The sequence below is a fragment of the Mesorhizobium sp. WSM4832 genome, assembly GCF_055811115.1.
The window spans coordinates 1-115,343 of record NZ_JBVVQH010000020.1 but is presented as its reverse complement, the minus strand read 5'-3'; the positions used below and the strand labels follow the sequence as shown (position 1 = coordinate 115,343).

At 58.7% G+C, this 115,343-nt stretch carries 92 protein-coding genes and 7 pseudogenes (1 of these 99 running past the window's edge); 73 read left to right on the top strand and 26 right to left on the bottom strand.

The features are described 5' to 3' along the window. From panB to AC0L2L_RS25335, 5 genes are all read left to right on the top strand, one after another. Positions 1 to 314, top strand: partial view of a 3-methyl-2-oxobutanoate hydroxymethyltransferase gene (panB, locus tag AC0L2L_RS25355; protein ID WP_473582165.1) — the final stretch only. 523 nt of this gene lie to the left of the window's left edge; the window shows 314 of its 837 coding nt (coding positions 524-837); its start codon lies beyond the left edge, outside the window; its stop codon occupies positions 312 to 314. Then, positions 311 to 1,210, top strand: a complete 900-nt coding sequence (gene panC, locus AC0L2L_RS25350; RefSeq protein WP_473582163.1) for a pantoate--beta-alanine ligase — start codon at positions 311 to 313, stop codon at positions 1,208 to 1,210. The genes panB and panC overlap by 4 nt, the downstream gene beginning before the upstream one ends. Positions 1,211 to 1,318: 108 nt before the next feature. Continuing rightward, entirely contained in the window at positions 1,319 to 2,044 is a 726-nt protein-coding gene (locus tag AC0L2L_RS25345) for a LuxR family transcriptional regulator (RefSeq protein ID WP_473582161.1), read from the top strand. Between the two features lie 93 nt (positions 2,045 to 2,137). Next, positions 2,138 to 2,767: an acyl-homoserine-lactone synthase gene (locus tag AC0L2L_RS25340; RefSeq protein ID WP_473582159.1), complete on the top strand. Its 630-nt coding sequence runs from the start codon at positions 2,138 to 2,140 to the stop codon at positions 2,765 to 2,767. 455 nt (positions 2,768 to 3,222) lie between these two features. Next, on the top strand, positions 3,223 to 3,471 hold the full coding sequence (locus AC0L2L_RS25335; protein ID WP_473582157.1) for an XRE family transcriptional regulator: 249 nt from the start codon (positions 3,223 to 3,225) through the stop codon (positions 3,469 to 3,471). A gap of 414 nt (positions 3,472 to 3,885) precedes the next feature. Here AC0L2L_RS25335 and AC0L2L_RS25330 read toward each other — a convergent pair. Then, positions 3,886 to 4,230 (bottom strand): annotated as a pseudogene (locus AC0L2L_RS25330) (hypothetical protein); the annotation flags it as partial. 529 nt (positions 4,231 to 4,759) lie between these two features. Between AC0L2L_RS25330 and queC the strand changes: the two are divergent. From queC to queE, 3 genes are read left to right on the top strand one after another with little or no spacing between them, the layout of a single operon-like run. Further along, positions 4,760 to 5,458: a 7-cyano-7-deazaguanine synthase QueC gene (queC, locus tag AC0L2L_RS25325; protein WP_473582155.1), complete on the top strand. Its 699-nt coding sequence runs from the start codon at positions 4,760 to 4,762 to the stop codon at positions 5,456 to 5,458. Continuing rightward, positions 5,458 to 5,814 (top strand): 6-carboxytetrahydropterin synthase QueD, encoded by a 357-nt coding sequence (gene queD / locus AC0L2L_RS25320; protein WP_473582153.1) that lies wholly within the window; start codon positions 5,458 to 5,460, stop codon positions 5,812 to 5,814. Before queC ends, queD begins: the two co-directional genes overlap by 1 nt. Continuing rightward, the gene (gene queE, locus AC0L2L_RS25315; protein ID WP_473582151.1) at positions 5,811 to 6,548 is read left to right on the top strand and encodes a 7-carboxy-7-deazaguanine synthase QueE; all 738 of its coding nucleotides are present in this window, start codon (positions 5,811 to 5,813) and stop codon (positions 6,546 to 6,548) included. The genes queD and queE overlap by 4 nt, the downstream gene beginning before the upstream one ends. 167 nt (positions 6,549 to 6,715) lie before the next feature. On the opposite strand, the gene AC0L2L_RS25310 is transcribed toward queE, so the two are convergent. Then, positions 6,716 to 7,000: a hypothetical protein gene (locus AC0L2L_RS25310; RefSeq protein WP_473582149.1), complete on the bottom strand. Its 285-nt coding sequence runs from the start codon at positions 6,998 to 7,000 to the stop codon at positions 6,716 to 6,718. 562 nt (positions 7,001 to 7,562) lie between these two features. Here AC0L2L_RS25310 and AC0L2L_RS25305 point away from each other — a divergent pair. The 5 genes from AC0L2L_RS25305 to AC0L2L_RS25285 all read left to right on the top strand — a co-directional run bounded on the left by AC0L2L_RS25305 (position 7,563) and on the right by AC0L2L_RS25285 (position 11,446). Continuing rightward, positions 7,563 to 7,841: an acyl carrier protein gene (locus AC0L2L_RS25305; protein WP_473582147.1), complete on the top strand. Its 279-nt coding sequence runs from the start codon at positions 7,563 to 7,565 to the stop codon at positions 7,839 to 7,841. After that, a complete protein-coding gene (locus AC0L2L_RS25300; protein WP_473582145.1) occupies positions 7,842 to 9,050 on the top strand; it encodes a beta-ketoacyl-[acyl-carrier-protein] synthase family protein in 1,209 nt (402 codons plus the stop codon). A gap of 292 nt (positions 9,051 to 9,342) precedes the next feature. Beyond that, entirely contained in the window at positions 9,343 to 10,080 is a 738-nt protein-coding gene (gene fabG / locus AC0L2L_RS25295; protein ID WP_473582143.1) for a 3-oxoacyl-[acyl-carrier-protein] reductase, read from the top strand. Positions 10,081 to 10,563: 483 nt separating this feature from the next. Next, complete coding sequence (locus AC0L2L_RS25290; protein ID WP_473582142.1) at positions 10,564 to 11,154, top strand: NodA family N-acyltransferase; 591 nt, start codon at positions 10,564 to 10,566, stop codon at positions 11,152 to 11,154. A 106-nt stretch (positions 11,155 to 11,260) separates the two neighbouring features. Then, a complete protein-coding gene (locus tag AC0L2L_RS25285; protein WP_473582140.1) occupies positions 11,261 to 11,446 on the top strand; it encodes a hypothetical protein in 186 nt (61 codons plus the stop codon). A 491-nt stretch (positions 11,447 to 11,937) separates the two neighbouring features. Here AC0L2L_RS25285 and nifA (AC0L2L_RS25280) read toward each other — a convergent pair whose 3' ends face one another. The 3 genes and pseudogenes from nifA (AC0L2L_RS25280) to AC0L2L_RS25270 form a co-directional block, all read right to left on the bottom strand. Continuing rightward, positions 11,938 to 13,680 carry a nif-specific transcriptional activator NifA gene (gene nifA, locus AC0L2L_RS25280; RefSeq protein ID WP_473582138.1) on the bottom strand — a complete coding sequence of 581 codons (1,743 nt, stop codon included), beginning with the start codon at positions 13,678 to 13,680 and terminating at the stop codon, positions 11,938 to 11,940. A gap of 623 nt (positions 13,681 to 14,303) precedes the next feature. Continuing rightward, a complete protein-coding gene (locus tag AC0L2L_RS25275; protein WP_473582136.1) occupies positions 14,304 to 15,335 on the bottom strand; it encodes a LacI family DNA-binding transcriptional regulator in 1,032 nt (343 codons plus the stop codon). A gap of 487 nt (positions 15,336 to 15,822) precedes the next feature. Then, positions 15,823 to 17,133: pseudogene (locus tag AC0L2L_RS25270) on the bottom strand (dicarboxylate/amino acid:cation symporter); the annotation flags it as partial. Between the two features lie 1,069 nt (positions 17,134 to 18,202). Here AC0L2L_RS25270 and AC0L2L_RS25265 point away from each other — a divergent pair. The 3 genes from AC0L2L_RS25265 to AC0L2L_RS25255 all read left to right on the top strand — a co-directional run bounded on the left by AC0L2L_RS25265 (position 18,203) and on the right by AC0L2L_RS25255 (position 21,488). Next, positions 18,203 to 19,192, top strand: a complete 990-nt coding sequence (locus tag AC0L2L_RS25265; RefSeq protein WP_473582134.1) for a nodulation protein NodZ — start codon at positions 18,203 to 18,205, stop codon at positions 19,190 to 19,192. Between the two features lie 136 nt (positions 19,193 to 19,328). After that, the gene (gene gmd, locus AC0L2L_RS25260; RefSeq protein WP_473582132.1) at positions 19,329 to 20,429 is read left to right on the top strand and encodes a GDP-mannose 4,6-dehydratase; all 1,101 of its coding nucleotides are present in this window, start codon (positions 19,329 to 19,331) and stop codon (positions 20,427 to 20,429) included. Between the two features lie 105 nt (positions 20,430 to 20,534). Continuing rightward, a complete protein-coding gene (locus AC0L2L_RS25255) occupies positions 20,535 to 21,488 on the top strand; it encodes a GDP-L-fucose synthase family protein (protein ID WP_473582130.1) in 954 nt (317 codons plus the stop codon). Positions 21,489 to 21,661: 173 nt separating this feature from the next. Here AC0L2L_RS25255 and AC0L2L_RS25250 read toward each other — a convergent pair whose 3' ends face one another. From AC0L2L_RS25250 to nifS, 13 genes and pseudogenes are all read right to left on the bottom strand, one after another. Next, positions 21,662 to 21,958, bottom strand: coding sequence for a hypothetical protein (locus AC0L2L_RS25250; protein ID WP_473582129.1), 297 nt, complete (start codon positions 21,956 to 21,958; stop codon positions 21,662 to 21,664). Continuing rightward, entirely contained in the window at positions 21,933 to 22,844 is a 912-nt protein-coding gene (locus AC0L2L_RS25245) for an SIR2 family NAD-dependent protein deacylase (protein WP_473582127.1), read from the bottom strand. Before AC0L2L_RS25245 ends, AC0L2L_RS25250 begins: the two co-directional genes overlap by 26 nt. A 41-nt stretch (positions 22,845 to 22,885) precedes the next feature. Continuing rightward, positions 22,886 to 23,098 (bottom strand): putative nitrogen fixation protein NifT, encoded by a 213-nt coding sequence (nifT, locus tag AC0L2L_RS25240; protein WP_473582125.1) that lies wholly within the window; start codon positions 23,096 to 23,098, stop codon positions 22,886 to 22,888. Next, positions 23,095 to 23,421, bottom strand: a complete 327-nt coding sequence (locus AC0L2L_RS25235) for a nitrogen fixation protein NifZ (RefSeq protein ID WP_473582123.1) — start codon at positions 23,419 to 23,421, stop codon at positions 23,095 to 23,097. The genes nifT and AC0L2L_RS25235 overlap by 4 nt, the downstream gene beginning before the upstream one ends. A gap of 91 nt (positions 23,422 to 23,512) precedes the next feature. Continuing rightward, positions 23,513 to 23,707: a 4Fe-4S dicluster domain-containing protein gene (locus tag AC0L2L_RS25230; protein ID WP_473582121.1), complete on the bottom strand. Its 195-nt coding sequence runs from the start codon at positions 23,705 to 23,707 to the stop codon at positions 23,513 to 23,515. A gap of 33 nt (positions 23,708 to 23,740) precedes the next feature. After that, the gene (gene nifB, locus AC0L2L_RS25225; protein WP_473582119.1) at positions 23,741 to 25,222 is read right to left on the bottom strand and encodes a nitrogenase cofactor biosynthesis protein NifB; all 1,482 of its coding nucleotides are present in this window, start codon (positions 25,220 to 25,222) and stop codon (positions 23,741 to 23,743) included. A gap of 252 nt (positions 25,223 to 25,474) precedes the next feature. Beyond that, positions 25,475 to 27,235, bottom strand: coding sequence for a nif-specific transcriptional activator NifA (gene nifA / locus AC0L2L_RS25220; protein ID WP_473582117.1), 1,761 nt, complete (start codon positions 27,233 to 27,235; stop codon positions 25,475 to 25,477). Positions 27,236 to 27,395: 160 nt separating this feature from the next. Then, the gene (locus AC0L2L_RS25215) at positions 27,396 to 27,695 is read right to left on the bottom strand and encodes a ferredoxin family protein (protein WP_473582115.1); all 300 of its coding nucleotides are present in this window, start codon (positions 27,693 to 27,695) and stop codon (positions 27,396 to 27,398) included. A gap of 12 nt (positions 27,696 to 27,707) precedes the next feature. Further along, entirely contained in the window at positions 27,708 to 29,015 is a 1,308-nt protein-coding gene (locus AC0L2L_RS25210) for an FAD-dependent oxidoreductase (RefSeq protein ID WP_473582113.1), read from the bottom strand. A gap of 11 nt (positions 29,016 to 29,026) precedes the next feature. Beyond that, a complete protein-coding gene (locus AC0L2L_RS25205) occupies positions 29,027 to 30,133 on the bottom strand; it encodes an electron transfer flavoprotein subunit alpha/FixB family protein (protein ID WP_473582111.1) in 1,107 nt (368 codons plus the stop codon). A gap of 14 nt (positions 30,134 to 30,147) precedes the next feature. After that, on the bottom strand, positions 30,148 to 30,999 hold the full coding sequence (locus tag AC0L2L_RS25200; RefSeq protein WP_473582109.1) for an electron transfer flavoprotein subunit beta/FixA family protein: 852 nt from the start codon (positions 30,997 to 30,999) through the stop codon (positions 30,148 to 30,150). A gap of 183 nt (positions 31,000 to 31,182) precedes the next feature. Continuing rightward, positions 31,183 to 31,566, bottom strand: a complete 384-nt coding sequence (nifW, locus tag AC0L2L_RS25195; protein WP_473582213.1) for a nitrogenase stabilizing/protective protein NifW — start codon at positions 31,564 to 31,566, stop codon at positions 31,183 to 31,185. An 84-nt stretch (positions 31,567 to 31,650) separates the two neighbouring features. Beyond that, positions 31,651 to 32,805 (bottom strand): annotated as a pseudogene (nifS, locus tag AC0L2L_RS25190) (cysteine desulfurase NifS); the annotation flags it as partial. A 754-nt stretch (positions 32,806 to 33,559) separates the two neighbouring features. Between nifS and AC0L2L_RS25185 the strand changes: the two are divergent. The 4 genes from AC0L2L_RS25185 to AC0L2L_RS25170 all read left to right on the top strand — a co-directional run bounded on the left by AC0L2L_RS25185 (position 33,560) and on the right by AC0L2L_RS25170 (position 37,103). Next, positions 33,560 to 35,398: an ABC transporter ATP-binding protein gene (locus AC0L2L_RS25185; RefSeq protein ID WP_473582107.1), complete on the top strand. Its 1,839-nt coding sequence runs from the start codon at positions 33,560 to 33,562 to the stop codon at positions 35,396 to 35,398. A 537-nt stretch (positions 35,399 to 35,935) separates the two neighbouring features. Beyond that, entirely contained in the window at positions 35,936 to 36,139 is a 204-nt protein-coding gene (locus AC0L2L_RS25180; RefSeq protein ID WP_473582105.1) for a CCE_0567 family metalloprotein, read from the top strand. Next, positions 36,136 to 36,453 carry a ferredoxin III, nif-specific gene (fdxB, locus tag AC0L2L_RS25175; RefSeq protein ID WP_473582103.1) on the top strand — a complete coding sequence of 106 codons (318 nt, stop codon included), beginning with the start codon at positions 36,136 to 36,138 and terminating at the stop codon, positions 36,451 to 36,453. The genes AC0L2L_RS25180 and fdxB overlap by 4 nt, the downstream gene beginning before the upstream one ends. Continuing rightward, positions 36,450 to 37,103, top strand: coding sequence for a nitrogen fixation protein NifQ (locus AC0L2L_RS25170; protein WP_473582101.1), 654 nt, complete (start codon positions 36,450 to 36,452; stop codon positions 37,101 to 37,103). The genes fdxB and AC0L2L_RS25170 overlap by 4 nt, the downstream gene beginning before the upstream one ends. Here AC0L2L_RS25170 and rpoN read toward each other — a convergent pair. Next, positions 37,100 to 38,554 carry an RNA polymerase factor sigma-54 gene (gene rpoN / locus AC0L2L_RS25165; RefSeq protein ID WP_473582099.1) on the bottom strand — a complete coding sequence of 485 codons (1,455 nt, stop codon included), beginning with the start codon at positions 38,552 to 38,554 and terminating at the stop codon, positions 37,100 to 37,102. The genes AC0L2L_RS25170 and rpoN overlap by 4 nt on opposite strands. A gap of 75 nt (positions 38,555 to 38,629) precedes the next feature. After that, positions 38,630 to 39,175, bottom strand: coding sequence for a redoxin family protein (locus AC0L2L_RS25160; protein ID WP_473582097.1), 546 nt, complete (start codon positions 39,173 to 39,175; stop codon positions 38,630 to 38,632). Positions 39,176 to 40,370: 1,195 nt separating this feature from the next. On the opposite strand from AC0L2L_RS25160, the gene AC0L2L_RS25155 reads away from it, so the two are divergent. The 15 genes from AC0L2L_RS25155 to phnF (AC0L2L_RS25085) all read left to right on the top strand — a co-directional run bounded on the left by AC0L2L_RS25155 (position 40,371) and on the right by phnF (AC0L2L_RS25085) (position 57,800). After that, positions 40,371 to 40,613: a hypothetical protein gene (locus AC0L2L_RS25155; RefSeq protein WP_473582096.1), complete on the top strand. Its 243-nt coding sequence runs from the start codon at positions 40,371 to 40,373 to the stop codon at positions 40,611 to 40,613. 17 nt (positions 40,614 to 40,630) lie between these two features. Next, a complete protein-coding gene (locus AC0L2L_RS25150) occupies positions 40,631 to 41,848 on the top strand; it encodes a cytochrome P450 (protein ID WP_473582094.1) in 1,218 nt (405 codons plus the stop codon). 42 nt (positions 41,849 to 41,890) lie between these two features. After that, positions 41,891 to 42,136: a ferredoxin gene (locus AC0L2L_RS25145; protein WP_473582092.1), complete on the top strand. Its 246-nt coding sequence runs from the start codon at positions 41,891 to 41,893 to the stop codon at positions 42,134 to 42,136. 175 nt (positions 42,137 to 42,311) lie between these two features. Continuing rightward, positions 42,312 to 42,851 carry a nuclear transport factor 2 family protein gene (locus AC0L2L_RS25140; RefSeq protein ID WP_473582090.1) on the top strand — a complete coding sequence of 180 codons (540 nt, stop codon included), beginning with the start codon at positions 42,312 to 42,314 and terminating at the stop codon, positions 42,849 to 42,851. A gap of 192 nt (positions 42,852 to 43,043) precedes the next feature. Continuing rightward, on the top strand, positions 43,044 to 44,684 hold the full coding sequence (locus tag AC0L2L_RS25135) for an SDR family oxidoreductase (RefSeq protein WP_473582088.1): 1,641 nt from the start codon (positions 43,044 to 43,046) through the stop codon (positions 44,682 to 44,684). 243 nt (positions 44,685 to 44,927) lie between these two features. Continuing rightward, positions 44,928 to 45,971 (top strand): LLM class flavin-dependent oxidoreductase, encoded by a 1,044-nt coding sequence (locus AC0L2L_RS25130; RefSeq protein WP_473582086.1) that lies wholly within the window; start codon positions 44,928 to 44,930, stop codon positions 45,969 to 45,971. Between the two features lie 499 nt (positions 45,972 to 46,470). Next, positions 46,471 to 47,379 carry a phosphoenolpyruvate mutase gene (aepX, locus tag AC0L2L_RS25125; RefSeq protein WP_473582084.1) on the top strand — a complete coding sequence of 303 codons (909 nt, stop codon included), beginning with the start codon at positions 46,471 to 46,473 and terminating at the stop codon, positions 47,377 to 47,379. Positions 47,380 to 47,425: 46 nt separating this feature from the next. Beyond that, on the top strand, positions 47,426 to 48,616 hold the full coding sequence (locus AC0L2L_RS25120) for an aminotransferase class I/II-fold pyridoxal phosphate-dependent enzyme (RefSeq protein ID WP_473582082.1): 1,191 nt from the start codon (positions 47,426 to 47,428) through the stop codon (positions 48,614 to 48,616). Positions 48,617 to 48,646: 30 nt separating this feature from the next. Beyond that, positions 48,647 to 49,465: a phosphocholine cytidylyltransferase family protein gene (locus AC0L2L_RS25115; protein ID WP_473582081.1), complete on the top strand. Its 819-nt coding sequence runs from the start codon at positions 48,647 to 48,649 to the stop codon at positions 49,463 to 49,465. Further along, entirely contained in the window at positions 49,462 to 50,061 is a 600-nt protein-coding gene (locus tag AC0L2L_RS25110) for a CDP-alcohol phosphatidyltransferase family protein (RefSeq protein ID WP_473582079.1), read from the top strand. Before AC0L2L_RS25115 ends, AC0L2L_RS25110 begins: the two co-directional genes overlap by 4 nt. Positions 50,062 to 50,089: 28 nt before the next feature. Next, positions 50,090 to 51,004, top strand: coding sequence for a class I SAM-dependent methyltransferase (locus AC0L2L_RS25105; protein WP_473582078.1), 915 nt, complete (start codon positions 50,090 to 50,092; stop codon positions 51,002 to 51,004). Between the two features lie 32 nt (positions 51,005 to 51,036). Further along, positions 51,037 to 52,929 (top strand): asparagine synthase (glutamine-hydrolyzing), encoded by a 1,893-nt coding sequence (gene asnB, locus AC0L2L_RS25100; RefSeq protein WP_473582076.1) that lies wholly within the window; start codon positions 51,037 to 51,039, stop codon positions 52,927 to 52,929. A gap of 143 nt (positions 52,930 to 53,072) precedes the next feature. Beyond that, positions 53,073 to 54,797, top strand: coding sequence for a pyridoxal phosphate-dependent aminotransferase (locus tag AC0L2L_RS25095; RefSeq protein WP_473582074.1), 1,725 nt, complete (start codon positions 53,073 to 53,075; stop codon positions 54,795 to 54,797). A gap of 1,123 nt (positions 54,798 to 55,920) precedes the next feature. Further along, on the top strand, positions 55,921 to 56,697 hold the full coding sequence (locus AC0L2L_RS25090; RefSeq protein ID WP_473582072.1) for a class I SAM-dependent methyltransferase: 777 nt from the start codon (positions 55,921 to 55,923) through the stop codon (positions 56,695 to 56,697). 401 nt (positions 56,698 to 57,098) lie between these two features. Beyond that, a complete protein-coding gene (phnF, locus tag AC0L2L_RS25085; RefSeq protein WP_473582070.1) occupies positions 57,099 to 57,800 on the top strand; it encodes a phosphonate metabolism transcriptional regulator PhnF in 702 nt (233 codons plus the stop codon). Positions 57,801 to 58,039: 239 nt separating this feature from the next. On the opposite strand, the pseudogene AC0L2L_RS25080 reads toward phnF (AC0L2L_RS25085), so the two are convergent. Beyond that, a pseudogene (locus tag AC0L2L_RS25080) lies at positions 58,040 to 58,171 on the bottom strand (hypothetical protein); the annotation flags it as partial. 345 nt (positions 58,172 to 58,516) lie between these two features. Here AC0L2L_RS25080 and AC0L2L_RS25075 point away from each other — a divergent pair. The 14 genes from AC0L2L_RS25075 to phnL all read left to right on the top strand — a co-directional run bounded on the left by AC0L2L_RS25075 (position 58,517) and on the right by phnL (position 72,140). Further along, positions 58,517 to 59,428, top strand: coding sequence for an ABC transporter permease (locus AC0L2L_RS25075; RefSeq protein WP_473582068.1), 912 nt, complete (start codon positions 58,517 to 58,519; stop codon positions 59,426 to 59,428). Between the two features lie 2 nt (positions 59,429 to 59,430). After that, entirely contained in the window at positions 59,431 to 60,333 is a 903-nt protein-coding gene (locus AC0L2L_RS25070) for an ABC transporter permease (RefSeq protein WP_473582067.1), read from the top strand. Positions 60,334 to 60,403: 70 nt separating this feature from the next. Next, the gene (locus AC0L2L_RS25065) at positions 60,404 to 61,918 is read left to right on the top strand and encodes an ABC transporter substrate-binding protein (RefSeq protein ID WP_473582065.1); all 1,515 of its coding nucleotides are present in this window, start codon (positions 60,404 to 60,406) and stop codon (positions 61,916 to 61,918) included. 35 nt (positions 61,919 to 61,953) lie between these two features. After that, positions 61,954 to 62,970, top strand: coding sequence for an ABC transporter ATP-binding protein (locus AC0L2L_RS25060; RefSeq protein WP_473582063.1), 1,017 nt, complete (start codon positions 61,954 to 61,956; stop codon positions 62,968 to 62,970). Next, entirely contained in the window at positions 62,967 to 63,995 is a 1,029-nt protein-coding gene (locus AC0L2L_RS25055; RefSeq protein WP_473582061.1) for an ABC transporter ATP-binding protein, read from the top strand. The genes AC0L2L_RS25060 and AC0L2L_RS25055 overlap by 4 nt, the downstream gene beginning before the upstream one ends. Positions 63,996 to 64,021: 26 nt before the next feature. After that, complete coding sequence (locus AC0L2L_RS25050; protein ID WP_473582059.1) at positions 64,022 to 65,251, top strand: alkaline phosphatase family protein; 1,230 nt, start codon at positions 64,022 to 64,024, stop codon at positions 65,249 to 65,251. Positions 65,252 to 65,320: 69 nt separating this feature from the next. Next, positions 65,321 to 66,022: a phosphonate metabolism transcriptional regulator PhnF gene (phnF, locus tag AC0L2L_RS25045; RefSeq protein ID WP_473582057.1), complete on the top strand. Its 702-nt coding sequence runs from the start codon at positions 65,321 to 65,323 to the stop codon at positions 66,020 to 66,022. A gap of 245 nt (positions 66,023 to 66,267) precedes the next feature. Further along, entirely contained in the window at positions 66,268 to 66,723 is a 456-nt protein-coding gene (gene phnG / locus AC0L2L_RS25040) for a phosphonate C-P lyase system protein PhnG (protein ID WP_473582054.1), read from the top strand. Further along, positions 66,720 to 67,325 carry a phosphonate C-P lyase system protein PhnH gene (phnH, locus tag AC0L2L_RS25035; RefSeq protein WP_473582052.1) on the top strand — a complete coding sequence of 202 codons (606 nt, stop codon included), beginning with the start codon at positions 66,720 to 66,722 and terminating at the stop codon, positions 67,323 to 67,325. The genes phnG and phnH overlap by 4 nt, the downstream gene beginning before the upstream one ends. Further along, positions 67,326 to 68,435, top strand: coding sequence for a carbon-phosphorus lyase complex subunit (locus tag AC0L2L_RS25030; RefSeq protein WP_473582050.1), 1,110 nt, complete (start codon positions 67,326 to 67,328; stop codon positions 68,433 to 68,435). Continuing rightward, a complete protein-coding gene (locus tag AC0L2L_RS25025) occupies positions 68,432 to 69,382 on the top strand; it encodes an alpha-D-ribose 1-methylphosphonate 5-phosphate C-P-lyase PhnJ (protein ID WP_473582049.1) in 951 nt (316 codons plus the stop codon). Before AC0L2L_RS25030 ends, AC0L2L_RS25025 begins: the two co-directional genes overlap by 4 nt. Then, positions 69,379 to 70,176, top strand: coding sequence for a phosphonate C-P lyase system protein PhnK (phnK, locus tag AC0L2L_RS25020; protein WP_473582047.1), 798 nt, complete (start codon positions 69,379 to 69,381; stop codon positions 70,174 to 70,176). The genes AC0L2L_RS25025 and phnK overlap by 4 nt, the downstream gene beginning before the upstream one ends. Beyond that, complete coding sequence (gene phnM, locus AC0L2L_RS25015; protein ID WP_473582045.1) at positions 70,177 to 71,382, top strand: phosphonate metabolism protein PhnM; 1,206 nt, start codon at positions 70,177 to 70,179, stop codon at positions 71,380 to 71,382. A gap of 50 nt (positions 71,383 to 71,432) precedes the next feature. Further along, complete coding sequence (phnL, locus tag AC0L2L_RS25010; protein WP_473582043.1) at positions 71,433 to 72,140, top strand: phosphonate C-P lyase system protein PhnL; 708 nt, start codon at positions 71,433 to 71,435, stop codon at positions 72,138 to 72,140. 260 nt (positions 72,141 to 72,400) lie between these two features. Here phnL and AC0L2L_RS25005 read toward each other — a convergent pair whose 3' ends face one another. The 3 genes and pseudogenes from AC0L2L_RS25005 to AC0L2L_RS24995 all read right to left on the bottom strand — a co-directional run bounded on the left by AC0L2L_RS25005 (position 72,401) and on the right by AC0L2L_RS24995 (position 75,249). After that, the gene (locus AC0L2L_RS25005; RefSeq protein WP_473582041.1) at positions 72,401 to 73,924 is read right to left on the bottom strand and encodes an ApeA N-terminal domain 1-containing protein; all 1,524 of its coding nucleotides are present in this window, start codon (positions 73,922 to 73,924) and stop codon (positions 72,401 to 72,403) included. A gap of 42 nt (positions 73,925 to 73,966) precedes the next feature. After that, positions 73,967 to 74,336 (bottom strand): annotated as a pseudogene (locus AC0L2L_RS25000) (sunset domain-containing protein). Between the two features lie 496 nt (positions 74,337 to 74,832). Next, on the bottom strand, positions 74,833 to 75,249 hold the full coding sequence (locus tag AC0L2L_RS24995) for a hypothetical protein (protein ID WP_473582039.1): 417 nt from the start codon (positions 75,247 to 75,249) through the stop codon (positions 74,833 to 74,835). Positions 75,250 to 76,617: 1,368 nt separating this feature from the next. Here AC0L2L_RS24995 and nifH point away from each other — a divergent pair. From nifH to AC0L2L_RS24945, 10 genes are all read left to right on the top strand, one after another. Beyond that, positions 76,618 to 77,514 carry a nitrogenase iron protein gene (nifH, locus tag AC0L2L_RS24990; RefSeq protein WP_473582037.1) on the top strand — a complete coding sequence of 299 codons (897 nt, stop codon included), beginning with the start codon at positions 76,618 to 76,620 and terminating at the stop codon, positions 77,512 to 77,514. 100 nt (positions 77,515 to 77,614) lie between these two features. Beyond that, entirely contained in the window at positions 77,615 to 79,120 is a 1,506-nt protein-coding gene (nifD, locus tag AC0L2L_RS24985) for a nitrogenase molybdenum-iron protein alpha chain (RefSeq protein WP_473582036.1), read from the top strand. Positions 79,121 to 79,247: 127 nt separating this feature from the next. Further along, positions 79,248 to 80,789, top strand: a complete 1,542-nt coding sequence (nifK, locus tag AC0L2L_RS24980; RefSeq protein WP_473582212.1) for a nitrogenase molybdenum-iron protein subunit beta — start codon at positions 79,248 to 79,250, stop codon at positions 80,787 to 80,789. Positions 80,790 to 80,845: 56 nt separating this feature from the next. Beyond that, positions 80,846 to 82,336 (top strand): nitrogenase iron-molybdenum cofactor biosynthesis protein NifE, encoded by a 1,491-nt coding sequence (nifE, locus tag AC0L2L_RS24975; RefSeq protein ID WP_473582035.1) that lies wholly within the window; start codon positions 80,846 to 80,848, stop codon positions 82,334 to 82,336. Between the two features lie 9 nt (positions 82,337 to 82,345). Beyond that, complete coding sequence (gene nifN, locus AC0L2L_RS24970; RefSeq protein ID WP_473582033.1) at positions 82,346 to 83,728, top strand: nitrogenase iron-molybdenum cofactor biosynthesis protein NifN; 1,383 nt, start codon at positions 82,346 to 82,348, stop codon at positions 83,726 to 83,728. Continuing rightward, entirely contained in the window at positions 83,694 to 84,191 is a 498-nt protein-coding gene (gene nifX, locus AC0L2L_RS24965; RefSeq protein ID WP_473582210.1) for a nitrogen fixation protein NifX, read from the top strand. Before nifN ends, nifX begins: the two co-directional genes overlap by 35 nt. A gap of 16 nt (positions 84,192 to 84,207) precedes the next feature. Then, the gene (locus AC0L2L_RS24960) at positions 84,208 to 84,687 is read left to right on the top strand and encodes a NifX-associated nitrogen fixation protein (RefSeq protein WP_473582032.1); all 480 of its coding nucleotides are present in this window, start codon (positions 84,208 to 84,210) and stop codon (positions 84,685 to 84,687) included. 24 nt (positions 84,688 to 84,711) lie between these two features. Next, a complete protein-coding gene (locus tag AC0L2L_RS24955) occupies positions 84,712 to 85,497 on the top strand; it encodes a response regulator transcription factor (protein ID WP_473582030.1) in 786 nt (261 codons plus the stop codon). A 99-nt stretch (positions 85,498 to 85,596) separates the two neighbouring features. After that, positions 85,597 to 86,487: a universal stress protein gene (locus tag AC0L2L_RS24950; protein WP_473582028.1), complete on the top strand. Its 891-nt coding sequence runs from the start codon at positions 85,597 to 85,599 to the stop codon at positions 86,485 to 86,487. 797 nt (positions 86,488 to 87,284) lie between these two features. Next, on the top strand, positions 87,285 to 88,451 hold the full coding sequence (locus AC0L2L_RS24945) for an NAD(P)/FAD-dependent oxidoreductase (RefSeq protein ID WP_473582026.1): 1,167 nt from the start codon (positions 87,285 to 87,287) through the stop codon (positions 88,449 to 88,451). Between the two features lie 589 nt (positions 88,452 to 89,040). Here the strand turns inward: AC0L2L_RS24945 and pyrE are convergent. Further along, positions 89,041 to 89,637 (bottom strand): orotate phosphoribosyltransferase, encoded by a 597-nt coding sequence (pyrE, locus tag AC0L2L_RS24940; protein ID WP_473582024.1) that lies wholly within the window; start codon positions 89,635 to 89,637, stop codon positions 89,041 to 89,043. A 1,354-nt stretch (positions 89,638 to 90,991) separates the two neighbouring features. Here pyrE and AC0L2L_RS24935 point away from each other — a divergent pair. The 5 genes and pseudogenes from AC0L2L_RS24935 to AC0L2L_RS24915 form a co-directional block, all read left to right on the top strand. Continuing rightward, a complete protein-coding gene (locus AC0L2L_RS24935) occupies positions 90,992 to 92,455 on the top strand; it encodes a lysine N(6)-hydroxylase/L-ornithine N(5)-oxygenase family protein (protein WP_473582023.1) in 1,464 nt (487 codons plus the stop codon). A gap of 169 nt (positions 92,456 to 92,624) precedes the next feature. Continuing rightward, a complete protein-coding gene (locus AC0L2L_RS24930) occupies positions 92,625 to 94,628 on the top strand; it encodes a class I tRNA ligase family protein (RefSeq protein WP_473582021.1) in 2,004 nt (667 codons plus the stop codon). A gap of 761 nt (positions 94,629 to 95,389) precedes the next feature. Then, entirely contained in the window at positions 95,390 to 96,772 is a 1,383-nt protein-coding gene (locus AC0L2L_RS24925) for a M16 family metallopeptidase (RefSeq protein ID WP_473582208.1), read from the top strand. Between the two features lies 1 nt (position 96,773). Continuing rightward, entirely contained in the window at positions 96,774 to 98,174 is a 1,401-nt protein-coding gene (locus AC0L2L_RS24920) for a M16 family metallopeptidase (protein WP_473582019.1), read from the top strand. 467 nt (positions 98,175 to 98,641) lie between these two features. Next, positions 98,642 to 99,018 (top strand): annotated as a pseudogene (locus AC0L2L_RS24915) (aldehyde dehydrogenase family protein); the annotation flags it as partial. Positions 99,019 to 99,224: 206 nt separating this feature from the next. Here AC0L2L_RS24915 and AC0L2L_RS24910 read toward each other — a convergent pair. Continuing rightward, on the bottom strand, positions 99,225 to 101,384 hold the full coding sequence (locus AC0L2L_RS24910) for a S46 family peptidase (protein ID WP_473582017.1): 2,160 nt from the start codon (positions 101,382 to 101,384) through the stop codon (positions 99,225 to 99,227). Between the two features lie 871 nt (positions 101,385 to 102,255). Between AC0L2L_RS24910 and AC0L2L_RS24905 the strand changes: the two genes are divergently transcribed. The 9 genes and pseudogenes from AC0L2L_RS24905 to AC0L2L_RS24865 form a co-directional block, all read left to right on the top strand. Continuing rightward, complete coding sequence (locus tag AC0L2L_RS24905) at positions 102,256 to 102,906, top strand: response regulator transcription factor (RefSeq protein ID WP_065009289.1); 651 nt, start codon at positions 102,256 to 102,258, stop codon at positions 102,904 to 102,906. Beyond that, complete coding sequence (locus tag AC0L2L_RS24900) at positions 102,903 to 104,234, top strand: sensor histidine kinase (protein WP_473582015.1); 1,332 nt, start codon at positions 102,903 to 102,905, stop codon at positions 104,232 to 104,234. The genes AC0L2L_RS24905 and AC0L2L_RS24900 overlap by 4 nt, the downstream gene beginning before the upstream one ends. Before the next feature lie 1,263 nt (positions 104,235 to 105,497). Further along, positions 105,498 to 106,889, top strand: coding sequence for a M16 family metallopeptidase (locus AC0L2L_RS24895; protein WP_473582013.1), 1,392 nt, complete (start codon positions 105,498 to 105,500; stop codon positions 106,887 to 106,889). Between the two features lie 5 nt (positions 106,890 to 106,894). Continuing rightward, entirely contained in the window at positions 106,895 to 108,244 is a 1,350-nt protein-coding gene (locus AC0L2L_RS24890) for a M16 family metallopeptidase (protein ID WP_473582011.1), read from the top strand. A 965-nt stretch (positions 108,245 to 109,209) separates the two neighbouring features. Beyond that, complete coding sequence (locus AC0L2L_RS24885; protein ID WP_473582009.1) at positions 109,210 to 110,295, top strand: HlyD family secretion protein; 1,086 nt, start codon at positions 109,210 to 109,212, stop codon at positions 110,293 to 110,295. Positions 110,296 to 110,327: 32 nt separating this feature from the next. Beyond that, entirely contained in the window at positions 110,328 to 112,484 is a 2,157-nt protein-coding gene (locus AC0L2L_RS24880; RefSeq protein WP_473582007.1) for a peptidase domain-containing ABC transporter, read from the top strand. Positions 112,485 to 112,717: 233 nt separating this feature from the next. After that, positions 112,718 to 113,080, top strand: a complete 363-nt coding sequence (locus AC0L2L_RS24875) for a hypothetical protein (RefSeq protein ID WP_473582005.1) — start codon at positions 112,718 to 112,720, stop codon at positions 113,078 to 113,080. Between the two features lie 914 nt (positions 113,081 to 113,994). After that, positions 113,995 to 114,678 (top strand): hypothetical protein, encoded by a 684-nt coding sequence (locus AC0L2L_RS24870; RefSeq protein WP_473582003.1) that lies wholly within the window; start codon positions 113,995 to 113,997, stop codon positions 114,676 to 114,678. A gap of 499 nt (positions 114,679 to 115,177) precedes the next feature. Then, positions 115,178 to 115,343 (top strand): annotated as a pseudogene (locus tag AC0L2L_RS24865) (IS5/IS1182 family transposase); the annotation flags it as partial.

Genomic DNA, 115,343 nt, shown 5'->3' with positions numbered 1-115,343 from the left:
TCGCGGAGGCCGGCGCTTTCTCAGTGGTGCTGGAGAAAGTCCCCGAGCCGCTCGCACGTCGCATTAGCGCAGAGATCGCCATCCCCACCATCGGCATCGGCGCCTCGCCAGCCTGCGACGGGCAGATTCTGGTGAGCGACGACATGCTCGGCCTCTTTACTTCTTTCCGGCCGAAATTCGTCAAGCGCTACGCCGAACTAGGCGACCAGGCCGATGCGGCGATTGCGGCTTATGCCGCCGACGTCAGGGAACGGCGCTTTCCGGCGGCCGAACATCTCTACGCCAACGAGACCAAGGCCGGAGACGTTACTTGAGCGTGCCGATCGTTCGAACCGTTGCCGAGCTCCGCGCTGTTGTTGCGGGATGGCGTCGCTCAGGCGCCCGTGTCGCCGTTGTGCCGACCATGGGGGCGTTGCACGAAGGCCATCTGAGCCTCGTGCGTGCCGCGCTTCAGAAGGCTGAGCGGGTAGTCGTGACGCTGTTCGTCAATCCTAAGCAGTTCAACAGTGCCGCCGACCTTGCCGCCTATCCCCGGACGGAAGACGAAGATGCTGCCAAACTCGTGCCGACAGGCGCACATCTGCTCTATGTGCCGGATGCACACGAGATGTACCCAGCTGGCTTTGCCACGACCGTTACGGTGTCCACCCTTAGCGAGGGCCTGTGCGGCGCCTTCCGGCCCGGCCATTTCGACGGCGTGGCGACGGTGGTGGCCAAGCTCTTCCTGCAGACCGGCGCTGACTTGGCCTGTTTTGGCGAAAAGGACTTCCAGCAGCTTCAGCTTGTCAGGCGCATGGTTCGGGACCTCGGCATTCCGATCGCCGTGGTCGCATGTCCAACGGTCCGCGAACCCGATGGTCTTGCGCTATCGTCGCGCAACGTCCGGCTCTCGCCAGCACAACGCGCCATCGCCCCAAAGCTGGCTTCGGTCTTGCTCGACACGGCTGAGCGGCTGGCGCGCGGCTCTCCTGTCCTGCCCATGCTTGATGAAGCGCGTGCAGCAATTCTGGCGGCAGGCTATCGCGAGGTCGAGTACCTGGAACTGCGTGGCGAAACGGACCTGCAGCCGTTAGCAAGGCTTGACCGACCGGCACGGCTGCTTGTCGCGGCTTGGCTCGGGGACACACGGCTCATCGACAACGTCGCAACATCCCCGGTTGGTGAGTTGGCAGGTTCGCGGAGTTCGCTTCAACCGGAAACAGCAAAGTAATGCCGGCGAGGATGGCGAAGTCGTCCCCGTCGCGTCGGTGCGGGGTTGTTTAGGCCGGGGTCTGCGCCCGCCATCGAGCAACATTTGAGGAGGTTGCGCAAAGGGCAGATGTATCGCGTGTTTGAAAACTTCGTCGAGCAACTCTCAGAAAGCGTCGATGCTGTCGATCTCCATGAGGCAATGGCGTCCGCCGCAGCCGGATTCGATTTTCCGCTCTTCGCCTATTTCAGTTATCCGTCCGCCTCCGGCCAGACGCCGCGATTGATTTCAAATTATCCTTCATCCTGGACATCACACTATCTCCGACTGCGCTACCACAGCCATGATCCGGTGATCCTTCGCGGGCTGCAAGGCTGGGATACTTTTGACTGGGGCGTGGATCGACCTCACCAGTGTCTGCCGGCCTCGCAGCAGGAAATTCTGGAAAAAGCAGCTCACTTTGGCATTCGCGGCGGACTGACCATGTCCCTGCATGACCATCGCGGCCGGTTTGCTGCGCTGACGTTGGCCTCCGACCAGTCCCGTCCGCCTCTTTTGAGGTCGCTTACACGCTACGAAAAGGCCTTGCAGCTGGTCGCAATCAGCTTTCATATGCATGCCCGGCGCAGGCTAGCCGAAGATCGCGTGGTCGATGGCATAACGCTCACTCCGCGGGAGTTTGAATCGCTGAAATGGGCGGCGCGCGGTAAGTCGGCCTGGGATATCAGCCAGATCCTCGGTGTCTCCAAACGCACCGTGACGTTCCATCTGGAAAACGCCAAGGCAAAGCTTGGCGTGCGAACCATCAACCAGGGCGTGGCGCGGCTGACTGCTTCCCGTCAGTGGAGATCCTGACTCCTTTTTTCGGATAGCTGTAAAGGTCTACAGGCTGCATCAATGCCGGCTTTGCTCTTCGATGCGGGAACACATCCTGCACGGAGGCTACGAATGATGCAGCTGATAACACCTGAACTCTACGGCGAGTTTCCAAACGAGCTCAAAGAAATGCACGGGCTCAGGCATCGGGTCTTCAAGGAAAGGCTAGATTGGGAAGTTGAGACCGAAAGCGAGATGGAAACAGACGCGTTTGACCGCCTGAACCCCGTCTATCTGCTTCTCAAGGGATCCGACTGGCGAATTTGCGGTTGCGTCCGTCTTCTCCCGACTACCGGACCGACAATGTTGCGCGACAGGTTTCCGATGCTGCTGGATGAGAGTGCGGCGCCCGCGAGTGCCGGCATCTGGGAGAGCAGTCGTTTTGCACTCGATCTCCCTCCATCAGCGCCTAAGGCTGGTGGACTTGCGCAAGCAACCTACGAGCTCTTCGCCGGCATGATCGAATTTGGCTTGGCGAACAATCTCACTCGGATTGTGACAGTCACCGATACGCGCATGGAACGGATCCTGCGTCTCGCGACGTGGCCGTTGTCGCGCATCGGACAGCCGAAGCCGGTCGGTAACACGGAGGCCGTCGCCGGATTTCTCGAGATTTCCCACGCCAGCCTGTTGCGCATCCGCTGGAAGGGACGTCTCAACGGACCGGTGTTATGGCAACCGGTTCTCGGCCTGTCGGCATAGCGCCTAACGATGCTCGGCTTGACCCATGCTCCTGCCCGCGGCTCCACGAACTGTCGACTGCTGACCGGACTGGGGTCGTTGCGAAGGTTACGACTTTTCGGTTAATTCATCGACCGGTGAGTGGTGGCTGCGACATGCCGGGGAGCTGTCACGACGGCCATGGTTTCAGCGCTCGGCAAGCATCGAATTCCTGCTCAAGACTATGAGCAGCCGCCGGGATCGCGCAGCAACTGGTACGGTACAGCCGATCAGGGCCATCTTCGGCAGGCAAGTTGTTCGGACTTGATCAGAAGCAGTTGAACCGCCATATACCCGTCCGGCCGCCAGTCAGGTTGCCCATGGACAAGACCGAACCGGTCGAATTGATGTCCATTTATTCGACTTGCTAAGAGCGCCAACTCGGGAGGAACTCTTCCGAGCTGTCAGGCGACCTTTGCTCTCCTTCGAGGTGGTATATGAACGATTCGCGCATTCCCGAGCCAGTCTTGACGGCTATGTTGGAGGGAACCCACATCGTCCGTGCTTACCGTGAGCACCTTGGATATTCCGTCGAGGATCTGGCGGTCGCCTGCGGGTTAGCGGCTGAGGAAATCCTGAACATTGAGTCCGGCCTGAGATACAACAAGGGTTATCGAGATCGGATCGCGAAATCGCTGTCCCTACCCGTGGGAATTCTTGAGGCGGACATGCGGGACGCGGCCTGATCAGGGGAAGACTTGTTGCCCGTTGGGTCTGTCGGGGAGCAGGCCGCGTGCGAATCAACTGAATTGGTGTTTCGCTGGCGACAGGATTTAATGAAACAACGGAACCACCGATAAGCGCATGACGCATATTTCCCTCGACGGGGCAGCGACGGCAATTGCGCTTTCGCCGACGCGCCGGCCTTGCCCCGAGGAGTTGCACCAGCGCTCGACCTCCAGGCTCGATAATCAACGCGCCGTTCTAAAGCGGCGGCACGCGCGTTGAGGCGTGTCCCTGTGCAGAGTTCGTATGAGCGCCGATTGCACTTTTCCGGCTCGCGCCCAATCTAAAGCGCCAAGCAGTCGCACTGGCGGAACATGCCAGCTGCTCGGACGCCAGGCGGATGGAAAACCCGCAGATGCATTCAATTCAATGCAACTGCTAAGCGTATGACCCGCATGTCGCAAGGCGCTTAGGAAGAGACCGGCATCGACGGTGACATCAATCTTGGCCTGCATTGGCAGGGGCATGCTGGTCCAGTTCTCCAACGGCGAAATGAAATGTGAGAAAGTGGCATTGACCGGCCAAGAGCGGGTGACGAAGCCTTGTCTGTCTAAACGCGACCACACCCGTCTGGTCGCCTCGATATCGGAGGGCTGCGATCCGCTGGACCTCCGGGTCGCCGTCGACCCGCACGTCGAAGACCCCCTGGCTCCTCGTGGCTATCTCTGCGGCTTTTTGGTTAAGCTTAGGGAGAGTGAGCGGACGCTTTCGACCGCCATCTGGAAAATTGCCAAATCCAGTTCATCGCCATGTAGGATATTGCGCGCAACACAGAGGTGATTGCAACAACGCACACGGCTTGTTCGCAGGTGTCGGCTCGCGACCAATCCTTTAGCTGGTTTGGCCGCTCGGCCACTGACGGATTCGTGTCGCGGTCGAATAATCCTGAAGCGGGCGCGCGCGCTGTCCATGAACTTGGGCTTTGCAATACCGCCGTTGACCAACTCCTTTCCTTCCTCGTTGCTTGCCGATTCGCGGCTGGCCTATGCAAGCGTCCGCTCTCGAAACCTAGATTTCGAAGGAGCCATGCCGCGAGGTCGCTCCGCATCTGTCCTTCTGAGCATATGCTTGGGCTTGGACATCCACGAACGAGGCTCAGCCTGTCGGGACCTGCTGCACCACCTTCTGCACCACGGTACGTCAGCGCATCAGACTCCCACCGGGTTCACAAAGTTGGCTCGCTGGGCTAGGGGGAGCGCAGAGAAATCTCCGGTCGCAGCCTTACCCGGTCAAAACAAGGATACCACAATGAAGACTCTCGTCATCTGCTCCGGCGGATTGGACTCCGTTGCCCTTGCTCACCGCCTGGCAGCGGAGCACGAACTCGCCGGCCTGCTGTCTTTCGATTACGGCCAACGGCACAGGAAGGAATTGGGCTTCGCCGCTCTCTGCGCGGAGCGACTGAACACTAAGCACCAGATCATCAACATCCCCGAAATCGGCCGCGGCCTTTCCGGTTCAGCGCTGACCGACAATGTCGACGTACCGGACGGACACTACGCCGAAGACACGATGAAGATTACGGTGGTGCCGAACCGGAATGCCATCATGTTGGCAATCGCCTTCGGTCTTGCCGCCGCGCACAAGGCCGAGGCGGTGGCGATGGCCGTACATGGTGGCGACCATTTCATCTATCCAGATTGCCGTCCGGCCTTCATCGAAGCTTTCCAGGTGATGCAAGACCGCGCGCTCGACGGCTATGCGGGGATTCGCCTTTATACGCCTTACGTCAATCTCACGAAGGGCGACATCGTCGGGGATGGAGCAAGACACGGAACCCCATTTGCGGAGACCTGGTCGTGTTACAAGGGCGGCGAGCGTCACTGCGGACGGTGCGGGACCTGCGTGGAGCGGCGCGAGGCGTTTCATCTCGCGGGGCACGCTGATCCAACCGACTACGAAGACGCCGACTTCTGGCTCGAGGCGCTGCAGAGGAGGAGCGCCTGATGTTCCGTATCACCAAGGAATTCCACTTCTCGGCCTCGCACCAGCTCACCTTCTTGCCACCCGATCATCAGTGTGCGCGCCTGCACGGGCATAACTACATCGTCGAAGTGGAGCTATCGGCGAAGGACCTGAACGCGCACGGCTTCGTGCGCGACTATCACGATCTGGCGCCGCTCAAACGCTATATCGACGAGAGCCTCGACCACCGGCACCTCAACGAAGTGCTGGGACATGAGCAAGTCACGGCGGAATACTTGGCCAGACATTTCTATGAATGGTGCAAGGCACGCCTGCCGGAAACCGCGGCCGTGCGGGTGAGCGAAACCCCGAAAACCTGGGCGGAATACCGGCCGTGACGGACACGCGTCCCGCAATCCGTGTGAGCGAGATATTTGGGCCCACGGTCCAGGGCGAGGGAGTGCTCATTGGTTTGCCTACGGTCTTCATCAGAACCGGCGGGTGTGACTATCGGTGTTCATGGTGCGACAGCCTCCATGCGGTGGACAACCAATTCCGCCACCAATGGGAGATGATGCCAATCGACACGGTGTGGCAAAGCGTCGTTGGGCTTTCCGGTGGCCGCCCTCTGATGGTGTCGCTGTCTGGCGGCAATCCGGCCATTCAGCCGTTCGGTGCGCTGATCAAGCTTGGCCATGGTGAAGGCTACCGTTTTGCGCTGGAAACCCAAGGTTCGGTGGTCAGGGACTGGTTTGCGGATCTTGACGTGCTGGTTCTCAGCCCAAAGCCGCCGTCAAGCGAGATGAGGACGGATTGGGCTGCATTCGAGGCGTGCATAGAAGCGGCGCAGGAGCAGCCGCAAATCGTGCTCAAGCTCGTTGTTTTTGACGAGAGTGACTACGCCTACGCCAAAGACGCCGCCGCGCGATTTCCGCACCTTCCGGTCTATCTGCAACCCGGCAATCACACGCCACCGCGCCCTGGCGATGACGAAGACGCACCTGTGGACCTGGACGGAATAATCAAACGCATGGAGTGGCTTGTGGAAAAGGTGACACGCGACAGGTGGTTCGAAGCGCGCGTGTTGCCGCAGCTACATGTTATGCTCTGGGGAAACAAGAGAGGCGTCTAGTCTCGCCGGCGGTGCCCGAGGATGGCAGCAGCCTTCGACCGGAGCCGCCGCCAGGGAGAAGCCTTGAAGCGAGGAAGCGGCCGCCCGATCCGGTCAGGGATAGAGACTATTGGCTCCAACAAGCCCACAGCGTTAACGCCGGAGCTGGTAAGCCCACTTGTCCGGCCTTAGGTGCACCGAGCCAACTCGCCGACACGCCGCAGCGCCTGCCGATGCGCTTCGCCCAATTCGCCCCCCAGCCCAATACGGATGCCGTGGCGAAAGTAGTTCGTGGCGCTGAACATTTTCCTTAGGCGATCACGATATTCTGGCATGCAGGCCTGAAAGAGTTCGAGCGGACCGACGGTGTTCGGAAACCCGACCCAGGCGACGACCCGCTCTGCGGATCGGTGACCTTTGTGCCTTCCGCGATCCGCCCGCACTTCGTCGAAACCGGAGAGCAGTGTGAGCATGTCGCAGCGCCCGAGAGGGCTTGCTGGATCATTGGAAAGGTATCTCTATCCACGGCGTGGATGCGTCTCATCCGAACAAACGATTGTATCAATCCTTCGAAATCTCGCATTGACGACAGCACACCACACACACTGACCACCCGTCACCAATATCGTGTGCCGACTGCGAAAAAGAGCCCGAAAGGAGAAAATCTTTCCATGAGCTCAGACGTGCGATGGAAGTTGTTCTGGAAAAATGAGTCGTAGGAGGCCGACTACTTCGAATCCTCTGACTTCTCCAGAACGATTTATGGACCGACTGGGGTCTTCATCGCAAAGTCATTCGAATGCGGCCGAGCCGTTGCGATGGTCCGCTTTGCACATTCGAGATGACTCATGTAGCGGCGAAAATCGGGCGGCAGCAGCGCTCTTCGTTATCGACGCCTACACCGCAGACTAACTCGATAATCAATTGGGTATTGGCGAGTTCCACAAGCTCAATCAGGGACGATTTTCGCGACGCGGCTGGCTGAGGCATGGCGCGGCGTCCAAGTCAAAAGGCATCACTATGGACAGGAACAGAATGGCTGATCAACTCGCGACAGAAATCATTGCCACGATCAAGAAGCGCATCGAATTGGAAAACGGCGAGGGAAGTGTATCCGTCATCGGCGAAATAACGACTGCCACGGAACTGACCTCGCTCGGAGTCGATTCGCTGGGTCTGGCGGATCTCCTCTGGGATGTGGAGCAGGCCTACGACATCAAGATCGACATGAACTCGGCCGACGCCTGGTCGAATCTCAAAAATGTCGGCGACATGGTGGAAGCCGTCCGCGGTTTGCTCGCGAAGGAGGTCTGATTGAACAGGCGAGTCGTCATCACTGGGATGGGCGGGCTTTGCGGCCTAGGCAACAACGCCGCCTCTATTTGGAAAGAGATGCGCGAAGGCCGCTCCGCCATTCGCCCGATGGTCACTTCCGAGCTTCATGAGATGAAGGGCACTGTCGGTACCGAGATCAAGGAGCTGCCGAAGCACGACATCGGCCGCAGCCAGCTCGTCTCCATGGACCGCCTCAGCTTGCTCGCTGTGCTTGCAGCGCGCGAAGCCGTGCAACACGCCGGACTTTCCTGCGACAAGGAAAATCCGTATCGCTTCGGCGCGACAGTGGGCGTCTGCGGCTGGGGCTGGGGAACGGTCGAAGAAACCTACCGCGCCATCTATTTGGACGGCGCGAAGCGCACTGGCCTCTACGCTGCACCAAAGGGATTGCCGAGCGCCGCTGCCAGCCAGGTCAGCATGAGCCTCGGCCTGCGCGGCCCGGTCTTTGCCATCGCGTCTGCATGCGCATCAGCCAACCATGCGATCGCTTCGGCGGCGGATCAGATCAGGCTCGGCCGGGCCGACGTGATGCTTGCCGGAGGCGCCGAAGCGCCACTCGTAGCCGTTCAGCTGAAGGCATGGGAAGCAATGCGCGCCCTCGCTCCGGATACTTGCCGGCCCTTCTCCGCCGACAGGAAGGGAGTGGTGATAGGTGAGGGTGCGGGCATGGCCGTGCTGGAAAGCTATGAGCATGCCGCGGCGCGCGGTGCGACAATGCTTGCCGAGATTGGAGGCATCGGCCTTTCCGGCGATGCCTTCCACATCGTCGCGCCATCCATCGAGGGGCCGGAGGCCGCGATGCGCGCTTGCCTTGCCGACGCCGGGCTGAATGCCGAGGACGTGGATTACCTCAACGCCCACGGCACCGGCACCAAGGCCAACGACCGAACTGAGACGGCGGCGATCAAGCGCGTCTTCGCAGACTATGCCTATTCGATGTCTGTCTCGTCCACCAAGTCCATGCACGCGCATTGCCTCGGCGCGGCGAGCGCACTTGAAATGATCGCCTGCGTCATGGCGATCCAGGAGGGCGTCGTACCGCCGACCGCCAATTATCGCGAGCCAGACCCCGATTGCGATCTCGATGTCACGCCCAATGTAGCGCGCGAGCGCAAGGTGCGCGTGGCGCTGAGCAACGCCTTCGCCATGGGCGGCATGAACGCAGTCTTGGCGTTCAAGCAGGTGTAGAAGCCATGCGAGATGCCTCCAGCAACTCTATCTCTCGTATTCAAATGCTTGCCGGATCACGATTGTGAAGGACGTGGCCTTGGACCGCCTCGGTGAATGCGCCAGGTGCCCCGTTTTCGCAAAATTCTCAGCTGTTGAAGCGGCGTGGACGTACCGCTGCCCGGAAGGTTAAGCGAGGCCCTTCGATTAGGCTCGACGGTTTGTCCAAAGCTTTACCCGACAATGTCTAGAGGCACGCCGCCAGTGGCCGCTTCCTTGCGAAGCCGGTCCTTAGAAAGGGAAATCGATAACAATGTTCGATCTGACCGGCCGGAAGGCGCTCGTCACCGGGGCAAGCGGTGGAATCGGCGAGGCCGTGGCGCGGGCGCTGCACGCGCAGGGCGCAACCGTCGGCTTGCATGGCACGCGTGTCGAAAAGCTCGAGGCGTTGGCTGCCGAACTTGGAGAGCGGACAAAACTGTTTCCGGCGAACCTCTCGAACCGCGACGCGGTCAAGGCGCTGGGCGCAAAGGCGGAAGCCGATCTCGAAGGCGTCGACATACTGGTCAACAATGCCGGCATCACCAAGGACGGGCTTTTTATCCGCATGTCGGACGCGGACTGGGACGCAGTCCTCGAGATCAACCTGACCGCCATGTTTCGGCTCACCCGCGAACTGACCCATCCGATGATGCGCCGCCGCAACGGCCGCATCATCAACATCACGTCCGTGTCCGGCGTAACCGGCAATCCCGGCCAGGCGAACTATTGCGCCTCAAAGGCTGGCATGATCGGCGTTTCGAAATCGCTGGCGCAGGAGATCGCGACACGCGGCGTGACGGTGAACTGCGTGGCGCCGGGCTTTATCGAATCGGCCATGACCGACAAGCTGAATGACAAGCAGAAAGAAGCAATCATGGCCGTCATTCCGGCCAGGCGCATGGGCACCGGCGTGGAAGTCGCCTCGGCTGTGGTCTACCTGTCCTCGAGCGAGGCCGCCTACATCACCGGCCAGACCGTTCATGTGAACGGTGGTATGGCAATGATTTAGCATGAGAAGTTCAGTGCCCCGATGACGCGTATCAACAGTGGAGGAAGGTTCCCACCCGGATAGCAGTCGGTTGGTCTGGCAACTGACGAGCGGGTCGGCGGCAACTGGCCGGGTCGAAGCCTCGTGATCAAGGCCGCCCTGGGCGGAGATTGAGATCAAGCTCTTTGAAACGCATGTCTTTTCTTATCCATCGCGTGGAACGCATTCATCGAAACAAACGATTTTGCCAATTCTGCGTAACGTCGCATAGGAAGATTTCAAAGACGTAAGTCAAAGGTGGCTGTCGATGTTTGTATTGGCTCCGAGCAATATTCTTCCGGTGTACGCCTTCCGGTGTGCTCGCAACACAGCGGATTCGCATATTCATCGTGGCTAGTTTCTTCGGTGACCTGCGCAAGCTACATCGAGCCGACTCGATGGGACAAGCGCCCCTCTGCTAATTTAGGCGCTTTCAACAAACAGCAACAAAGATGAGGTTTTTCCATGTGCTCTGACGTGCAGTGGAGGTTGTGCTGGGAAAGTGACTTGCAACAGGCTGACCATGTCCAACTCTCCGAGTTTTTCCGAAAGACCTACGGACCGACTGGGGCCTCCAACTCAGAGCCATTCGAAGGCGGCCGTAGCTGGGCCGGTGCGAGGCCGGAACTCCGCGCAATCAGCTACGACGCGCACGGCGTAGCGGCTCATATCGGCATACTACGCCGCTTCATCAAGGTTGACGAGGTCGAGGTCCTGGTGGCTGACATGGGGTTGTACGGGGTGCGTGCGGATCTTGAGGGACAAGGGATCGGTCATTCAATGCGCGTTTTATATCCAATATTGCGGCAGTTCGGAGTTCCATTTGCTTTCGGCACCGTTCGGCACGCGATGCGGAATCATATGGAGAGGTTCTGCAGAGACGGCCTAGCAGCGATTGTGTCGGGCGTTCGCGTGCAGTCCACTCTCCCAGATGTGTATCTCGACCTGCCGCCCACGCGAGTCGAGGACGTGCTGGTCGTAGTTGTGCCGATTGGACGCGCGATGAGCGAGTGGCCGTCCGGCACCCTGATCGTTAGGAACGGCCCGGAGCTATGAAACCTATGCCAAAATCGGTTCTTGCCGTTGCGTAAGGTCCGGCGTTTTCCGATGTGCGGGAACGACTTCCAGTCTCACCTTGAGGCGACGAAATGAGGGGGCAGCAATGGTGGCTGGCGAACCCAATGACGTGCGCGTTAAGCGTTGCGATGGGGGATGGGTCGTTCATATTGTTGAGGACGGCAAGCTGACGGTTCTTCGGTTCAAGACACAGTCTCCCGCCGAAAATTTCGCTGATGGCCAACGAGGCAGGCTCGGCCTTGCTGCCAAACCACCGGTCGACGAACGCTGATATGTGACCGGATCAGGCGTTCGACGGCTGGTAAGCGCTTGGCGCCGGCGGGAAACACTTTGCCGAAGGCCCACTCCAGTGCTGCTTGCGCCCGTTCGGCTGGCCATATTCGGGATGGTGGTTGCACCTACGATGTCGAGCTGCTTTCAGCGGCCAGCCGACCGACCCTGGATCTAACCTTATCGTCTCGTGTACACGAAAACGAACTCTGCAGCCTTGCATCAGCTTCAATGGCGCGACATGCGGTATCGGCCAGTGGAGTGGCCGACAGGGCGACCATGACGGCGCTGTGTTCGCACCAGCTTGACGCGATGCCGAGTGCCGTGCGGTCGAGCGGGCCTGTTTTTGATTACGGCCAGCACCGACAGGAAAGGCTCCACCGCCTCACCAACGAAGGTCCGAGCCGAACCAATCAATGTTTGATTTGCCCCCAGCTATTCGCCTCGCTCGTTGTGTCGCGGCCCCGACATATCGGAAGCCCGACAGCCGGCTCAGAGACACTTGATCTCGATACCGTATTTCCTCAGCGCGTAACCAATTTGGCGCGGCGTCAGTCCAAGCAGGCGCGCTGCCTTTGCTTGTACCCAGCCGGATCTTTCCATGGCCGCGATGAGACGCTCGCGATTGGTCATCTCCGCGTCGCTTACGAGGCCTGGCCGAAGAGGCGCTGTTAGTGCCTGTTCGCTCCCAACAAGCGGGGCCGCAACAGCGGCCGAAGGAAAAGCACCAGACGATTGCATTGCCGGGTTCAGTGTCGATGGTGCGATCGGCTCCAATTTCGGCGCTGTCTCCTTCGATGCGTTCTTCCATAGCATCGCGGAAAGGCATTGGCCGTGGCAGCAGTCAAAATCCTTTCTGCCGATTGATGCTCCCGCTGCCAGGGTCGCTGTCCGTTGCACGCAATTTTCAAGCTCGCGGACATTGCCGGGAAAAGCACAGTTCATCAGCACGTCAGTCGCACTCGCATCGAAGACCAGCGTACGGCCGTTCTCGCTGTTGAAATTCTTGAGAAACTCAGCGGCAAGGAGCGGAATATCACCGCGTCTTTCGCGCAACGGCGGCACCAGCAAAGGAACAACGCTGATGCGATAATAAAGATCGGCGCGAAACTCGTTCCTTGCAACCGCGTCTTCCAGGTTCCTGTTCGTGGCGCCAATCACGCGGACGTCGACCTTAATCGTCTGGTTGCTGCCGACGCGCTCAAACTCCTGCTCCTGCAGCACGCGCAGCAGCTTTGCCTGGAACGAGGCCGAAATCTCGCCGATCTCATCCAGAAACAACGTTCCCTTGTCGGCGAGCTCAAACCGCCCCTTGCGCGAATTGAATGCACTGGTAAAGGCACCCTTTTCGTGACCGAACAGTTCGGATTCCAGGACTGTCTCCGGGAGCGCTGCGCAATTGAGCTTGATGAACGGCCGCTTGGCGCGCCCCGACAACTCGTGAATGGCCTTGGCGACCAGTTCCTTGCCGGTTCCGGATTCGCCGCGCAGCAAAACGGTGCTGTTGGACCTGGCTACTAACGCGACCTTCTCAAGCAGCCTGAGCAGCGCCGGGCTGTCGCCAATGATCCCCTTGACATGAGGCCTTTTGCCCTCATGTCCAGGCTGCTTGAGTTCGCCAAATTGCTTTTGCGTGCGGATTTTCTCGGCCATCAGTCGCTCACGGTCGGACGCGAACATGCGCTGCAGCTTCACTGTCTGCCCGACCAGATTGGCGATTGTGGTAAGGAGGCGGAGGTCGTAATCGAGGAGGGAAGCTGATTTGTTGTCCAGGATGCGGTCGATGGTCAGCGTGCCCACGACGTTGGCATCGACGCGAATGGGTACGCCGATGAACGACACTTTGATGTTGTCGGACGCCCCGAGTACGTCCTTGTCGGCAGCGTTGAAGGCCGGATCCAGCGCTATGTTCTCGGCGACGAGCGCCATTCCCGTCGTTACGATCTGGTCTATCGCCGTCCGTGGCAGATGCTTCCGGTAGCGCTCATCACTGCCTTCGCTCCAGCCCGCGCCGACGGTCATCTCCGGTGCGCCGGCGCCATCGAAGAGCGAGATGATGCCGTGCCTCACCTGCACCAACGATGGCAGGAGATCGACGACGTTGGCCAACATCGGTTCGAGCGCAGAGGGGCCGGTGAGTGCTTTTGATGTTTCAAAGCTCTCTGGCGCCCTCTCGTCCAACGGCACAATACGGACCACGTGATTCGACTCGCACTTTGAATTAGGCATTTTCATTTTTGGAAGCGATATGCAGCGTGACGAGATCTACTTGGCAGTTTGCTCGGAGTTGCGAGCATCGTATTGCATGTGATCATCCATCTCGCGCCAAGGGATCGATGCTGGAGGCAAGTGCGCCTATTATCGAGCCCGTCGATTTCCTCGGCGAGTCGCATTCGTGAGCGTCTACGCTCCGCAGGCCTAATCGACGAGTTTGCTCGCCTCGGCCTGGCAGCCGGGCATTCATTGAAGCACGAAAAGGCCTTGATGGAGATAATCGTGACGCTTGGTCGGCCAGCGAGACGGACGTCTGCAGCCGGCTTGACGGCAGCAATGGGCTTGCCGCCGTGATAGGTAACGTCGGCGCCTGTCAGGCGGGCGCCGCGGGCAAGCACGACCCGGGCAAGTTGGGGCGGCGTCATGGGGTCGATCGCAAAGCGGGGCGATGCTTGACGCATGGCCTTCCCTTTCTCTTCCATGAAGTGCGGCTCGTCGTTCTTGGCTGACTGGCTTCCGCCGCGCAGCAACCAGGCGTTGTTGAACGAGACCGGAATGACGCAGGGGAGTCAACCAAACTCCCAATGCTTTTCTTTCATCGATGAAAGGAAATTAGGCTGTCATGATAATATTTTATCAGTTTTTCAGATGTTTTCCGGCAGATAGATCTCAAACGGCAGAAAAGTCTGCCCAAGCGTCTCCGAAGTGCCGACCTTGATGGCCTGGGCCATCAGCGCCATCAGTTCCTGGCAAAGCAGGCGCTGGGGCGTGGCGACCGACATCGTGATCGTGCCATCTGCGAGTGCTGCTCGTGACTCCGGCGTGATCTCGTTAACGATCGCGACGAGACCCCGGCTTTCGCCTTCTTCACGGAGCGCGGAGATCGCTCCCTCCATACCTCCGCCGGCCACATAGAAGCCGGTGAGTTCGGGTTCACGTTGCATGAGATCCAGCGTAGCCTCGTAGGTGATCTGCCGTCCCTCGAGGTTGACGAGCGGATCGAGCATCTCGAATGTCGGTGCATTCTCACGGAAATAGGAGCGAAAGCCGACCTCCCGCAGCTCCTGCCCCTGAAAACGGTGGCTGCCGACAAAAACCGCCACCTTGCCCGGCCGTCTTGCGGCCTTTGAAAGCATCCACGCTGTCGTCCGCCCGACCTTGCGGTTGTCGAGGCCGATATAACCCTCACGAACACCTTCGGCGAAATCGGAAAGCAGCGAGAAAACGGGGATGCCTTTTACCTTGAGTTCTTGGACGGCTGCCGTGATCGCCGGATGGTCCGGCGCCACCATGGCGATCGCGTGGCAGCGCGCGCCGAATTCCTTGAGCAGTGGAACAAGGTCGCACGGCATGTGCGACGGCGCGAATGCGAGGAGCGAAGTGCCATGGAAGCAGTTCGCCGCGCTGACCGCCGCTTCGATCTCACGCGCGAAGCCCTGGTAGAAGTGGTGATTCGGCTTTCTCAGGATGAAGCCAAGTCGATATTGCGGCAGGTCCCGCTGCAGGCGCTGCTTGATAAGACCTGCGGCGTGATATCCGATGGCCTGTGCCGCTGCTAAGACCCGCTGCGCAGTCTCCTCCCGCACCGGATGACGGGCATTCAGGACTCGGTCAACGGTGGCAACACTGGCCCCGGCTTCCCGGGCGACATCAGCAATTGTGGGTCGCTTCGCCATAGTCCGAGTCTGATTAAAACGACATCAGGAATAAACCCGGCAAAGGTAAGTAAAATCTGTCATTCCTGCATTGATCCTTTTCGCTACCGGAATTCTTGTCGTGGCGTGGTGCGAGGTAGAAGCCGAAATATGGAACCACCGCCTTCCGACCGTCTTCGACATCATCATGCCCATAGATCATTGATTCCTCTATGCCAAGGTCGCTTTCAGTGCGAAGGGCGCGAGCGAATTGTTCAGCCGTGTCGACGAGAGCTGACCGCAGTGCGCTCGGATCGAGCTCCGCGCCCGGTTCCACGAACCGTCGCAATTTTCGCAAGCGTAAGCGCATCATCGATGGCCTGTGTGTCATGCCGGGGCGAGATTTCATCGGCCCCCCGAGAGGCTGTTTGGAACCCGCGGCTCGATTGTCAGGCGTTTGCGACCAGACAGGCGATTCAATCGGTAGCGATGCTGCCGACTTGCGCGGCTCGGGCCCTATCTTTGGCTGGCCGGTTGATGTCTCGGCAGGCTGGTGGCCGCCGAACGCAGCTTCCAATTGCGCCTGATCCAATTCGCCTTCCCAGCGGGCGACGACCAGCGATGCCACCGCGTTACCAATCAAATTCGTGAGTGCCCTGCATTCCGACATGAAGCGGTCGACGCCAAGGATGAGCGCCATTCCAGCAACGGGAACGGACGGCACTACGGAGAGCGTAGCGGCCAACGTGATGAAGCCGGCACCTGTAACACCTGCTGCACCCTTGGAGGAAAGCATCGCTACAAGCAGCAGGAGGACCTGATCGCCAACTGACAGATCAGTATTCGTCGCCTGCGCGATGAAAAGGGCCGCGAGGGTCATGTAGATATTGGTGCCGTCCAGATTGAAGGAGTATCCGGTCGGGATGACCAGGCCCACGACCGAACGCTTGGCGCCGGCATTTTCCATTTTCTCCATGAGAGAGGGCAGCGCGGCCTCGGAGGAAGACGTTCCGAGGACCAGCAGCAGCTCTTCCTTGATGTAGCGGATTAGAGAAAAGATCGAGAAGCCATTGTAGCGACAGACTGCACCGAGAACCCCGAACACGAAGAGGAAGGCCGTGAGATAGAAGGTGCCAACCAGCATCGCAAGGTTGGCCACCGAACCGATGCCATATTTGCCAATCGTGAAGGCCATTGCTCCGAAAGCGCCGATCGGCGCGGCTTTCATCAGGATGCCGACCAATTTGAAAACGGGTGCAGTGAGGTTCTGAAGGAAGGAAAGAACCGATTTTCCCGTTTCTCCGACCATGCCCAGCGCGATGCCGAAGAGCACAGAGAAGAACAATACCTGTAGAATGTCGCCTTCCACGAAGGCGCCGACAATCGTCGTCGGGATCATGTTCATCAGGAAACCGGTCGCGGACTGCTCGTGGGCCTTTGCGGCATAGCCATTGACGGCCTGGACGTCGAGCGAGGTCGGATCGATGTTGAGGCCGGCGCCAGGCTGAATGACATTGCCGACGATGAGGCCCACGATAAGCGCGAGCGTCGAGAAGGTGAAGAAATAGACCATCGCCTTGCCGGCAACACGGCCGACCTTCTGAAGATCGCTCATGCCGGCAATTCCAGTCGACACGGTCAGAAAAATTACGGGCGCGATGATCATCTTGACGAGCTTGATGAAGGCATCGCCGAGCGGCTTCAGGTTTTCTCCGATTTGCGGATAAAAATGGCCGACTGCAACTCCAAGCATGATTGCGACAAGCACTTGCACGTAGGGCTTGGCGCAAAGAGTCTTGCGGGGTGCGCGGTTTGCGTTGGCGGCCAGTGGGGTCAACATGTAAGTTTTCTCTCCCTGACCGGTTGGGGGCGGGCTCGTCCTCCCGTCCCGCGCTTCTCCCATCGCCGCGCTCCGGTCGGACGCTGCTGCAATGTTGGTCGCAAGAGCCGTGCCCATGCCAAGAAAACGCGGAAACAGCCGGGGTCTCCGGTATTTGCTACAATTGCGCAGCAAGATTGTGCGGTTTTCTGCACGGATCGCCTTCCCCTCCTGGCGGAATCCCGCACTATGGCTCGTCAATGGCGGTCTGAAGAATGCAATGGGCAGAAAAAGACATTGGCAAGGGCGCCTCCCAGCGAAAGTGTTGACGCTCTGCATCCCACCGCTTCGCGAAAAGGCGCGAAGACATCCCGATCCTCTCGTCGCGACGTGAAGCAAGCCCCGCCGGTCCACACCAGAGCAAGCTCGCCCAATTATGCTGCGGCCCGCGGAGCCAAGGCGCTCATGCTGATGCCGGTCAACAACGGCTCCTGGACCGCCAATGGCAAGCGCCAGGGTTGCCGCGAGCGATTCAGTCGCCGATCGCTTCTCATGGAGAACGCACACGGAGCGGCTGGGCTATCGCTCGGATCTTATTATGGCCGCACACTCGTCATCCGTGTCGACGTGTTTGAGCTGCGGGTTGCGCATGACGGAGCCGGCGGCTTCTCCACCGAGCCTTCGAGCGCCACCAGCGTTCGGAGCGCCGTAGCCGTCACCTAGCCGAGATGCATGTGAAGGGCGTGTCGACAAGCAGGCTGTGCGGCCATGCGTTCTCTGCCCTCATCGGCTTAGGCCATCACAAGCGGCTGCACGAGAGCTGAAGACCTTACCGAGCGCCCGCTTCTCAAGGGGTTTGATTAGCTCGATGAGAAGGCTATCACTTATCCATAGCATGGATGCTCGCGATCTAAACAATCGATTTTACCAATCCGAGCCTGGCGTTCATAGACCGCCCATGTGACGTGCACCGCCGAATGCGAAGTTTATAACAATGCAATTGGCAACGACCAAGATCGGTGGTGGCTGGTCCGGGCCAGACACGTTCAACCATCTTAATGCTCATGGTGTTCTGAAAGGGACAATGTAGATGCTTGTTAACAGCTCAAGGATGGATCGGTTCGTTGTATCTCGGCGGCGCGAAGGTCTCGGTGATTGCCTGTGGTCTCTCGCGGCGGCTTGGGACTACGCACATCGAACGGGCCGAGCTTTAGCAATAGATTGGCGCGGCTCATGTTACCTTAAGGACTCTTTTGCGAATGCCTTTCTGGCTTTCTTCAAACCCATTGAAGAGATCGCTGGTGTACCCGTCATTTGCGATGACCAAATCAACCACATCTCATTCCCCGGTCCCTTCTTCCCGTCGTGGTGGAACAAGCCATCCATAGACTGCGTGTACCGCCCGGATGAACAGATTTTCCAAGAACGTGATGAGCTTAAAGATCTCTTCGAGGCCAAAGACGATTGTGAAGCCAACACGGTAGTATGTGATGCGTGCTTGATGTGGCGTTGCGATGAGCAAGCCGAGCGAACGATATTTCGGAGCATCACACCGAGGGTCGAAATCGAGGACCGGATCGAAGCGCTTTACGACGAACACTTTGCGGGGCACAGCATAATTGGGGTCCATGTCCGCCACGGCAACGGCGAGAATGTTATGGATCACGCACCTTACTGGGCTGATCCAAAGATTGCCTTAGAGCAGGTATGCACTGCCATTCGTATGGCCAAAGCGCAACCGCATCCAAGGCCTGTAAGGGTGTTCTTGTGCACAGACAGCGCCCAGGTTGTTGATCACTTGTCGGGCCTATTTCCCGAAATCTTCACGATCCCAAAACGCTTCCAGGCCGATCAGGCCGGCCCCTTGCACAGTGCAGCACTGGGTGCCGAGGGGGGGATTTCCGCTCTCATTGAGATGTATCTCCTCGGTCGATGCGACACTGTTATTCGCTTTCCTCCGACTAGCGCCTTCAGCCGCTATGCCCGCCTCTTCGTGCCGCGAATTATCGAATTCGATTTAAATGACCCGCGTCGTCTGATCTCGATTGATAACGCTTTAGAACGTTCCCCGGCTCCATGAAAGCGTTGGCATCGCGATCGAACTCTTCCTCGCGCAGCGCCGCGGGTCGGCCTGCCCAATTCGCGCCCTTCTCGCCACGCAACCCCGCTCCAGGCAAGCATCTTCGAGGGCGCGTCAAAATCAAAAGGACTCAAGCTTGTCCCAGAGAAAAGTAGCTTTAATCACCGGGATCACGGGGCAGGACGGTTCCTACCTCGCAGAATTGCTTTTAGAAAAAGGCTATTCTGTACACGGGATAAAGAGACGCTCGTCTCTTTTCAATACAGATCGTATTGACCATCTCTATCATGACTCTCATGAAGGTGGCGTGGATCTTACACTTCACCACGGTGATTTGACGGACTCGTCCAGCCTTACGCGCGTCATCCAACTGGTTCAGCCGGACGAAATTTACAATTTGGCAGCTCAGAGCCACGTTGCAGTCTCCTTTGAAGAACCAGAATACACCGCGAACTCCGATGCCCTGGGTGCGCTGCGTATCCTCGAGGCAATTCGGATCCTGGGGCTCGTCAAGCATACGCGCTACTACCAAGCCTCGACGTCTGAGCTCTACGGGCTGGTGCGGGAAACGCCACAGACCGAGACCACACCGTTTTATCCCCGATCCCCCTACGCTGTCGCCAAATTGTATGCTCACTGGATGACCGTAAACTATAGAGAAGCTTACGGTTTGTATGCATGTAACGGCATCCTATTCAATCATGAATCACCCGCCCGCGGGGAAACATTTGTAACACGCAAAATCACGCGTGCCTTGGCTCGGATTAAGCTTGGGATGCAGCGGAGCCTCTTCTTGGGCAATCTTAATGCGCTTCGCGATTGGGGGCACGCCCGAGACTACGTCCAGATGCAGTGGTTGATGCTACAGCAGGAGCAAGCTGAAGACTTCGTGATCGCCAGCGGCGAGCAACATTCGGTCCGCGAATTCGTCACTGTCGCGGCCGCTGAACTCGGCATTCGTGTTCGTTGGGTAGGGGAAGGGATCGACGAAGAGGGGTACGATGCAGAGACGGGCGCTTTGATCGTAAAAGTAGATCCCCGCTATTTTCGTCCTGCAGAAGTCGAGACACTTCTCGGCGATGCCCGCAAGGCCAAAGAAAAACTTGGGTGGGCGCCCAAAATCTCCTTCATTGAATTGGTTAGGGAAATGGTTCGGGAAGATTTGCGCATGGCAGAGCGTGATGCAGTGCTGATGAAGCAAGGTTATCATTCACACAGTCCACGAGAGTTATGCTGACAACGGCGACGCCATGCCGGATTATTGTTAAGTGCCATGGTGGCCTTAAGAAATGGCCCAAAGAAGCGGCTAGAGCGCTATTAGCGCTATCAATGGAAAATAAAGATGAAGAAAGTCTATGTAGCAGGCCATCGCGGCCTTGTTGGATCCGCCACAATGAGAGCGCTAGAGGCGTTAGGTTCCTATGAAATAATAACACGCACTCACGACGAACTGGATCTATTTGATCGGAGCGAGACGCGCAGGTTCTTCATGTCGCGGCGGCCCGATTACGTCGTTATGTGCGCCGCAAAGGTTGGTGGTATACTGGCGAACGCTAGCTCCCCCGTCGATTTCCTTCATAACAACCTGGCCATCCAACTTAGTGTTTTTGATGCCGCTTACGCTTCCGGCGTCGAGCGGATGATTTTTCTTGGCTCCTCGTGTATCTATCCACGCGACTGCCCGCAGCCGATACGTGAGGAATACCTTCTAACGGGTCCGCTTGAAGCGACGAATCGTCCCTACGCTTTGGCAAAAATCGCAGGAATCGAGTCATGCTGGTCTTTTAACCGGCAGTACCAGACGCGCTATCTCACGTTGATGCCGACCAGCTTATATGGTCCCGGCGATAATTATGACCCCGGAAATTGCCACGTTCTGCCTGCTCTGATACGCCGTTTTCATCAGGCTAAATTGAACGGCGACTCCTCGGTAGAGGTCTGGGGATCCGGAAAGCCTCGGCGAGAGTTTATGTATTCGTCGGATGTAGGCGATGCCATTGCATTCCTGATTGGCTTGGCAGATTCGGACTTTGACGCGTTAACAGCTCCCGACACGGCGCCCCTGATTAATGTCGGCGTTGGCGAGGACGTCACAATTCGCGAGGCAGCGGAACTGGTTAAGGCGGCCGTCGGCTGGGAGGGCAATTTGGTATTCGACACGACGAAGCCAGACGGTACTCCGCGCAAGTTACTGGACGTAACGCGCTTGCGTAACCTTGGCTGGAAAGCCAAAACGCCACTTGGTGCCGGGTTGCAAGCGATGTATGAGGATTTTCTCCGCGTTCATGGGACTTGATGTTGATGCGCGCATCCTGGTTGGACTGCATGTCCGGGTCTCGTTGATGGCGAAGCGGCTTGCCCTGAACCTATCACTTGCGTGTGCAGAGCGCCAAGCTGGCGTAGCGCGATCATCCTGACGCTCTGGGATGTCAGTGGCAGGTGACCGCTATGCTGTGAGCACGCTTGGCCTTAACTCGATCGGATCGACCCCAACGCGGTCATGATCATCGTGCCGCGCGCACGGCCTTTGCCGCTGAGTAAGTCGATCAGCTGCGAGCGCTCGCCGCGACAATACTCCAGTATGGTTCCGCACCGCCGACCTTGGTGCCAGACGACTCCGGCCGGCTGTTTCGAGCCAGTGCTGGCTCGAAACAGCAGCGCCTCTCGGAGTCGAAAACCTCCGAAATCAATTCCGGGTTTAACTTTTTCGGCGATAGCTGTTGAGGCGTCCGGGAAAGGATCAAAGGACTGCGCTTTTGCCTTCATGCAATGTCTTGCCCAGTCCGACCAGGTGGGCCGCGGCTTGACCGGTGGGCATGTCAATGACCGTGATCGCGCTTGCTGCAAGGAAACGACGCTCGTTCTTGGTCAGCGTTGCTGAATCGATTGCCGCAAAATGTGGGCCATTGGAGCGCTTCATGATTTGTCGGGCATAGGTGCGCAGCATCTGATCGTTGAAGCGGCAGCCGAGGAAGAAAAGACCACGGCTGGCTCGCCGTTCCTTCACGAGGTGAGGAATCGGCGTCTGGATGTCGATTTCGCTCAGCACTTCAACGTAGTCGGAATCCGCGACGAGGAAGTTTGCCGCCGGCCTGGCACCGCCATGAGGGGCGTAAAGAACCGTCTTCGCCGCTGGTGCGGATTCGAGTAATATCCCGGACAAATCGTAGGCTTTCGTCCAAATGTCGCCGATCTCGTGCGCCCGTGTTACGCCCTGTATTTCGACGACGTCCGTTCGGCTTGCCTGTATTAGGGCAGCCCGCATGGCACCGTCGTACCAACTGTCGACGATCACGGAGAGCGGCAGCCTTGCAAGCCAGGTATGCAAGACGGTCGGCACCACCGGATGCGCGAATATTTCTGCCATCCAAACTTGAAGCGTCCGGCGGTGCCGGCGCTGTTCGATGTACTGCGCAACCGACCACATGTTGGTGCGAATCTTCGCAGGGGCCGGCGTGCGCTTGTTGAGCGCTGCGGCAACGGCTTCGGGGGTATGCGGTACCGGCGGTCCCGCGGAGCGGATCTCAAGCAGACCTGGACCGAGATAGGGGATGACCTCGTCGGCCGCGAGCGCTTTCTTCAAAAGATCAAGCTGCCTTTCGGCAAAACTGTCCCGAACGACGACGAGGTGGCCCGAGGTCATTGTGTTCATGCTCGTATCCCTTTGCCGCTCTCTTTGTGTCGACCCGAAGGTCAGTCCTCGTCAGAAATCTTCGTTGCCTCCACGGTAATCGGCAAAGGCGTATCCCGAGGAAGGTCGGGCAGGACTAACCGCCAGCCGTTCTTGAGCGTCACAGCCCCACCCCATAGGTGCTCGTTGTCGACCTTGATGATCGGCTCTTCGAGATCCTTTTTGGGAATATAGGCCGACAAGCGATCACCGGTCCTGCGGATCATTACCTTCATCCGGCCGTTCCTTTGTTAAAGCCAGCACCGACTTCGGCACAGCAAGCAGTCCGAGCGGTCTCAAGGCTCATGAGCTCACGCGCACGCATGCCGACGACGGTGCCGCGATCGACCCATTCGACCGCATAGATGTAGAACTGCTGGAGAAAGGTGCCGACGTCGCGCACATAGCCCTCGTCGCCTTTGCGCACCAGGTTTTGGCCGATATCCTTGCCGGGATAGGTGCCGTCATTCTTTATGTGGCGTGTGGCGCGGACCCGCTCACCTGGCAAGAATCGCGGGGGTGAACGGATTTCGACGTCCTGTTCGCGTCCGAGGCTCATGGCTGTTCCCTTCTCGCGGCTGCGGCTTTTCAGCAAGGAGTCAATGGTCCTGCCGAGGCGCCTCGACTGTATGGATGGCCGAAATGGAGGGTCAGGCGGGGACGCAAGTCTTCGATACCGGACAAACCGCGGCGCATTGCTGCGTTTCAAACGTCCCCTCGCATTCGGTGCACTTTTTCGGATCGATCACGTAGGTCTCGCCCTTGAACTTGATCGCGCCGGAAGGGCATTCAAACTCGCAGGCGCCGCACTGGGTACACTGGGAAGCGATGATCTTAAAGGCCATTTACAACTCCGGTTCGGTTTGGAATGAGACGGCTCAGGCCGTCGCAGCCAGTGGCTCGCCCCCAAACTCGGCGGCGTAAAGCGCGCCGATGGCGGGCTCGATGTAGTCATACCCGTAAGCATCTGTTGCTCGGATACCGCATTCCTTGAGGCGATCCTCGGGGCAATTTCCAATTCTCGCGCACAGCACGATGTCTACGCCTTCGAGCGTAGAGATAACGCCGTCGAGGTTCTTGTCCTCGGCCCAGCCGCCGAGGCAATACTGTTCGACCTTGCGATGACCGACGAAGCTGATCCCTTTCGGCGAGGCCTCGTAAAGTTGGAATTCCTTCGCGTGGCCGAAATGTTCGTTGATGCGGCCGCCACCCTTGGTCGCCACCGCGACCAGAAGCGACTTGCCGGAGCCCGCGCTCTTGACCATCTCGAGCGCCTCGCTCTTGGCCGCCCTGCGATCGCCCCGCTCGCGCGCGACCACCGCCCGATAGGTCGCGCGCTTGCTGGCGTCGTAGGCGACCTTGTCGGGAAGGCGGTCGAGCGTGAATTCCTGGCCACGATCCCCGCCGAGCAGGCCGACCGCATCGGCCCGGCACTGCCGACAGTGGCGCATCAGCTTGGCGCCGCCTTCGAGACGATCCTGAAGGGCCTTCAACTCCATTGGCTTGGGGCCGCGCTGCCCGCTCAGGCCGTAGTGCGTACCGTGCGCCGGGTCGGAAATCAGCGGCATGATATTGTGCAGGAATGCGCCGCGCTCCTTGACCCATTTATTCACCTCGACCAGGTGGTCGTCGTTAACGCCGGGGATCATTACCGAATTGATCTTGGTGAGGATGCCGCGCGCCGTCAGCATCTCCAGCCCCGACATCTGTCGTTCGTGCAGGATCGTGGCTGCCGCAACGCCGGTATAACGGCGGCGATCATAGAAGATCCACGGGTAGATCTTGGCACCGATCTGCGGGTCGACCATGTTGATGGTGATCGTCACGTGATCGACATTCATTTCGGCAAGCTCGGCGACGCGGTCTGGCAACGCGAGCCCGTTGGTGGAGATGCACAGCTTAATGTCGGGGACTTCCTTGGCGACCCGTTCAAATGTCGCCCTTGTGTTCTTCCAGTCGTAACAGGCATCACCCGGTCCGGCGATGCCAAGTACGGAAAGCTGCGGTACTTCGTTGGCGACCTCGATCACCTTGCGCAGTGCCTGGTCGGGCGTCAGCCTTTCCGAGACGACCCCAGGCCGGCTTTCGTTGGCGCAGTCATATTTGCGATTGCAGTAGTTGCATTGAATATTGCAGGCCGGGGCGACGCCCACATGCATGCGCGCGAAATAGTGGTGCGCTTCCTCTGAAAAGCAGGGATGATCCTTGATTTTCTCCCAGACAGCTGTGTCCATCTCGTGCGGCTTTGCGGAGGAGCCGCAGGATGAAGATGCGCAGCCAGCCGATTTCGCTCTCGCCGGCGACTGATCGAAGACTGTCGTGCCGGAATGGCCGTTTAGCGAAATCAGCGGTGCGGACATCAAACGGCTCCGTACGTGGTATGAGCATCGCACTTCAGAGCGCAAGAGATATGCCAACTCGAAAAGCGGTTTTTATCCGTCAATGTTGGCTTTTATGTCGGCCTTTGTGCCCACCGTGTCCGTTTCCTGCGACACGGTTGTGTCAGGTCCCCGACGACGGTCAAAACGTGGTCGCTAAACGTACCCGATCGTGTCTCAGTTGCGCGCATTGCCGGGGAGCAGCCGTGCCCCCAAATCGTGTATCCACGACATTTAGAACTTCTTCACGCCGATGCGATGCCGGCGCAAAGCATAGCCGACCTGCCGCGGCGTGAGACCGAGAAAACGAGCCGCCTTGGCCTGAACCCAGCCGGCTTTCTCCATTGCATCGATCAGTCGGTCGCGTTCCGTCAGACGCGGGTTCATTGCAGGACAAGCGGGATCAGTGGGGTCGCAGGTCTTGCCGGGCGAAGCCTCGTTCTGGGAAGCGCCGACTCGCATGGCAGGCAGCGGCGAACCAACCGGCATCACATTGCCACGTGCGAACTCGTCGACGGCATAGCCCGCATTCGAACGGCCGACTCCTTTCCACAGAAGCGAAGAAAGGCACTGGCTGTTCTGGCAGGCGAAATCCGACGCAGTTATTGTCATCGAACGCGCAAGTGTGGCCGTCCGTCGCACACAATTCTCCAACTCACGCACGTTGCCAGGGAAATAGCATTGCGACATCAGGTCGAGCGCCGATGGCGTGAAGCAAAGATCGCGATGATTCTCCTTGTTGAATCTGTCGAGGAGGGCTTTCGCAAGACGTGGAATATCGCCCGGCCGCTCTCTGAGCGGAGGCAGGACTATTGGCACCACATTGATGCGGTAATAAAGGTCGGCCCTGAACTCTCCATTCCGGACGGCCGTCTCGAGGTCCTTGTTGGTGGCGCATATGAGCCGCACGTCGACCTTTAGGGTCCTGGTGCCGCCCACTCGCTCCAGTTCTCCTTCCTGCAAGACGCGCAACAGCTTGGCTTGGAAGGCAGGCGAAATCTCGCCGATTTCATCAAGCAGCAGGGTCCCGCCATTAGCCAATTCGAACCGGCCGGCCCGCTGCAGGATAGCCCCGGTGAACGCACCCTTCTCGTGGCCAAACAGTTCCGATTCCAAAACGCTTTCGGGCAGTGCGGCGCAGTTCAACTTGACGAAGGATTTCTGCCCCCTATGAGAAAGCCTATGGATGGCCTGGGCAAAGAACTCCTTGCCGGTACCGCTTTCGCCTCGCAGAAGCACGGTGGAATTGGTCCTGGCCACGACCGAGACGATCTCGAGCACTTGCTTGAGGGCGGGACTTTCTCCGATGATTCCGTCGATCTTAACATGCGGATGCCGGGCCGGGTGGGTCCTATCCTCGTCGAGCGACTGCTCTGGTCCCGGTTGCTTCTCGACAAGTTGCTGACGAGCTGTGCTCAAAGTGCGATGGAGGCGAATGGTCCGAGCGACCAGATTGGCGACCATGGCCAGGAAGCGTAGGTCCTCCTCGTCGCGGAACTTGGTGGTGACGTTCCTGTCGCGGTCGATCGACAGTGTCCCGAAGATCTTTTCGTCAGCCTTTAGCGGGACACCGATGAAGGCAGTTGCGATCGTATCGCTGCTCGATTGAGGATCAGCCTGAAATAGCTCAGAGGTGCTGGTGTCTTGTATGACGACCGGCGCTCCGGTAGCGACGATTTTGTCTATTACGGCCTGGGGTACGACGCTGCCGGCGCCTGATCGAGGCACAGTGCCGCGGTCAGTTGCGCTAATCTGCGGCTGTCCTTCGGCGTCCAGGAGGACGATTGCACCATGACGCGTCTGCACAAACGAAGAGAGGATGTTCGCGACATTGGCAAGCGTAATCTCCAGCCGGGCCGGGGCCGTCAGAATCTTCGATATCTCGTAGATGCCCCTGAGCAAGCTCTCCGCATCGCGCACCGCTTCGAGCGCAGGCTCAGACGGGGTGTTGCTTGATGCAATTTCACCGGCCTGATCTGGAAGCATGTGAGCCATGCGAACACCTCAATGGTTGTCTAAGGTGCTCCTCCTGAGCCAGTTCTTGTATGTAGAGTTCAAGGAACATAGTATTGTCAGCTTTTCGGCAATTTTTGCGGACAATATTGAAGGGGCTTCAACGCGATTGCGAACCTATCGTTATCGCACTTTGCGCCAGTCATCCGAACTTGAAGAGAACGCCGAAGCCGCCGCGCGGATAATTCCACACGATCTCACCGTTGCCCTCGCACAGCACGCGACACGTGCCGCATTCCATGCAGCCGTCAGAAGTGGTCTCCACCTGGCCCTTGTCGTTCAACTCATAGCACTTGGCCGGACAGATGTGTGTCAGCGCAAGCAGGTTCGCGCTCGGCCTCTCGTGCGGCTTCACTGTGATATGCGGGCGGCCCGGATCGACCAGATAACGGTTCTGGTACAGCTTCTCCTCGACGCGTAACTTCGTCACGGCAATCGTCATCCTGTCTCTCCTTCAGCGCCATGCAAGTGCCAGACGGACCACATCACTGATCAGCCCCCAGCGCGAACGCGCCTTGATGAAGGCAGCAGTGGTTGCCTTCTCCTTGTCGATTTTGGGAGTGCCGTCGACGCGCATGAAGTTCTGCGCGGCCTGCGACATCAACTGCGGGTAAGTCATGAAGAAATTGCGGGAATTGGTGTGTATCAGGGCCGGCATGTCCTTATATTTCATCAGGTCTTTGACGACGAAGGACTTGTCCAGCATGGTCTTGTAAAGCGCTAGGTTCCTCGTGATCATCGGCTGGTTCCGGCCCTTGATGTCAATGATTGCCTCGCCCGCGATCCGACCGGAAGTCATGGCAAGGTTCGAACCCTCGCGGTGAATAGCGTTGTTCAGCTGGGCGGCATCGCCGACAGCGACCCACCCGTCGCCGAAGAGCTGCGGAATTGCCTTGTAGCCACCTTCGGGAATGAGATGGGCGGAGTACTCCTTGACTTCCGAGCCCGCGATCAGCGGCCGGATCGAAGGATGGTTTTTGAAGGCGTCGAGGAGGACGTATGGGCTCTCCATTGTCTTGGCGAAATCGGAGACGAGGCAGCCGATGCCGAGAGAGATCGACTCCTTATTGGTGTAGAGGAACGCAAGTCCGGCCATGCTGCGGGAGATCGTACCCGCCGCTTCGATCACGCAGCCTTCGTCCCCTTGGAGGCCGAACCGCTGCTCAATGACCTCATCGGGCAGGAAATGCATTTCCTTGACAGCGAGCGCCACGCTTTCTGGCTTCGGCATTTTGCGCAGGCCGGCCCGTGTACCGAGCAGTCCGTTGACACCTTCTGCGAGCACAACGACGTCCGCGTAGATCGGCCCGCCAGCCCGGTCGGTGCGCACGCCGATCACCTTGCCCCTGGCATTGCGAACGAGTTCGGTCACCGTCGTCTCGCACAGAACCGTCGCGCCGGCCGCGCGCACCTTACGCGAAAACCACTTGTCGAATTGGGCGCGGATGATCGTGTAGCGATTGGGTTTCGCCTCGTTGAAATCATCCGATCGATACTGCATCCCGGTGTGGGAGGTGTCGTCCATCACCCAGAATCGCTGCTCGACCAGATGCCGCTCGAGAGGCGCATCATTCCGGAAATCCGGGATGATTTGCTCCAACATGTCAGCGTACATGATGGCGCCCTGAACATTCTTGGAGCCGGGATACTCGCCGCGCTCCAGCTGAAGCACCGTCAAGCCCTGGCTTGCCAGAGTGTAGGCGGCCGCGTTTCCTGACATACCGGCCCCGACGACGATGACGTCGAATTCTTCCTCGATCATGGCCGTTTCCCTTAGCTCGCAAGCTTGTCGTGGCTGTGCGGCGACAGTCGCCGGGTGAAAGCTTCCGTCAATGACGGCAGGAAACGAATCGCATCGGTGACGATGCCGAGATGGGCAAAGTCGAAGATCGGGGCATTCGGGTCGGTGTTGATGGCCACGATCAAATCAGCCCCCTCCACGCCAACCCGATGCTGAATGGCGCCCGAAATCCCGGCCGCTATGTAAAGCTTTGGCCGGATGGTCTTGCCCGTTTGGCCAACCTGCCGATCGGCCGGCATCCAGCCCTTCTGGACCAGCGGGCGCGAACAGCCAAATTCCGCGCCGATTGCGCGCGCTAGATTCTTCACAAGCTGCAGATTCTCCGCTGAGCCGAGGCCAAGGCCTCCGGCAACCACGATGTCGGCGTAGGCGAGATTTGCCTTTTCCGATTGGCCATCGAGGCTGAAGCCAAGGACTTTGGTGATGATCTCTTCCTCTATCATCGACAGCTCGTGCCGGATGACACGCCCGACCGGCTTATCCGTCCGCGGTGGCATGGCCATAACCCTCGGTCGTACGGTGGCCATCTGCGGCCGGCAGTTGAGCGTATAGATCGTGCATAGCAAGGAACCGCCGAAAGTAGGACGGGTCGCGGCGAGCGAACCATCGGCATCCACATCGAGTTCGGTACAGTCGGCAGTGAGCCCTGTCAGCAAGGTCGTCGCTACTGAGCCAGCGAGATCCCTGCCGAGCGTGGTGGCACCGAGAAGCAGGATCTCCGGTTTATGGGCATTGACCAGATCCGACATGGCCTTGGTGAAAGGCTCGTTGCGATAATCGGCAAGCAGCGGTGCCTCGACGAGGTAGACAAGGTCGGCCCCGTAAGCGAAGGCCTCCGCAACGGCATGCTGGGTGGTCTCACCCGGCGGTCCGAGCACGATCCCCGCAAGCTGGATGCCAAGCTTGTCGGCGAGCTTGCGGCCTTCGCCAAGCAGTTCGAAGGAGACGGGATGGACCTCGCCGCGTTCGAGTTCCATGAATACCCAGACATGGCGATAGTCCCGAAAGTGCTCAGGCAATTCCTTCTTGATGCCGGCACGGCCGGCGGAAGCAGGGGTTTCGCGGTTCGCCTTCAACATCTCTCTCCTTGCCTTCACTGGCCGCCGTCGAAGGCGAGTTCGTGTTCCAGCGCTGGCTGGCGGGTGAAGATTGCGGCGATCAGTTCGTCAGCGAGGTGATGCTGCGTCTTGTCGGTCAGGTCGATCTGCGTTGCCTTTTCCGCCCGCGTGGCAGGGGCAAAAACGCGCTTCACGACTGTCGGCGAGCCGCGCAGGCCGCATTTGGTGATGTCCTCAATGCCAGCTTCGGCCGCGCTCCACTTCACGACCTGGCTGCGCGCGGCACGCAGGGCGTCGTCGAGCGAGCCCCTGCGGATTTCGTTGGTGCCTTCCAGCATTGTGATGAGACAAGGCAGCCTGCTTCTCAGCATTTGCGTACCGCCTTCCGAACGGCGCTCGACAGTGATCTCGCGCGCATCAAGATCGATAGAGGCGATCTTCGCCACATAGGTGAACTGCACGAGGTCGAGGCGCTTGGCGATGCCGGGCCCGACCTGAGCGGTATCGCCGTCAATCGTCTGCTTGCCGGCGAAGACGATGTCCGGCGCGCCGAAGGTCTCGCCAATTTTCATGATTGCCCGGGAAAGAGCGAAGGAGGTCGCCAGCGTGTCGGAGCCGGCAAAACATCGGTCGGTCAAGAGGACCGCGCGGTCGGCGCCGTAGGTGAGCGCCTTGCGCAGCGCATCTTCTGCCATCGGCGGACCCATCGTAAGCACGGTGACCTCGCCGCCATGGGCGCCGCGCAACCTAAGTGCCTCTTCGAGGGCGAATAGGTCGTAAGGGTTGATGATGGTCGGCACGCCCTGGCGCATGATCGTGTTCGTCACCGGGTGGACACGTATCTGCGCGGAATCCGGTACCTGCTTGATGCAGATTACAATATGCATTGGGTCCCTCTCGGCTCCAGTCCGCAAGCGGCTCTGGCGTTCGTCTCCTAAGCAGCATCATTCGTGCCAACCCTTCTGCGCTGCTCTGTTCCCTTTGACGTCGGTTGTTTTCTTCCGAAGCTGCCGTCGAGATGACCGGTTTTGTCGGCTTTTCGTCATTGTCGCGTCGCGACTTTGTCGCGCTTATTCTGTCCAGAACCGCCTCAGGATCGAATCGAACGGGACAAAGGCCTGGTCCCGAGTGGCCGGTTTGTCCGGATCGTGCTCTTTGAGCACCTTGAAGACCCGGTGCGTGAGTGGCGAGGATGTCGCGAAATCCTCATAGGCCCGTTCCAGCGTCGCACGCGCCCGTGCGGCGATCACCCCGTCCGAAAGACCGGCGAAATCCTCTTCGGCGAGGTATTGGCCCATGCGCTTCATGATATGGAGCCGTGAGACATCGAGCACCTTCGGATCATAAGAGATGCCAAGGACTGCGAAGAACTCCTCCGCAGCCGACAGGCCCTTCAGCCGGACGAGGATGTCGATGACATCGATGGCGCGGCTTTCAGCAAAACAGCTGCGCATTGCATTTTCCTTGGCCGGAAACGGCGGTCGGGATTGCGTCGTCGCCCGGACCTGGACCTGATTGAATTCCTCTCGCCTGGCTGGCGAAGACGGCGAAAGGTCACGCAGCTCCTTAACGATCTCGGGCATGACCTCGAGCACCCGGTCGACGTCCTCCTCGCCGTTGTTGCGCGAAAAGGAGAAACGGATTGCGCCGTGTGCTGCGCTATCGGGGATATTCATCGCCACCAAGACATGGCTCGGCTCCAGCGAGCCGCAGGCGCAAGCAGAGCCGGAGGAGCAGGCGATGCCCTCGCGGTTGAGGAAATGCAGTATGCCCTCACCTTCGATATGTTCAAAGGCAATGTTTGCGGTGTTCGGCAACCGCGCGCGTAAATCGCCGGTCACGAAGGCGTGTGGGATGCTTTGGAGAAGTTCTTTCTCCAGGCGGTCGCGCAATGCCTTTACCCGTGTGTTCACGTCGTCCATGAATTTCAAGGCAAGATCGGCTGCCACGCCGAGGCCGACGATGCCTGGCGTATTCTCGGTGCCCGCGCGACGGTTGCCCTCCTGGCGTCCCCCCTTGATCAGCGGACAGAAGCCCACGCCGCGCTTTAGATAAAGTGCGCCGACCCCTTTCGGTCCGTGTAACTTGTGACCGGAGAAAGACAGCATATCGATTGCCGTCGATTTCAAGTCGATCGCAAGCTTGCCGACCGCTTGCACCGCGTCGCTGTGGAAAAGGGCGCCGACGTTCTTGGCCAACTCAGCAAGCTCGAGCACCGGGAAGATCGTTCCGGTCTCGTTGTTCGCCCACATGACCGAGACGATCGCCACGCGCGGGGTGAGGGCGGCTTTATAGGTGTCGAGGTCGAGCTGGCCGTGGCGATCCACCGGAATCCTATGCACCTTGATGCCGCGCGTCTTCTCAAGGTGGGCGCAAAGCGCCAGCACAGCCGAATGCTCGACTGCCGAAGTCACGATCTCGGTGCGCTCAGGCATCACCTCGAGCGCCGAAAGGATCGCCGCGTTGTCGCTTTCCGTCCCGCCCGAGGTGAAGGTGATCTCGTCGTCGAATTCCGCGCCGATCAGCGTTTGCACCTGCAGGCGCGCCTTTCTCACCGCCGCCCCGGCGGAAGCGCCAAAATCGTGGGTCGACGAAGGGTTGCCGAATTGGTCGACAAAAAACGGCAGCATCGCTTGAACGACTTCAGGATCGACCCGTGTCGTTGCATTGTTGTCCAGATAAACAGGCCTCATGGATGTGATCCTTCTTCTGAGCGCAATCACGCAAAGCGCACGCCCGGTCTGTCATGATGATGGCTAGCCGAAGGAATTGCTGGGGCCACTCTCGGCCCGCCCTTCTTGGAGCCGGCGCGGCCGCTCGCCTCGACCTTGATGCACCAGCCTTGCGCCGGTTCGGCCCGGGATAGCGTGCTCTTTAGACCACGGCGTACTCGGTTTGGTGCATCACGGACGTTTCTCCTTCAGGCGCGTTCGCGAACAGCCACGCATGGACCGTGCCAAGGAAGGAGATCATTTCAAAACAACGTGATGGTTCCAACATTGCTATGTCGTATGTCCGACATCGGCGGGAATTGTTGAACGCGAAACGCCGTTGAATCTGGGTGAATTCCGCTTCGCCGAAGAGCAATCCGGTCGGGCTGTTCGCCAGGGATGCCCCGCCCGACCGATGCGTCCTGTCCAGTTTGTCGAGTGCGCGACGCAGCGCTGGCCTCACCGTCGCGTGCTGAGATCTCGTTTGGTCATTGAAGAATATGGAGAAAATTCTTCTGAGCTTTCTTCGGAGCCTTTGGCACGGCTATTGCGGCTCTGTCCTCGTAAGGCAGCGCGTGCCCGCGGCCGATATTCATCTCGCGAGTGGATATCGCGATCGATGGAACGCAGGAAAGAAAGCAACATGTCAGGTCAAGATCGGCCACCCGCGTTCCGAGCCATGTTTTCGTCCTCACGCAGAGCTTCCATTTCAGTTTTCTTGAGACCGAGCGTCCTGATGCGCTCGTACAAAGCCACGCGTCGTTTTCACATCGATCTGCGCGGCGCCGCCTTTCGCGACATTTTCGCCTTCACCATGCGCCACTGGAGCAGGCAGCCGGTCCGGCTTGCGATCGTCGTAATCGCGGTGCTTATCGCAACGCTCCTTGACGTCCTGACGCCGTTCTATTCCGGACGGCTCGTAGACGCGGTCGCCCAAGGAGCGGCAGCCGACGCCATGGTATGGGATGCGGTTCTTGCGGCTTTTTCAATGTTGATTGCGCTCACAGTCGGCGCCGTCGTCATTCGCAACATCGCCTTCATTGCCGTCAATGACTTCATTTTGAAGATGATGTCCGACATCGCCAGCGACGCGTTCCACCGCGTCCAGCGCTTTTCGACCGATTGGCATGCGAAAACCTTCGCCGGCTCGACGGTACGCAAGATCACGCGCGGCATGTGGGCCTTCGACCTCCTCAACGAAACGATCCTTTTCGCGTTGTTCCCCTCGCTCATCATGCTCGTAGGGTCGAGCGTTCTGCTCGGCTGGTATTGGCCGATGATGGGGCTGATCATCGCCTGCGGCTCGGTTGGGTATGTGGCGCTGATCATTATCCTGTCGCTCGGCTATGTGGCGCCAGCGGCAAGTCTTGCAAACAACTGCGATACCAAGCTTGGCGGCTCGCTTGCCGACGCGATCAGCTGTAACGCGGTGGTCAAAGGCTTCGGCGCCGAGGTGCGGGAAGATCATCGCCTCGCAAAAGTCATCTCCAAGTGGCGGCACCGCACCCGCCGGAGCTGGGCGCGCGCGACGATCAGTGGTGGATTCCAGGGAATCCTGCTTCTTGCGATGCGAGCGGCTTTGATCGGCTACGCCTTATACCTATGGTCGCGCGGGCAGGCTACCCCAGGCGACATCGCCCTTGTGCTGGCGTCCTTCACCGTCCTTTATGGTTACTTGCGTGATGTTTCCATGCACGTGCGCAACGTCCAGCGCTCTGTAAACGAGATGGAGGAACTGGTCGAAACCTGCAGCCAGCCGCCAGACGTGGCCGATGTTCCGGGTGCCAAGCCGATCCGGATCACGAAGGGGCACATCGATTTCGAGAGTGTCCATTTCCACTATGGCAATCATTGGTCGCCATTCTACAGCGACTTGTCGATTTCGATTGAGGCCGGCGCACGGGTCGGTCTGGTCGGCCCCTCTGGCTCCGGCAAGACCACATTCGTCAAGCTCATCCAGCGGCTTTACGATCTGGATGCTGGACGAATCTTGATCGATGGGCAGGACATCTCGCGGGTGACGCAGGGCTCGCTGCGCTCGCAGATCGCGATCGTACAGCAGGAGCCGCTCCTCTTCCACCGCTCGCTGGCCGAGAACATAGCCTATGGGCGGCCGGGTGCTTCTCGGTCCGCCGTTGAGCAGGCGGCGCGGCTCGCCAGCGCCCATGACTTCATTGCGCGCCTGCCGAACGGCTACGATACGCTGGTCGGCGAGCGCGGCGTGAAGCTTTCGGGCGGCGAGCGCCAGCGTGTGGCGATAGCGCGGGCCTTCCTCGCCGATGCCCCGATCCTGATTCTGGACGAGGCAACATCGAGCCTCGACTCGGAATCGGAGGTGCTGATCCAGAAGGCGATGGAGCGGCTCATGGTCGGGCGCACCACGCTCGTCATTGCGCACCGGCTCTCGACGGTGCGCGCACTCGACCGGCTGCTTGTCTTCGACCGTGGTTGCATCACCGAGCAGGGCGACCATGACGCGCTGATCCGTCGCGACGGCATCTACCGCCGCCTTTTCGAGCGGCAGGCCTTGGAACTGACAAAGGGGTGGAATGAAACCAGCGTGCAACGTGGTTGAACGCGGCGTGAGGTCAGCTTGCCTCCCCAGCAATCCTGTCGGGCCGTTCCTGAAAAGGCAGCCGGGACCTGTCGTCGGATCTTTCGATTCCCGACACGCCCGGTGCCGACCTTCCTCCCCCCGCGCTCGCCGGTAAACCGGTGAATGGAATGCTGTCAATTTTTTATGAGCTTCGTCCTGCGTTCCCGTCACGGCGCTTGAGACGTCCTCCTGAGGCGACAGCCGCGCGATCATTTAGATTCTGCTTGATGCGCACAATGGAGCGAAGGAAAGCAACGCTGCAGGTCCGCGCCAGATACGCGTTCTCTGGCGTGGAGGGGGGCGCCAAAATCTACGCCCTCCCAGCAATCGCTAACCGCCCGCCTCAACGTCGGGCACAAGATCTTGAATATTGGCCGCGACCCACCGCTCTTATGCCGAACTCGAGACGTTCCGGAAACTCGCCGAGGCCTGCACGCCGGCGGTGCGGTCGCGACGATCGAAGCGCGTCCCGACAGAGCGCGGGCGTAAGAAGACCCGCTTGCGAAGAAGGGGATCATGTCAGTCGTTGAGATGTTGCAGAAGAAGCTCCGCAAGCTGCAGTCGCGCACGCGAGGCGCAACGATGCAATTGCACGACCTTTCCGAGGACCTGCCGCTCAACTGGACCGGCATCAACGTGATCGCCAGGAAAGCCTTCAAGATTTTTGCTGAGTTGGACGCGGCAAAGGAAGAACTCGCGGTGTTGGAGAATTCACAATGAAGTGCACTTTTGTCACACGTGACGGCTCTCCCTGGACGCCGCACTATCTGACGGAGATCAATGGCGCGACCTGCATCGGCTGCGGCCGCTGCTTCAAGGTCTGCTCGCGCGAGGTCATGCACCTTCATGGCGTAGATGACGCAGGCGAAATCCTCGGCATCTGCGCCGGCGAGGACGAAGACTTCGACGGCGACCTCAACCGCATGGTCATGATCGTCGACCATGCCGGTCGCTGCATCGGCTGCGGCGCCTGCGGCCGCGTCTGCCCAAAGAACTGCCAGACCCACCTTGCGGCCGACAAGCTTGACGCATGAGCTGGGGACAAGACCAGGAGAACGGCGCCACATTCGCCCATCACGATGGCTGTTTCATCACCAGCCAATGGCCGCCGACCGACCTGGGGGTGGCGTTCGACCGGCATGCGCTTGCCTGTGTTGTCTACCTCGCGTTCGAGGAAGTCGAGGCCGGCAAAGCGACCGCGACCGAAGCGACCGGCCTTTCGTGTGCCGACCTGCAGGATGTCATCACACGCTATTTCCCCACTATGCCCGTCAACGCCTTCGCGCTGGAAAAGCTGACCGATCCCGAGCCGGATATGGAGGAAGAGCTTCTTCGTGGCCTGCTCATTGGGCATGCCAGGCCAGGCGATCAGGCGAGCACGCTCTTCGCCAAGATCATCGCCAGGCGCAGTCTGCGCAATGATCATCTGTGGCAGGACCTTGGTCTTTTCAATCGGGCTGAGCTCAGCCGCTTGATGGCCAGGCATTTCCCGGCGCTGGCGGCCGGCAACACCAAAAACATGAAATGGAAGAAGTACTTCTATCGTAAGCTCTGCGAAGCTGAAGGCTTTTCGCTATGCACCGCGCCCAGCTGTCAGGAATGCCGCGATTTCGAAAGCTGTTTTGGCCCGGAGGAAGGCGAAAGCCACTTGGCACGCATCAAGAACGGGTTCGCTTTGGATTAAGAGCCGCTTTCGTCGCCGCCCCCGCCGGGACTTGATTGGCATCGAAGCCGCACGCGCTTTTCCCGGCGACGTCGCGCGGAGGACGGGATGTTCAACGCCTCTCGATATTTCGCAACGGTGCGGCGAGCAATGTCGATCCCGGTTTCCTTGAGCCGGGTGACGATGTCGTCGTCGGAAAGCACTTCGTCGGGCGATTCCACGGCAACCATCGCCTTGATTTGATGGCGGACAGCTTCGGCGGAGTACGCGTCGCCGCCCTCGGAGGAGCCGATCGCGACAGTGAAAAAATACTTCAGTTCGAACACGCCGCGCGGGGTCAGCATGTACTTGTTCGACGTGACCCGGCTTACTGTCGACTGGTGCACGTTGATCGCATCCGCAACAGTCCTGAGATTGAGAGGCCGCAGATGGGCGACCCCATATTCAAAAAAGGCGTCCTGCTGGCGGATGATTTCGGCCGTTACCTTGAGGATCGTCTTGGCGCGCTGATCAAGGCTGCGGATTAGCCAGTTCGCGCTTTGGAGGCATTCGTTGAGAAATGCCTGATCTTTCGAATTTTGAGCGCTTAGGCGTGAGACCTCGGCAAAGTAGTTTTGGTTCATCAGCACTTGGGGCAGCGTGTCTGGATTGAGCTCGATTTGCCATCCGCCTGCGGGAGAGGGCTGGACCAAGACGTCGGGTATGATCGATTCAGGCCCTCCGGATTGGAATCGGTTTCCAGGCTTGGGATCGAGCGCGCGGATTTCGTCCAGCATGTCGAGCAGGTCGTCTTCATCGACACCGCACTGGCGCTTCAAAGTTTGAAACTCGCGTCGCGCTAGCGCTTCAAGATTGGCGACCAGCGCTGCCATCGCCGGGTCGAACCTGTCTAGCTGCCGCAATTGTATCTCAAGGCATTCACTGAGAGTTCGCGCAAAAATACCCGGTGGATCGAACTGCTGCAAGGTTCCGAGAACCCGTTCCACAACAGCCTCCCGGACGTTCAGGCTGCGGGCGAGTTCCGAAAGGTTCACGCGGATGTATCCGGTGTCTTCCAGATGACCGGCAAGCTCGCCAGCTATTCGCCGCTCCAGCGGCGCGAGTGCGCTGAGAGCGATCTGACGAGCGACGTGGTCGTGCAAGGTTTCGATGGACGTGCAGGTATCTTCGAGAGCATTGTTTCCCGCCGGTGCGACATTGTTTTTGCCGCGAATCGATTTCCACTGCGAGGCCCCATCCGATATGCCGCCCGTCGTTGGCCCGATGGGCGGGTTTCCGGCCGAAATCGACGGAAGGTCCTTCGGCGCCTGGTCTGATGCCCGTTCCAGAAAGGGGTTCTTCTCGATTTCCTGCTCGACGAACTGATGCAGTTCGGGATGCGCCAGTTGCAACAGGCGAATGGATTCCATCATTTGCGGCGTCAAGACCAACGATTGCTTCTGACGCTGAAGCAGGCTTGCTGAGGAGTGCATGGTTATTGTGGAGCTCCTACCGAGCGGCCCCTTGGCCTTGTGCAACGGGATTTTCGAGACGTTGACTCGTCTAGATCATGCAGCCGTCACGGCTTTGGCTTTCAGCGCTTGAAGGACATTCTGCGGCGACGATACGCCATAGGGGTCGGTCTCGCAGTTGTCGGAGAAACCGTCCTCCTCGAACCAACTCTCCACCACGCCATTGTTGATCACGGCAGCGTAGCGCCAGGAGCGCATGCCGAAGCCGAGATTGTCCTTGGCGACCAGCATGCCCATTTTGCGGGTGAACTCGCCCGAGCCGTCTGGGATGAGCTGGACTTTCTGCAACCCCAAGGATTTTCCCCAGGCATTCATGACAAAGGCATCGTTGACCGAGAGACAGTAGACCGCGTCGACTCCTTGTTTCTTGAAGTCCTCGTAGAGATCTTCGAAATTGGGCAGTTGGTAGGTCGAGCATGTCGGGGTGAAAGCGCCAGGCAGCGAGAACAGGATGACACGCTTGCCGGCAAAGTAGTCGTCGGACGTTTTTTCTTCCCAACGATATGGATTTGGCCCCTGGACTGAATCATCTCGAACACGCGTGAGAAACGTGACGAAGGGGACCTTCTTCTGACCGGTCATCAATGTGCTCCTCGAGGAAAACTGGTGCGCTGCTTTTTCGCTTGAAACTGATACGGCATCGACTTCGACCGAGCGGCGTGCGTTTTGCGTCGGCCGTGGATCAGCCGGCAAAACCTTCGCAAGCACGGGCGTTTGAAGAAACGAGGTCTCGATTTGCGGTGGCAACGAGAACGGTTCCACTACGTCTACGGGGTGTCGCGATGTCAGCAATGGTCTTACCCCTGGCCACCTTGTGATGGGTTCCGCCGAGTACGACGCAAACGCCATGCCATTTGATTTTTAGGCTGGGGGTCACACTGGTTTTTGCAGCGACACTCTTTGCGTTGAGCGGCCAGGACCCTGCCTTCGCCGAGACCGAGCGCCCCCACAATCACCTGATCGTGAGCTCTGGCTACAGGGCATCCCCTTTATGCGTTTCAAGCCGCCAACCTCTTTTGTCCGTAGCTGGACAAAAAGGTCGGAAGTCCGACAGAGGGTCGCCGGCGCGCAGAACGGTGGTTCGAATTAGAAGCGAGAAATCTGGGGCTGATTGCAGGAGCCGATCGGGGTTAACCTGACGTGGGTCCCTGTGGTCTCCGTTCTCAAGATTGAGACGGCTGAGGGGCTTACGCCCTTCGCCCTATCAACCCTCTCCACACAGCTTCGAAATCGACAATGTACAAAAAACCCACACGTCCATTGACAAGCTGCCCTGCGCATCTTCCTGAACGGCGCCCGCGCAAGGCGTACACGGTCCGGAGGTGGCGGGAAAACCGCCTTGCACCCTCGAAGCATTTTGAAGCCGCCGCGACTTTGCTGTCAGGTTTGTCAGGTCCGCGACACGGCTGTCCGCCAGGCTTGCGGCTGCGCATTCGTTCAAGCTTTTGAAGGATATGTAGAAATCTCCCGCAAAGCTCTTACCGCGCTGTTGGCACGACTTTTGAAGCTCTCTTGTCAGACGGCAGGAGAGACCGCCCGGCGTCAATTCGTGAGTGATATCGCGCTCAATGCAACGAGGGAAGACAACATGTCAGGCCAGCGTCAGTTCAGATTCGATCCGAAGCGGGCATTGCCTGTGGCATGCAATATGGACCGGCGTGGTTGGCGTCACCATCACAAGCGCCCGGGGCGAGCCAATGGCCACGGATCGACCTGGAGATACGATTCGACCAGAATATGCTTGCTCGAGTCCTTTCGCCGGCGCTCGAGGAGACCGGTGAGTGCGTCGGCCGCCAACCGGCCTTTCGCGTGCCGCGCTGCGGATATTCTCGAAGCGATGATCGACCCCGAACCGCTCGGAGCAAGAGCTTCATTCCGCCTCGCCTTCGAAGCTGGAAAACGCTGCGTCTCCGACGTATCGCTCGTCGGCTCTTTGACGGCAGACACCGGTCTGGCCACGAGGCTTACAAGCTTGCCGGATGGCGAAAATGCCATGCCGCATGCGCTAATTGGTGGTTAGACGGCAGGAGAAATCCAATGGCGATCAACCCGGTTCCAGATCATGTCCCGCCCGAAATGGTGAGGGACTTCAGCCTCTTCACATCGCCAGGCATGCCACCAACGCCCAACGGGGACCCACACGCAGCTGTCGCTTGCGTCCATGACGGGCCTCCGATCTTCTATTCCCCCTACAACACGCAAGATGGCCGGGGCACCTGGGTCATCACCCGCGCCGCAGACCAGCGTAAGGTGCTGCAGAACGCTGAAACTTTTTCCAGCCATCGCAGCATCTTCTCCTCCATACTGGGGGAAACCTGGCCGACGATCCCGCTTGAGCTCGATCCACCGGCCCATGGCGTCTTTCGCTCGCTGCTCAGTCCGCTGCTTTCGCCCAAGCGGGCGACGGCAATGGAGCCGGCTGTCCGTGAGCGCGCGATAGCCCTGATCGACGGGATCACCGCATCAGGCACGAGCTGCGACGTCATGAAGGATTTTGCCTTTCCGTTCACTGTCAGCATCTTCCTCCGCTTTCTGGGGTTGCCGGATCAGGGACTCGATACATTTGTCGACTGGGCGAAAGATCTGCTCCATGGCGACGATGTGGAACGACCTGTGGCTGCCCGCAAGATTGTGGCTTTCATCGATGAACTTGCAGTCAATCGCCGCAAGGATCCCGTCGACGATCTCATGACCTTTATCGTGCAGGCGCAGGTCGAGGGCCGCCGGCTCACCGACGAGGAAATTCGTGGCGTCGGCGTGCTGGTCTTCGTCGCCGGACTTGACACCGTCGCAGCCGCTATCGGTTTTGACCTGGCTTACCTAGCGCGCAACCCCAAGGATCAGGAACTGCTGCGCAGCGAACCGGATCGCATCGTGCTCGCAACCGAAGAATTGCTGCGGGCCTATCCGCCCATTCAGTTGATCCGGGTGGCTACGAAGGATATCGACTTCGAAGGTGCGCCGATCCGAAAGGGGGACTACGTTTCCTGCGCCACGATGATCGCAAATCGCGACCCGGAGGAATTCCAATCCCCCAATACGGTCGATCTGGCGCGGGAGCACAACCGCCACGCCGCCTTTGGCTATGGACCCCACCGTTGCCTTGGCTCCCACCTTGCCCGGCGCGAGATTGTCATTGGCCTGGAGGAGTGGTTGGCGCGCGTTCCGACCTTCCGGATCAAGCAAGGTACAGCGCCCATCACCTGTGGCGGGCATGTGTTCGGCATCGAAAATCTGATCCTGGACTGGTCATGACCGTGGCCGCCCCGAGCCATCGCAGACAATGGAGGCAGCGCTATGCGCATTATCGTCCACAATGCCAAATGCCAGGGTCATGCGCGATGCTCGGCGCAAGCGCCCGACATCTTCAAGCTTGATGATGAGGGCTACATCTTGCCCGGTGACATTGAGGTTGCGGAGGGGGAGCGACTGCCTGCGTTACAAGGCGCGCGATCCTGCCCGGAACGTGCGCTGGAAGTCGATCGGACGTCGGCCGCGCGGTTCGAGCCAACCGCCATTCAACCGAAAGCTGGGGACGCTTAGGTGGAATCGACGAGTTTCCTGCCTACCTTCTCTCCGGCGTCGAGACCTCCATGACACGCCCGCGAGATGTGAAGTTCGTCTCGTTTCTGGCTTCTTCAGTTGCCGACCGGTTCGTGCTTGCACGCAATTAGAGGCACGAAACGCCTCTTCCAATCTCAGAATTTGCGATAGAGCGATGGACCAGGCAAAAATCACCGAACTGCACGACCGCGAGGCTATCCGCGACTGCCTTTATCGGTACTGCCGCGGCATAGATCGCGCAGATGAGGCTGCGCTGCGCAGTGTGTATTGGCCCGATGCGCATGACAATCACGGCGCCTATTGTGGCTCAGCCGAGGGCTTCATCGAGTTTGCGCTTGGTGTCTTCAAGACCGGACCGCGATTAATCCACCAGATCACGAACGTCTTGATCGAATTCATCGACCCAACGGAGGCCGTGGTCGAAAGCTATTTCACCGCGCTGCAACGCGGACCAGACAACGACGGAGAAGCACGCCAGATGCTCCTCTGCGGCCGTTACTGCGATCTGTTTCAGAAGAGAGAGGGGGCGTGGCGCATTGCCGAACGGACCGTGGCTTACGATTGGTTCGAAGAGCAGACCCCACCAGCGATCCCCGAGGCAGAACGGTTTGGCTTACGGCAACCGATCGGAGCAGCGCATCCCAATGACCCTGTTTACGCGCTCAGGAAGCGCCGCAGCTCGTCACCAAAATGAGAATGGAATGCATGTCACCATAATGCTTTCGAAGGCTCCCACCTGGAGAGCCGCATCGCGGGAGCGGTCCCGGAACGCAACACGTCTACCCGGTATGCAAACTTGCGGTCACCAGGACGTCTTGCAATGCCGCGACCGGTCTTGCGGCTGGCTTGCATCGAGATCGCTGACGCTGGCCGCGGAGAGGTTCATATGAAGCAGGCAGGACGCGTCGTCATCATTACGGGAGCGGCAGGCGGGATCGGCCGTGCGCTGGTCGATATCGTTGCCGCCGAGGGAGACATCGTCGTAGCGGTGGACCTTCCTGGCAGCGGCGTTCTTGAACTGGCCGGCGGTCTCGGCCATCCGCATCTGGGCCTCGAATGCGACGTCTCGCGAGAAGAGGACATTATCGCGCTATACGGCCGCGTCGAAGTGCAGTTTGCGCAGATCGATGTTCTCGTCAACAACGCGGCGATAGGACCGGCCATGGCTGCGACTGTCGACACCGGTTTCGAGACCTTCCGACGCGTGCTAGCAACAAATCTGATCGGGCCTTTCATCATGGCCGGCGAAGCGGGCAGGCGCATGCGGCCCGACGCTGCCATTGTCAACGTCGCTTCGCTGGCGGGCGTGCTCGGCAATCCCAAGCGCAACGCCTATGCCAGCTCGAAAGCAGGCTTGATCGCTCTCACGAGGTCGCTTGCATGCGCGTGGGCCTCGCGCGGCATCCGCGTAACGGCGGTAGCGCCAGGATACGTGCGCACGCCGATGGTGGCGGAACTGGAACGCGCGGGCAAGATGGACCTCGCGGCCGTGCGCCGCCGCGTGCCGATGGGTCGAATGGCGCGCCCCGACGAGATCGCTCGGGCCGTGCGTTTTTTGGCCAGCGCACAGACGGGCTATATCACCGGATCGGTGCTGACGGTCGACGGCGGTTGGATGTCGTTCAACCAGCCGGGCGATGCGCACCCGCCGGTGGACGAGACGCCTCGAGCCGAACTCTTCCGGCCGGCCGAACGAACCGATGCGCGCACAGTGGTCGTGACGGGCGGCGTGAACGGTATAGGCGCCGCCGTCGTTCGCCGCTTCGCCGCGAACTCCGACACAGTCGTGATTGCCGATAAAGATGGTGCTGGGGCGGCAGAACTCGCTGGTTTACTGGGCGGCAGACACGTGGCGAAATCCGTTGACGTGGCGGTCGAGAGCGAGGTGGTGGCGCTGTTCGAGGAAGTACGGGCGCGCTTCGGTCGCATCGAGGTCCTCGTCAACTGTGCTGCTGTTGCCGATACGTTTGTGCGAGGGATGGAAATCCCGGAACAGATCGAGCGGGTGCTGGACGTCAATCTCACCGGCACCTTCACCTGCGCGCGCGAAGCGATCAAGTCGATGGACGCCGGCGGCGTAATCCTCAATGTTGAATCGATCAATAGTTTCCTGCCCTTCGCGCCGCGCCATGCCTATGGGGCGTCCAGGGCGGGTATGAACATTCTGACCCGGTGCATGGCGGCCGAGCTCGGGTCGGTCGGCATTCGAACGGCCACCGTCGCTCTTGGCTATATCCGTACGCCTGACATTGCTCAGTTGGTCGAGTCCGGCTGCATCGATTCCGTGGCGATCACACAGCGCATCCCGATGGGCCGGATGGGAGAGCCCGAAGACGTCGCCGAGGCAGTGTTCTTTCTGGCCTCGCCTGACGCCTCATACGTAAACGGCTCGACCCTCTACGTGGACGGCGGCTTGACCTCATTGGCTGACGCGCGAAACGCCCAGCCAACCGATCAGGAAGATCCAACGGAATGTTCGCCCGCGACGGGCTGCGGTTCGTCGAAGCCGACGAGGCTCGAGGATTGAGACTGCGGCTGCATGGCACGTGCCAAGCGCGGCTTGCCAAGTGATCGTCTTCATCGGTGACGGAAACCTCGTCGTCAGGGTCGAACCACTAGCCAAGGCGCTTGCCTGCGGCCGCCGACAATAAGCGGCTTTGCGCAAGATCGTCCACTACGTCGCCGCCAGACTGGATCAATACCGCGGCCCACCCGCAATCGGCACGAGTCGAAGGCTTGATTGGCCACTTTGTGTAAACGAGGACACGCCATGGAATTCGCGACATTCATCTTGGCGGCCCAGCGAGGCTATCATCAATCGTGCGACAGCGTCATCGGTAACTCCATAGAACAGGCAATCGCTTCGGAGCAGGCCGGCTTCAACACCGCTTGGTTCGCCGAGCACCACTTCAACAATTACAGCCTGATTCCCTCGCCCTTGATGATGGTGGCGCACTGTGCCGGCCTTACGAGCACCATTCGCCTTGGCACCGGCGTCTGTGTGCTACCGCTATATCAACCGCAGCGCCTGCTCTCCGAGATCGGCTTTGCCGATATCGTTTCGAACGGCCGCCTCGAACTCGGCGTCGGCTCGGGATACCAGCAGTTCGAGTTCGAGCGCTTCGGCGTCGATGTCGATCAGGCGCCGGCCGTGTTTGCGGAATACCTGGATATCCTTCTCAAGGGCCTCAACCAGAAGGTCTTCGAGCACAATGGCCAGTACGAGAAGATACCTTTAACGGCGATTTCGCTGCGCACCATCCAGAGGCCAGCCCCACCGATCTGGATCGCCTGCGGGTCCGCGCGAAGCATGTGCCGGGCCTATCGTGAGGGCCACAATCTTTTCGTGACGGCGTTCCACAACGGCTTGGAAAACGTAAGAACGTTGCGTGAAACGATCGAGGCGGCAGCGGCCTCGCGGGGCAAGGATGTCACGGCCGCCAAGATAGCGCTTCTGCGCTGCTGTTATGCCAGCGACGATCAGGCTGAGATCGACAGCTATCTCGACAACGCCCGCTTCCAGCGCCGGCTATCTGAAGCACTTCATCAGCGCCGCCAGCAGAGCCGGGACGGCTATCTGCTGCAGGAAACACCGACGCAGCAGGATCTGTCGTTCGAGACCATGCGCCAGAACCTGCCGATCGGCAGCGTAAGTCGCGTCATCGATCGCCTGCTGGAAGAGATCAGTATCCTGAAGCCGGACCAGATCGCAATTCAGACGCAATTGGGAGATTTCGACCAAAAGACGATGCTACGCCAGATTGAGCTCTGGGGAGACAAGATCATTCCATTGATCAACAAATCGCTTGGTTAGGTCAAGGCTTAAATTCGGGGGGGTGCTGAGATCTCGCGTGCCGATGCTCGATAATCGTCCATGCGGCATGGATATGTATTCAAGCCGCCTGGCAATTACGGGAACGAAGACCAACGCCGTCCGTCACCTTGCCTGCACGGACCGCCGGTCTTCCGCTCCCTGGTCATCTCGCTTGAGATCGTTGATCGGCAGCCTGACGGGACGGCGGCGGCGGCGCAGACGAATAGCCACTCCCGCGACCCTTCTTGTGTCCGAAGTTGGACGAGGATGTCGAAAGCCCGACCAAAGGGTCGAGAGGGCCTGGCCCGCCGGTATGCAGAACTGGTGCGGCGCAGGTGGTACGCCAATTCGGCACGCGCCTTGCTCCATTGATTCTGTATGGGTGTACGACAGTGCCGGATCGCCGATCAGTGGGCAGAGCGGTTTGTCACTGAAAGTACTTCGGGCGGCAGCGATGACAGGCTTGTCCGCTGGATAGCGTCGGTGGAGGTGAGACCGCATGGTGGAGAGGCAGTCTGGTGAGCAGACGCGCGAGAGCTTGCGCCGAATGATCGCGTCCAGTGAACTCGCCTTCGCAATGGAGGCTCATGACGGCCTTTCGGCGGCGATTGCCGAGCGCGCTGGCTTCAAGGCGCTCTGGGCGTCCGGCCTCTCGATTTCATCCAGCCTCGGATATCGAGATGCTAACGAAGCTTCCTGGTCCCAAGTCGTCGATGTCGTTGAGCGAATCACCGACACGGTGGACGTTCCAGTCCTCGTCGACGGGGACAGCGGGTTCGGGAACTTCAACAATGCCCGTTTGGTCGCCCGCAAGCTGCGCCAACATGGTGCGAGCGGCATATGTCTTGAGGACACGGCGTTCCCGAAAATGAACTCGTTCGTCGGTGATCGGCACCCGTTGGCCGATATTCCCGAGTTCTGCGGCCGGCTTAAGGCAGTGAAGGACCAAGTGCCGGATGCAGAATTCGTTCTGGTCGCCCGGATCGAGGCGCTCATCGCCGGCCATGGAGAGGATGAGGCGCTGGCGCGGGCACAAGCATACGCTGAGGCGGGCGCCGATGCCATTCTAATTCATTCCCGCAAGTCCAACGCTGAGCAGATTTTCGCCTTCACGCGCGCCTGGCAGAACCGCCTTCCGGTCGTGATCGTGCCTACGAAATATTATCGCACGCCGGTCTCCGCGTATCGGGCGGCCGGAATCTCCACGGTCATATGGGCGAACCATAACATGCGCGCGGCGATCTCGGCCATGCGCCAGGTCTGCGACCGCATCCTCCGCGAAGAAAATACCGCCGGTATCGAGGAGGAGGTGGCGACGCTCGACGAACTCTTCGATCTGCTCAATTACCAGGAACTCTCAGCGGCGGAAGAGAAATATCTGCCGCGGACGGCGACCGGCGTCCGGTAGCAGGCCCAGCCGTCTTTTTGGAAGCAAAACGAAAACGGGAGCGCACATGCTTGCGCATCGGACAAATCTGTTCGGTACATCGGGTACCGCCGCGGCGCGCGCTGCCGCAAAAGCGGCGACCGATGCTGGCAAGGAGATCATCGATCTGACCGCCGGCGAGATCTGGAGCGAGCTTGCTCCCACGATTCGCGACGGCGCGATCGACGCCATCAATAACGGCGTCAATCGCTATACCGATACCGTTGGCATGCTGGAGCTGCGCGAGGCACTGGCGCGGAAGATCTCCCGCGATACCGGACAGATATGGAAGGCCGAGGAAGTTGCCGTGACGTCCGGAGCGAAGCAGGCCTTGTTCAATGCCGCAATGGTGCTGCTAAACCCCGGCGACGAGGTCATCATCCCGGCGCCTTACTGGACAACGTTTCCGGCCCAGGTGCTAATCGCCGGCGGCACGCCGATCTTCGTCGACTCTCGCTCTAACGCTTACGTCCCGCGCATCGAGCACATCAAGGGGGCGATCACCGAACGCACGCGGGCGATCGTCGTCAACACGCCCAGCAACCCAACGGGCACCGTCTACGATTTCCAGACGCTGATGGCCATCGCTCAAATCGCGATCAACCGCAACCTCTGGATCATTTTCGACGAGTGCTATGGCGACTTCGTGCATGGGGATCATACCCACCATCCGATCGTCTCGGTCGCTCCCGACATTCGAGCACACGCGTTGATCGTCAACTCCTTCAGCAAATCGCTGGCATTGACCGGTTGGCGCATCGGCTATCTGGCGGGTCCAAAAGAGGTGATCAATGCCGTCAAGGCCCTGCAATCGCACACCACTTCGAATCCAAACGTAATTGCCCAGCACGCGGTGCTCGCCCATTTGCAAAGGGGTGGCTCGGACTATGAAAGCAAGCTGCGTTCACGCCTGACAAGCGCCAGGCGGGTCGGTCTCGACGTGCTTTCTTCGTTGACGCGTGTACCGGTCGCCAAGGCGCAAGGGGGCTTTTATTTCTATCTCGACCTTTCCCATCTGCTGCGACCGGCATCGGAAGACGGCGCCTCAACGACAGCCGACGATATCGTGACGGGTCTGCTTGCCGAAGCTGGCGTCGCAGCTGTGTCGGGCACCGCGTTCGGCGACCCCGTCGGATTACGTCTATCCTATGGAATCCCACCTGAAAAACTCGCGACCGGCCTGGCCCGGCTCGTGGAATTTCTCAACGCCTGGAAATAACATCGCAACACAAGGAAAGAGGAGAATGAGATGCCTCCCGCTGCTCCCAGGAAAGCTGTCATTCTCGCTGCTGGTTTTGGGTCTCGCCTACGTCCGTTGACGGATCTGCGGCCGAAGCCACTGGTCGAGGTAAACGGCACGCCGATTCTTCACAACGCCCTGCGAAACCTGGAAGCAGTAGGCGTCGAAAAGGTCACGATCGTCGTTGGCTATCGCAAGGATGCCATCCAATATGCATGCGGCAGCCGCTTCGGCCGGCTTGAGATCAATTACATTGAGTCAACGGTCTTCGACAAGACAGGGAGCGCATACTCGCTCTGGCTGGCGCGCGACACGCTTCTTTCCGGTGACTGTTATCTCCTCGAAGGAGACGTCTTTTTCGAAGAAGATGCACTGCGCCACCTGATCATGGGGGAGGCGGCAAATGCCGCCGCGGTCGCGCCGTTCGATCCATCCATGGAAGGGTCGGCAGCCGTGCTTTCCAGCGATGGCTTCATATCCGAAGTCCGGTTGAAGCAGACGGCAGCAAATCTGGTATCAGGCAGCCCGGCGCTGTTCAAGATGATGAACCTCATCCGGTTCTCTGGCGCCGGACTCCAAACGGTAATTGTCCCGGCCCTCCACCACCTGATCGGCTCGGGCGCGATCAAAGCCTATACCGAGGAGTTGCTCGCGCATCTCGTCGAGCAGCGCGGATTGCAACTCGCCGCGGTGCGATGCGACGGTTTGCGATGGTACGAGATCGACAGTGAACAGGACCTGCGGGTGGCGGAAAGGATTTTCGCCTTCGAGCGGCCTCACAGACGTAGTGCCGGCGCTCCGGCCGCCATGGCGGAGGCAGAAGGATGATCCGCTATCTGTTCGACGCTGCAAATGCCATTACGGCCCTTGGGCTGATCTTGGCCACCACGGCGATCTACTTTGCTTTGATCGGGCGCTTCGAGATTGGCATCTGTTTCGGCTTGTGGGCTCTTTTGGCGGATGATGCCGACGGCATGGTCGCGAAGCGTTCCTTGAACCGGTCCGCTTTGATGGCACAGCTGGGTGGCGCGTTGGATGGGCTGCTTGATTTGGTCTACGCAGCCGTCTTTCCAGCGGTTCTGATTTTGTCCTTCAACGCGTTCTCCGTTCCCGCATTGTTGGCTGCCAACTGCCTCATCCTATCAGGGGCTCTGCGCCTCAGCTATTTTTCGACTTTCGGACTGGACGCTGACGGATTCGGCAGAGGATTGCCGCTGAATAACAACGTCTTCGTGTTGGCGTTGCTCTTCGTCGTCGACCATTACTTGCCGGTGCAAGGCCTTGGCGACCTATTGATCGGAGCAGGGTTTGTGCTGTCGGTCCTGCATCTTTCAAACTTCAGATTTCCGGGTACCGGCAGTGCGTTGCGCTTGGGCAACCTTACGCTCGCCGCAGCCGGATCTGTCGCCTTGCTCGCAAAGTGAATCGGTTTGACCCAAGGGAAGAGAATACATGGAAAACTCTTTCGAGATCGAAACTCGCACCGTGTTTGATCGCTATCAGCGCCAGCAGGAGAATGACGACCACATATTCGACAGGCTGGTCTCTCTAATCGAGGAGGAATATTTCGGCCTGCCAACCGGTAGCTTCCGCGGCCTTGATGTTCTGGATGCGGGCTGCGGCTCCAACGCGAATGCGTCCTATGCGTTTCTCGACAAGGGGGCACGAAACGTTGTTTCGCTTGAATTGAGCAATGATTGGATGGATTGCGCGCGCAAGCGGCTCAGCCGTTTCGGGCCGCGCTCGGCACTCGTCGCTGGCAGCGTGCTCGACCTACCGTTTGACGACTTCAGTTTTGATTTTGTCCATTGCGCAGGGGTTTTGCCGCACACCAGCAATCCGAAAAGAGGCTTCGAAGAGCTTGCCCGTGTAACTCGTCCCGGCGGCAGCTTCTTTTTGACGATTATGGGTACCGCCAATGGCGTCATTTACCGATGCATCAATCACTTGCGAGAACTCTACCAAAGCGACGACCAATTCCGCAGTTCCATTGACAGCCTAGATGCATCCACCGCACGCGAAGCCATCGACTGGCTGTTGAGAATAAAGGACGGCGAAGAGGAAGAATATATACCTGGCGAAAGCGAATTCTTTCGGAGTCTTTTCGATGATGATTTGTTCGTGACGATCCGGGATCGTTTCCAGGCGCCGACCTATCACCAGTTCGCATTCACAGAGGTGCAAATCCGAGGCTGGTATGGCGAGTGCGGCTTCGACAAGGTCCGCAGGATCTCAAGATATACGAGAAATTTCCATAATCTCCGGCGCTTCCTCGCTCCGATGTACCGTCATTACGACCACCCGCTGGCCCGCTTCTGGTTCGGCGATGGCTGCATCCAGATGATCGGCAAAAAGCCGAGGACGTAATCGGCGTTATTCGTACCAAGAGAGCGACCCCAATGTGCGGAATCTTTGGGATAGTCCTCAAAAACGAGGGAACACCCGTTTGTGCTGAGGCCGTTGAGCGTTGCGCTGACGCTCTCGCTCATCGCGGACCTGATGCCAGCGGCCTATACGTTGATCAATCGGTAGCATTCGCGCATCGACGGCTATCGATTGTCGACGCTCATGCTCGAGCCAATCAGCCCTATCGCGATGACAATACCGGGGTGGTGGTAACGTACAACGGCGAGGTATTCAACTATCGGGAACTTAAAGCTGAATTGAGGGGCATGGGTTTTTCATTTTCGACAATGTCCGACACAGAGGTTCTCGTTCTTAGCTATATTGCTTGGGGAAAGTCATTCTTAAACCGCCTTGACGGGATATTTGCCTTTGCGCTTTTCGATCCACGGAAATCGCTTGTTCTCATCGCCCGAGATCGTTTGGGGGTAAAACCCCTTTACTACACGATGTGCGATGTTGGCCTTCTCTTTGCATCGCAGCCGAACGCTCTCATTCGCTGGCCGGGCGTCATGCGCGGACCCGACATGATCGGCGCGCTCAGTTTTCTTTCTTATCGCGCGGTTGTCGGCGCCAGGACGCTGTTTGCCGGGATTTCCAAGTTAGAGCCCGGCCATCTCCTCGACATAACAAACGGGCGACACACGTCCGAACGTTGGTGGAATCTGTCCGAGCGCATTTCGCGATCGAAGCCGAACTATTCCGACATAAGGAGACTATTTGGAAGCGCCGTCCAGCGTCAGCTGGTGCCTGATGCACCGGTCGCAGCATTGTTGTCCGGTGGACTTGACTCGAGCATCCTGGCCTATGAGGCATCCGCTCGCTCACAAATCCGTCCGATCTGCTATACCGGCAAGGTCGAGCCCCCCGATTATGACGAGACGGCCTATGCCATCGAGGTCGCAGCAGAATTGGGGCTCACTCACCGGGTCGTCCCAATTGGAGAACCTTCCGATGTCAACGCCGTAGCGGAGCTGGTGCGCCTGCGCGGACATCCGCTTGGTATGCATAACGAAACCGCAATGTTTACGCTCGCAAAGGCGATTTCAAAGGAGCATAAGGTCGTCCTCACCGGCGAGGGTGCCGATGAGATTTTTGCTGGCTACAGCCGATTGTTCCGTACGCCGTATGATTACAATCGAAGCAAGATCATCACCGCATTGCCACCTGCCCTTGCTCGGATCGCACGCCGACGCCTTGGACTCGGCGTCCATTGCAGTCAGCTGCAGTTCTTCCTGGAGCGCTACAGCTACTTCCCGGCTGATGAGATCCGTTCGCTTGCTATCGATGGACAGATGCGAACAGAGCACGAGATGGAGCTTTTCGATCATTTCTCGACTCAATTTGCGGAGGCGGGCGGAGATTTCTTTAGCAAGATCTCATATGTTCTCGTCTCTACACATTTGCCCGCGTTGCTGGAAATGGTTGACAACACCACAATGGCAGCTGGGCTTGAAGCTCGCGTCCCTTATGCCGATCATCAGCTCGTCACCGCCGCAATGGCAATGCCCGGCTCTCAGCGGTTGAGGTGGAGGTCTCCAATCGCTTCGGCCCAGGCTTTTTGGCGTCCGATTGCTTCTTTCAGCGAACGTCTCGACGTCTCAAAATACCCCTTGCGAAGGGAATACCGGAGCGTCTTGCCCAAATCTGTTCTATCTCGCAAAAAGATGGGGTTTCCGCTGCCACTGGGACAGTGGGCCGTTGGCGAGGGAGCAACAGCATACCGCAGGCTGTTGTTTGACAAGGACTCTCCGCTGGGAGATTTGTTCGACCCTGCTGCTTTGCGGCGTTGGTTCGAGGCCGGACAACGAAATCCTTCAGATTCATTTGGCCGGAAGTTCTGGCTGCTGGCCAACCTTGGGATATTCTTCAAAGAGGTATTCTCATGACGAATATCCGAGCCCCGTATAGGCTCCGGATGACACCGATATGAACGCATTACGGATATTTCGATCGCCTGTTTTCGTTTTCATTTGGGGATGGAGGGGCTTGCATTCGCGCTTTTTGCTTCTTGTAAGAAAGGAGTCCCGAAATGGTAGGTGCAACTCGTGCCGTTTTTATCCTCGATTTCAGAACGCCAAAGATACATCTGTGGAGCGGTAGTTACGATGCACCATTGGTCCCGATCAGCGGTCAGCCGCTCTTGGACCGTCTCGTCAACGCCTGTTTCGAAAACGGCATTGAAGATGTCGCTCTCCTTGAAAACTTAAGCAGCGGCATATCCGATAGGTTCTGCCTACAGGACAGCACAAATACCATTTCGTGGCACGATGGGCATCACAGCGACCTCATTGAGAGGCTACGGGATCATGAGGGTGACACTCTCCTAATATGGGGAACGCCGCTTTTCGACAGTGACGTCCTTGACGGAATCGATACCGACAGCGGATTGCGCGGCTCTGCCTGGCGGCCCGACGCACCGACTGGGATTTATCGATTGAGTGTGGATGTTCTACGCAATCTTTTACCTGAAAGCCACGGCGCGGCATCTGACGTTCCACGTCAGACCTTGAGCACGTTAGCCGTGGGTCTGTCCGGGCTGGAGATGGCGCTCCTTGCAGATGAGCTGAATTCTGGCTCCGAACTGCTCGATATCCGCGACGGTGTCGACGCATCCATAGCGGAATTTCGGTGTGACAAGGAGAACTTGCTGCGGCGTCTGGAAACGAGCGTCGGAGGTTATTGGCGTAAGCCAATCGCGGAGCACATGCTTCTTTGTAATACCCGTTTCCCTCCGACGGCTTTTTACGACCGGCTGGCGACGAGGCTTGAAGGCGTGTTAACATGTTATCCTTCTCAGCAGATCGATATCGTTTCAGTTGTTGGCGCGATGACCTCGCAGCCGCCGGACTTTATTGCAGTCGGAAACGGGGTGACCGATCTCATCCAGGCGCTCTATTCAGTGCTGAACCCCACAATCGCGATTCCCACGCCAACGTTCGCCGGCTTTCAAACGCCACTCGATGACGAACGGAAGAACAACTTCGTCCTCGCTCCGCCCTATTTCGATCTCGACGTTCGAGCTTTCCTGGAATTCGTAATGGCGACAGGCGCAGATACGGCAATCGTTGTAAATCCAAACAATCCGACCGGTCGACTTGTTGATTATGCTGACGTGGCATGGCTGGCCGAGGCTCTAGGGTCTCGTGGGCGGCGGCTGATCGTGGACGAATCGTTTATTGATTTTCCCGCCAACGGCCGATCAAACAGCGTTCAGCATCTAGTGCTGTCCTGTGACAATCTGATCGTGGTGAAGAGCCTTGGAAAGGTCTTCGGACTCGGCGGAATCCGGCTCGGCTACCTCATGGCTGGCGATCCCGCCCTGGTTGCGGCCGTGCGCCGGAAACTGCCGTTGTGGAACATCAACGGCATTGCGGAATACACACTGTTCCTGCTGCCCGAATTCGCAGAGGAACTGGAAGACAGTCTAAGACTGTTGAGAAAGGATAGAGAGCTGTTCATCCAGGAGCTGCAGACGGTACCGGGCCTCGACGTCGTGCCTTCGCAAACGAATTTCATCCTATGCCGGCTGCCTGAAAATTCGGTATCCGCTGCTGAGCTCAAGCACCGCCTCGTTCTCTTTGAATCCGTCCTTGTAAGAGAATGCGGCTACCAAGCGATGGACGACGCAGATCGATATCTTCGCCTGACGGTTCGAAGTCGGGCGGAGAACGAAAGGCTGGCAAAAACCCTGCGGCGCACATTGAGCCACTCAACTACCGCCTCTGTCGAACGTGACATGTACGCTTCGAATTGACCAGTCCTTTCCAAATTCCGCGAGAGGAAACCACGTTGTCATGGTTATAATTGTCATAAAGGCTCATTGAAAATCTTTGGCCAATGGCGAAGTGTGCGTCCGAGACTTGATAGTGCAATTCAATATTTCCGAAGATATGTCATCCGCAACATTGGAGACTTGGTAGACCATGGCCCTTTGGCGGCAAAGCGTGCAGATGGCGGCCGCACAAGTAGGGTCGATCTGAGGCAAAACGCATCTGCAAAGACTGGCAGATACGTGGTCGTGGTTAGCGCCGAACGCATGCTCGACGTGCGACCTCTCGGATCAACCGCCGGCTGGAGCGATATGCAAGTTTGCGTAAACCGCCTTCTTTCGATCAAAATCGCCTAGTGTCGCCGGCCGAGGCCCACTGACTACTTTCCAGCCTCCGAGGCCGTCGTCTCAAACACGCCATCCGACATCTCTTGTCGCCTTTGTCGGATTCGCAACACAGCCTTACCCGATCTCTTGTTTTGCTCAGGCTAAATCGATGAAAAGCAGCCACAAAGTTTCGTTCGGCTCGATCGGCCAAAGTTGGCACGAGTTTTGAAGCGCTTCGGTACGAGGCAGCGAGGACTGTCGACTAGCGTTCATGTCGCGGGTAGTCGTGATGGATGGAACCGAGGAAGTAAAGCAAACATGTTAGGTCTGCGTCAGATCGCATTCTACGGCAGGGGCATCGACAGTCCACCGCCTCCCAAAAAAGCTCGCCGCTTTTGTCGACCTCGGGCAGAAGTTCCGCATCGTCGGCCGTGACCCGAAGCCGACAGCCGTCTGATAATGAACTCGAAAGCACGCAGGATACGGCCCTGCATCTCGCTGCAAAGTCATGCTCAAGGTCTGTCCTCTCGCTGCCGAGCGCACCCTCTTCCAGTCAAGCTGTTGCTGGCAAGAGAGCTGTCGAAATGACATGCATCAAAATTTTCCGCCGAAACATCAAGCGAAATTCTACAAAACGGACTTTCCGCGATAAGGCCCGTACTCGCGAGCGCGAGGTAGTGTGACCTGTGGCAACACGAAACCAGTATGCGCAACTCTGGCGGGCCATTTCCGAAGGGCCTGTATCAACATACTGGCTGGACAAGTAATCGAGGAAGACTTCATGAAAGATCATGCGCAAGTGAAGGACGCTTACACCGCCTATGGTGAAATATGGGGCGATGTCTACGATGAATATGTGGAAGCGCTCAATGAGTCCGTCGAGAATGCGCGGGCAGTCAATTTTCTCACGCCCTTCGCAAGGAACGGAACCACGCTCGAATTGGGCGTCGGAAACGGCCACATCGCCTTGCCCCTTTCGGCGACAGGAGCTTCGGTTCACGGTCTCGATAACTCGCAAAGGATGCTTGCATCGCTTCGTGCAAAAGCCGGTGGCGATTCGGTCACAACGCACCTTGGCGACATGGCAGAGTTTGACCTGGGCACTCAATATGATCTCGTGTACTGCGTTAATAGCACTTTTTCACTTATGGTGACCGTCGGTCAACAAATTGGCTGCTTTGAATCGGTCGCGAAGGCGTTAAAGCCCAACGGTCGCTTTGTGGTGCACTTGTACTATCCAGATACTGAGAATTTTTCGGGCGCAGGCTTCTATGGTGACCAACGAACGACGGTTATTCATATCGATGAACGGCGCGCGATGGTGCGATTTACCAGGCATGACCGACCTAGACAACTTTTTGTTTCTCAAGACCTCTGGATCACACCGGCCGGAAACCGGACGATGCCCACTAAAATGCGATATGTTTATCCAACGGAGCTCGACTTACTCGCAAAGATCAGCGGACTTGAGCTTCTCGAGCGCCACGGAGACTGGCATGGGCGCCCGTTTGACAATGCATCTTGGCAGTACATGTCGGTATTCCGCAAAACACCATGAGAATGTGTGTCGCCATCGAAAACGCCGTGCGCTGGGCCGCGCAGCGTCGGTCGCGGCTGGTGTTTTGGGCTGAATCCGATCTACGGGTTGCTTGCCGCTGGCATCGCCCGGTCGGCTATTATTCCATCGACCATATGGTTGCTTGCGATGTCTGGCGAGACGATGCCCCAAAACAAAATCATCACGACGAAATCCGCCGAGCGCATGACGAAACATGTGCCTAACGGCCCGCCTGCACTTCGCTCCAGCCTTCCTCCAGCCTTACGCATGACCAGGGCTGTTCGCGCAAATCAGTAGACGTCAACCGCTGGATGCGGGTGGTCCGGTCGTCGGGTCTTCCCCTGTCCATTTTTCCTTCGGAGAAGGTTGTTGACGCAAGTCGGAAAAGAAGGTCGTGAGGTATGAAGCGATGGGAAGTGGTTCGATCTGCTATCCTCAGTGACATCGATGCTGGTGCGTTCGAGGATGGGCGCTTGCCTGGCGACCTCGCTTTGGCAGAACGATTTGGAGTAAATCGCCACACGGTGCGCAATGCGATCAAGGCCCTGGAATCTGAAGGCGCTTTGCGGGTTCAGCACGGTGTCGGGACTTTTGTTGCGGATGATTTCGTTCCACCTAGGCTGAACAGCGATCGCAGGTTCACTTACAAAGTCCTCGGTCAGAACAAATCGGTGAAGCGAGAGATACTGTCGGTCAACGAGACTTCCGTTGAACCTGATATCGCAAAGCGTTTGGGGATCGCTCCGTTAGCGTTGGTTACTGAGGTCAGGTGGGTTTCGTTCATCAATGACTGGCCTTTGGCCACCGGATCGAGCCACGTTGCAATCAACCGGGTTCCGGGTCTTGCAGCTGCGTTCGAAGGAGTAAGCTCCTTCACTGTCGCCTTGAGGCGCTGCGGTATCCTGGAATACAAGCGGAAATGGACACGGATAACGGCACGAAGACCCACTCAGCAGGAGGCACAACGCTTACGGATATCGTCGTCCAGCCCGGTACTGTTTGAGACCAATGTTGATGTAACCCTCGATGGGTTGCCGATCAAATATGAATTCAGCGTCATACGAAGCGACAGATATGAATATCTTATCGAAACCAATGATTAGCACGGAAAATTCGGCGCGAAACCGTGGCTAATTCGGCGATGCCCCTGCGGATTAGCCGGCCCGCTCCACAGGGGATGGTCTCACGGTGAAGTTAGCGCCAGCGGCAATTACGACAGAGCCAATGGCGATCGGCGCGCCGCTTTATGGCCGCATACGAGAAGAAGCTCAGAAGTGGCTCACCAGGTTTGGTCGTGACGAGCGGTGCTCCATCGTTTCGATGTGCTCCATGCGGCCCGGGCTCACGCCGCTCCCGCCACGCGCTGCCAAGTGAAAGCTGGCTCGGATGCAGCCGGCAGCGTCGTGCCATCGCGCTTACCCATTGCCTGCCTCCACTCGCACCGAGCTGCCGGACTTTCGTTAAGGTGCGCGAATTCGAAGACCCGGCAGCCGGGTGGCTGGCCGTCGGCATTTTTGTGGCCGACCCGATGGAGTCAACGTTCGATCACTCCGTAAACGACCCGCCAGCTGACCAAATTCTGAGGGTTCGGTCTCATGACGCTAGCGACGGGCTAGCTGAAGCCGGGGGGTACGCAAACAACGCTGGCTGCGTAACCGGCTCTGGCTGAGGCGCTACATCGACCAAAGCTATCCGCGTTTGCAGGAAAACCAAATTCCTTGGTCCCATTGTCATCAAAGCGTTACACGAAGATTCCTAAGATACCTAGACATCTGTACATCACCCATGGCCTCTCAGGCTGTTGCGTGGAGCAAGACCTGTGTTCTTCATCTCTAGAGCTTTGCGCAGCGCACTTACCTTATGGGCAATTCTCACCATCGTGTTTTTTGCGACACGGATGACGGGAGATCCAACAGGCTTCCTTATGCCGCCAGAGATGCCCGAAGCACAAAGAATTGAGCTTAGGGCAAAGCTCGGACTGAATGATGACATCGCAACACAATATGTAAGGTATGGCGAAGCGCTCCTTCAGGGAGATTTTGGGCAAAGTTTCTTCTCCAAAAGACCAGTTGTCGAACTTTTTATGGAGCGGGTCCCGAACACTCTTCTTTTAACCGTTCCAGCGTTTGTGTTGTCTGTCGCCATCGGTTTGTGCGGCGGCCTATGGGCTGCGCTCCGTCACAATGGTCTCTTCGATCGTTCGCTCACGACTGCAACAGTTGTGATGCAGGCTATCCCAAATTTCGTGGTCGGCATCGCCACCATCTTAATCTTCAGCCTTTCCCTCAGGCTTCTGCCGAGTGGCGGCATGGGCACGTGGAAACATTTTATCCTGCCCGTGATCACGCTCGCTCTTGCGACGTGCGCGAACATAGCACACCTCGTCCGAACCTGCATGCTTGAGGTCTTAGCGCAGGATTACATGCGCTATGCCCGCAGCAAAGGATTGAGCCCAGCTGTCGTCGTGCTGAAGCACGGGCTAAGGAACGCAATACTCCCCGTCCTGACTATTCTGGGTTTGCAATTCGGCGGCCTAGTTGCGGGCGCGGTCGTGACGGAGTCGGTCTTTGCCTGGCCTGGCGCAGGGCGTCTCGTGATCGATGCTGTCATGAAACGCGACTTCGCCCTGCTTCAATTCGGAGTCCTGGTTTTCTCGGCAGCGATCATCTTCGCCAATCTTCTTGTCGATGTTGCCTATGGCCTGCTGGATCCCAGGATACGTGAGAGGTGATCATGAGCATTGATATCCGCGCGCCGGGACCAATCGTTGGCGAAGCCGAAGACAAGCTTGTTCCGGCTCCACCCCGGCGTGGCCGCCCGCCGGCAGCGACGATCATTTCGCTCTCCATTCTATTTCTCATGATCTTGTTGGCTTTAGCTGCTCCCGCAATCACTCCACACGACATCTCCGAGCAAAGCCTATTGAATCGGCTCCAGCCGCCTGTTTTCGCAGGCGGCACAGACGACTATCCGTTAGGAACTGATCATCTGGGGCGCGATGTTTTTTCTCGCCTCCTGTTCGCAACGCGCACCACGCTATTCATCGCTTTTGCCGGTGTCTTTGTCGGCGTCGTCGCGGGCACGCTGGGCGGATTGATTTCCGGAACGTTAGGAGGATGGGCCGACCAATGCCTGTCGGCTGTGGTTGACGCGCAGGCCGCTGTGCCAACCACCTTGGTGGCTCTGACAGCAGTCGCATTAGCCGGTACGCATCCACTCGTTTTGGTGCTGATCATCGGCTTTTCGGACTACTATAAGTATGCCCGCATCGTCCGCGGGCAGGTCGTGGCCCTTCAAGGACGCAGTTTCATCGAAGCGGCTCGATGTTCAGGTGCGTCGCCTTGGCGTATCGCGATGCGTCACGTTCTTCCCAACACGTTCTCGCCCGTTGTCGTTCTGGCCAGCTTGAGCTTTGCCGAGATCGTCGTACTGGAGTCTTCACTTTCTTTCCTCGGCGTCGGTGTTCAGCCGCCAAATGTTTCCCTCGGATCGCTACTCGGCGAGGCCAGAAACTACCTGATATCCACACCTTGGCTCGCGATATGTCCGTGTGTCGTGATCGTTGTGATCACCGTCGCGGCAGCCATGATCGGTGATTGGCTGCGTGCCTCCCTCGATCCCCGGAGCCGCACGTAAGAGCCGCAGCTCCAATCCCATTTCCTGCAGGAAAGACTAGCCACCATCACCTTAATCTTGGAGACCCCATATGCGAAAACTACTCTTGGCCGTCGCCATGCTGCTGCCGACCTTCGCTGTCGCGCAGGAGGATACCAGGCCGCCACTCACCGTTGGCGTCAACACGGTTCGCGCCAACTTCGATCCTGGGCTAGCTCTCGGGAACGTGGACATACCCATCACCTACAACATGTTTGATACGCTGGTCGCGAGGGACTTTTCCAAAAGCAAGGACCGGACATCCTATGAACTCGTGCCCGGCTTGGCAGAGAGCTGGAAACAGATCGATGACCGCACCATGGAGTTTTCACTCCGGCCCGATGTTCATTTCCACAACGGTCAGCCTCTCACCAGTGCTGATGTCAAATTCACGTTCGACCGCATCCTGGATCCGGCTTCCGATTATGTCGAAGCAAGGAATCTTCTCAAGATTATCGAGCGAATCGACGCCGTTGATGACCTAACTGTGAGGATCACGACGAAGGCACCGAGCCCGATCCTGCTTCAGCTGTTGGCCTATCACACCAGCGAAATCGTGCCGAAGGCATATTTCGAGTCGGTCGGAGAAAGCGGTTTTGGGCAAAAGCCAGTGGGCACAGGTCCATTCGATTTCGTCAAGCTCCAGCCTGATGAAAGCATGGAGCTCAAAGCAAATGACTCCTACTTCCGTGGACGCCCCACGATCTCCAGATTGACGTTCAGGTCCATACCAGAGGTGTCGGCAAGAATAACTGCACTTGCAAATGGTGAAGTCGACATTATCAACAGCATTCCCCCGGATCAATTAAAAGCCGTGGAAAGTCTTGGCTGCTGCGAGGTTCGCAGTGTCTTGATGAACCACCACTTCATTCAATACAACACCTATAATCCGGTGATGGCCGATATGAAGCTCCGACAGGCCCTCAATCTGGCGATCGATCGCCAGTTGCTCGTCGATGCCCTATGGGATGGCAAGGCCACCCTTCCGCATTCGGCGCAATACGAGGCATGGGGACCCGAGCTTTATGACCCCAATCGCCCGACTCCGCCGTTCGACCCGGATCGAGCTCGTCAGCTGCTTAAGGAATCATCGTACAAAGGGCAGCCGATCTTTTACGTGACGCACCCAGTGTACTACACCAATGGCGTTGCTGTTGCGGAAGCCGTCGTGCAGATGTGGAAGGCGATTGGCGTAAATGCCAGTGTCCGCGTCGATGAAGGATGGACCCAACTCGCCAAGGACAATCCGGTACTTACCGCACGAAACAGCTCTGACTGGGTCGTGCCAACGGATCCTGCAGTCACCCTCTACATGACTTGGTCGAAGGATCTTTGGAAAGACGAGACGCGCTTCGACGAACTGGCCGAAGAGGGCGAGACGACACTCGACAGGGGACGTCGTCACGACATCTACCAGAAGATGATCGACCTCTTTGAGGAGGAAGCTCCGGGCACGTATTTGTACCGCGCACCGGAATTCTACGGGGTCCGATCAGGTATTCAGTGGCTCCCTAACACTGAATACACATTGGATTTTCGCCCCGACAGCATTCACTTCACGAAGTGAAAAGCTAGACATCCCAGCAACCAGGTAAGTCTTGGATGAAACAGAGTGAGCTTCTCCGCGTCGAAAAACTACGCACCTATTTTTACTCCCAAGGTCGCACTGTCAGAGCAGTCGAAGATGTGTCGTTCTCGGTTCAGCAAGGGAGTACTGTGTGCCTTGTCGGAGAATCCGGATCGGGCAAATCGGCAACTGCCTTTTCTATCCTGAACCTTGTCCCAAAGTCGATGGGGCGCGTAGTTGCGGGGAAGGTCCTCTATCGAGGGGAGGACCTTCTCCGGGTTTCTCAACGACGTCAACGCACGATCTTGGGCAACGAAATCGCCATGATATTTCAAGAACCCGCGGCGGCGCTTAATCCCGTCTACACCATAGGCGAGCAGATCGCGGAGGTTCTTCGAACCCACAAACAGTGCAGTGCTCGTGAGGCGCGCCGGCAAGCAAAGGCAATGCTTGATCGCGTCGGTATTCCCGACGCTCAACGCCGCCTGGACGATTACCCGCACCAGCTGTCCGGTGGCATGCGACAAAGAGCGATGATCGCGATCGCACTCTCGTGTCGCCCTAAGTTACTCATCGCCGATGAACCGACCACAGCGCTCGACGCGACAGTTCAATCGCAAATTCTCGGCCTCCTTCACGAGTTGCAGGCGGACACCGGCATGGCACTGCTGTTCATCACGCATGACCTCAGCGTCGTCGCCGAGATCGCTGACCGGGTTCTGGTGATGTACGCCGGCCGAATTGTCGAAGAAGGCGATGTCATGCAGATATTCGACGATCCGTGGATGCCCTACACTCGCGGTCTACTAAAAGCGCGGCCGGGCCTCCACTCCGGAGACGGATCTTCCCGGCGGCTTTCTGCCGTGCCCGGCGATCCTCCGGACCTCGCAAACCTGTCAAGTGGCTGCTCCTTTCGCCCCCGATGCTGCCATGCAGCCGCTGATTGCGCCTACCGCCCACCGGACCTCGAAACAGTCCGCGGGCACAGCGTGCGTTGCATGCATTGGCGTCAAATCGTGGAGGCCGCTGGGGAGCCGGAGGCTGTCCTATGAATGCTCATATTAGCGAGATTGAAACGCCCGAAACCGGTGCAGTCCCGATCACCTATGGTGGCAAGCCTTTGCTTGAAGTTGACAGCCTTCGCGTCCATCTGCCACTCCGCAACATCTCACCGTTCAGGCTGAAACAATCCATAAAAGCCGTCGACGGAATATCGTTTTCCATTGCTCGTGGCGAAATCGTGGGCGTGGTCGGCGAATCCGGCTCAGGCAAGACGACATTGGGTCGGAGCTTGCTGCGTCTTGTCACGCCGAGTTCCGGTCGGATCCGATTTAAAGGGACCGATCTGACAGATCTGTCGTCCAAAGAGATGTATTCTTTTCGGCGGCAAATGCAGATGGTGTTTCAGGACCCGTATAGCAGCCTCAACCCGCGCATGACTGTGGCGGAAATTGTTGGTGACCCGCTGTCAATCCACAATGCTCATCTGACAACGCAGGCGCGGCTCAGTCGGATCGCCGAACTCTTATCTCAAGTCGGAATATCCCCGGCACACGGCTCGCGTCACCCTCACGCTTTTAGTGGGGGCCAACGCCAAAGGATTGCCATCGCCAGGGCCCTGGCCACCGAGCCGGATTTCGTCGTCGCCGATGAGCCCGTATCGGCGCTTGATGTTTCAGTCCAGGCTCAGATCGTCAATCTACTTCTCGATCTGAAGGAAAGGCATGCTCTTACGATCCTGTTCATCTCGCATGACCTGCGAGTGGTTAGCCATATAGCAGACAGGGTAATCGTAATGTATCTCGGAAAGGTCGTTGAAATCGCACCGGCCAAAATATTTCGAGATGCGCCCGCTCATCCTTATACCGAAGCCCTAGTTTCAGCGCTTCCCGTTCCCCATCCAAGTCTTCGCCGAGCGCTGGTAGTTCTGCAAGGCGAAGTTCCGAACGCTGTTACACCTCCATCAGGCTGCGTCTTTAGAACAAGATGCTCAATTGCCAGCGCAGAATGTGCTAAGGTCACGCCAGATCTTCGGGAAGTCAGCGCAGGCCATTGGGCAGCATGTATAAAACGTTAATCTCTCTTTGAGTGGGCGAGAATGCAATGACGCATCGAAAACTTCTTCTCATAATGGTCGATGGCGTGAGCGCCGACTATTTCCAAGAACACGCCAACCGTCTGCCAAATTTATCCTCACTGGCAACCGATGGATATCTCGTCCGCCGCATGCGCTCTGCGGTACCAGGGACCTCCATGCCGGGTCGGGCTTCCATACTCACAGGTGTCGGAGCCGAGATTCATGGTATCTTTGGCAATCGCATCCTGAGTGACGGCGCATTTGTTGCAGCTGAAGCTGAACACCTCCTCGTTCCGACGATTGCGACTCTTGCCTCGCGTGCCGGCCTCGACGTGGCTTGCATCGGGCACGCCCTCATCAAGCCGGAAGATACGTCCATCTATATTCCACCTTACTGGCTGCGTGGCCCGGGCTTCATCAAGATCCCCAGCGATGGGAGTATGCCGTCACTGCTCAAGATAAAGGATCCACGCGGCCGACTGGAGACCATCCCGCTGCCCTCTTATGTACCTGAATTCAGCGGGCCGGACGGCCTATCCAGCATTACGAGGACGCTCATCGGTGACCAGCTTACGATCGCCGCGGCCGCCAGCCTGCTCGAGTCAGAAGAGGCACCTGATCTTCTCATTACGGAGATCAATGCCACGGACGCCTTCCAGCATGACTTCGGCTATGGGAGCGACGAAGCTCATTTCGCGATCGCTTTCGCGGATTCTCTCGTTGGTCGTTGTTTGGATAGTCTGCGGCGGGCAGGTCGGCGTGATGATTACACGATTGCGATCGTCAGCGATCATGGCCACCGTAACATCAAAACATCAATCTTGCCCGACCTGATCATTCCTGGAAAGGTGTGGCAGTCCGAAGGTGCGACGCTGCACGTATTGGTTGAAAGCGATATGGACCGCCAAGAGGTAACCAAGAAATTGGTCCAGTATGGCGCAGAGGTCTGGAATGGCGATCATCTGCCAATTGAACTCCGCAACAGAATTGCCACTTTCACGGCGCCGCCAGAATGTGATTTCGAAGAGACCCCGGCAAACCATCCGGCAGACCAACCGGTCGGCTGCCCGAAATACAAATCTACCCACGGTTTTCGACCTGGCTCTACTGCGGATGATCGTATCTGCATTATTTCCGGACCGGCTGTTCCAAATGTGGTTGCGGAAGGGGCTGAAGCGACGCGCTTAACTCCGACGCTTTCATGTGTCCTTGGACTGCCCAGCGATACATTTTCCGATTGCCCGCTTTTCCGATAATACACAATGAGCAGCTATATCGCTCCAGGAGACGATATTGATTCGAATCGACAAAGAAAATGGTGATCAATGAAGCGTTGGGAACTGGTTCGCTCCGCTCTACTTAATGATATCGATGCGGGCGTCTTCCAGGATGGCCGCCTGCCTGGCGATTTTGTCTTGGCAGACCGATTTGGCGTCAATCGGCATACCGTGCGCAATGCCATCAAGGCTTTGGAATCCGAAGGCACCTTGCGCGTCCAGCATGGTGTCGGAACCTTTGTTGCTGATGATTTCGTTTCACACAAACTGAACAGCGATCCCAGGTTCACTTATAAGCTCCTTGGTCAGAACAAGTCCGTGAAGCGGGAGATACTGTCGATCAACGAAACTTCTGTCGAACCTGATATTGCAAGTCATTTGAACCTCGCTCCCTCAGCACTGGTTACCGAGGTCAGGTCGACCTCGTTCATCAATGATTGGCCTTTGGCGACCGGAACGAGCTACTATCCGGCAGCGCGCGTTCCTGGCCTCGCCACCGCATTCCAGGGAATGAACTCTCCCACTGCCGCCTTGAAGCGCTGCGGCATCGCGGAATATAAGCGGAAATGGACACGGATCACGGCCCGAAGACCGAGCCCGCAAGAAGCTCAGATACTGCGAATATCTTCGTCCAGTCCGGTACTTTTTGAGACCAATGTCGACGTAACCCCGGATGGGTTACCGATCAAATATGCTTTCAGCGTCATACGAAGCGACCGGTACGAATATCTTATTGAAACGAACGAATAAGCACGAAGAGTCGCGTGAACACGGTAGCTTATTCGCTTATTCGCCGAGACCACCTCTCATGGCGGATCAGGCCGCCCTCTGCCAGTCGGATCGCAGTAATATTTTGATAGGCTCGTGCCCTGTCATTAAATCGTTGCAAAAAGGAACTAAGCCTATCCAAGATACCTAGACATCTAGGCATTCAGCGCGAAAACCCTGATGAGCCCGGTCCTGAGCCGGGCCTGTAAACGAAGCGGCGAACACCGGTGCGGATTGAAGTTGAAAAGCGGCAACGATGGATGGCGGTTCTCGCGCGAGCCCGGTGCGATGAACTTGAGCGGGCCTGGGACAACCTGGCCATCCAGCCGCAATTTGATTGGCTTCGCCGACCGGAAACCGGCCTCGTGCTTGTGCGCGCACGCGCCGGGGGTACGGGGGCCCTATTCAACCTTGGTGAAGTCACGATGACCCGATGTGCCGTTAGCTTGGCCGATGGCATGACGGGCTTCGCCTTCGTCCTCGGGCGCGACCAACGTCATGCAGAACTGGCGGCAGTTTTCGATGCGATGTTGCAAGGAACAGATGACGGTGCGAGCGGTGTACTTCGGTTCGTTACCGAATTTGGAATCGCGCAATCCGCCCGCCGTGAGATTAAAAGCCGCAAAGCGGCTTCGACCAAGGTCCGCTTTTTCGCAATGGCTCGAGGCATGAGTCCGGAATGATCAGCGTTTTGGATACTGCCGGGCTTGAGCCCGGATTCGCAAATCCTGTCTTCGACAGCCAGGACACATTCCGCCGCGTGTTAGATGCGTATGCATATGTCGGCAGGCCGCAAACGCTGGTGTCTGCCACCGCGGCAGTCGGTCCCCTTGATCCGGCGACCGCCGCCGTCTGCCTCACGCTTGCGGATTTCGAAACACCGGTCTGGCTCGATTCCCGGTCGAATCTACCTTCGGTTCGCAAGTACCTTGGGTTTCACTGCGGGGTGCCGTTTGTGGACAGCGTTGAAAGGTCGACATTTGCCATTGTGGCCAATCCGATGACGATGCCGCGCTTGGCTGAGTTCAATCCCGGAACAGAATTGGAGCCTCAGGCCTCGACGACGATTGTTGTCCAAGTGCCATCTTTAAACGGCGGTCCCCCCGTTCGGTGGCGTGGACCGGGCATCCAGCGCGAAGTTTCGGTGGACGTTGATGGGCTTGCATCTTGGTTTTGGGAGGACTGGGAGCTCAATCATGAGCTTTATCCGAGTGGAGTCGATGTTCTCTTTACCTCCGGAAATGCAATTATCGCTCTTCCTCGCAGCATATCCGGAGAGATCTAGATGGCTTATGTTGCCGTAAAAGGTGGGGAGGAGGCTATCCTCAACTCACATGGTTTGGTTGCGGAGGATCGGCGGGGAGACCCAGCAGTTCCCGAACTTACGGTTCGCCAGATTGCCGAGCAGTTCGGTCTCGCTGTCGACCGAGTGATGTGTGAGGGCTCTGTCTACGATAGAGAGCTTGCGGCATTGGCATTGAAACAAGCCCAAGGCGACGCCGTTGAGGCGATCTTCCTTCTCCGGGCGTTTCGCACGACTCTACCGCGCTTGGCAGTGTCAAACGCGCTCGACACAGCCCGGATGGCCATTCAGCGACGTGTCTCAGCAACCTTCAAGGACATTCCCGGAGGGCAGATACTCGGTTCGACCTATGAGTACACACATAGACTGCTTGATTTTGATCACCTCGATATTGTTGACGGCGACAAGCCGAAAGCGAAGGTCGCGGATGATCCGCTGGATCCAACTTTTCCGCGTGCCTTCGACAGCATTTCCGACGAAGACCTGATTGAAGCCGAGTTGCCGGAACCCGACCAGTCACCGGTTTTCGATCTTACCCGAGATCCTCTTGACATACCCGCCGGTCGCGATCAGCGCTTGCAAAATCTCGCCCGTGGCGATGAGGGATTTGTCGTGGGTTTGGCCTATTCAGCGCTGCGTGGCTATGGCGCTGCCCATCCCTACGTAGGGGAAACAAGGGTTGGGGACGTCACAATAGAAATCCTACCCGAGGAATTGGGCTTTTCTGTTTCTATTGGCGACATCATCGTCACGGAATGCCAGATGCTGGATTTCTTCGGGGGCTCGGAAGATGAGCCTGCGCGCTTCACCCGCGGATATGGCCTCTCATTTGGAAAGAGTGAGCGCAAGGCGATGGCAATGGCAATCGTTGACCGATCGTTGCGTTGTCGCGAATACGGCGAGGAAGCAAAATACCCTGTTCAGGATGAAGAGTTCGTTCTGTCCCATACCGACAATCTCGAGGCGGCCGGTTTCGTCTCGCATCTCACTTTGCCTCACTATGTCGATTTCCAGGGCGACCTGCAATTCATAAGACAGTTGCGGGAGGAGCATAACCGCCGCCGCCGCTCGAGCAAGGAGGCCGCGGAATGACGGCACATCATGGCAACGCAGCCGGCCGCAGCTTCCGTCAACCCTACAATTTTGCGTATCTGGACGAACAGTCCAAAAGGATGATCCGACGATGCATTTTGAAGTCCATGGCCGTTCCAGGCCTTCAGGTTCCGTTTGGCAGCCGCGAAATGCCGCTGGCCTACGGATGGGGGACCGGCGGCATTCAAGTGACAGCCAGTGTCATTGGACCAAACGACACGTTGAAGGTGATTGACCAGGGCGCGGACGACGCAACCAATGCTGTCTCCATCCGGCGATTTTTCAGGCGTGTGGCCGGCATCGCTACGACCGAAATAACCGAAGCTGCCACAATCATTCAGACGCGTCATCGGGTGCCCGAAACGCCTCTCAAGGAGGGGCAAATTATCGTCTACCAAGTGCCGTCGCCCGAACCGTTGCGCCGGCTGGAACCGAGGGACTCCGAAACCCGTAAGATGCATGCTTATGCAGAATACGGTCTGATGAGTGTCGAGCTTTACGAAGATATCGCGCGCTTTGGCCATATTGCGACGACCAACAGCTATCCAGTTATGACAAACGGGCGATATTTGATGTCGCCTTCACCTATTCCCAAATTTGACAACCCGAAGATAGCAAACAATCCAGCCATTCAGCTTTTCGGCGCGGGCCGTGAAAAGCGGATTTACGCCGTTCCCCCCTACACACAGGTGCAGAGTCTCGATTTCGAAGACCATCCGTTTCGTGTGCAGCGATGGAGGCAATGCTGCTCCCTTTGTGGGGCGACTGACAGTTATCTCGATGAGATCGTGATGAATGACAAGGGACGGCGGATGTTCGTTTGCTCAGACACCGATTATTGCACTACTCGCCGGGACCATGGTCACCTTGGACCGGATCGTGCAGATCCCGCCGACATCGAATTGCTCTTACCCTCGAAAACCTCAACGGGATCGGAATCACGATGAGAGCAGCAGCTCAGTTCCAGCCCACTCGCCGCCAGCCGCTGCTTTCCGTCCGGCAGCTCACAAAAATGTATGGAAAGACGGTAGGCTGCCGGGACCTCTCGTTCGATCTCTTCCCCGGGGAAATCATCGCGATCGTCGGGGAATCCGGATCCGGAAAGTCGACGTTGCTCAGCTGCCTATCAGGTCGTTTGATGCCTGATCAGGGTTCCGTGATTTACGATCTAAATCATAAAGGACCGACGGACATTTTGACCTTATCGGAGCCGGAACGCCGGAAGCTGATGCGGACGGACTGGGGACTCGTCCACCAAAACCCGCGAGATGGCATTAGAATGGAAGTCAGCGCCGGTGGCAATATAGGGGAGCGGCCGATGGCGATCGGTGCGCGGCACTATGGCCGCATACGACAGGAAGCTCAGGATTGGCTTGCCCAGGTTGAGATTGACCTTCTGCGCACAGATCATCGACCGAAAACGTTTTCCGGTGGCATGCAGCAACGTCTGCAAATTGCCAGAATTCTCGTTACCAAGCCGCGCCTCGTCTTTATGGACGAACCGACTGGCGGCCTCGATGTATCGGTTCAAGCCCGGCTGCTCGACCTGCTGCGGTGCCTGGTCATGAATATCGGAGTGGCAGTCGTGATAGTCACCCATGACCTGTCTGTTGCACGACTATTGGCGGACCGCATCATCGTGATGTGGCGAGGAAACATGGTGGAGACCGGCCTCGCCGACCAGGTTCTGGACGATCCGCATCATCCCTACACACAGCTTCTCGTTTCCTCGGTGCTCTGAATGATCATAAGAAATGATACTTCACCGCACGGTGCGGCGGCAAAGCTCTCCACGAACGACCTGACGTTGACCGGCGCGCGACTTGTTTTGGCGGATGAAGTTTATGATGGAACAGTCCACATTATCGATGGCTACATCGACGACATCGCCGCCGGCAGAAGCACAGTGCCTGGCGCGATCGACCTCGAAGGCGGGTATCTGACGCCAGGCCTCATCGATCTCCATACCGACAATTCGGAGAGGCATGCACTGCCGCGGGCCGGCGTGGTGTGGAATCATCTTTCGGCGATCATGGCACACGATGCGCTGGTCATAGCAGCCGGCATCACAACAGTTTTCGATTCCCTCTGCATAGGATCAACGACCCGGGATCATACCAGACAAGCTGATCGAGCACGCATCCTACCTGTACTTATTGACGGGATACGTGAAGCCAGGGACCATGGACTGCTTCGAGCGGATCATTTTCTGCATCTGCGTTGCGAGGTGACTGACGAAGAGGTGATGTCCGGGTTCACGCCTTTGGTCGGCGATCCGCTTGTGAAACTCGTATCGGTAATGGACCATGCCCCTGGTCACCGCCAATCGCCGCAACTCGAACGCTTCCGTGAAATGCAGATCAGTCAGCATGGCTGGTTGGCAGAGGACGCCGACCGTCGAATCAAAGCATGGATCGATGCCTCACGAACGATCGGACCTCAAAACCGAAGCCGAATTATTGCCCTTGCGCGCGCTCGGCAACTGCCGCTCGCCAGCCACGATGATGAAACACCTGAACACGTTCGAGAAGCGAATGACGCTGGAGTTTTGATCTCTGAATTCCCGACAACCCGGGCTGCTGCGGAGATGGCGCGCTCTCTTGGCATTTGTATCTTAATGGGCGCACCGAATGTCGTTCGCGGCAGCTCGCACTCTGGAAACATAAGCGCCCGTGAGCTGGCGACAACCGGTCACCTCGACATCCTTGCCTCGGATTACGTTCCGGCGAGCCTGTTGCATGGAGCTTTTCAACTGACAAAGGATCCGATCGGCATGAGCCTTGCGAAGGCCATTTCCACCGTTAGTTCGGTCCCTGCCTCGGTGACCGGCCTTTGCGACAGAGGGATGATTGGAATCGGCGCCCGTGCCGATCTCTGCCACATCGTTGAAATCTCCAACATTCCCGTTGTTCGTGGAGTGTGGAGGCAAGGCCGCCAAGTATTTTGACAGAAAGCGGACCGCAAGCATATTCCGATGACCTCAAGGAGAATTGTTTGGTGAACTCCTCAGCAACGGACCCCGCACTTCGCGCCGTTGGCCTTGCCAAGACCTTCACGCTGCACGCCCAGGGCGGCATTGTCCTGCCTGTCTTCGACAATATCGAACTCACGGTCAAAGCCGGTGAATGCGTCTGCCTTGTCGGTCCCTCCGGTGCCGGCAAGTCGACGCTCCTGCGCTCGCTTTACGCCAATTACAAGCCGGACGCCGGCAAAATCCTCGTCGTACATGGGAACGAAACCGTCGATCTCCTCGCCGCCGAACCTTGGGAGGTCGTCGAAATCCGCCGCAGCGCGATCGGCTACGTTAGCCAGTTCCTGCGCGTCATCCCGCGGGTGCCCGCCCTCGAGGTCGTGGCGGGACCCGCCATCGCCAACGGCATGCCGGCCGATCAGGCCAAGGCGCTCTCCAAAACGCTGCTCACGCGCCTCAACATTCCCGAACGGCTCTGGCCGCTCGCACCAGCCACCTTCTCCGGTGGCGAGCAGCAGCGTGTTAATATCGCCCGCGGCTTCGTCGTCGACTATCCCATCATACTCCTCGACGAACCGACGGCATCCCTCGACGCCGCCAACCGGGCCACCGTCGTCGACCTCATCACCGAAGCCAAGGCGCGCGGGGCAGCGATCGTCGGCATCTTCCATGACGAAGAGGTACGCCGAGCTGTCGCTGACCGGTTGTTCGCGGTCGGGAAAGCTTTCGATTGACGACGGGCGGTCGCAATTTGCTGCCGGCAAGGTGGCGGTCTGATGTGGGAGCCATCCTTACCTGGTATGCCATCTAATCGCGCGGCCGACGGTTTAGGGGAGCCGACCAAGCTCGCGCTCTGTGTTAGGGCGGCGTCGTGTTGCTCCCATTGGCGGCGCAATCCAGAGCTGGGCCTGATTGCGGGACACGGCTCTGTCGATCAGCATGTGTGTCGTACGCCTTGAAAAAATCAGCATTCTGTCGAAACTTCTTCGGCGCTTTATCCGCCAGGCTCACCGATCAGGGATTTGGCAATTTCCAAGTGTTCCTTGTAGCCGAACTTGTACTCGAAGAACGGGTGTGACAGCGTCGAGCTCCGCGATGCCCAGGCCTTGATATCCCATCCACCCTCAAGCAGATCGGAGGCCGCGAAAACGAACTCGAGCGACTTTGTGAAGAAGCCCCCGAGGTCGTGAAAATTGGCGGCGTAATCGACTTTGACCTTGCCAAGCGCTCCGTGCACGTAGTGATTTCTGCAATTGACGGCTTGGTCCAATACCCAAATCAGGTCTGGAAACTTGTCCCCCACTGCTGCCACTATCGGAGCTGCCCTGTGGCGGACTTTGTTTTTAAGGTTGCTTTTTCCCAGTCGCTTGAGCTCCAGAAGAATGCTGGCTCGTTCGGGGCCGTCCGGCAGTGCACGGAAGAGCTTTCGGCTTTGATCGCGGGCAGTTTTCAGCTCTTCGGATAGTTCGACTTCTGCTGGCGCCGCGGCACTCGGGAGAATGTCGAACATATTGGCCGAACCCACCAGACGGTCTATGTCGAACAGGTCCTGCTTTCGCAGGCATTCGGAATAGCGCGCACGCGCATCTCGCCAATCGGAACCGCGCCTCACCCAGTCCGTCAAGACGCTTGCAAATTCCTCTGGCCGCCAGACCGGATTAATCGGTAGATCGGCTGGATGGGGGCCTCTGCCGAGAGGAAATCGCAGATGCTGCTTCATGCTGCTGTAAACTTCGAACTTCAAGGGAGGACTGTCGGTGTCCGGCCCGTCGGTTGAGCGTGAAAGCAACCTGATCTCTTCGAACCTCTGAGGCCTCCCGGCGACCGTGGAAAAGAATGGCTCAAGCAAGAATGCCAAGTCGATGGCATTGTTGAAACTCTGGCCGCGTACGAATTCAATTTCTACCCAGATTGAGTTGGTGAAACCGCTGCCTGTCGGCCCTCCCAATGAGATCGTCGGAAAATTGTTGGCCGAAATCGTCCCGATTTCGGTTGGAACTCGTATGATCGAGTGTTTGCCTGTAAAATATGCAAGAGCTGGATGTTCTCCCACTAAAACGTCACGGCCGCGGTTTGCTGCCTTTGTAGCCAAGGTCGCTTTGACAAGATTGGGGTCGATAATAGTTCCAAAGGTATCGAAGTCGTAGAACAGCTTGGAGGAGTCAGTCAGGCGCAGAAGAATCGAGGTAAATATAGAATCTGTGTCGCTGACATGAATATCGCCAAATATCACGTGGTGAGGAAATATTGTATGCTGATGTTTTGAAGTATTCCCTTTAGCGTCTGATTTTTGGCTGCTGCCCATCGGGATGCAATCGACCAGAAAAATCTTGACTGTGTAGTCGACAACACCGTGAAGGATTAGGTCCAACGGTCCTGGATAAAGCTCATGCTCGACGTCATACAGCACGAGTTTTGAATCGTATCCGTCCAGTGACAACTCGCCATACACCCCCGCTTGCGAGGGCAGATCGAACTTCCCAAGGCCCCTGAAGCCATCGGTCCACTTTTCGGTCATCTGGGATACGCTGTTTTCTCAATCTAAGGTTTTCAAATCCGGCTACTGCCTCGCTCGACGCCAGCCAGCCGCACGCGCTTCGGCCTCTGCAGAACCATCGCTCGCCTTTGCTCGCTGTGACCACCGTCTCGCTGTAGTGCCCTTGCCCAGGCACATGGTAGATGCGCTCGCCGGTGTTGATGCTGATATTGCCTTTGATGTCACAACCGCTGGCGCCGCCAAACCAACCCTTGGGCACGAGCCCAGCGACAGCTTCAAGACTGCTCGGCCTTACCGTGAAGAAAACAGCCTGTGGGACCATTCCCAACGGAAAAAGATATCGCAGCCGCCACAAACTCCGCCGCCTGTGCCAGAGCCGTTTTCGCCACCGGTCAGCTTGGTTCGCGCCTTGATGACTGTGGACTCTGCCCACGCCCCTTTCCCCCTGTAAGAGAATGCGTCTAATGCGTGTGGGAGTCCATCACCCTAGGCTGCCATTCCAAGGGCTATTCCCAGCCAATTGCAAGGCCCTTGAGGAGCGCCGACTACAACACCGCGCGGCCGCACTCCCAAATCGCCTGGCAGACACGGGCCGAGTTCGCCAGCGCCTTCAATCCGCGACCGTCGATCATGCTGCTCTATGCCAAAGGCTCCGCGCCAGTGCCCGTCGCTTCACCCGCCCAGCAGGGCACAACCCACGCCGGAAACGAGCTCAAAACTGGACAGGAACCGGGGGCAACGTCACAGCCGCCAAAGGGCATGAAGCCGCCGACAACGATATGGGTCAAACCTGGGCCGATCGGGCGAGGCGAGGAGGATTTGCGTCACGCCTCGCTGCAGCATTTCCGGGACGAGTGAAATCCCAACCGGATTGCAATTTGGCCCGCTGCTACGATGGCGGGCCTTTCGATCCAGTCAGACCGTAGCTGTTAGCCGCTACCTTTCAGTCGCTTGTGCATCTTCTCGTACTCTGCGCTTGGTTGCATCCCATATCGTGAGCGGAGTTTGGATGCTATTTCCAACGCCCGACGCCCTAGCATCCTAGCGGCATCGTCGAAGTCGAAGGGGTTACCTTCGTAAACGCGCGCGTACGCGGCCTCTGATTCGGCGATCTTGCTAGACGTCATGAAAGACAAGACCGCATCCGCCAAAATTGGATCGACAGAACGCCAGTCAATATCCTTGGGAATATCCGGAGCAGGTGGAAGAGACTCCGAATAAGGTTCCTCCACCATTTGAAAATGCCCCTCGCTCATATTGGCATTGTTCCAGCAATCGGCAGCGTAACGTTCAAAGCGACCGCGCACCGCATCGCGGCATATCCCGCTGAACGCTTTTCGGACCAACGCTCCTTAACGAAATCGGCCGCCCAGCCTGCCAACGCTGAAATCAGCCCTGTCGCGATGATCGCGAGGATAATCTCTTTGCTCGTCCAAACCGCTTCAACAGCCATAGGCACGGGATACTGCCCTCATCGATTAGTTGCCTACCATAACCATGCAAGCGGCCAACACTTCGCGGATGGATGTTGTTGCCGTCACGCAGCGTGGGGCGAACGTCGCTGCAACACACGCTTGAATGTCAACGCGGTGGGATTGGTAGTCTTTGCCCGTTGCGGCACTTTTCCGACGATCAAGTCGTCTACGAAGCCGGCGCGGTTCGACCTGATGACTCGTTATATTGGTCGCACGTCGAAGTTAACTTCAGACCACCGAAATCGCCGGCCAATGCCGGCAGCGGTGTCAGAACCAACAAGCATCCAGCAATTGAGCCTTTAATCATCGCCCGCTTCCCCTCGCCAATATCGCAGGAAAGAATTGGCACCGCAATTGAAGCGTACGACTTCGTTGTGACGGCGATCATGGTTTCACGGCAAGCAAGAGCGCCAGGCGTACCGTACCTATCGCCAAAATCGCAACTTTCGCTGTGTCGCTAAGTTCATGAAAAAGTTGGCTCGCCAAGCGGTGGCATACAATTCGTGGGCACCTCGGGTAAATGCCACGAATGACACTCTTCCATTATCTTAATGACGGCGCTCTTTTGATCTTCTCCCGCAAATTCCGGTTCCTCTACGAAGCGGCGCCCCCTCGATACCCATAGCGCTTTTCTCGCTGGTGCGTCCTTCCTCACACCCGAGGAGGTCGTCCACACAATCACGGTCTCATCACGCGAACGCCCGAGCTTCTTGCCGAGGGCGACGACGCTGGCGAAGGCCTGCCTGACCTAATGTGCAAGCGTTGTCGACGCCTGAAGCGAGGCGAACACAGCGTTGCGGGTCGCGAACATTACCTACCAGAAACTGATCCAGTCGGTTGGCTTGAAGACGAAGAATATGGGCTATCCGAAATGCGCGGCGAGCCTGGTGACGCTGACGAATCTCTATGTTCACCGAGTTCTACAAGTCGGATCGGCTAACCGGTTACGCCCGCGCCGCCACGGACGAGGGCGTCACGACCACAACCGCTCTTCATGCCCACTACGCCATCCGACATCTTCTGTCCCCTTTGTCGAGTCCGCAACACAAGTGTATTTAGCCAATTTAATATTTTTGCCAAATGTTAAATAGCTGAAAAGCAACCATAAAATTTCTTCTTCGATCCAACCAGCCAAATTGGCACGAGTTTTGAGACGATCGGTGCGAGGCGCCGGGTTCTGCCGACCGGACTTCAAGTCGCGGGTAGCCGCTATGGATGGAAAGAAGGAAGGAAAGCAACATGTCAGGTCTGCGTCAGATCGCATTCTACGGAAAGGGAGGCATCGGCAAGTCCACCACCTCTCAAAACACGCTCGCCGCCCTGGTCGACCTCGGACAGAAGATCCTCATCGTCGGTTGCGACCCGAAAGCCGACTCCACCCGCCTGATCCTGAACGCAAAGGCGCAGGATACGGTTCTGCACCTCGCCGCCGAGGAAGGTTCCGTGGAAGACCTCGAACTCGAGGACGTGCTCAAGATCGGCTACAAAGACATCAAGTGCGTGGAGTCCGGCGGCCCCGAGCCGGGTGTCGGCTGCGCCGGCCGCGGCGTCATCACCTCGATCAACTTCCTTGAGGAGAACGGCGCCTATGACAATGTCGACTATGTCTCCTACGACGTGCTGGGCGACGTGGTGTGCGGCGGCTTCGCGATGCCAATCCGCGAAAACAAGGCCCAGGAAATCTACATCGTCATGTCCGGCGAGATGATGGCGCTCTATGCCGCCAACAACATCGCCAAGGGCATCCTGAAATACGCCCATTCGGGCGGCGTGCGGCTCGGTGGGCTGATCTGCAACGAGCGCCAGACCGACCGCGAGCTCGACCTCTCCGAGGCGCTGGCCGCCAGGCTCAATTCCAAGCTCATCCACTTCGTGCCGCGCGACAACATCGTCCAGCACGCCGAACTGAGGAAGATGACGGTAATCCAGTATGCGCCGGACTCCAAACAGGCAGGGGAGTACCGCGCGTTGGCCAAGAAGATCCATCTCAATTCGGGCCAGGGCACCATCCCGACCCCAATCACCATGGAGGAGCTCGAGGACATGCTGCTCGACTTCGGCATCATGAAGACGGACGAGCAAATGCTTGCCGAGCTTCAAGCCAAGGAAGAAGCGAAATTGGCCGTCGCTCAGTAACCGCCGCTACCGAAAGGGGCGCCGACCTGACCTGGCGCCCCATTCTACGAACAAGGCCTCCTGGCGAGGCGTTACCCGAACCTTGAAAGGGGAAGGTCCAATGGGCCTCGACTATGAGAATGACGGCGCTTTGCATGCGAAGCTTATCGAAGATGTGCTGTCCCAATATCCGAACAAGGCGGCGATGCGTCGCAAGAAGCACCTCAGTGTCGCAACGAGCAAGGACGAGGCCGGAGCGGAGGACAAGGGCCTTTCCGAATGCGACGTCAAATCGAACATCAAATCCATTCCGGGCGTCATGACAATCCGCGGCTGCGCCTATGCCGGCTCCAAGGGGGTGGTGTGGGGCCCGGTCAAGGATATGGTCCACATCTCGCACGGGCCGGTCGGATGTGGGCAATATTCCTGGTCGCAGCGCCGCAACTATTACGTCGGCACGACGGGCATCGACACCTTCGTGACAATGCAGTTCACCTCCGATTTCCAGGAGAAGGACATCGTTTTCGGCGGCGACAAGAAGTTGGAAAAGGTCATCGACGAGATCGAGGACCTGTTTCCACTCAGTGGGGGCATCTCGGTGCAGTCCGAATGCCCGATCGGTCTGATCGGGGACGATATCGAGGCAGTGTCGCGCAAGAAGGCCAAGGAGCACGAAAAGACGATTGTACCGGTGCGCTGCGAAGGTTTCCGCGGCGTTTCACAATCGCTTGGTCACCACATTGCAAATGATGCGATCCGCGATTGGGTCTTCGACAAGGACGATGTCGAGTTCGAGTCCGGCCCATATGACGTCAACGTCGTCGGCGACTACAACATCGGCGGCGATGCCTGGGCCTCGCGAATCCTGCTCGAGGAGATTGGGCTTCGGGTGGTCGGCAACTGGTCGGGTGACGCCACGCTCGCCGAGATAGAGCGCGCGCCCAAGGCCAAGCTCAACCTGATCCACTGCTACCGGTCGATGAACTACATCTGCCGGCACATGGAGGAAAAGTATGGCATCGCCTGGATGGAATACAATTTCTTCGGCCCCTCCCAGATCGAGACCTCCCTGCGCAACATCGCCAAGCATTTCGGGCCGGAAATCGAGGAGAAGACCGAAAAGGTCATCGCCAAGTACCGGCCCTTGGTCGATGCTGTCACCGCCAAGTACCGACCGCGCCTCGAAGGCTGTACGGTGATGCTCTATGTTGGCGGCCTGCGCCCCCGTCACGTCATCACTGCCTACGAGGACCTCGGTATGGTGATCGTTGGCACCGGCTACGAATTCGCCCACAACGACGACTATCAGCGCACCGGCCATTACGTGAAGAATGGCACGCTCGTCTATGACGACGTCACCGGTTATGAGCTGGAGAAGTTCATAGAAGGCATCCGCCCTGATCTCGTTGGCTCCGGTATCAAGGAGAAGTACCCGGTGCAGAAGATGGGCATCCCGTTCCGCCAGATGCACTCCTGGGACTATTCCGGCCCGTATCACGGCTATGACGGCTTCGCCATTTTCGCCCGCGACATGGATTTGGCCATTAACAACCCGGTCTGGGGTCTCTACCGCGCGCCGTGGAAGAAGATGAAGGACGCCCCGCCGACGGCGGTCGCCGCCGAATGAGGACTTGCCTCTCTGCCAGCCAGGGAGGCCGATAAATGCTTGGGGCGCGCTCGATCCGCGGGGGCCCTTAACGTCTTGATGTCCCTGTGCTGCCGCTTGGCGCGGCCAGATGGAAAAGGTGACCACCATGCCGCAATCGGCCGAAAAAGTGCTCGACCATGCTCCCCTGTTCCGCGAGCCGGAATACCGACAAATGCTTGCCGAGAAGAAGCTGAATTTCGAATGTCCGCACCCGGATCAGATCGTCACCGACCAACGCGAATTGACCAAGACCTGGGAATACCGCGAAAAGAACCTCGCTCGCGAGGCGCTTGTCATAAACCCCGCCAAGGCCTGCCAGCCGCTCGGCGCGGTGTTCGCGGCCGCGGGCTTCGAGCGGACCATGTCTTTCGTCCACGGTAGCCAGGGCTGCGTTGCCTACTACCGCTCGCATCTGTCGCGACATTTCAAGGAGCCGTCGTCAGCGGTTTCCTCCTCGATGACCGAGGACGCGGCAGTGTTTGGCGGCCTGAAGAACATGGTCGACGGGCTCGCCAATACCTACAAGCTCTACGACCCCAAGATGATCGCCGTCTCGACCACCTGCATGGCTGAAGTCATTGGCGACGACCTGCGCAGCTTCATCGAGAACGCCAAGAACGAAGGCTCGGTCCCGGGCGACTTCGACGTGCCATTCGCTCATACGCCTGCCTTCGTCGGCAGCCATGTCGATGGTTATGACGGCATGGTGAAGGGCGTGCTGGAGCATTTCTGGAAGGGCAGCGAGCGCTCGCAAGCCGCTGGGACAATCAACATCATTCCAGGCTTCGACGGATTCTGCGTCGGAAACAACCGGGAAATCAAGCGCCTCCTCGACCTGATGGGTGTCACCTATACCGTCATTCAGGACGCCTCAGACCAGTTCGACACGCCGTCGGACGGCGAATACCGCATGTATGACGGAGGCACGAAGATCGAAGACGTCAAAGGGGCACTCAACGCGGAGGCGACACTGTCTCTCCAGCATTACAACACCCGCAAGACGCTGGACTATTGCGACGAGGTCGGGCAGGCGAGGGCATCCTTCCATTATCCGCTAGGTGTCCAGGCGACCGACGAATTCCTGATGAAGGTCTCGGCGATATCCGGCAAGGAGATCCCCGAGACAATCCGGATGGAGCGCGGCCGACTGGTTGACGCCATGGCGGACAGCCAGTCATGGCTGCACGGCAAGAAGTACGCAATCTATGGGGATCCGGACTTCGTCTACGCCATGGCCCGCTTCGTCATGGAGACCGGCGGCGAGCCGACACATTGCCTCGCGACCAACGGCACATCGGCCTGGGAGGCCGAGATGAAGGAATTGCTTGCATCCTCGCCCTTCGGCCAGGATGCCCAGGTCTGGGCGGGCAAGGATCTCTGGGCGATGCGTTCGCTGCTCTTTACAGAGCCGGTGGACCTGCTGATCGGCAATTCCTATGGCAAGTATCTGGAGCGTGACACCGGCACGCCGCTGATCCGGCTGACGTTTCCAATCTTCGACCGGCACCATCACCATCGCTTTCCTCTCATGGGCTACCAGGGTGGATTACGCGTGCTGACGACGATCCTCGACAAGATTTTCGACAAGCTCGATCGCGACACGAGCGAAACGGGCGTGACGGATTATTCCTATGACCTCACCCGCTAAGAGCCGGTGCCGGCTTTTCGCCGTGGTCGCCCGTCGCCAATGGAAAGACTGACGCAATGACCTCGCTCAGTGCCAAGATCCAGGACGTTTTCGACGAGCCTGCCTGCGATAAAAACCGCGGCAAGGATGCCAAGGCGCGCAAGGAGGGCTGCTCGAAGCCGCTGACCCCCGGGGCGGCAGCTGGCGGCTGCGCCTTTGACGGCGCCAAGATCGTCCTGCAGCCGATCACCGATGTTGCGCACCTGGTCCATGCGCCGCTCGCCTGCGAGGGTAATTCCTGGGACAACAGAGGCGCAGCTTCGTCCGGGCCAACCCTATGGCGGACAAGCTTCACGACCGACCTCACCGAACTCGACGTCGTGATGGGGCAGGGCGAGCGGAAGCTGTTCAAGGCGATCCGCGAGATCAAGGAAACATATGCACCGCCGGCAGTCTTCGTCTATTCGACCTGCGTGACCGCGCTGATCGGGGACGATATCGAGGCCGTGTGCAAACGCGCGGCCGAAAAATTCGGACTGGCCGTGGTGCCGATCAATGCGCCGGGCTTGGCCGGCTCCAAGAACCTCGGTAACAAACTCGCCGCCGAATCCTTGCTCGATCATGTCATCGGCACGGTGGAACCAGACGACGCCGGGCCATACGACATCAACATCCTTGGCGAATTCAACCTCTCCGGCGAATTCTGGCTGGTGAAGCCGCTGCTTGATCGCCTCGGCATCCGGGTGCGCGCCTGCATTCCGGGCGATGCGCGTTACATCGACGTTGCATCCGCGCACCGCGCCCGGGCGGCTATGATGGTGTGCTCGAGCGCACTTATCAATCTAGCCCGCAAGATGGAGGAGCGCTGGGACATCCCGTTCGTCGAGGGCTCCTTCTACGGCATAACCGATACCTCGGAAGCACTTCGCAACATAGCTGAGCTGCTAGTCAGGAAGGGCGCCGATGCGGAGATCCTCGATCGCACAGAAACGCTGATCGCTGATCAGGAGGCGATTGCGTGGAAGAAGCTCGAGGCCTACCGCCGGCGGCTTCAAGGCAAGCGCGTGCTGCTCAATACAGGCGGTGTGAAGTCGTGGTCAGTCGTCCACGCGCTGATGGAGATCGGCATGGAGATTGTCGGCACCTCGGTGAAGAAATCCACAGTCGAAGACAAGGAACGCATCAAACAGATCCTCAAGGACGAGAACCACGTGTTCGAGCAGATGGCGGCGCGCGATCTTTACGCCATGCTTTCAGAAGGCAAGGCCGACATCATGCTGTCGGGCGGGCGCACGCAATTTATCGCCCTGAAGGCCAAGACACCCTGGCTCGATATCAATCAGGAACGCCAACATCCTTATGCCGGCTATGATGGCATGGTGGAACTTGTACGGCAGATCGACCTCGCCATTCATAACCCGATCTGGAGCCAGGTGCGGGGGCCGGCGCCCTGGGATTGCCAGCCTGCCGTGAAGGACGATCTGGCAAGCACGAAAAACGGGACCCCGAGTGTGGACGCTCTCAATGAATTCGCCGGCGCGACGGCTGACAGCTTAGCCGAGAGTTGAGGAAATCCGATGGTCAGCGTCCTTCGCAATACCAAATCAGCGGCGGTCAACCCGCTGAAGTCGTCACAGCCGCTGGGTGCCGCCCTCGCTTTTCTCGGAGTCGAGGGTGCAATGCCCCTGTTTCACGGCAGCCAAGGCTGCACCAGCTTCGCGCTGGTGCTCTTTGTGCGTCATTTCAAGGAAGCGATCCCCTTGCAAACAACGGCGATGGACGAGGTGGCCACCATACTCGGCGGAGCGGACCATCTGGAAGAGGCGATCCTCAACCTCAAAACCCGCACCAAACCAAAGCTGATAGGAGTGTGCACGACCGCGCTGGTGGAGACCCGTGGCGAAGATTGCGCGAGCGATATTGCCAACATCAAGCTGAAGCACGCGGAAGAGCTCGCGGGTACGGAGGTCGTGCTGGCCAACACGCCGGATTTTGACGGCGCGATCGAAGCAGGCTGGGCCAAAGCTGTCGCGGCGATGATCGAAGGGATTACAGGGTCGGGTGAACGGACGAGGCAGCCGAAGAAGATCGCGATCCTGCCCGGATGCAATCTCACTGTCGCTGACGTCGAGCATTTGCGTGACGTGGTTGAAGGTTTTGGGCTCAAGCCGGTTATTCTGCCGGACGTCTCCCGCTCGCTCGACGGTACGGTTCCTGACCGCTGGATAACGACCACCTGTGGCGGCACCAGCGTCGAGGAAATCCGCGAGCTGGGCACGGCCGCGCAATGCATCGCCATCGGCGAGCACATGCGCCACCCAGCGAAAATGCTGCACGGGTTGACCGGCGTGCCTTACGTGGTGTTGCAGTCGCTGACCGGATTGAAGGCTGTCGACCGGTTCGTCTCACTTCTGTCGTGGGTTTCGGGCGCGGCGGTGCCGGCCCGGGTGCGCCGTCGCCGGGCGCAATTGCAGGACGCGTTGCTCGACGGACATTTTCATTTCGGAGGCAAGAAAATTGCGATCGCTGCTGAACCAGACCAACTCTATCAACTCGCAACGTTCTTCGCCGGAATGGGCTCCAAAATCGCGGCGGCGGTCACCACGACCGATATGTCGAAGATTCTGCAAAAAGTACCGGCGGAGTGGGTTCAGATCGGCGATCTCGGCGATTTGGAAGCTCTTGCCGCGGGCGCGGATCTTCTCGTTACTCACTCCCACGGTCGCCAGGCCTCGCGACGCCTTGGCATTCCGCTCATGCGCGTCGGCTTCCCGATCTTCGATCGGCTCGGCAGCCAGCACAAGCTCACGATCCTCTATCAGGGAACCCGCGACCTGATCTTCGAGGTTGCCAACATCTTCCAGGCCAATCAGCACGCGCCGACCCCTGAGGCGCTTGATCCATTCCGGAAACGAGAAATGCCAGATGAGCTCCGTTCGTCGCCTCTCACTCGTCACTGACGAGATTCACGCACCGATGCCCGAAAGACGAGCAGGCGCATTGCGCGTTGCCATCGCCACGCAAGACATGAAGCATCTCGATGCGCATTTCGGGTCGGCCAAGCGCTTTGCTGTCTACGACGTCACGCGCGAGGAGTGGCATCTCGTGGAAGCCTTGGCCTTCGATGACGTTTCCGATGAGAGCGGGGAGCATCGGACCGAGGGCGATGACCGAATCACGCCAAAGGTGGAGGCGCTGAAGGGGTGCCAGCTGCTGTTTTGTCTGGCCATCGGCGGGCCTTCGGCAGCCAAGGTTGTTTCGGCAAAAATCCATCCGATCAAGGTGCCGCAGCCACAAACCATCCAAGAGGTGCTGTTGCGCACGCAGATGATGCTGAGGACATGTCCTCCGCCGTGGCTGCGCAAGGTGCTGGCCGACGCTGGTGTCGCCGAAAAGAAACCCTCGTTCGAGGACGAGGACTGAAACGAGGAAGAACGAAATGTTTGAAGTCGCGATCAGCCCTGCTGCCAACGACGACGAGGCGGCCCTTGCCAGCCCGTTCGTCAAATGCCTCGCGCGACTGATCCGTGCTCAGGATTCCCACGGGTCCTGGGACGGCAAGGCGGACGCCGAGTTGCTGGCCGACTTCATCGTCAGCAAGGAACAGCGCCGTGCGATTCCAATCATCGGCGATCCCGATCCGGACGTGCTGTGGAGACTCGACAAGTTTTACACTGCCGTCGCCCTTGCGATCGAGGAGCGCTCCAGCCTGATGGCATCGCCGATGATCGAAATGAGCCATGAGGGCTTCGGCCGCGTGCTTTTCAACGCCGGGCGGCTGGTTGTTCTGTCCAAGACCTTGCGCGACGTCCACCGTTTCGGCTTCGAGACGTTCTGCAAACTCGCCGCGGCCGGTACGAAACTGGTCGACGATGCCATGGCAGCCATCGACGCCTATCCCGAGGTGGCACGGGCATGAAACCGATTTTCGAGCAAGAGGATCATGTCAGGCCTTGAGGAGCCGCGATGGCCAGCCCACGCGGCCAACGCGGTCGAGGCCAATTTGGTTCTCGGGGTAGCCCTGATGAAGCCACGCGTCCTGATCTGTTCGCAAGATGCAGAATTGTATCTGTTCCTCAGCCACATACTGGAGGCGGACGGCTTCGCTAGTGAGCCGGCACGCGGCGCCAAGGAAGCGCTTGGCATGTTCGACGATTGCGACTTCCAGGCCGTGGTGCTGGACTGCGGGTCAACGAGCCTTACCGGGTCCGCAATTTGCGCTCGGCTCAAACGGGAGCCCAGGACCAGCGGACTGCTCGTCATTGCCCTGATCGCGGCCGGCGCCGAGTACCAGTACCTCGATCTGTTGAAGGCAGGCATTGATGAGAGCATTCCGCGGCCTTTAAGCCCGATCAAGCTTCTGGATTGCCTAAGGGCAAGGCTGGGGCCGGCGAAGCAGCCGGGTTCAAATAGGAGCGGAAACGGCCGCTGTCTCTCTTTTGGCAGCCTTGAGATGAAGCTCGATGCCCGCCGGGTTTACTGCAATGGCAAGGAGATCCATCTCGGACCGATCGAGTTCAACGTGCTGCGGCATTTGCTCGAGACTCCCGGCAAGGTCTTCAGCCGGGACGAGCTGATCGGAGCTGCCTGGCCGCCCAATATCCACGTCGGTGAACGCACAGTCGATGTTCACATCAGTCGACTTAGAAGGGCGCTGGAGCCCTCGACCGATATCGTCATCCGAACCGTCAGGTCGGCCGGCTACTCGCTCGAGAAGCTGGACGGCTGAATCAGGTCCCGGGTGTGGTGCCACTCTCTTTTCCTCGCGCTGTGAGCCGGTCTTGCGGCCTGAAACGCCCTCAACGAATACTCAGGGAGAACCAGGAAAATGGGCTTTAAAACCGTACTCTGTCTGACCGGCGCTGACCATTCCGATCATGATGTCAGAACTGCTGCCAGCTTGTGTGCGGAAATCGGCGCGCACCTTTCCGTACTAATTATAACCCCTTCGACGCTCCTTATGTCGCATCGGTGGATCGGAGATGGTACCCTCGAGTGGCCGGTAGGACGAGGACAGGCAATTGCCAGATTGAACAATCAATGTCGGCAAATCGATCAACTTACACAAGACGCGATCAGACGGGAAAAACGCTCCAAAAGTATCCAGAAACTGCTGGAATCCATGTCGCTCGCCTATGACGTTGACACTGACCATTATGATCCGGCCAGCCTCGGTGAAGTGGCTCGACAGCGGGCGCTCTGCGGTGACCTCACGATTATCGGACCAGAGCTCGTCAACGACGAGAACCTCGGACCTCCTGCGGTCAACGGCTGCTTGTTCGATACGGGAAAACCGGTGCTCGTTGTGCCTAAGGGTGCTAAGGCGACGCTGTGGCCAAAACGCGTCCTGGTCGGTTGGGATAAGCGAGTCGAGGCGTCCCGTGCGGTTCGTGAAGCGCTGGGTCTCCTATGCGTTGCTGAGGAGGTTCGTGTCGCCCTGGTCGATCCGGAAGCCAACTACAAAGGGAAGGGCGCGGAGCCTGGATCCGACATCGCTGCCCATCTCGCTCGGCACGGTGCTCGGGTGTCGATTGACCTACTGACAAGTGCCGGCAAATCGGCGGCCACGGTGCTTGCGCAGCACGCAACCGACATTTCTGCCGACATGATAGTGATGGGCGCCTATGGCAGCCGTCGGCTGCGCGAGCGGCTCTTTGGCGGCGGCGTGACCAGATGGATCTTTGAGAAGCCGACATTGCCGCTGTTTTTGGCGCGCTGACCCGTTCCGGAGCCGCACCGATGCTGTTTGAAACTCTACTTTGCCTGTGACATTCGTAATGCCCACTGCGGGTCGCTGCGAACATCCCGCTGAGTCCCAGAGGAGCAAGATAAGTGGAGCTCTTTTGCGTTGCTATCGGTGCTGGCTCATCCAATTTGAGCCTTGCGTGTCAGGTGCGCGAACAGACTGCGCAAGGGGCACTGTTCCTGGATCGGCAGGTCTTTTTCCGCCCACCCGGCAGCGCAAGGGATGCGGGCAAGCGGCGGCGGTTTTCGAACAATACCGTGACGGACGCGGGGCGGCTTAATCTGCTGGTGCGCCGCCTGCTCTCGCGCATTGGCGAAAGCACGTCGACTACAGCCGCCCGGCAATGTTGCCCCCCAGGACAGGCCGGCACTTCGGGTCGAGGCCGGCGGAGAGACCGGCCTGCGCATGTCGGCCGAGGATGCGACGATCTCGCGAATCTCAACGACAATTCGGCGAGGCTTGGCGCCACGCTGCTCTCAATCACAGCGGCGACGGGGCGGCAAGGCCATGACTTGGAGAGAGACCAGGGCGCGGCATTTCGACCAGCAATCGGACCTGCATTTTCCAGCCATTCTTCACCGCACGCCGCGATTTTCGGCGGCACCCGCATGCCTGCCTCGGCATCGCTGGCCCTCAGCGCATGATGCAGGATCCGCCTGGTTGAGCGCGTTGCGCGCTTCGAGATCATCCTGCCGGTTGTTTGAATTGGAGCACGAATTCTTCCGAAAACCGGCTTTCAGGTCATGCTCAAGAATTGGAGAAGCGAAAAAATGCGCTACGACATCGTCATCATCGGAGGAGCCATCGTCGGGTCCTCGGTCGCCTACTACCTGCGCGAGGAGGGATTTTCCGGCTCTATCGCGCTGGTCGAACGCGATCCGCAATTTTCCCACGCGGCGACGACCTTGTCCTGTGCCTCGATCCGCCAGCAATTCTCGATCCCTGAAAACATCCGCCTGTCGCAGTTCACGCTGAAACTGTTCCGGCGGCTGAAGGAAACCTTCGGCGCTGATGCCGATATCGGTTTTCGCGAGGGCGGCTATCTCATCCTTGCCGGCGAGGCCGGGCTGCCGATCCTCAAGGCAAATCATGAGGCGCAGGTCGCCGAGGACGCCGATATCTCGCTCGAGGACGCCGAGCAGTTGGCGCGCCGCTTCCCGTGGCTTTCGGTCGAAGGCATTTCCGCCGGCGCCTTTGGCCGGACCGGCGAGGGCTGGTTCGACGCGCATGCGATGCTGACGCTGTTCCGCAAGGCGCTTCGCGACAAGAGCGTCGATTTCATCACGGCGTCGGTCACCGGCATTGCGCGCAAAGGCAACCGCGTCGCCGGTGTAAGCCTCGACAATGGCGAGACGCTGGAAGCCGGCATTATCGTCAACGCCGCCGGCCCGAACGGCGGCAAGGTGGCGGCTCTTGCCGGGCTGGCGCTGCCGGTCGAGCCGCGCAAGCGCAACGTCTTCGTCTTCGAGGCGCGCGAAAAATATGCCGACATGCCGCTGCTGGTCGATCCCTCCGGCATCTATGTGCGGCCGGAGGGCTCGGTCTACCTCACCGGCGGCGCCGAGCCGGAAGAAGGCGATCATGCGCCCGATCCGAAGGATTTCGAGGTCGAGTGGCCGCTGTTCGAAGAGGTGGTGTGGCCGGTTTTAGCCACCCGCATCCCGGCCTTCGAGGCGATCAAGCCGACGCGCGCCTGGGTCGGGCACTACGACTACAACACGCTCGACCAGAACGCGGTGATCGGGCCGCATCCGGAGGTCGAGAACTTCCTCTTCGCCAACGGCTTTTCCGGACACGGCCTGCAGCAGGCGCCGGCGGTCGGCAAATCGCTCGCCGAGCTCATCGTGCATGGCGCCTATCGCACGGTCGACTGCACGGCGTTCGGGTACAGCCGTGTGGCCGAGGGAAGGGCGTTCCGGGAATTGAATGTGATCTGAGGGCGCACCGAGGACTTACTGCCAAGCTGGCGGGACAGCGCGCCCCTCTGTCCTGCTGTATGATGCCGCGGAATAGGAACGCACCATGCTTGGGCACGAGGCCCCGAGCCGACGCGCATCGCGCCAATCGGCGTCATCACGTTCGAGATTCAGCATCGGCTGCCCGGCGCCTTTACGCTCGTATATGCGCCGGCATGCCGCTCGCGATCGATGACGCATTTGCCGACGAGGGCTGCTCGTTCCACGAAAAAGCGATAAGCGGCGAGATTAATGGGCAACCTCGTGGGGAACGAAAAGAGCGCTAAACCGGGTTGCTAGATCAATCCAGGGTGCCGCGTCGCCTCTCTCTGAAGCTATTCGAACGACCGTCGCCAGATAGCCGGCAAAAGCCTTGAGGCTTAGGGCGCGTTGCTCTGAGAGGTAGTCAATAGCTTCAAGCCGCTGGTGAACGGCAGCGAGCATATGTTGCACCAAAAGCAGGGAGGATGGGCAAGGGCAATCGCTCTTACTCGCGAGGCGCCTGCACTCACTGCAAAGCGGCGGAATGTCCTGCACGGCTAGGTCGCCGGAAAGACGTTGTATGAGATTGTCAGTGGCGTTCCACAAATTCGCTCGCATGCAGTACGGAGTGCAGCGTGACGCCATGTCGGGCTAGCAGTGCCGTAGCTCCCTCGTCACGGTCCACGAGGCAAGCAGCGTCACTCACAATGCCGCCGACGCGGCGAACCTCTTCGATCGCCTTCAATATCGACTTGCCGCTTGTGGCAACGTCGTCAACGATCAGGACCACTTTTTCCTGAAGATCTTCTTTAGGCCCAAGACCTTCAATCACATCCCTTGTGCCATGGGCCTTTGGAGCCTTGCGAACGAAGATCGTGTTTATGGGATTGTCCATCATGGAGCTGACAGCTGCCATCGATCCGATTACGGGGACCGCTCCCATTTCAAGTCCGCCGACGTACTCTGCTTTCACTTGCTTAGCTATTTTTAGGAACTCAAGAGCGGCAAGTTGCGCGCCTCGCGCCACCATCATGGTAGGCTTCATATTGAAATAGATGTCGCTCTCTACGCCCGACGAGAGCGTGTAGCGTCCGTATCGAAAAGAGCGCTCACGGACAATCTCGCGGAGTTCGTCCTTGTCGTGTTGGCCGGAATCAACTGGTCTGAATTTCGCCAGTGCCGCCATAGATCAGACCTCGCCCGTAGGGAAAATTTGGGTGCGGCATGCACCTAGTCACTACCGCTATGTGGCTTATGCAAGTGTTCGCGGGGTGTGTCAATTAATGTCAATACCGGTGCGACCGTTTCGCGCAGATTTTTCCGTTATCGTTATTGGGTGCCTAAAGCGTGAGCACGGGCCTCGCCACGGCTGGGTAGCCTTGGCTACCCTTGCCCGATCTCGGCCAGGCACGGGTTTTCTCGCCGCGGGCCGTCTCTTTGAGATTTTGGGCGCTTTCATCATAGTCCCCTCGAATTCTGCCTCGCTCGGCTCCGTTGCGCCAGCTTCTTAACCAGGTTGCACATGAGGCGAGCGTTTCGGCGCCATGTAGGCCCTCTTCTGGCGACGAGTGGGCAAGGCCGCGCTTTTCGTGCAACCTCCTCGTAAGGCGGTAAAGTTCGAGCCGGCGAGAATTTCGTCCATCAGCAACGCGGCGCAACATTTCGGCTCGCTTCGTCTGACGACCGATCACCAGGTCCAACCTCGATTGGCCCGAAGCAAGTTTGTCTTTTTGGATCAGCGCCTGGTTATTCCTGCTGCCCTACCCGTTAACGTCGCCGTCGCCTTCCCAAAATATCTCCTTCCGACCCGCCTGGGGGCAGCCTCGACAAAGCTGCGGATCGAACGTGTCTCGCTGGTCACACGAGCACCGTCAGGCTCGTGGTGCTGCAGGATGTGGCACACCGCCTCGACATAGCGGTGTGACCGCCTTTAGCTGGGTTCTGCGTCTCGACATCCGGATCTCTTCTCCATCTTCCGCAAGACGGGAGAGTCCTCCTGAAACCCCGGCTTCCGAAGGCGCCTTTTCAGATTCCGGCCGCGAGAAGTGGCAAGAGCCTTTTCCGCGCCACAGTGCGTGAACCTGGGTTGCTGGCCGTCCTAAGAGAAAATTCCGATGCGGAGCTGCCCGATTAGCTACCGGCTCCCGGCAAGAGGACGGCCACGTGGCAATCGGCTACCGGCGCAAGGTTTCCCCCTCATTGTCGGACACCCGACAGGATCACGACCCGCCAACCGTTGCTTTCATGAAAGTTTCCTTTTGGCACGTTTGATGCGGGGGTTTTCCGAAAACATCGAGCGGATGCCCCTATGAGCAGGCTCACGTCGCCGCATTCGAGACCGCGCCCTCGCTGATCTCCAACTCGGTCGGGGTCGGCGCATCAGGTCGAGGCGGGCGACTTTGCCGATTAAAACTCGGAATAAGGTTGGAAAGCAGCTCGCCGACCGAGACGGGATCATCGAAGCGGGCGGAGATAGTCGATCCCGTCCACGCCCACAAGTCGTGGACATGCGTGTCGCTCTCATCACTCGGCCGGGATCCATGGACTTCATAACCGACCATACGAAAGCGGGGACAAAATCCAGGAAATACAGCGGCACCGAGGTCGAGATCGCCCGCGTGGAGACTGAAGCCGATCGCCAGATCCGATATTCCTCGCGAACATCGCCTAAATTGAAAGCACCTAAAGGAGCAAGACAAGTGGAGCTCTCTTGCATTGGAGTGGGAGCTGGGCCGTCAAATCTGAGCCTTGCGTGCCAGATGCACGAGCAAATTGGGCAAGGGGCACTGTTCCTGGATCGGCAAGTCGACTTCCGCTGGCACCCAGGCAGCGCATTCGATTCCTCGGAGCTCCAGGTCAGCCACTTCAAGGATTTGGTCACGCTGGTGAACCCGCGATCAGCCTACACTTTCGTGAACTACCTGCATGAGAACGGGCGTCTGTACCACTTCCTCAATGCACGGTTCGAAGCCGTGCTCAGAGCTGAGTTCGAGCAATACCTGAAATGGGCCTTCTACAGGAACCCGCTTGTCCGCGGCGGCGAGACGGTGCGCGAAATCCGCTTTGACGGCGAGTTTCGAGTGCGCACCGATAAGGCGGTTCTCGGCGCCAGAAACCTCGTGGTCGGCATTGGCAAGCAGGCGCATATTCCGCCTCAGTTTCAGGGCTGGACTGGACGCAACCTGTTCCATTCATCTGAATTGCTGCACATTCATCCTGAGGTGCACAATAGCAATGTCTGCGTGGTCGGCGGGGGACAGTCCGGAGCCGAGGTGCTGCTGCACCTTGTTGGTCTGGCTAAAGAACGGCGGCCTCAATCGATCACCTGGGTCTCGCAGCGCGAAAACTACCTGCCCATGGACAACAGCCCGTTCACAAACGAGTTGTTCATGCCCTGCTTTTCGGATCGGTTCGCGGCAATGGGCGAGTCGCAGCGCAAGCTGTTCCTGCGGCGCTTCGTGCTTGCTTCGGACGGCATTTCGGAAAGCACATTGCGTGCGATCTACCAGGCGCTATACCGCCACGCGTTTCTAGAGCCAAACCGATGCGAAATCAGACTGCGGCCGGGCTGCACTGTCTCGCACTGCATCAACGCCGGCGCGGGTCACAGACTCACCCTACAGCACGGCATGGAGGTGGTCGAACATGTCACGGCCGACATCGTCATCCTGGCCACCGGTTACGATAACGCGGAGCCAGGCTTCTTGGAACCGATGGTGAACCGGCTTGAAAAGATCGACAACGAATTGGCTATTCGCGAAGATTTTTCGGTGTGCTGGGACGGACCGCCTGACAGCCGCATCTTCGTACAGAACGCAAGCCTAGAACAGCGCGGGCTGGCTGATCCGAATCTAAGCCTGCTGGCCTGGCGAGCGCGTCGCATCCTCGACAGTCTTCTGGGGCGCGCGCCGCGCGCCAACCCCGAGCATCCCGGCTTCATCGGCCCTACCTCAGTAGAGTGCTGGTCCGACACCGTCGCGGAAGAAATAGGCAGCGGGATATGACCGGGCGACTGCGCACCATTGGCGGTGGCATCCAAGGAATGATTCCGCCTTCACTGCAGCGGAGGCTGGAGAGCGAGACGTACTTGGCGTCGCCCATATGCCGTTTCGGTCGACCCACAACCTGACCAGAGCCGATTGCCTTACCACTGCTTCAACGGCTGAGGTCGTCATGCGCAAATACACGTTTTCTCGAACCGAGCTGTCGCGGGCGTTCGGTATCGACATGGCCACGCTTCGAACGGGCAGCGCGGGCATCGGGTTTTCATTCGGCAAGGTGACACCGGGCGTCACATCCGAACCCCATCGGCATGACGAAATCGAGGCCTTCGTGGTCCTGTCTGGAGCGGGCAAGGTCAGGACCGACCTTGCGGAAATCCCGGTCGCGGCCGGCGATGTCGTTCTGTTCCACCCTTTTGAAGCGCATGTGCTGCACAACGATGGGGACGAAGACCTAAATTTCACCGATGTGTACTGGCGCGACGGCAAGGCCGCCCTCGAAGCCGCTACCCGGATCGCGACTCCGCGCGGACCGATCTTCGTCTTCTCCACACCGCCGACGCCCAATGGAGATCTGCATCTAGGGCATCTTTCCGGCCCTTATCTTGGCGCCGACGTGTACACGCGTTTCCTGCGGATGAAAGGGGCCGAAGCTTACCATCTGACTGGGAGCGACGATTACCAGAGCTACCTTGTGACGCGTGCCGATGCCGATGGATCGACGCCTGCAAAGGTGGCGCGCCACTATGCCGACGAGATTCGAGCCACGCTTGCGCTTCTTGACTGTGAAGTCCATAGCTTCCTCTCCACTTTGGGCGATAGCGCTTATGCAGAGTTTCAAGCCGCGTGTTTCCGTAGTCTTCTGAGCAGCTCGGCGGTAGACATGCGCCAGAGCGCTGCGCTTTTCGATGCAGTGACAGGCGACTACCTTTACGAAACGCATGTAAGCGGCCTCTGCCCCGATTGCGGCGGCTGGGCTGGCGGAAACACCTGCGAGGAGTGCGGCGCGCCTAACCTATGCCACGACTTGGGTACGCCCAAATCGCGGCACTCGGCCGAGGGGCCGATGGTCGGATCCGCGCGTCGTGCTGAACTTGCGCTGGAACGGCACTACGACAATATCGATCGGCATTTAAGGGCGTCGGGCGCCCCCGCTCGGCTCATGGCCCTTTTCGCGCGTGTACGCCAACGTGGCGACTTTTCCGTGCCCATTACCCACCCCTCGGACTGGGGCCTGTCGGCCGAAGGGCTCCCGGGGCAGGTGATCTGGGTTTGGCCGGAGATGGCTTTCGGATTTCTTTACAACATCCAGGCGCTAGCTCGATTGCTCGGTCAAGACTGGAATGCGGCGGCGCCCAGCAATGACTGGCAGATCGTCCATTTCTTCGGCTTCGACAATTCGTTCTACCACGCGCTACTTTATCCCGCGCTTTATGCCGAGGTATTCTCCCACTGGACGCCGCGGATTCGCTATCATGTGAACGAGTTTTACCTGCTCGATCGCCAGAAGTTCTCGACCAGCCGCGGCCATGCGGTCTGGGGCAAGGAGGTTCTGGGCCCAAAGAGAGTCGACGCCGTGCGTCTGCATTTAGGCCTGACACGCCCGGAAGGTGAGCGGACGAACTTCACGCTGGACGCGCTACGCCGCACCGAAAGAGAGGTGTTCCAAGGGATCTGGCTGAATTGGCTTGATGCGCTGCACGGCGAAATCAAGCAGGACTTTGGCGGTTGTGTGCCCGACGCAGGCGACTGGGCTCCCGCCGATCGCGCTTTCTTTGCTCGGATAGAGATCCATCGCGCGGCGATGGAACGCGCCTATTCGGATGATGGCTTCTCCGTCCGGCGCGCGGCCGCGCAGGCCTGCGATTTCGTGAACGATTGTGTAGTCTACCGACAGGCGCAAGACTATGAAGCGGCGCGACGTCTCTATCCCGCCCGCACCCGGACTTCGCTCGCGCTTCAGGCTACAGCCGCTGCGATCCTGGCGCAGACACTCGCGCCCCTGATGCCGCGATTTGCCAGCACGCTCGCGCGAGGCATCGACGGCATCTCAACCGAAACATGGCCGCGGTCGGTCCAGAGGCTCGCGCCCGCAACGACCTTTGATCTCGGACCTATGCTGACGTTCTATGGCAGAGCAGGCATTCCTGTTCTCAATGATGAGGAGGCATATTAGCCTATCGAAGTTTTGACCAGATTTGGGCTCCGACAAAGCCGATGCTTTACTCGCTACCACCGGCCTTAACCAGCATATCGTCGAGACGCTAGCACGCGCCTTGGAGGTACTCGGTTGACAGCTTTTCAGCGCCTGCCATTCGTGCGGCAAATCCCGAAAGGGCTCCACTGCGCTGACCAACTTTTTCGGCATCGCGGAATTTCCGACCTATTGCCCGCCGGTCAAGTAGGTCTGCGGTTCGGGGCACTGAGTCAGCCTAGCGCCGGTCATAGGGGCCGATGGCGGGACAACGCCTCTCGTCCACAGGCTTGACCAGCCCCTATTGTCCAGCAGCGGCGGCAAGTTGTCCAAGGCGGCTTGCAAAGCAGTCCGTATTTTGTCCTGCTAGGTATCGCTTGGCGTTCGGCTATGCCTCAATGTCCGACAATGTCGGATACGCGCCACAGCAGAGGGGCTTAGTCCCGTTGACGAAATGACTTTCTCGTTTGGCACGGCACGTGCGTTGCTTTGTGCGAACACGTCATGGTCCAAGGAGAAGTCGTTTCATGATCTCGGACTCGCCCAAAAACATCGCCGTCATTCCCCAAGAGCCGATCAAAGGTGGCGTTATAGCAAGGCTTCGCAACATGGACACGGCTTACTCGGCTCGGCGCTGCCCACCGGTCCGACAACGAGGGTCGGGAACACAGCGCCTTCAGAATGAAGAACAGGTCACTTGGCCTCGCCTCTCATCTGTCGTCCCACCACAACCGAGGTCCTCGATCAGGCTTCGGCCTCACTGGCTGCGCAGGGCCTTCATTAGGACCGCTGTGGCCTTGGCGACGATCACTCCGGTTCTGGCCGCCACCGATGACGGCAAGGTGACGGAGTTCCTGCTAGACAACGGCATGCAGGTGGTGGTCATTCCCGATCACCGAGCGCCGATCGTCACTCATATGGTCTGGTACAAGATTGGCAGCGCCGACGAACCGCCCGGCAGTTCCGGCCTTGCGCATTTCCTCGAGCATCTGATGTTCAAGGCGACCAGCAACCATGCCGCCGGCGAGCTTAACCGCACCGCATCGGCCATCGGCGGCTACATAAACGCCTTCACCGCCTATGACTACACCATTTACCTCGAGACGGTGGCGCCCTCGACATTGGGTGAGGTGATGGGCTTCGAGGCCGATCGCATGCGCAATCTCATCCTCACCGACGAGGTCATCGAGACCGAGCGCGACGTAATCCTGGAGGAGCGCCGTTTGAGCACGGACAGCAACCCGGCGACGGTGCTGGAAGAGGAGGTCGACGCGACGCTCTGGCAGAACCAGCCCTACCGCATCCCGATCCTCGGCTGGATGCAGGAGATGGAGAAGCTGAATGGCACCGGTGCATTCTCTCTCTACAACAAATATTACCGGCCCAACAACGCCGTGCTGGTGGTGGCAGGCGACGTTACGCCCGAGACGGTGAAAGCGCTGGCCGAGAAGACCTACGGCAAGGTTGCGCGTGGGCCGGGCCTGCCCCCGCGCAAGCGCCCGGCGGAGCCGAAGCAGAACACCAAGCGCACAGTAACGCTAACCGATGCGCGCGTCACAGTGCCTAGCTTTTCGACAAATTGGGTGGTGCCATCTTACCATACAGCCACGCCGGGCGAGGCCGAAGCCCTCGACCTGCTGGCCGAGATCCTGGGCGGCGGCAGTCGCAGCCGGCTCTGGCAAGGGCTGGTGGTGAAAGAGGGCATTGCCACCGAGGCCGGGGCCTATTTTCATGGCACTAGACTGCCCGGTGCCTGGGGCGCCATGCTGGACGCCACCAAATTCACCATCTACGGCGTGCCGCGCGACAATGCCAAGCTCGCGGATTTGGAAGCCGCAGCGGACACCGAGATTGCCAGGATCGCCAGGGACGGTGTCCGTAACGACGAGCTGGACAAGGCCAAGGACCGCTATGTCCGTTCGATGATCTTCGCCCAGGACGACCAGGCTTCCATGGCCATCATGTACGGGTCCACGCTTGCCACGGGCGGCAACGTAAAAGATGTCGAGGAATGGCCGGACCGCATCCGCAAGGTGACTGTCGGCCAGATCAAGGCTGCCGCCGCGCGTTATCTAGTGCCCGACCACTCGACCACCGGCTATCTCTCGCCCAAGACGGAGAATTGATATGAGAAAGACCCAACACCGCGGCGCTTTCGAACATGTCCTGGCTTTTCCGCTTGCTGTGGCGGAAGCCAGGGTCGCCGGCCTAACCACCGCCCTGGCCATCTTCCTTCTCGCCATTGTCTTCCTCATCATCCCACCGTTCGCCGCCCGCGCGGCGATGAGCATCCAAGAGGTGAAGTCTGCAAAAGGCATCAAGGCCTGGCTGGTGGAAGACCATACGGTTCCGCTCATCGCCATCAGCTTCGTCTTCGACGGCGGCACCACCCAGGACACACCAGGCAAGGAGGGGCTTGCCAATCTGATGGCCCCCCTTTTCAACGAGGGGGCTGGCGATCTCGACAGCGATGCCTTCCAGACCAAGCTGGACGATGCTGGCGCCTCGATGAGCTTCGAGGCGCAACATGATGGCATCTATGGCTCGATGGCAATGCTTTCCTTGCGAAAGGATGCCGCTTTCGACCTGCTAAGGCTCGCGCTCAACAAGCCGCGCTTCGACCAGAAGCCAACCGATCGGATCCGCGCTCAGATCCTCTCCGGCATCATCGCCAATGAGCGCGAACCGACAGCAATCGCCGAGCGCGCATGGCTAAGCGCGCTCTACGGCACGCACCCCTATTCGAGGCCGAACGAAGGCACAAAGGCGGGCCTGGCCAGCATATCACCGGCCGATCTCAGCGTCTTTCACAGGGCCGCTTTCGCCCGTGATGGGCTCCATATTGCCGTGGTCGGCGACATTAATGCTAACGCGCTGGGTGAAAAGCTCGACCAGCTGTTCGGCGAACTGCCGCAGATGCAGGCGCTCGCCCCAGTCACCGATGTCGTGCCGAAGCTCGGCCAGCAGGTCGAGGTGAACTACGACCTGCCGCAGACATCGCTGCAGCTCGCTTATCCTGGTGTGACGCGCGATGCGCCGGACTTCTATGCCGTGGTGCTGATGAACGATATCCTCGGCGGCTCGGCCTTTACCTCCCGCCTGTGGGATCAGGTGCGCGAAAAGCGCGGCCTGGCCTACGGTGTCGGCTCCGCTCTTGAAGACAAAGAGCATTCCCAGGCGCTGCTGGTTACAACGGCGACGCGCTCGGACCGCGCCCCCGAGACGCTCAGCGTTATCCGGGATGTCGTCAAGCAGATGGCAGAGCACGGACCGACGGCGACTGAGCTGGCGGCGGCTAAGAGATATCGCATCGGCGCCTTTGCCATCAACGAGCTAAATTCCTCGGCCTCAATTGCAGCCACGCTCGTCGGGCTGCAGTCCAGCAATCTCGGCATCGACTACATCCAGCGCCGAGCCGGCCTCATCGATCAGGTGACGCTCGATCAGGTCAAGGCGGCAGCGAAGAAGCTTCTTTCGAGCGAGCCCGCCATTATGGTGGTCGGACCGCCGCTGGGGGCCAAAGGATGAGTCCAGAAGCTCATTTCGCTTTCCTTCTCCTTATATGAGGCTTTTCTCGCGGAGCGATATCCAATTTGGGACTATCGATTTTAGAGTCCCGCCGAGCGGTTTGGCGGGCCTGCGAGACTTGCCGGTTCAGGCGGCCCGTGCGAATTGTGGCCAGCTTCTTCTCGTGCCAGTCTCTCTTCGTGGATAGTTTACGCCGTTCGTGGCTAGCAGATGTAGCGCACGCCGCCAAAGGGCCCGCGTGCCGGTGCGGATCCAATTTCCATTGTTCAATTTTCGCCGAACGAAACCGCGAGCTTCGACTTGGAACTCCGGGAGTTTCCCCTTTTCGGTTGGGTCCATTGGACCACCCACCAGCTGTCCGGCCGAGGCCCCATAAGCAACCCAATAGCGTCGCGCAATACACGCCGCACTCCGCTTCATAAGCCCGATACGTTGAGGAGAACCCGGTATTATCTCTGTGCCTGCCGATTATCCGTCACCTGAATTCCGTCGACCTGTTTGGGCCTTTCGATCGCCTGCCTGCACCCGGCATGTCGATCGACGGGCGGACATTTGAGGTCCTCAATCCATCGACCGGCGAATTGCTGGCAGAACTCCCCGACTGGGCGTGGAGGAGACACGTGCTGCGATAGACAAGGTCTATCTGGCGCAGCCTGGATGGGCGGCTCTGATGGCACGTGAACGCAGCGAGTTCTGTGGCGATCGCGTCAGTTGATCATCGACCACACCGACGACCTTGCCGGCATACTCACGGCGGAGATGGGCAAGCCGCTTGCCGAAGCCCAAGTCTGAGGTTTCGCATGCAGCCGCATACCTGCAATGGTACGCAGAGGAGGCCAATCGAATCGGCCGGCGAGCTCGACGGGCGCCGCCGCCCCGAAGCAGACCATCGAAGCCACCGCCGAAGTAATTCTTGCCCGCTGGCGCGGTTAATTCGCCGCAGTTGCTTCAGATTTCAGGTGTCGGTTCGCCCGGCCACCTCCTGTGTGCCCGAAGTGCCGTTCTGGCTGGCTGAGGCCGACGCGTTCGCCTACCGCCAGACTACCCCGCTCAGGAGCGCGACCCCGGCAGCACTCCCATCTCCTTGAGCAACCGGCTGGCGCCGTCGATCTTGTCCATGGTCCAGAGCATGAAGCGACTGTCGACATGGATGCTGCGGCTGCGGTCCGCGTCGCGCCCCCAGTCAGAGATTACGCCCTCGAGCGTGCCGTCGAAGGCGAGACCGACCAACTCGCCGCGTCCATTCAACGTCGCCGAGCCGCTGTTGCCGTTGGTGATGTCGGCGGTGGACAGGAAGTTGACCGGCAGCGTGCCCAGCTCCGGCGCGACATAGGGGCCGTAATCCTTGGCTCTGATCGCTGCGATAGCCGCATCTGGAGCATCGAACTCACCCTTGCCCGTTTCTTTGGCCAGAAGTCCCTCGGCGGTGGTGAATGGCGTCCAGATCTGCCCGTCGCGTGTTCGCCCCGCCACCTTGCCCCAGGTGATGCGCAGTGAGCCATTCGCATCGGGATAGATCGGCCGGCCGATTGCCTGCCGGTAGGCACGCTGACCGTGCATATAGATGGCGCGAGCCGCCTGGCTGCGTCCAGCGCGGTCCTTCGCAGCGTGCTCCGCAGCTATGTCGCCGGGATAGAGAGCGACCGCCAGCTTGATGAAAGGGTCCTCGGACGCCTCGAAGGCAGCAGCGGGCTTGTCAAGCCAGCCGAGCCGCGTTGCCATGTCTGCGAGTTTGGTGCCTGCATAAAGTCGGTCAAGGCCAATTTGGCCCAAAGCGCTTTCGAAAGCAGTATCGCGGTCCTTTTCATCCAGCCGGCGATATTCGTCGAGTGCGGCCTCGAAAAGCTTTCGATCGATGTCTGGCAAATAGCGGCGTTCGATCTGCGTCAGTTGATCCGAGATTTCTTTACGGTCACGATCCTGAAAGCCGCTTTCACGGTCTTCATCGGGCTTCTCGTGCTCCTTTGTCCAGCGATAGAGAGTGCGTGCCGATGACAGTAGTTGCGCGCGATTGAGCAAGCCCTGGCGCAGCCTCGCCAGCGAAGCCCGGCTATTCTCTCCCACCATCGCGTCCAGTTCGCGGATTGCTGCGTCAAAGCGCGTCTGCCGCACGGGATACTCGGCGACCCAAGCGCGAAAAGCTTTCTCCTCGGCAGCCTTGCGCGCGTCGAGGCCGATCGCGTCGGCGCCGGCTAGATCGCCCGCCAGCTTCTTCTTGTAGTTTTCCACGCCTCGCAGGAGGGAGGCGTAGCGGATCTGCGCTTCGCGATTGCCTGCCGTGGCTTGCTTGATCTTAGCGGCATAATCCGAGAGCAAACGCTGGGACAGTGGTTCGTAGTCGGCGAAGTTGAACCGGACTTCATCGGCGGTGAGGAACCGATTGGTTGCTCCGGGAAAGCCGGCGACCATCACGAAATCGCCTTCTTGCACGCCTTTAGAGGCAATGCGCAGCCAGTTCTTCGGCCGGTAGGGCACGTTGTCGCGCGCATAAGGCCGGGAGGAACCATCAGGAGCGACATAGGCGCGATAGAAGCCGAAATCGCCTGTGTGGCGCGGCCACATCCAATTGTCCGTTTCGCCGCCGAAGTTACCGATGCCGAGCGCGGGCGCATAGACGAGGCGCACGTCCTGAATTTCGAGCTTCTGCTGGAGATAGTAGGAGGAGCCGCCATAATAGGACCCCACGTCGCAGCGGCGATTGGGCTGTTCTTCACATGCGGCGATCAGCGCCTTGCGGTTCGTGTCGAGCCGCTCATGGCGGGCAAAGCCGTTCAGCTTGTCCGATACGCCGTTGAGCATGTCGGCGGTCACATCCCGTATATCCTCGATCACATAAATGCGGCTGCCGGGCACCGCGGGTAATTCTTCACCCAGGCTCTTCGCCAGAAAGCCGTTGGTAAGATAATCTTGGCCCTCCTTGCTGTTGTACTGCATGGATGGGAACACGCAGTGATGATTGGTCGCAACCAGTCCTTGCGGGCTGACGAAGGAGGCGGAGCATCCGCCCAGTGATACGATCGCGTTAAGCGGGGCAGCGTCCAGTCGGCTCAGCTGCGCGGGATCGATCTGGAGCCCATCCGCGCGCATGGCCGCGCCCACTTCCGCAGTCTGGCGCGGCATCCACATACCTTCGTGCGCCGACGTAGCGGTGACCGTCCAGAGCAAGTTCATGGCAGTTGCTTGGGTCAAAGATTTCAAATTCGAGTTCATGCTGATCTCGCTCCCATTCTGTCGACTGTTCTCCGCCGACTGGATCAATGTGCTATCGGGCTGGCCTGCGTCCGCAAGCGTCTGCGCGGCTGCCACTGGGTGAAGACTGAGTGGACGGTCAACGCAAAAATCTGGATGACGCTCCCCTCACATTGTACCGGTTCCGTGCAACGTTGCGGATCATCCGATGCACTAATCGTGCCAAGTGAATAAAGCTTTCAATGACCCAAATGGTAAGCTGCCTTCCATGTCTGACCTCCGACATTTTGTTGTAGACCCGACACCCTCGTCCTAATAGCGACGGAGCCCGCTGCCGAACGGCAGTTGCCTGGCCATTAATTGTGAGAGTGCGTGCTATCGTTTCTGTTAAGCATGCGATGTTGCGCGAGGGCGAGGGTGCGAGGAGTGCCCGGACTTCACCTGGCCGCAAATCCGCTCGGCGCTTGGCGACAATCGTGCGCATAACCCGGCAGACTATGCCGGAGCAGTGCGTTCGAGCCGAGCGGTGTCTGCAGCTCCTCACCCGGCGGGCTTCGTCGAATGGTTCGACCGCATTGGCACGAGGCGGAATGACGATCGCGGCGGCCTTTGAGCTTGTCTGCAGCGCTTCGAGGTTGCCGGCGATCGCCACGTCGGATATCCCGCCGGCCAGTGCAAGCGACGACGTGGTCCCATCGAGAAAAAGCGCCGAAATCAGGACGGCGTTCATAACTGGCCTCTAATCGGTTGTTCCAACAACGGCCCTTCTGGCACCTGCACCTGACAGCAACCTGAAATCCTCCGGTTATTTGCGCCACGGCGGTTCAGCGTAGCGTCAGGTTCTGTCGGTAAGGTTGGAATCTTGCCCTCGAACTGGAGCTCGGCACACCGGATGCGAATACTGCTCATCGAAGACGACAAGGCCATTGGCGGTGCTGTTCGCGAACATGTGGCGGCTGGTGGCCACGCGGTCGACTGGGCCGAGACCCTGTCCACAGCGCGGGATTGCGCAGCTGGGGTGCCCTACGGGCTTATCCTGCTCGACATTCGCTTGCCAGACGGCAACGGTATCGACTACCTGCGGGAGATGCGCAAACGGCTGGATTCGACACCGGTCATCATCCTGACAGCTCACGATCTGATGATCGAGGGGCTCAACGCAGGAGCCGACGACTATCTCGTCAAGCCCTTCGATCTCGGCGAACTCTCTGCGCGCATTCATGCCGTGGCGCGTCGCTATAGGCTTTTCCCGGAGTCTATATTTTCTGTGGGGGACCTATCCATACAATCGGCCGAGCGACGCCTTTACCGCGACGGGCAGCTCGTCCCCTTGACTCCACGCGAATGGGCGGTGCTCGACTGCCTGCTGAGTCGGCCTGGAGCAATCGCGACGAAGGCGCAGATCGAGAATGCGCTCTATTCTTTCGGTTCGGAGATCGCGAGCAACGCGGTGGAGGTTTATGTCAGCCGGCTCCGCAAGAGCATCGGCGCGGAGCATATCGCGACCGAGCGTGGCTTCGGGTACAGGGTCGTGCTCCCATGAAGTCGCGCAGCATGACGCGCAGGCTGACACTGTGGCTGTGCGGCGCAACACTCCTAGTCTGGATTTCCGTCGCCGCCATTGCTGTGCTCATGCTGCACGAAGCTGTCAACGAGCTGTACGATCGCCTGCTGGAGCTAACTGCCAAGTCTCTTGCGCCGGGGTGGAATGATGCTCTGAAAAAGAAGTGGGAGTCGGAATACGCTGACATTCCTGGCCCTGAGGTCAGTTTCGAACGATACTGGACCGCCCGGGTTGTCAATCGTGACGGGGAGCCGCTCATGGAAATTGTGGAAAAGCTGCCGAAGCCGTTCCCTGATGCTCCACTGAGTACAGGCCCTTGGAAAAACGCTACTTACAGCGTCTATACGCTGGAGTTGTCAAGTCGCGGCAATTTTCTTCAGCTGGCCGAACCAGTCGAAGTCCGACGTCGGGCAATCGCGCAAGGCGCAGCTTACGTCTTCATTCCGATACTCGTGCTCCTGCCTTTTAGTATTGCCGTGTGCTTAATGGTGATGCGGCGGTCGCTGGCGCCCATCGAAGTACTGCGACAGGAGATCGGATGGCGCGACGGCGGCAATCTCTCGCCCATGGGCTTGGGCGATCTCCCGGCAGAATTTGCCCCCATCGCGGCCACCGTCGACCGGCTTCTCGAACGTCTGCGGAGGGCCCTCGATGCCGAGCGCGAGTTTGCCGCAAACAGTGCACATGAACTGCGCACACCGATCGCAGGCGCGCTCGGTCAGACGCAGAGGTTGGTGGCGGAACTTTCCGAAGGGCCGGCGAAAGGGCGCGCGCGCGGCATCCAAAGATCGCTGTCGCACCTTGGCCACCTTGTCGACAAACTGCTTCAACTCGCGCGTGCCGAATCGGCGATCGGCATCACAGACGACGCGATCGATCTTAACCCAATGGTCCGGCTCGTTATTGAAGACTTTGCGCAAAAGCCGAAATATGCCGGACGGCTAATCCTTGACGCGGGCGGCTGCGTCACCTTGATGCGCAAGGTAGACGTCGATGCGTTTGCTATCCTCCTTCGTAACCTAATCGAGAATGCGCTCGTACATGGACTGGCCGATACTCCGATAACAGTCTCCGTCCGATTTGATGGAACCATCGCGATTGCAAACGCGGGACCGGTCGTGCCCCTCCCCGATCTTGGAGAGGTAACGAAGCGATTTAGGCGTGGTGCGACGCTAGCGGCGGGCTCAGGCCTTGGTCTACACATCGTTAACATGATTATCCAGCGTATCGGTGCCAGTCTTGAACTTGCATCGCCTGCCCGTGGTCGCGAGGATGGTTTTGAAGCGATTATTCGCTTACCTCGATGACATTTTTGTTGCAGCAGCCAGTTGGGTGTAGGGAGGATTGTGCGCTGCTGGTCAGGCAACGGGAATGATGCTCGGCCAAGGACGGATTCGGATTGAAGGCTTACCACGCCTGTCTCCTACGCATCATGTGGACAATTTCGATGCCGGGACAGCGGCGGCCATTGCCGCGATCATCGTCCGGCCAGTTCGAGGGAGCGACACGGATCTTACCGGGAAAACATCGATCTCACCGCCAAGCTCGCTCGCCCAGCGCTTCAGAGGGCTTATCCGCGGGCGGCTTCGTCACCGCGGCCTCGCACGGCTCAGCGAGGCCTGACCGCGCTCGGCGCAGACCGCATGAAATCGCCGGGCTCCCTCAAGTCCTTCGCGCGCGTCCGTCGATCAAAACGCCGATAGAATTTACGGACAGACGCTCCTGGCGGTAGGCTGTTGTGCGTTCGACCTGAGTGGATCGAAAGGCTCGAATCTGAACGTAGTTTCTGAGCAGCGCACTGCAGCTGGAGGCGCGTCTGATGACTCCGTGCTCGGGTACGGGCGGTGCCAGCAAGGATCGCCTCAGCGGCAGTCACATCGTAATGACGCGCCGGTCTGCCACCAATATCTTATTGTTAGATCTGCTTTGATGCCGTTGACGCTCACCTCGCCTGAGAGCTGGCCGTGAGGAGGGGCCGGCCTGCGAGCTGGTACTGATGCCGACGTCGAAGCCTGCATCGACGACAAGTGCGCCAGAGGAGGTCAGCTGTCGCGGCGGCTCACCATACGATCCACTGACGCCGACCAGCATGCCGCGGCCTCGTCGAAGCCTCAGGCGCTTACGGCTGCACTCATTCTGTCGGGCTTCGACTATGTCGGACATGAGAGCCAGTGCTATAGCTATCGATTGTTCTGACGGACGTTCTCATCAACATGGAGCACGTGGATCCGTCCTCTCCCGTCCGACGCTCTTCGCCAGCTCAACAAAGCTTGGCCTCGTCCTCTTCGTGAGCAGCATTCGTATCGAGTATGCCGAGCTCGCAAGTTCGCGGCAAAATTCTTCCGTTATCGACAGAAACTGGCGCCACGCTGAACCGCCGCGGCGCAAAGGCCGGGAGCTTTCAGGCTGCTGTCAGGTAGGGCTGCGAGAAGGTTTGTCATTGGAACAGCCAGTCACGATACCTCATGAAACTGGGAGACGTTTTAATACCGCCCGATGTCCCCGATCGCCGAATGGCAAACCACGCCGGATCATCCGCAAACACCGACGAACGGAAAGGAAAACCTACGATGATCACCTCACCAAAAGACATTTCGAAGCCCTCGACGAAACTTCGGTCGGACTGGCTGCGCAGGATACTTGCGGCGATCGCGCTGGCCCTGGTGACGACCGCTCCGGCTCCGGCCGCCGCCGACGACGGCAAGGTAACGAATTTCCTGCTCGACAGCGGCATGGAGGTGGTCGTCATCCCCGATCACCGCGCGCCGATCGTCACCCATATGGTGTGGTACAAGGTCGGCAGCGCCGACGAGCCGCCGGGCAAGTCCGGCATTGCCCATTTCTTCGAGCATCTGATGTTCAAGGCGACGACCAACCACGCCGCCGGCGAGCTCAACCGCGCCGTCTCCGCCATCGGCGGATCCAACAATGCCTACACCTCCTATGACTATACCGCCTATGTCGAGACGGTGCCGCCTTCGGCATTGGAGCAGATGATGAGCTTCGAGGCCGATCGCATGCTCAATCTCAGTCTCACCGAGGACGATATCAAGACCGAGCGCGACGTAGTCCTGGAGGAGCGCCGCTCGAGCACGGACAACGAACCGCAGGCGGTGCTTCAAGAAGAGATTGACGCCACGTTGTGGCAGAACCATCCCTACCGCGTGCCGGTGATCGGCTGGATGCAAGAGCTGGAGCAGCTGAACCGGACCGATGCCGTCAACTTCTATGGTTTATATAGGCCCAACAACGCCGTGCTGGTGGTGGCCGGCGACGTCGAGCCGGAGACGGTGAAGGCGCTGGCCGAGAAGACCTATGGCAAACTCGCTCGCGGGCCGGACCTGTCCCCGCGCATCCGCCCGGTCGAGCCGGAGCAGAATACCAAGCGCACGGTGACGCTGACCGACGCGCGCGTTTCCGTGCCTTCCTTTTCCACGCAATGGGTGGTGCCGTCCTTCCACACCCCCAAGCCGGGCGAGGCCGAGGCGCTCGACCTCTTGGCTGATATCCTCGGCGGCGGGAATCGCAGCCGACTCTACCAGCAACTGGTGGTGAAAGAGGGCATCGCCGCCGAGGCGGGCGCCTATTTCGAGGGCACCATGCTGGATGCCGCTAATTTCACCATCTACGGCTCGCCGCGCAGCGATGCCAAGCTCGCCGATCTGGAGGCGGCCGCCCATGCCGAGATCGTCCGCATCGCCAGGGACGGTGTGAGCGATGACGAGCTGGATAAGGCTAAAGGCCGCTATGTCCGCTCAATGATCCTCGCCCGCGACGACCCAGCCAACATGGCCTTCCTGTATGGCTCCGCGCTTGCCACCGGAGGCAGCGTAAAAGACGTCGAGGGATGGCCGGACCGCATCCGCAAGGTCACCGCCGACCAGGTGAAGGCCGTCGCCGCCCGCTATCTCTCGCCCGACCATTCGACCACCGGCTATCTCTTGCCCAAGACGGAGAATTGATCCTGATGAAGAACCAATACCGCGGCGCGTTTGAACACGCCTTGCTCAATCCCCTGCTCGCGATCCTTCTCGCCATTTTATTCCTCAGCCTGCCGCCACTCGCCGCCCATGCGGCGATGACCATCCAGGAGGTGAAGTCTGAAAAGAGCATCAACGCCTGGCTGGTGGAGGACCATAGCCTGCCGATCATCTCCGTCGGCTTCGCCTTCGACGGCGGCACCACGCAGGACCCGGCGGGCAAGGAGGGGCTCGCCAATCTGATGGCCGGACTGTTCGATGAGGGCGCCGGCGATCTCGACAGCGATGCCTTCCAGGTGAAGCTCGACGATGCTGGCGCCGCGATGAGCTTCGTAGCGGGGCCTGACGGCATCTATGGCTCGATGCTCATGCTCTCCGAACAACAGGACGCCGCTTTCGATCTGCTTCGGCTCGCGGTCAACAGGCCGCGCTTCGACCAGGGGCCGATCGATCGCATCCGCGCTCAAATCCTCTCAGGCATCATCGCCGGTGAACACGACCCCCACTCCATTGCCCAGCGCAAATGGCGGGGCGCGATCTATGGCACGCATCCCTATTCGCGACCGGCCAACGGCACCAACGAGAGCCTCGCTGGCATCACACCGGCCGATCTCAGCGCCTTCCACAAGCGGACTTTTGCTCGCGACGGGCTCCATGTCGCGGTGGTCGGCGATATCAACGCAAAGACGCTGAGTAAAAAGCTCGACCAGCTGTTCGGCGATTTGCCTGAGCAGCAGACCCTCGCCCCCGTCGCCGATTTCGCCCCGAAGCTCGGCCAGCAGGTGGCGGTCGACTACGATTTGCCGCAGACCTCGCTGCAGCTGGCTTTTCCAGGTGTCGGACGCAACGAGCCGGATTTTTACGCCGCGGTGCTGATGAACCAGATCCTGGGCGGCTCGGCTTTCACGTCGCGCCTGTGGGAGGAGGTGCGTGAAAAGCGCGGCCTTGCCTATGACGTTGGCTCCGGTCTGAAAGATCTCAAACATTCTCATACGCTGCTGGTTACGACGGCGACGCGCTCCGACCGCGCCGCCGAGACCCTCAGCCTCATGCGCAAGGTGGTGAAGCAATTGGCGGACGAGGGGCCGACGGAGGCCGAGCTCGAGGCGACCAAGAGAAATCTGATCGGCGGCTATGCCATCGACAATCTGGGTTCCTCCAGCTCGATCGCAGCCACGCTCGTCGAATTGCAGCTCGACAAGCTCGGCATCGACTACATCCAGCGCCACGCCGCCCTCATCGATCAGGTGACGCTCGACCAGGTCAAGGCAGCAGCGAGGAAGCTGCTTTCGGCCGAGCCCGCCATTATGATCGTCGGCCCGCCGCTGGGAGGCTAGCGAACAATATCTTACTTCCCCTGGCGTATCCAGCCACACTGGAGAGAGCATCCTCTCCAGACGATCAGAACGACCTTCGGTAGGCTGTTGTCGGGTTGTCGGGTTTGTCGAATTCGCGACATGGTGATGTTCGGCCCGGTGCGTGGCCGCGTTCGCAACCAAGCCTCTAACGATGCATAAGCGCTGTTTGGGGTTTCCTGGACAGTTGGCACGACCTTTGCTGATCTCCTTGTGCGGCGGCACACGCTGCCGCATTACTGCTCCCGTGATTTCAAGCTCTAGGAAAGGAGAAAAAATGAAAACTGATATGCAAGCCTACGGCGTGACCGAGTTAACGCCCGAAGAAGCATGTGCAACCTCCGGAGGGTGGTTGTTTCTGGCAGCAATAGTTAGCGGAATTGTTTCGTTAGGATTAGCTGTAGCATACGCAGTGGTGTATTTTAAGCACCGTTAAATGAGATCCAGAATGTTAGCGAATTCCTGGAGTTGGCCTTGGTCATCTCCAGGCAACTGTGGGTTGGTTAGTCAAGTTTGACACGTGATGTTCGATCGACGCACTCTTAGTTGGGTTGGGAATAGAACGCTTTTTTTGGCCTCTTTTTGCGTGGTCGGCATCGATATTGTCCGCTTAGGTGCGGGGAGTGCTGCCAAGCGGCAGACTAATTTATCGACATTCACGATTGAATATTTTGAAAAAGGAACGCAGTGAATACCGACAAATCAGTATCCAGCTTGACCGCGTTAACCCGAGAAGCGGGATCATCAACTTCCGGGCTTTTGTTAACAGCCGCAGTTTCTGCTGTAGGATTGGTCGGTGTATTAGGCACCCGAGGCCTGGTGGATGATGGGCAACACCATAGATCAAAATCATCGTAGCCGGCGAGACTGTGGCCAATATCCCGCTGATCCCTGAGCTTTCCAACTGCACGGCAGAAAGCATCCTGTCTCGAGGATCCGAGAGATCTTTGATCATCTACAAGCTTATTGTGCTCTCCGTGGCTGCGGCCCTGGGATCACTACCTTTCATCACAGTAACAGTGTCTTTCCAAAGTGCCGGTATTATTCGACCCACCATCGAGAAGACGCCCCTAGTCGCACCCGTCTCCGGACGCATCTCCCGCATCCTTGCAGTTGAAAACGATCCGGTTGCTCAGGGGCAAGAGATCCTCGCCCTCGATGATGAGGTTATTCAGGAAAAGCTCAAGGCGCTTAGAGGCGATCTTCACGCAAAGAGTGATCTTGCCCGTGATCTCGAAACGCTGATCTCCTCCGGCACGCAGGCCGACGACCCGATCCGCCTCTTGACCGCGTTCGCCACAGCCGAGCACGCACATTTCCTCAACCTGCTGCGGGAGAACAGATATGCCCGCAGTAATGCCGCCGCGGAACTCGAGCGTGCTAAGCGACTTCTCTCCGCTGCTGTAGCGCCCCCAAAGGCTGTTGAGGAAAAGGCTTTCGCCCTTCAGACGCTTGAGGTTCAGGGCGAGATCCTCGCGCGGCGCAAATCCGCCGAATGGAACCAGCAGCTTTTTGATGTCAATCTACGGCGCAAGGAGCTCACGGCCGACTTGCATCAACTGGAGAACGAACGGGATCTCACACGCATTCGAGCCCCCGTGGCAGGCGCTCTCGAGCAATTCTCGGGCCTCACTTCCAGCAGCTACGTCCAGGCCGGGCAAACCGTCGCTTGGGTTTCGCCGGATGGTGAACTGGTGGCGGAAATCTTCGTTTCCCCCAACGACATCGGGTTTGTGCGCCCCGGCCAGTCGGTGCGTCTCCAAGTGGATGCCTTCAACTACAATCAATGGGGTGTCATTGACGCGACGGTGCTCGACGTGGCGCACGACTTCACCCTGCACGACGGGACCCCGGTGTTCAAGGTCCGCTGCGCGCTCTCTCGCCGCCATCTCGCCCTCAAGCACGGGGTCATCGGTAAGCTGAAGAAAGGCATGACCGTGCGGGCCCGGTTCCTCCTGGGCGACCGCACTGTCCTGGAACTCCTGTACAACGAGGTCGACGATTGGCTCAATCCGCTCCTGGCGAGCCACTGATCCTCCATTTTCCAAACAGTCAGCGAGCCGCTATGTCGAGCAAGGTCATCAAGTTCAAGCAGCGCGACATCGCGGATTGCGGGGCCGCCAGCCTTGCTTCTGTCGCGGCCTTTTATGGCTACAAGCTGCCATTGTCGCGGATCCGCCAGTATGCCTCGACCGGCCGCTCCGGCACCACTGTGCTGGGCCTCATGGAAGCGGCCCGGAAGCTGGGCTTCGTTGCCAAGGGGGTAAAGGGCGGCTTCGACAGCCTATACAAGATTCCCAAGCCCGCCATCGCGCACGTCATCGTCAAGGAGGTCCTGCACCACTTCGTCGTAATCCAGGCGATCGACGCCAGATGGGTCATCGTCATGGACCCAGCCTATGGTGAAATCCGCAAGCTGGCGCACGAGGAATTCAAAAAGCAATGGACTGGCGCCCTGGTGCTCCTGGTTCCCGCAGACACCTTCAAGCGCCGCGACGAGACCACCTCACCCCTAGGTCGTTTCGCGCGTCTGCTTGCGCCACACAAGGCGGCGATGGCGCAGGCTCTCGCGGGGGCGCTGGTCACGACGATCCTTGGCCTCTCGACGGCCATTTACGTTCAGAAGATCGTCGACCATGTGATTACAGCGGGCAACCGCAATCTGCTCAACCTGATGAGCGTCGCCATGCTCTTGATCTTGGTTGTGCAGATCCTAATCAATCTCCTCAGAAACCGGCTCGTCCTGCAAACGGGGCAGAAGATCGACGTCCACCTGATCCTCGGCTACTACAATCACATCCTAAGCCTGCCTCAGAAGTTCTTCGACAGCATGCGCATGGGCGAAATCATTTCCCGCATGAATGACGCGGTGAAGATCAGGAGCTTCCTGAACGACGTCTCGATCAACATGTTCGTTGACGTACTAACGGTACTGTTCTCGTTAGGGCTGATGTTCATCTACTCGTGGAAGATCGCCTTGGTCGTGGCGGTCTCCATCCCCTTGTACCTCTCGGTCTATTGGATCATCAACCGGCTGAATAGGAATCGTCAGCGCGCCGTAATGGAGAACGCTGCCGAATTGGAGACACAACTGGTGGAATCACTCGGAGCTGTCTCCACAATCAAGATCTCCGGCATCGAGAGCTTCGCCAACTTCAAGGTGGAGACCCGCTTCATCAAGATGCTGCACTCCGTCTACAGCTCCGGCCTGATCTCGATCTTCGGAGACAGCACCTCGACATTCCTCGCAACTCTGTTCACCATCGTGTTGATGTGGTTCGGAACGACACTTGCCCTCGATCAAACCGTCACGCCTGGCGAATTACTCTCCTGCTATACCTTGCTGGGCTATATCACCCGGCCGATTGCCAGTCTGATCCAGACCAACCGGATCGTTCAGGATGCTTTTATCGCGGCGGATCGCCTGTTCGAGATCTTCGACCTGGAGCCGGAAAGCGGTGGCGGCATCGATGCCGACAAATCCGACATTGGCGACATCCACCTGGAGAAGGTCACCTTCCGCTATGGTAGCCAGCTCGAGCTTTTCGAGGATCTCAGCGTCACCTTCCGCCGGGGGGAAATGACAGCGGTGGTGGGAGAGAGCGGCTCGGGCAAGAGCACCCTTGCGGCGCTGCTGCAGAATGTCTACCCGCTTGAGGGTGGACACATCCGGATCGGCCGTTATGCCCTCCAGGACCTGTCGACCGTATCCCTGCGCAAGGTTGTCGCTGCGGTGCCGCAATCGATCGACGTGTTCTCGGGCTCGGTGATCGACAACATCGCCCTTGGCGAGTTCGAGCCGGACATCGAAAAGATCCTCCAAATCTGCGATCAAACAGGGCTGCGGGAGGTGATCGAGCGCTGGCCCGGTGGCTTCCAGGCCTATCTAGGCGAAAACGGCGTACGCCTCTCCGGGGGCGAGAAGCAGCGCCTTTCGTTGGCTCGGGCTCTGTACAGGGATCCGGAGATCCTGATCCTCGACGAAGCAACCTCCTCTCTCGACTCGGTCGCCGAGGCGTTTGTCCTGCGAGTGGTTGAGGATCTGCGTCGGGGCGGCAAGACTATCGTCATCATCTCTCATCGACTCAGCACCATCCGTTGCGCCGACAAAATAGTGGTCTTGGACAAGGGGCGGGTTGTTGCGGAGGGGAGGCATGCTGATCTGCTGACAGCTGAAGGCGCTTACGCTCGCTTGTGGCGGGCGCAAACCGGATCCAGCTAAACAGCTTCAGGTGAGGGGCATGGCAGAATTGTGGGGCAGGGAGGCATACAACAGCAGCGGCGAAATATGTCGCCGTCGTTCAGTTTCAACCTCATGGGTGTGCCGTGGTCCGATCCGACGGCGAGTTAGCCGGCTTTATGCACGGGGGCTGGACGTTTGGCGGTCTGAAGTGGTGATCTGGTCGCCGTTTCGGTTCTTTTTGGGCGTTGGTGCATGGGTCCGGACTTGAGCGGATGTCGATCTTTGAGCTCGTGGTCCTTGCACGTATGAGCCTCAGCTTCCCGGCACTGATCTCGGCCGTGCCGCTATACAGGATCGACTATACGCTGGTCGGCGGCCCCGAACAGGACAGGTTGGTGCGCTGCATGTTCTCCGACGGAGGGCTGTCGCCGAATTTTCCGGTACATTTCTTCGATTGCTTCCTGCCGTCGCGCCCGACCTTTGGCATCTCTCTCGGGGAATGTGACCGCCGGCGGGAGAAGCCGGAAAGCACCGGGGAAACCCGGGTATTCCTTCCGACAAAGGCGGGACAGGGGCAACTCCTACCAACGCAAGGCTTTTCCGGCCTGATCGCCTTCGTGTTCGCCCCTCTTTGACAGTGCCAAGGACTGGCAGGATTCCCTCCAGTCGATCCTCGCCGGCTATCGCGAACGGATCGCGACGGTCAACCTCAAGCCTGAGGAAGGCGGCCTCAATCTGGACATGCCGCCGGGACGCATAGACCAACTCACCGGCTTCGGCGAGAGACGGATGATCGGAATATTCTTCTCGTGGCAGAGCGATGTCGCGCACCGATGGCGCGGCGTGCGTCGGGAAGGCACAGGCTCCGCCGTCAAAATCTCGAATGTTCGATGATGGCTCATACTGTCGCTCACAGATCCCGTGGGCTGGATGACGGCCGCCGTTTTTGCAGAATGATTCTCCGCATGATTCATGCTGAAAATGAGCGATCAACCGCCTGCACGCTACGTGGGGATGCCTACGCGCTTACTTAACCCGGTCGAAAACCTCTGGCCCTTCATGCGTGAAAACTGGCTCTCCAACCGTACCTTCAAATCCTACGCCGACATCGTTGACCATTTCCTGCGACGCCTGGCACAAACTCGAAAGCCAGCCCTCGCGAATAATGTCAGTCGGCCGCAGAAATTGGGGTAATGGGTTCTGATCAATGAGAGGCCGTATAAGCCAAACACAGGCAGAAATTCCACTTATCCGCGCTGTTCAAATTTCCCGAGCCAGCTCTTTCCGCTCGCGTCGCCTGTCGTCGGGAAATCGCGTCGGCTATGACAAATGAAACGCAATATCCGTTTACCGGGTACCGTACGTCAAATAGTATTTTCAACAATGCAAGCTTCTGGATGAACATCTAATACTCCCTGGGGAGGAGTCCCAAGGTGGAGCGACGATGATCATGGCAATTCCGTGAATAATCGCGATCGACCACTTAATGCTTAATTCCATTGGCTAAATGCAATAAAGACCGCTGATCGAACCAGAGAAGGAGCCTTCAATGTTTGACAATCTGCCAGATGAGATGCTGTCAGAGGTATTCAGGCGGGTAGCCAATCAAGCCGACAGGGTCGCAGCTTTCTGTGAGATCAAGGCGTCGCGCAGCACCAATCAGAAGTTCCGAGCGTTTATTGAGAGCGATCAGACAATTCGGGCTGAATGGAGAAAGCTTGAGGAGGAAACACGAGACGATCGAGTCAGGTATGCCAAGATCGACGCGGGTAATTCAGCTGGCACTAGAACTGCAAATGACATCATCACCTATTATGGCGTGACCGATCCGCGCTCGCAGGACGATATCAAATGGCGAGCCGCGGCGCGCGACATCAACGCCCATCCCGACATGGTTGCCCCTACCGCTATCGAGCGCAATGACGTGACCGATCGGGTCACGCAGGACAGGATCAAATGGCGAGCTGCGGAGCGCGACATCGAGGCCGGCATGGTTGCCCCTACCGCCATCGAGCGCAATGACGTGACCGATCGGGACACGCAGGACGTTATGAAAGAGAAAGCCGCGAAGCGCGACATCAAGGCCGGCATGGTTGCCCCTACCGCCATCGAGCGCAATGACGTGACCGATCGGGACGTGCAGAACTGGATCGGGAAGTTTGCCGAGGAGTTCCAGAACAACGCGAGGTTGCTCGATGAACGTTCTCGTCAGCAGGGAGGACGTGGGCGGTGATCGGCTTCCAAAGCGGAGGACGACCCAGGTGGCCGTAAAACTCTACCATCCGCTGGTTCAGAAACCTGGGGCAGTTCACCGCGGTAAGGACATGTCCGAACCTTTGGACCAAATGCCGGCAGCAAGAATTAAAAGAAGTGGCATCGTAAACTTAACGTGCCAAGGCAAAGGAAGTACGATAATTGCTGCAATCAGGCAGCTTGAAGGCGCTTTTCGCTGATTGTGTGCAGCCATTTCACGCGATGGCGAGCGCTCATTTCATTCGATCGTGAGCAGGTATTTCATGCGATCATGAGCCGCCGCTTCGTAAGCGGTCAGCCGACAACGTCAGGCCTAAAGTTCACGGCATGAGCATTTCAATTTGGGATGCCGGCCAGCCTTGAGCGATGCGGTCAAGGTCTGCGAGAGCCAATGAAGCGGATCGAGGCGTTGGTGCACGGATCTTTTATTGGTGTGGGTTTAGGCAAGCGGTAACCGCAATAGCCTTTGTAGCGTAGCCATGCCTTTCAAACACAATACCAGCCGCCGCCATCATATTGAGAAGATGAAGTTCAGGCTGACGAACTGGCCAGAATATGAGGCAGGACTTCGTCATCGCGGCAGTTTGACCCTGTGGGTGACGCCGGAAGCCCTGTCCAGGTGGCAAGCGCCAAGACGCAAGACAC

What these genes read in the sequence shown, in the direction of transcription:
- AC0L2L_RS25345 (WP_473582161.1), top strand. Translation starts at nt 1,319, where the DNA reads ATGTATCGCGTGTTTGAAAACTTCGTCGAGCAACTCTCAGAAAGCGTC.
- AC0L2L_RS25340 (WP_473582159.1), top strand. Translation starts at nt 2,138, where the DNA reads ATGATGCAGCTGATAACACCTGAACTCTACGGCGAGTTTCCAAACGAG.
- AC0L2L_RS25335 (WP_473582157.1), top strand. Translation starts at nt 3,223, where the DNA reads ATGAACGATTCGCGCATTCCCGAGCCAGTCTTGACGGCTATGTTGGAG.
- queC (WP_473582155.1), top strand. Translation starts at nt 4,760, where the DNA reads ATGAAGACTCTCGTCATCTGCTCCGGCGGATTGGACTCCGTTGCCCTT.
- queD (WP_473582153.1), top strand. Translation starts at nt 5,458, where the DNA reads ATGTTCCGTATCACCAAGGAATTCCACTTCTCGGCCTCGCACCAGCTC.
- AC0L2L_RS25310 (WP_473582149.1), bottom strand. Translation starts at nt 7,000, where the DNA reads ATGCTCACACTGCTCTCCGGTTTCGACGAAGTGCGGGCGGATCGCGGA.
- AC0L2L_RS25305 (WP_473582147.1), top strand. Translation starts at nt 7,563, where the DNA reads ATGGCTGATCAACTCGCGACAGAAATCATTGCCACGATCAAGAAGCGC.
- fabG (WP_473582143.1), top strand. Translation starts at nt 9,343, where the DNA reads ATGTTCGATCTGACCGGCCGGAAGGCGCTCGTCACCGGGGCAAGCGGT.
- AC0L2L_RS25290 (WP_473582142.1), top strand. Translation starts at nt 10,564, where the DNA reads ATGTGCTCTGACGTGCAGTGGAGGTTGTGCTGGGAAAGTGACTTGCAA.
- AC0L2L_RS25285 (WP_473582140.1), top strand. Translation starts at nt 11,261, where the DNA reads ATGGTGGCTGGCGAACCCAATGACGTGCGCGTTAAGCGTTGCGATGGG.
- nifA (WP_473582138.1), bottom strand. Translation starts at nt 13,680, where the DNA reads ATGAAAATGCCTAATTCAAAGTGCGAGTCGAATCACGTGGTCCGTATT.
- AC0L2L_RS25275 (WP_473582136.1), bottom strand. Translation starts at nt 15,335, where the DNA reads ATGGCGAAGCGACCCACAATTGCTGATGTCGCCCGGGAAGCCGGGGCC.
- AC0L2L_RS25265 (WP_473582134.1), top strand. Translation starts at nt 18,203, where the DNA reads ATGCTTGTTAACAGCTCAAGGATGGATCGGTTCGTTGTATCTCGGCGG.
- AC0L2L_RS25255 (WP_473582130.1), top strand. Translation starts at nt 20,535, where the DNA reads ATGAAGAAAGTCTATGTAGCAGGCCATCGCGGCCTTGTTGGATCCGCC.
- AC0L2L_RS25250 (WP_473582129.1), bottom strand. Translation starts at nt 21,958, where the DNA reads ATGAAGGCAAAAGCGCAGTCCTTTGATCCTTTCCCGGACGCCTCAACA.
- AC0L2L_RS25245 (WP_473582127.1), bottom strand. Translation starts at nt 22,844, where the DNA reads ATGAACACAATGACCTCGGGCCACCTCGTCGTCGTTCGGGACAGTTTT.
- nifT (WP_473582125.1), bottom strand. Translation starts at nt 23,098, where the DNA reads ATGAAGGTAATGATCCGCAGGACCGGTGATCGCTTGTCGGCCTATATT.
- AC0L2L_RS25235 (WP_473582123.1), bottom strand. Translation starts at nt 23,421, where the DNA reads ATGAGCCTCGGACGCGAACAGGACGTCGAAATCCGTTCACCCCCGCGA.
- AC0L2L_RS25230 (WP_473582121.1), bottom strand. Translation starts at nt 23,707, where the DNA reads ATGGCCTTTAAGATCATCGCTTCCCAGTGTACCCAGTGCGGCGCCTGC.
- nifB (WP_473582119.1), bottom strand. Translation starts at nt 25,222, where the DNA reads ATGTCCGCACCGCTGATTTCGCTAAACGGCCATTCCGGCACGACAGTC.
- nifA (WP_473582117.1), bottom strand. Translation starts at nt 27,235, where the DNA reads ATGGCTCACATGCTTCCAGATCAGGCCGGTGAAATTGCATCAAGCAAC.
- AC0L2L_RS25215 (WP_473582115.1), bottom strand. Translation starts at nt 27,695, where the DNA reads ATGACGATTGCCGTGACGAAGTTACGCGTCGAGGAGAAGCTGTACCAG.
- AC0L2L_RS25210 (WP_473582113.1), bottom strand. Translation starts at nt 29,015, where the DNA reads ATGATCGAGGAAGAATTCGACGTCATCGTCGTCGGGGCCGGTATGTCA.
- AC0L2L_RS25205 (WP_473582111.1), bottom strand. Translation starts at nt 30,133, where the DNA reads ATGTTGAAGGCGAACCGCGAAACCCCTGCTTCCGCCGGCCGTGCCGGC.
- AC0L2L_RS25200 (WP_473582109.1), bottom strand. Translation starts at nt 30,999, where the DNA reads ATGCATATTGTAATCTGCATCAAGCAGGTACCGGATTCCGCGCAGATA.
- nifW (WP_473582213.1), bottom strand. Translation starts at nt 31,566, where the DNA reads ATGCGCAGCTGTTTTGCTGAAAGCCGCGCCATCGATGTCATCGACATC.
- AC0L2L_RS25185 (WP_473582107.1), top strand. Translation starts at nt 33,560, where the DNA reads ATGCGCTCGTACAAAGCCACGCGTCGTTTTCACATCGATCTGCGCGGC.
- AC0L2L_RS25180 (WP_473582105.1), top strand. Translation starts at nt 35,936, where the DNA reads ATGTCAGTCGTTGAGATGTTGCAGAAGAAGCTCCGCAAGCTGCAGTCG.
- fdxB (WP_473582103.1), top strand. Translation starts at nt 36,136, where the DNA reads ATGAAGTGCACTTTTGTCACACGTGACGGCTCTCCCTGGACGCCGCAC.
- AC0L2L_RS25170 (WP_473582101.1), top strand. Translation starts at nt 36,450, where the DNA reads ATGAGCTGGGGACAAGACCAGGAGAACGGCGCCACATTCGCCCATCAC.
- rpoN (WP_473582099.1), bottom strand. Translation starts at nt 38,554, where the DNA reads ATGCACTCCTCAGCAAGCCTGCTTCAGCGTCAGAAGCAATCGTTGGTC.
- AC0L2L_RS25160 (WP_473582097.1), bottom strand. Translation starts at nt 39,175, where the DNA reads ATGACCGGTCAGAAGAAGGTCCCCTTCGTCACGTTTCTCACGCGTGTT.
- AC0L2L_RS25150 (WP_473582094.1), top strand. Translation starts at nt 40,631, where the DNA reads ATGGCGATCAACCCGGTTCCAGATCATGTCCCGCCCGAAATGGTGAGG.
- AC0L2L_RS25145 (WP_473582092.1), top strand. Translation starts at nt 41,891, where the DNA reads ATGCGCATTATCGTCCACAATGCCAAATGCCAGGGTCATGCGCGATGC.
- AC0L2L_RS25140 (WP_473582090.1), top strand. Translation starts at nt 42,312, where the DNA reads ATGGACCAGGCAAAAATCACCGAACTGCACGACCGCGAGGCTATCCGC.
- AC0L2L_RS25135 (WP_473582088.1), top strand. Translation starts at nt 43,044, where the DNA reads ATGAAGCAGGCAGGACGCGTCGTCATCATTACGGGAGCGGCAGGCGGG.
- AC0L2L_RS25130 (WP_473582086.1), top strand. Translation starts at nt 44,928, where the DNA reads ATGGAATTCGCGACATTCATCTTGGCGGCCCAGCGAGGCTATCATCAA.
- aepX (WP_473582084.1), top strand. Translation starts at nt 46,471, where the DNA reads ATGGTGGAGAGGCAGTCTGGTGAGCAGACGCGCGAGAGCTTGCGCCGA.
- AC0L2L_RS25120 (WP_473582082.1), top strand. Translation starts at nt 47,426, where the DNA reads ATGCTTGCGCATCGGACAAATCTGTTCGGTACATCGGGTACCGCCGCG.
- AC0L2L_RS25115 (WP_473582081.1), top strand. Translation starts at nt 48,647, where the DNA reads ATGCCTCCCGCTGCTCCCAGGAAAGCTGTCATTCTCGCTGCTGGTTTT.
- AC0L2L_RS25110 (WP_473582079.1), top strand. Translation starts at nt 49,462, where the DNA reads ATGATCCGCTATCTGTTCGACGCTGCAAATGCCATTACGGCCCTTGGG.
- AC0L2L_RS25105 (WP_473582078.1), top strand. Translation starts at nt 50,090, where the DNA reads ATGGAAAACTCTTTCGAGATCGAAACTCGCACCGTGTTTGATCGCTAT.
- asnB (WP_473582076.1), top strand. Translation starts at nt 51,037, where the DNA reads ATGTGCGGAATCTTTGGGATAGTCCTCAAAAACGAGGGAACACCCGTT.
- AC0L2L_RS25095 (WP_473582074.1), top strand. Translation starts at nt 53,073, where the DNA reads ATGGTAGGTGCAACTCGTGCCGTTTTTATCCTCGATTTCAGAACGCCA.
- AC0L2L_RS25090 (WP_473582072.1), top strand. Translation starts at nt 55,921, where the DNA reads ATGAAAGATCATGCGCAAGTGAAGGACGCTTACACCGCCTATGGTGAA.
- phnF (WP_473582070.1), top strand. Translation starts at nt 57,099, where the DNA reads ATGAAGCGATGGGAAGTGGTTCGATCTGCTATCCTCAGTGACATCGAT.
- AC0L2L_RS25070 (WP_473582067.1), top strand. Translation starts at nt 59,431, where the DNA reads ATGAGCATTGATATCCGCGCGCCGGGACCAATCGTTGGCGAAGCCGAA.
- AC0L2L_RS25065 (WP_473582065.1), top strand. Translation starts at nt 60,404, where the DNA reads ATGCGAAAACTACTCTTGGCCGTCGCCATGCTGCTGCCGACCTTCGCT.
- AC0L2L_RS25060 (WP_473582063.1), top strand. Translation starts at nt 61,954, where the DNA reads ATGAAACAGAGTGAGCTTCTCCGCGTCGAAAAACTACGCACCTATTTT.
- AC0L2L_RS25055 (WP_473582061.1), top strand. Translation starts at nt 62,967, where the DNA reads ATGAATGCTCATATTAGCGAGATTGAAACGCCCGAAACCGGTGCAGTC.
- AC0L2L_RS25050 (WP_473582059.1), top strand. Translation starts at nt 64,022, where the DNA reads ATGACGCATCGAAAACTTCTTCTCATAATGGTCGATGGCGTGAGCGCC.
- phnF (WP_473582057.1), top strand. Translation starts at nt 65,321, where the DNA reads ATGAAGCGTTGGGAACTGGTTCGCTCCGCTCTACTTAATGATATCGAT.
- phnH (WP_473582052.1), top strand. Translation starts at nt 66,720, where the DNA reads ATGATCAGCGTTTTGGATACTGCCGGGCTTGAGCCCGGATTCGCAAAT.
- AC0L2L_RS25030 (WP_473582050.1), top strand. Translation starts at nt 67,326, where the DNA reads ATGGCTTATGTTGCCGTAAAAGGTGGGGAGGAGGCTATCCTCAACTCA.
- AC0L2L_RS25025 (WP_473582049.1), top strand. Translation starts at nt 68,432, where the DNA reads ATGACGGCACATCATGGCAACGCAGCCGGCCGCAGCTTCCGTCAACCC.
- phnK (WP_473582047.1), top strand. Translation starts at nt 69,379, where the DNA reads ATGAGAGCAGCAGCTCAGTTCCAGCCCACTCGCCGCCAGCCGCTGCTT.
- phnM (WP_473582045.1), top strand. Translation starts at nt 70,177, where the DNA reads ATGATCATAAGAAATGATACTTCACCGCACGGTGCGGCGGCAAAGCTC.
- AC0L2L_RS25005 (WP_473582041.1), bottom strand. Translation starts at nt 73,924, where the DNA reads ATGACCGAAAAGTGGACCGATGGCTTCAGGGGCCTTGGGAAGTTCGAT.
- nifH (WP_473582037.1), top strand. Translation starts at nt 76,618, where the DNA reads ATGTCAGGTCTGCGTCAGATCGCATTCTACGGAAAGGGAGGCATCGGC.
- nifD (WP_473582036.1), top strand. Translation starts at nt 77,615, where the DNA reads ATGGGCCTCGACTATGAGAATGACGGCGCTTTGCATGCGAAGCTTATC.
- nifK (WP_473582212.1), top strand. Translation starts at nt 79,248, where the DNA reads ATGCCGCAATCGGCCGAAAAAGTGCTCGACCATGCTCCCCTGTTCCGC.
- nifE (WP_473582035.1), top strand. Translation starts at nt 80,846, where the DNA reads ATGACCTCGCTCAGTGCCAAGATCCAGGACGTTTTCGACGAGCCTGCC.
- nifN (WP_473582033.1), top strand. Translation starts at nt 82,346, where the DNA reads ATGGTCAGCGTCCTTCGCAATACCAAATCAGCGGCGGTCAACCCGCTG.
- nifX (WP_473582210.1), top strand. Translation starts at nt 83,694, where the DNA reads ATGAGCTCCGTTCGTCGCCTCTCACTCGTCACTGACGAGATTCACGCA.
- AC0L2L_RS24960 (WP_473582032.1), top strand. Translation starts at nt 84,208, where the DNA reads ATGTTTGAAGTCGCGATCAGCCCTGCTGCCAACGACGACGAGGCGGCC.
- AC0L2L_RS24955 (WP_473582030.1), top strand. Translation starts at nt 84,712, where the DNA reads ATGTCAGGCCTTGAGGAGCCGCGATGGCCAGCCCACGCGGCCAACGCG.
- AC0L2L_RS24950 (WP_473582028.1), top strand. Translation starts at nt 85,597, where the DNA reads ATGGGCTTTAAAACCGTACTCTGTCTGACCGGCGCTGACCATTCCGAT.
- AC0L2L_RS24945 (WP_473582026.1), top strand. Translation starts at nt 87,285, where the DNA reads ATGCGCTACGACATCGTCATCATCGGAGGAGCCATCGTCGGGTCCTCG.
- pyrE (WP_473582024.1), bottom strand. Translation starts at nt 89,637, where the DNA reads ATGGCGGCACTGGCGAAATTCAGACCAGTTGATTCCGGCCAACACGAC.
- AC0L2L_RS24935 (WP_473582023.1), top strand. Translation starts at nt 90,992, where the DNA reads ATGGACTTCATAACCGACCATACGAAAGCGGGGACAAAATCCAGGAAA.
- AC0L2L_RS24930 (WP_473582021.1), top strand. Translation starts at nt 92,625, where the DNA reads ATGCGCAAATACACGTTTTCTCGAACCGAGCTGTCGCGGGCGTTCGGT.
- AC0L2L_RS24920 (WP_473582019.1), top strand. Translation starts at nt 96,774, where the DNA reads ATGAGAAAGACCCAACACCGCGGCGCTTTCGAACATGTCCTGGCTTTT.
- AC0L2L_RS24910 (WP_473582017.1), bottom strand. Translation starts at nt 101,384, where the DNA reads ATGAACTCGAATTTGAAATCTTTGACCCAAGCAACTGCCATGAACTTG.
- AC0L2L_RS24905 (WP_065009289.1), top strand. Translation starts at nt 102,256, where the DNA reads ATGCGAATACTGCTCATCGAAGACGACAAGGCCATTGGCGGTGCTGTT.
- AC0L2L_RS24900 (WP_473582015.1), top strand. Translation starts at nt 102,903, where the DNA reads ATGAAGTCGCGCAGCATGACGCGCAGGCTGACACTGTGGCTGTGCGGC.
- AC0L2L_RS24895 (WP_473582013.1), top strand. Translation starts at nt 105,498, where the DNA reads ATGATCACCTCACCAAAAGACATTTCGAAGCCCTCGACGAAACTTCGG.
- AC0L2L_RS24890 (WP_473582011.1), top strand. Translation starts at nt 106,895, where the DNA reads ATGAAGAACCAATACCGCGGCGCGTTTGAACACGCCTTGCTCAATCCC.
- AC0L2L_RS24880 (WP_473582007.1), top strand. Translation starts at nt 110,328, where the DNA reads ATGTCGAGCAAGGTCATCAAGTTCAAGCAGCGCGACATCGCGGATTGC.
- AC0L2L_RS24875 (WP_473582005.1), top strand. Translation starts at nt 112,718, where the DNA reads ATGTCGATCTTTGAGCTCGTGGTCCTTGCACGTATGAGCCTCAGCTTC.
- AC0L2L_RS24870 (WP_473582003.1), top strand. Translation starts at nt 113,995, where the DNA reads ATGTTTGACAATCTGCCAGATGAGATGCTGTCAGAGGTATTCAGGCGG.